This is a genomic window from Nocardioides gilvus, assembly GCF_003194605.1.
GTDB lineage: Bacteria > Actinomycetota > Actinomycetes > Propionibacteriales > Nocardioidaceae > Nocardioides > Nocardioides gilvus.
In genome coordinates, this window is sequence record NZ_QHKY01000002.1 from 346,030 (window position 1) to 458,234 (window position 112,205).

At 69.0% G+C, this 112,205-nt stretch carries 109 protein-coding genes and 1 riboswitch (1 of these 110 running past the window's edge); of the genes, 47 read left to right on the forward strand and 62 right to left on the reverse strand.

Going from position 1 to position 112,205, the window contains the following annotated elements; all coding sequences use genetic code 11:
• Nucleotides 1-1,769, forward strand: partial view of a HelD family protein gene (locus DNK52_RS06960; RefSeq protein ID WP_110240261.1) — the 3' portion only. The gene continues 403 nt to the left of window position 1, outside the view; 1,769 of the gene's 2,172 nt are visible here — the last part of the coding sequence; its start codon lies beyond the left edge, outside the window; the stop codon is at nucleotides 1,767-1,769.
• Here DNK52_RS06960 and DNK52_RS06965 read toward each other — a convergent pair.
• The 3 genes from DNK52_RS06965 to DNK52_RS06975 all read right to left on the reverse strand — a co-directional run bounded on the left by DNK52_RS06965 (nucleotide 1,729) and on the right by DNK52_RS06975 (nucleotide 4,526).
• Nucleotides 1,729-2,757: a hypothetical protein gene (locus DNK52_RS06965; RefSeq protein ID WP_110240262.1), complete on the reverse strand. Its 1,029-nt coding sequence runs from the start codon at nucleotides 2,755-2,757 to the stop codon at nucleotides 1,729-1,731. The two genes, DNK52_RS06960 and DNK52_RS06965, sit on opposite strands and share 41 nt — an antisense overlap.
• The gene (locus DNK52_RS06970) at nucleotides 2,754-3,134 is read right to left on the reverse strand and encodes a PadR family transcriptional regulator (protein ID WP_110240263.1); all 381 of its coding nucleotides are present in this window, start codon (nucleotides 3,132-3,134) and stop codon (nucleotides 2,754-2,756) included. Before DNK52_RS06970 ends, DNK52_RS06965 begins: the two co-directional genes overlap by 4 nt.
• Nucleotides 3,135-3,227: 93 nt before the next feature.
• Nucleotides 3,228-4,526 carry a phage tail protein gene (locus DNK52_RS06975; protein ID WP_110240264.1) on the reverse strand — a complete coding sequence of 433 codons (1,299 nt, stop codon included), beginning with the start codon at nucleotides 4,524-4,526 and terminating at the stop codon, nucleotides 3,228-3,230.
• Nucleotides 4,527-4,763: 237 nt separating this feature from the next.
• Here DNK52_RS06975 and DNK52_RS16275 point away from each other — a divergent pair, with 237 nt between their 5' ends.
• Nucleotides 4,764-5,819, forward strand: coding sequence for a hypothetical protein (locus DNK52_RS16275; RefSeq protein ID WP_110240265.1), 1,056 nt, complete (start codon nucleotides 4,764-4,766; stop codon nucleotides 5,817-5,819).
• A 436-nt stretch (nucleotides 5,820-6,255) separates the two neighbouring features.
• Here DNK52_RS16275 and DNK52_RS06985 read toward each other — a convergent pair whose 3' ends face one another.
• Nucleotides 6,256-6,666 (reverse strand): MerR family transcriptional regulator, encoded by a 411-nt coding sequence (locus DNK52_RS06985; protein WP_110240266.1) that lies wholly within the window; start codon nucleotides 6,664-6,666, stop codon nucleotides 6,256-6,258.
• A 194-nt stretch (nucleotides 6,667-6,860) separates the two neighbouring features.
• Here DNK52_RS06985 and DNK52_RS06990 point away from each other — a divergent pair, with 194 nt between their 5' ends.
• Nucleotides 6,861-8,366 (forward strand): SulP family inorganic anion transporter, encoded by a 1,506-nt coding sequence (locus DNK52_RS06990; protein ID WP_239455432.1) that lies wholly within the window; start codon nucleotides 6,861-6,863, stop codon nucleotides 8,364-8,366.
• A gap of 98 nt (nucleotides 8,367-8,464) precedes the next feature.
• On the opposite strand, the gene DNK52_RS06995 is transcribed toward DNK52_RS06990, so the two are convergent.
• Both DNK52_RS06995 and DNK52_RS07000 read right to left on the reverse strand, forming a co-directional pair.
• Nucleotides 8,465-9,034: a GNAT family N-acetyltransferase gene (locus DNK52_RS06995; protein WP_110240267.1), complete on the reverse strand. Its 570-nt coding sequence runs from the start codon at nucleotides 9,032-9,034 to the stop codon at nucleotides 8,465-8,467.
• A 488-nt stretch (nucleotides 9,035-9,522) separates the two neighbouring features.
• Nucleotides 9,523-10,059 carry a TetR/AcrR family transcriptional regulator gene (locus tag DNK52_RS07000; RefSeq protein ID WP_162598661.1) on the reverse strand — a complete coding sequence of 179 codons (537 nt, stop codon included), beginning with the start codon at nucleotides 10,057-10,059 and terminating at the stop codon, nucleotides 9,523-9,525.
• Nucleotides 10,060-10,112: 53 nt separating this feature from the next.
• On the opposite strand from DNK52_RS07000, the gene DNK52_RS07005 reads away from it, so the two are divergent.
• The gene (locus tag DNK52_RS07005) at nucleotides 10,113-11,132 is read left to right on the forward strand and encodes an FAD-dependent monooxygenase (RefSeq protein WP_110240269.1); all 1,020 of its coding nucleotides are present in this window, start codon (nucleotides 10,113-10,115) and stop codon (nucleotides 11,130-11,132) included.
• A gap of 92 nt (nucleotides 11,133-11,224) precedes the next feature.
• Here the strand turns inward: DNK52_RS07005 and DNK52_RS07010 are convergent, their stop codons facing one another.
• The gene (locus DNK52_RS07010; protein WP_204163430.1) at nucleotides 11,225-11,875 is read right to left on the reverse strand and encodes a class I SAM-dependent methyltransferase; all 651 of its coding nucleotides are present in this window, start codon (nucleotides 11,873-11,875) and stop codon (nucleotides 11,225-11,227) included.
• 113 nt (nucleotides 11,876-11,988) lie between these two features.
• Here DNK52_RS07010 and DNK52_RS07015 point away from each other — a divergent pair, with 113 nt between their 5' ends.
• The 12 genes from DNK52_RS07015 (at nucleotide 11,989) to DNK52_RS07070 (ending at nucleotide 22,888) form a co-directional block, all read left to right on the forward strand.
• Nucleotides 11,989-14,250, forward strand: a complete 2,262-nt coding sequence (locus tag DNK52_RS07015; RefSeq protein WP_110240270.1) for an esterase-like activity of phytase family protein — start codon at nucleotides 11,989-11,991, stop codon at nucleotides 14,248-14,250.
• Between the two features lie 142 nt (nucleotides 14,251-14,392).
• Nucleotides 14,393-15,028 carry a DUF305 domain-containing protein gene (locus tag DNK52_RS07020; RefSeq protein WP_110240271.1) on the forward strand — a complete coding sequence of 212 codons (636 nt, stop codon included), beginning with the start codon at nucleotides 14,393-14,395 and terminating at the stop codon, nucleotides 15,026-15,028.
• A gap of 140 nt (nucleotides 15,029-15,168) precedes the next feature.
• Entirely contained in the window at nucleotides 15,169-15,981 is an 813-nt protein-coding gene (locus DNK52_RS07025; protein WP_476703535.1) for an ABC transporter ATP-binding protein, read from the forward strand.
• Entirely contained in the window at nucleotides 15,978-16,658 is a 681-nt protein-coding gene (locus DNK52_RS07030) for an ABC transporter permease (protein WP_110240272.1), read from the forward strand. Before DNK52_RS07025 ends, DNK52_RS07030 begins: the two co-directional genes overlap by 4 nt.
• A complete protein-coding gene (locus DNK52_RS07035) occupies nucleotides 16,655-17,329 on the forward strand; it encodes an ABC transporter permease (RefSeq protein WP_110240273.1) in 675 nt (224 codons plus the stop codon). The genes DNK52_RS07030 and DNK52_RS07035 overlap by 4 nt, the downstream gene beginning before the upstream one ends.
• Nucleotides 17,326-18,228: an ABC transporter substrate-binding protein gene (locus tag DNK52_RS07040; RefSeq protein ID WP_110240274.1), complete on the forward strand. Its 903-nt coding sequence runs from the start codon at nucleotides 17,326-17,328 to the stop codon at nucleotides 18,226-18,228. The genes DNK52_RS07035 and DNK52_RS07040 overlap by 4 nt, the downstream gene beginning before the upstream one ends.
• Before the next feature lie 253 nt (nucleotides 18,229-18,481).
• Nucleotides 18,482-18,997, forward strand: a complete 516-nt coding sequence (locus DNK52_RS07045) for a phage tail protein (protein WP_110240275.1) — start codon at nucleotides 18,482-18,484, stop codon at nucleotides 18,995-18,997.
• A 10-nt stretch (nucleotides 18,998-19,007) separates the two neighbouring features.
• Nucleotides 19,008-19,517, forward strand: coding sequence for a phage tail protein (locus tag DNK52_RS07050; protein WP_110240276.1), 510 nt, complete (start codon nucleotides 19,008-19,010; stop codon nucleotides 19,515-19,517).
• 8 nt (nucleotides 19,518-19,525) lie between these two features.
• Nucleotides 19,526-20,053 carry a phage tail protein gene (locus DNK52_RS07055; RefSeq protein ID WP_110240277.1) on the forward strand — a complete coding sequence of 176 codons (528 nt, stop codon included), beginning with the start codon at nucleotides 19,526-19,528 and terminating at the stop codon, nucleotides 20,051-20,053.
• A 43-nt stretch (nucleotides 20,054-20,096) separates the two neighbouring features.
• Nucleotides 20,097-20,591 (forward strand): hypothetical protein, encoded by a 495-nt coding sequence (locus DNK52_RS07060; protein WP_110240278.1) that lies wholly within the window; start codon nucleotides 20,097-20,099, stop codon nucleotides 20,589-20,591.
• Nucleotides 20,592-20,655: 64 nt separating this feature from the next.
• Nucleotides 20,656-21,309, forward strand: coding sequence for a DUF998 domain-containing protein (locus tag DNK52_RS07065; protein ID WP_162598662.1), 654 nt, complete (start codon nucleotides 20,656-20,658; stop codon nucleotides 21,307-21,309).
• A gap of 130 nt (nucleotides 21,310-21,439) precedes the next feature.
• The gene (locus DNK52_RS07070) at nucleotides 21,440-22,888 is read left to right on the forward strand and encodes an MFS transporter (protein ID WP_110240280.1); all 1,449 of its coding nucleotides are present in this window, start codon (nucleotides 21,440-21,442) and stop codon (nucleotides 22,886-22,888) included.
• A 39-nt stretch (nucleotides 22,889-22,927) separates the two neighbouring features.
• Here the strand turns inward: DNK52_RS07070 and bluB are convergent, their stop codons facing one another.
• Together bluB and DNK52_RS07080 are read right to left on the reverse strand one after the other, a co-directional pair.
• Nucleotides 22,928-23,569 carry a 5,6-dimethylbenzimidazole synthase gene (bluB, locus tag DNK52_RS07075; RefSeq protein ID WP_110240281.1) on the reverse strand — a complete coding sequence of 214 codons (642 nt, stop codon included), beginning with the start codon at nucleotides 23,567-23,569 and terminating at the stop codon, nucleotides 22,928-22,930.
• A 48-nt stretch (nucleotides 23,570-23,617) separates the two neighbouring features.
• A riboswitch (cobalamin riboswitch) is annotated at nucleotides 23,618-23,811 on the reverse strand.
• 44 nt (nucleotides 23,812-23,855) lie between these two features.
• On the reverse strand, nucleotides 23,856-24,734 hold the full coding sequence (locus tag DNK52_RS07080) for a hypothetical protein (RefSeq protein WP_110240282.1): 879 nt from the start codon (nucleotides 24,732-24,734) through the stop codon (nucleotides 23,856-23,858).
• A 122-nt stretch (nucleotides 24,735-24,856) separates the two neighbouring features.
• On the opposite strand from DNK52_RS07080, the gene DNK52_RS07085 reads away from it, so the two are divergent.
• The 3 genes from DNK52_RS07085 to DNK52_RS07095 all read left to right on the forward strand — a co-directional run bounded on the left by DNK52_RS07085 (nucleotide 24,857) and on the right by DNK52_RS07095 (nucleotide 28,100).
• The gene (locus DNK52_RS07085) at nucleotides 24,857-25,564 is read left to right on the forward strand and encodes a DUF4232 domain-containing protein (RefSeq protein WP_110240283.1); all 708 of its coding nucleotides are present in this window, start codon (nucleotides 24,857-24,859) and stop codon (nucleotides 25,562-25,564) included.
• 88 nt (nucleotides 25,565-25,652) lie between these two features.
• Nucleotides 25,653-26,306 carry a TetR/AcrR family transcriptional regulator gene (locus DNK52_RS07090; protein WP_110240284.1) on the forward strand — a complete coding sequence of 218 codons (654 nt, stop codon included), beginning with the start codon at nucleotides 25,653-25,655 and terminating at the stop codon, nucleotides 26,304-26,306.
• 78 nt (nucleotides 26,307-26,384) lie between these two features.
• Nucleotides 26,385-28,100, forward strand: a complete 1,716-nt coding sequence (locus DNK52_RS07095; protein ID WP_110240285.1) for a phytoene desaturase family protein — start codon at nucleotides 26,385-26,387, stop codon at nucleotides 28,098-28,100.
• A 14-nt stretch (nucleotides 28,101-28,114) separates the two neighbouring features.
• On the opposite strand, the gene DNK52_RS07100 is transcribed toward DNK52_RS07095, so the two are convergent.
• The gene (locus tag DNK52_RS07100) at nucleotides 28,115-29,083 is read right to left on the reverse strand and encodes a helix-turn-helix transcriptional regulator (protein WP_110240286.1); all 969 of its coding nucleotides are present in this window, start codon (nucleotides 29,081-29,083) and stop codon (nucleotides 28,115-28,117) included.
• A gap of 122 nt (nucleotides 29,084-29,205) precedes the next feature.
• Between DNK52_RS07100 and DNK52_RS07105 the strand changes: the two genes are divergently transcribed.
• Complete coding sequence (locus tag DNK52_RS07105) at nucleotides 29,206-29,601, forward strand: RidA family protein (RefSeq protein WP_110240287.1); 396 nt, start codon at nucleotides 29,206-29,208, stop codon at nucleotides 29,599-29,601.
• On the opposite strand, the gene DNK52_RS07110 is transcribed toward DNK52_RS07105, so the two are convergent.
• The gene (locus DNK52_RS07110) at nucleotides 29,598-29,945 is read right to left on the reverse strand and encodes a TfoX/Sxy family protein (protein WP_110240288.1); all 348 of its coding nucleotides are present in this window, start codon (nucleotides 29,943-29,945) and stop codon (nucleotides 29,598-29,600) included. The genes DNK52_RS07105 and DNK52_RS07110 overlap by 4 nt on opposite strands.
• A 30-nt stretch (nucleotides 29,946-29,975) precedes the next feature.
• Nucleotides 29,976-30,527, reverse strand: a complete 552-nt coding sequence (locus DNK52_RS07115) for a hypothetical protein (protein WP_162598663.1) — start codon at nucleotides 30,525-30,527, stop codon at nucleotides 29,976-29,978.
• A 92-nt stretch (nucleotides 30,528-30,619) separates the two neighbouring features.
• Between DNK52_RS07115 and DNK52_RS07120 the strand changes: the two genes are divergently transcribed.
• From DNK52_RS07120 to DNK52_RS07130, 3 genes are all read left to right on the forward strand, one after another.
• A complete protein-coding gene (locus tag DNK52_RS07120) occupies nucleotides 30,620-30,811 on the forward strand; it encodes a helix-hairpin-helix domain-containing protein (protein ID WP_110240290.1) in 192 nt (63 codons plus the stop codon).
• A 75-nt stretch (nucleotides 30,812-30,886) separates the two neighbouring features.
• Complete coding sequence (locus DNK52_RS07125; RefSeq protein ID WP_110240291.1) at nucleotides 30,887-31,453, forward strand: dihydrofolate reductase family protein; 567 nt, start codon at nucleotides 30,887-30,889, stop codon at nucleotides 31,451-31,453.
• A 20-nt stretch (nucleotides 31,454-31,473) separates the two neighbouring features.
• Complete coding sequence (locus tag DNK52_RS07130) at nucleotides 31,474-31,707, forward strand: DUF3099 domain-containing protein (protein ID WP_110240292.1); 234 nt, start codon at nucleotides 31,474-31,476, stop codon at nucleotides 31,705-31,707.
• Nucleotides 31,708-31,732: 25 nt separating this feature from the next.
• Here DNK52_RS07130 and DNK52_RS07135 read toward each other — a convergent pair whose 3' ends face one another.
• The 5 genes from DNK52_RS07135 to DNK52_RS07155 all read right to left on the reverse strand — a co-directional run bounded on the left by DNK52_RS07135 (nucleotide 31,733) and on the right by DNK52_RS07155 (nucleotide 35,073).
• Nucleotides 31,733-32,749: a magnesium and cobalt transport protein CorA gene (locus DNK52_RS07135; protein WP_110240293.1), complete on the reverse strand. Its 1,017-nt coding sequence runs from the start codon at nucleotides 32,747-32,749 to the stop codon at nucleotides 31,733-31,735.
• Nucleotides 32,750-32,758: 9 nt separating this feature from the next.
• Nucleotides 32,759-33,205, reverse strand: coding sequence for a pyridoxamine 5'-phosphate oxidase family protein (locus DNK52_RS07140; protein ID WP_110240294.1), 447 nt, complete (start codon nucleotides 33,203-33,205; stop codon nucleotides 32,759-32,761).
• Nucleotides 33,206-33,250: 45 nt separating this feature from the next.
• Complete coding sequence (locus DNK52_RS07145; RefSeq protein ID WP_110240295.1) at nucleotides 33,251-33,808, reverse strand: hypothetical protein; 558 nt, start codon at nucleotides 33,806-33,808, stop codon at nucleotides 33,251-33,253.
• Nucleotides 33,809-33,905: 97 nt separating this feature from the next.
• Complete coding sequence (locus DNK52_RS07150) at nucleotides 33,906-34,481, reverse strand: hypothetical protein (protein ID WP_110240296.1); 576 nt, start codon at nucleotides 34,479-34,481, stop codon at nucleotides 33,906-33,908.
• A 73-nt stretch (nucleotides 34,482-34,554) separates the two neighbouring features.
• Nucleotides 34,555-35,073, reverse strand: coding sequence for a hypothetical protein (locus DNK52_RS07155; RefSeq protein ID WP_110240297.1), 519 nt, complete (start codon nucleotides 35,071-35,073; stop codon nucleotides 34,555-34,557).
• Between the two features lie 96 nt (nucleotides 35,074-35,169).
• Between DNK52_RS07155 and DNK52_RS07160 the strand changes: the two genes are divergently transcribed.
• The 5 genes from DNK52_RS07160 (at nucleotide 35,170) to DNK52_RS07180 (ending at nucleotide 39,303) form a co-directional block, all read left to right on the forward strand.
• On the forward strand, nucleotides 35,170-35,538 hold the full coding sequence (locus DNK52_RS07160; protein ID WP_110240298.1) for a DUF3054 domain-containing protein: 369 nt from the start codon (nucleotides 35,170-35,172) through the stop codon (nucleotides 35,536-35,538).
• 63 nt (nucleotides 35,539-35,601) lie between these two features.
• A complete protein-coding gene (locus tag DNK52_RS07165) occupies nucleotides 35,602-37,176 on the forward strand; it encodes a molybdopterin-dependent oxidoreductase (protein ID WP_239455433.1) in 1,575 nt (524 codons plus the stop codon).
• Between the two features lie 164 nt (nucleotides 37,177-37,340).
• The gene (locus tag DNK52_RS07170) at nucleotides 37,341-37,973 is read left to right on the forward strand and encodes a fasciclin domain-containing protein (protein WP_110240300.1); all 633 of its coding nucleotides are present in this window, start codon (nucleotides 37,341-37,343) and stop codon (nucleotides 37,971-37,973) included.
• A 26-nt stretch (nucleotides 37,974-37,999) separates the two neighbouring features.
• Nucleotides 38,000-38,620 carry an ECF RNA polymerase sigma factor SigK gene (gene sigK, locus DNK52_RS07175; protein WP_239455434.1) on the forward strand — a complete coding sequence of 207 codons (621 nt, stop codon included), beginning with the start codon at nucleotides 38,000-38,002 and terminating at the stop codon, nucleotides 38,618-38,620.
• A complete protein-coding gene (locus DNK52_RS07180) occupies nucleotides 38,617-39,303 on the forward strand; it encodes an anti-sigma factor (RefSeq protein WP_110240301.1) in 687 nt (228 codons plus the stop codon). Before sigK ends, DNK52_RS07180 begins: the two co-directional genes overlap by 4 nt.
• Before the next feature lie 92 nt (nucleotides 39,304-39,395).
• Here DNK52_RS07180 and DNK52_RS07185 read toward each other — a convergent pair whose 3' ends face one another.
• The 3 genes from DNK52_RS07185 to DNK52_RS07195 all read right to left on the reverse strand — a co-directional run bounded on the left by DNK52_RS07185 (nucleotide 39,396) and on the right by DNK52_RS07195 (nucleotide 43,279).
• Nucleotides 39,396-39,983, reverse strand: coding sequence for a hypothetical protein (locus DNK52_RS07185; protein ID WP_162598664.1), 588 nt, complete (start codon nucleotides 39,981-39,983; stop codon nucleotides 39,396-39,398).
• A 141-nt stretch (nucleotides 39,984-40,124) separates the two neighbouring features.
• Nucleotides 40,125-41,762 carry an ABC-F family ATP-binding cassette domain-containing protein gene (locus DNK52_RS07190; protein WP_110240303.1) on the reverse strand — a complete coding sequence of 546 codons (1,638 nt, stop codon included), beginning with the start codon at nucleotides 41,760-41,762 and terminating at the stop codon, nucleotides 40,125-40,127.
• Nucleotides 41,763-41,887: 125 nt separating this feature from the next.
• Nucleotides 41,888-43,279 carry an alpha/beta hydrolase domain-containing protein gene (locus DNK52_RS07195; protein ID WP_110240304.1) on the reverse strand — a complete coding sequence of 464 codons (1,392 nt, stop codon included), beginning with the start codon at nucleotides 43,277-43,279 and terminating at the stop codon, nucleotides 41,888-41,890.
• Nucleotides 43,280-43,479: 200 nt separating this feature from the next.
• Between DNK52_RS07195 and DNK52_RS07200 the strand changes: the two genes are divergently transcribed.
• On the forward strand, nucleotides 43,480-44,043 hold the full coding sequence (locus DNK52_RS07200) for a protein-L-isoaspartate O-methyltransferase family protein (protein WP_110240305.1): 564 nt from the start codon (nucleotides 43,480-43,482) through the stop codon (nucleotides 44,041-44,043).
• A gap of 171 nt (nucleotides 44,044-44,214) precedes the next feature.
• Here DNK52_RS07200 and DNK52_RS07205 read toward each other — a convergent pair whose 3' ends face one another.
• From DNK52_RS07205 to DNK52_RS07235, 7 genes are all read right to left on the reverse strand, one after another.
• Entirely contained in the window at nucleotides 44,215-45,384 is a 1,170-nt protein-coding gene (locus DNK52_RS07205) for an acyl-CoA dehydrogenase family protein (RefSeq protein ID WP_110240306.1), read from the reverse strand.
• A complete protein-coding gene (locus tag DNK52_RS07210; RefSeq protein WP_110240307.1) occupies nucleotides 45,381-47,399 on the reverse strand; it encodes an ATP-binding protein in 2,019 nt (672 codons plus the stop codon). Before DNK52_RS07210 ends, DNK52_RS07205 begins: the two co-directional genes overlap by 4 nt.
• An 80-nt stretch (nucleotides 47,400-47,479) precedes the next feature.
• Complete coding sequence (locus DNK52_RS07215) at nucleotides 47,480-49,111, reverse strand: acyl-CoA carboxylase subunit beta (protein ID WP_110240308.1); 1,632 nt, start codon at nucleotides 49,109-49,111, stop codon at nucleotides 47,480-47,482.
• The gene (locus DNK52_RS07220) at nucleotides 49,108-50,277 is read right to left on the reverse strand and encodes an acyl-CoA dehydrogenase family protein (RefSeq protein WP_239455435.1); all 1,170 of its coding nucleotides are present in this window, start codon (nucleotides 50,275-50,277) and stop codon (nucleotides 49,108-49,110) included. The genes DNK52_RS07215 and DNK52_RS07220 overlap by 4 nt, the downstream gene beginning before the upstream one ends.
• The gene (locus DNK52_RS07225) at nucleotides 50,274-52,061 is read right to left on the reverse strand and encodes an acyclic terpene utilization AtuA family protein (protein WP_204163431.1); all 1,788 of its coding nucleotides are present in this window, start codon (nucleotides 52,059-52,061) and stop codon (nucleotides 50,274-50,276) included. Before DNK52_RS07225 ends, DNK52_RS07220 begins: the two co-directional genes overlap by 4 nt.
• A complete protein-coding gene (locus DNK52_RS07230) occupies nucleotides 52,058-52,858 on the reverse strand; it encodes a TIGR03084 family metal-binding protein (RefSeq protein WP_110240309.1) in 801 nt (266 codons plus the stop codon). The genes DNK52_RS07225 and DNK52_RS07230 overlap by 4 nt, the downstream gene beginning before the upstream one ends.
• Before the next feature lie 3 nt (nucleotides 52,859-52,861).
• A complete protein-coding gene (locus DNK52_RS07235) occupies nucleotides 52,862-53,488 on the reverse strand; it encodes a TetR/AcrR family transcriptional regulator (RefSeq protein ID WP_110240310.1) in 627 nt (208 codons plus the stop codon).
• 142 nt (nucleotides 53,489-53,630) lie between these two features.
• On the opposite strand from DNK52_RS07235, the gene DNK52_RS07240 reads away from it, so the two are divergent.
• Both DNK52_RS07240 and DNK52_RS07245 read left to right on the forward strand, forming a co-directional pair.
• Nucleotides 53,631-54,539, forward strand: coding sequence for a hypothetical protein (locus DNK52_RS07240; RefSeq protein WP_162598665.1), 909 nt, complete (start codon nucleotides 53,631-53,633; stop codon nucleotides 54,537-54,539).
• Nucleotides 54,540-54,726: 187 nt separating this feature from the next.
• On the forward strand, nucleotides 54,727-55,506 hold the full coding sequence (locus tag DNK52_RS07245) for an SDR family oxidoreductase (RefSeq protein WP_110240312.1): 780 nt from the start codon (nucleotides 54,727-54,729) through the stop codon (nucleotides 55,504-55,506).
• A 4-nt stretch (nucleotides 55,507-55,510) separates the two neighbouring features.
• On the opposite strand, the gene DNK52_RS07250 is transcribed toward DNK52_RS07245, so the two are convergent.
• From DNK52_RS07250 to DNK52_RS07265, 4 genes are read right to left on the reverse strand one after another with little or no spacing between them, the layout of a single operon-like run.
• Nucleotides 55,511-56,134: a histidine phosphatase family protein gene (locus tag DNK52_RS07250; protein ID WP_110240313.1), complete on the reverse strand. Its 624-nt coding sequence runs from the start codon at nucleotides 56,132-56,134 to the stop codon at nucleotides 55,511-55,513.
• An 11-nt stretch (nucleotides 56,135-56,145) separates the two neighbouring features.
• Complete coding sequence (locus DNK52_RS07255) at nucleotides 56,146-57,018, reverse strand: ABC transporter substrate-binding protein (protein ID WP_162598666.1); 873 nt, start codon at nucleotides 57,016-57,018, stop codon at nucleotides 56,146-56,148.
• A gap of 18 nt (nucleotides 57,019-57,036) precedes the next feature.
• On the reverse strand, nucleotides 57,037-58,620 hold the full coding sequence (locus tag DNK52_RS07260; protein WP_110240315.1) for a hypothetical protein: 1,584 nt from the start codon (nucleotides 58,618-58,620) through the stop codon (nucleotides 57,037-57,039).
• Nucleotides 58,595-59,302 carry an ABC transporter ATP-binding protein gene (locus DNK52_RS07265; protein ID WP_239455436.1) on the reverse strand — a complete coding sequence of 236 codons (708 nt, stop codon included), beginning with the start codon at nucleotides 59,300-59,302 and terminating at the stop codon, nucleotides 58,595-58,597. The genes DNK52_RS07260 and DNK52_RS07265 overlap by 26 nt, the downstream gene beginning before the upstream one ends.
• Nucleotides 59,303-59,553: 251 nt before the next feature.
• Between DNK52_RS07265 and DNK52_RS07270 the strand changes: the two genes are divergently transcribed.
• The gene (locus DNK52_RS07270) at nucleotides 59,554-60,651 is read left to right on the forward strand and encodes an alpha/beta hydrolase family protein (RefSeq protein WP_239455437.1); all 1,098 of its coding nucleotides are present in this window, start codon (nucleotides 59,554-59,556) and stop codon (nucleotides 60,649-60,651) included.
• A gap of 96 nt (nucleotides 60,652-60,747) precedes the next feature.
• Here the strand turns inward: DNK52_RS07270 and DNK52_RS07275 are convergent, their stop codons facing one another.
• Nucleotides 60,748-62,970, reverse strand: a complete 2,223-nt coding sequence (locus DNK52_RS07275; protein ID WP_110240317.1) for a 3-hydroxyacyl-CoA dehydrogenase NAD-binding domain-containing protein — start codon at nucleotides 62,968-62,970, stop codon at nucleotides 60,748-60,750.
• 37 nt (nucleotides 62,971-63,007) lie between these two features.
• Complete coding sequence (locus tag DNK52_RS07280) at nucleotides 63,008-64,219, reverse strand: acetyl-CoA C-acetyltransferase (protein WP_110240318.1); 1,212 nt, start codon at nucleotides 64,217-64,219, stop codon at nucleotides 63,008-63,010.
• A gap of 165 nt (nucleotides 64,220-64,384) precedes the next feature.
• Here DNK52_RS07280 and DNK52_RS07285 point away from each other — a divergent pair, with 165 nt between their 5' ends.
• A complete protein-coding gene (locus tag DNK52_RS07285; protein WP_110240319.1) occupies nucleotides 64,385-65,131 on the forward strand; it encodes a MerR family transcriptional regulator in 747 nt (248 codons plus the stop codon).
• A gap of 15 nt (nucleotides 65,132-65,146) precedes the next feature.
• Here DNK52_RS07285 and DNK52_RS07290 read toward each other — a convergent pair whose 3' ends face one another.
• The 4 genes from DNK52_RS07290 to DNK52_RS07305 all read right to left on the reverse strand — a co-directional run bounded on the left by DNK52_RS07290 (nucleotide 65,147) and on the right by DNK52_RS07305 (nucleotide 69,756).
• The gene (locus DNK52_RS07290) at nucleotides 65,147-67,810 is read right to left on the reverse strand and encodes an ABC transporter permease (RefSeq protein WP_110240320.1); all 2,664 of its coding nucleotides are present in this window, start codon (nucleotides 67,808-67,810) and stop codon (nucleotides 65,147-65,149) included.
• Nucleotides 67,810-68,532 (reverse strand): ABC transporter ATP-binding protein, encoded by a 723-nt coding sequence (locus DNK52_RS07295; protein WP_110240321.1) that lies wholly within the window; start codon nucleotides 68,530-68,532, stop codon nucleotides 67,810-67,812. The genes DNK52_RS07290 and DNK52_RS07295 overlap by 1 nt, the downstream gene beginning before the upstream one ends.
• Nucleotides 68,529-69,179: a PadR family transcriptional regulator gene (locus tag DNK52_RS07300; RefSeq protein ID WP_110240322.1), complete on the reverse strand. Its 651-nt coding sequence runs from the start codon at nucleotides 69,177-69,179 to the stop codon at nucleotides 68,529-68,531. The genes DNK52_RS07295 and DNK52_RS07300 overlap by 4 nt, the downstream gene beginning before the upstream one ends.
• A gap of 154 nt (nucleotides 69,180-69,333) precedes the next feature.
• The gene (locus DNK52_RS07305) at nucleotides 69,334-69,756 is read right to left on the reverse strand and encodes a pyridoxamine 5'-phosphate oxidase family protein (protein ID WP_110240323.1); all 423 of its coding nucleotides are present in this window, start codon (nucleotides 69,754-69,756) and stop codon (nucleotides 69,334-69,336) included.
• 180 nt (nucleotides 69,757-69,936) lie between these two features.
• Here DNK52_RS07305 and DNK52_RS07310 point away from each other — a divergent pair, with 180 nt between their 5' ends.
• Nucleotides 69,937-70,839, forward strand: coding sequence for an NAD(P)H-binding protein (locus DNK52_RS07310; protein ID WP_110240324.1), 903 nt, complete (start codon nucleotides 69,937-69,939; stop codon nucleotides 70,837-70,839).
• A 10-nt stretch (nucleotides 70,840-70,849) separates the two neighbouring features.
• Here the strand turns inward: DNK52_RS07310 and DNK52_RS07315 are convergent, their stop codons facing one another.
• From DNK52_RS07315 to DNK52_RS07335, 5 genes are all read right to left on the reverse strand, one after another.
• Nucleotides 70,850-71,590 (reverse strand): hypothetical protein, encoded by a 741-nt coding sequence (locus DNK52_RS07315; RefSeq protein WP_162598667.1) that lies wholly within the window; start codon nucleotides 71,588-71,590, stop codon nucleotides 70,850-70,852.
• A 77-nt stretch (nucleotides 71,591-71,667) separates the two neighbouring features.
• Nucleotides 71,668-72,369: a CPBP family intramembrane glutamic endopeptidase gene (locus tag DNK52_RS07320; protein WP_239455438.1), complete on the reverse strand. Its 702-nt coding sequence runs from the start codon at nucleotides 72,367-72,369 to the stop codon at nucleotides 71,668-71,670.
• A gap of 237 nt (nucleotides 72,370-72,606) precedes the next feature.
• Entirely contained in the window at nucleotides 72,607-74,082 is a 1,476-nt protein-coding gene (locus DNK52_RS07325; RefSeq protein ID WP_110240326.1) for a DEAD/DEAH box helicase, read from the reverse strand.
• Between the two features lie 254 nt (nucleotides 74,083-74,336).
• Nucleotides 74,337-74,822, reverse strand: a complete 486-nt coding sequence (locus tag DNK52_RS07330; RefSeq protein WP_110240327.1) for a hypothetical protein — start codon at nucleotides 74,820-74,822, stop codon at nucleotides 74,337-74,339.
• Between the two features lie 244 nt (nucleotides 74,823-75,066).
• The gene (locus DNK52_RS07335) at nucleotides 75,067-76,251 is read right to left on the reverse strand and encodes a CaiB/BaiF CoA transferase family protein (protein ID WP_110240328.1); all 1,185 of its coding nucleotides are present in this window, start codon (nucleotides 76,249-76,251) and stop codon (nucleotides 75,067-75,069) included.
• 98 nt (nucleotides 76,252-76,349) lie between these two features.
• Between DNK52_RS07335 and DNK52_RS07340 the strand changes: the two genes are divergently transcribed.
• From DNK52_RS07340 to DNK52_RS07350, 3 genes are all read left to right on the forward strand, one after another.
• Nucleotides 76,350-76,973, forward strand: a complete 624-nt coding sequence (locus DNK52_RS07340) for a PadR family transcriptional regulator (RefSeq protein WP_110240329.1) — start codon at nucleotides 76,350-76,352, stop codon at nucleotides 76,971-76,973.
• On the forward strand, nucleotides 76,970-78,976 hold the full coding sequence (locus tag DNK52_RS07345; RefSeq protein ID WP_110240330.1) for an NADPH-dependent 2,4-dienoyl-CoA reductase: 2,007 nt from the start codon (nucleotides 76,970-76,972) through the stop codon (nucleotides 78,974-78,976). The genes DNK52_RS07340 and DNK52_RS07345 overlap by 4 nt, the downstream gene beginning before the upstream one ends.
• An 82-nt stretch (nucleotides 78,977-79,058) precedes the next feature.
• Nucleotides 79,059-80,231, forward strand: coding sequence for a nucleotide sugar dehydrogenase (locus DNK52_RS07350; protein ID WP_239455439.1), 1,173 nt, complete (start codon nucleotides 79,059-79,061; stop codon nucleotides 80,229-80,231).
• A gap of 37 nt (nucleotides 80,232-80,268) precedes the next feature.
• On the opposite strand, the gene DNK52_RS07355 is transcribed toward DNK52_RS07350, so the two are convergent.
• The 3 genes from DNK52_RS07355 to DNK52_RS07365 form a co-directional block, all read right to left on the reverse strand.
• Nucleotides 80,269-81,801, reverse strand: coding sequence for a glycosyltransferase family A protein (locus DNK52_RS07355; protein ID WP_110240332.1), 1,533 nt, complete (start codon nucleotides 81,799-81,801; stop codon nucleotides 80,269-80,271).
• Nucleotides 81,798-83,612, reverse strand: a complete 1,815-nt coding sequence (locus DNK52_RS07360) for a glycosyltransferase family A protein (protein WP_162598668.1) — start codon at nucleotides 83,610-83,612, stop codon at nucleotides 81,798-81,800. The genes DNK52_RS07355 and DNK52_RS07360 overlap by 4 nt, the downstream gene beginning before the upstream one ends.
• A gap of 166 nt (nucleotides 83,613-83,778) precedes the next feature.
• Nucleotides 83,779-85,146: a glycoside hydrolase family 1 protein gene (locus DNK52_RS07365; protein WP_239455440.1), complete on the reverse strand. Its 1,368-nt coding sequence runs from the start codon at nucleotides 85,144-85,146 to the stop codon at nucleotides 83,779-83,781.
• Between the two features lie 17 nt (nucleotides 85,147-85,163).
• Here DNK52_RS07365 and DNK52_RS07370 point away from each other — a divergent pair, with 17 nt between their 5' ends.
• The 3 genes from DNK52_RS07370 (at nucleotide 85,164) to DNK52_RS07375 (ending at nucleotide 87,230) form a co-directional block, all read left to right on the forward strand.
• Entirely contained in the window at nucleotides 85,164-85,880 is a 717-nt protein-coding gene (locus DNK52_RS07370) for a pirin family protein (protein ID WP_110240626.1), read from the forward strand.
• Between the two features lie 382 nt (nucleotides 85,881-86,262).
• Nucleotides 86,263-86,391, forward strand: coding sequence for a hypothetical protein (locus DNK52_RS16425; RefSeq protein WP_275426139.1), 129 nt, complete (start codon nucleotides 86,263-86,265; stop codon nucleotides 86,389-86,391).
• A 245-nt stretch (nucleotides 86,392-86,636) separates the two neighbouring features.
• Nucleotides 86,637-87,230 (forward strand): YceI family protein, encoded by a 594-nt coding sequence (locus DNK52_RS07375; RefSeq protein WP_110240335.1) that lies wholly within the window; start codon nucleotides 86,637-86,639, stop codon nucleotides 87,228-87,230.
• A 172-nt stretch (nucleotides 87,231-87,402) separates the two neighbouring features.
• On the opposite strand, the gene DNK52_RS07380 is transcribed toward DNK52_RS07375, so the two are convergent.
• Entirely contained in the window at nucleotides 87,403-89,214 is a 1,812-nt protein-coding gene (locus DNK52_RS07380) for a DEAD/DEAH box helicase (protein ID WP_110240336.1), read from the reverse strand.
• A 69-nt stretch (nucleotides 89,215-89,283) separates the two neighbouring features.
• Nucleotides 89,284-90,264: a hypothetical protein gene (locus DNK52_RS07385; protein ID WP_110240337.1), complete on the reverse strand. Its 981-nt coding sequence runs from the start codon at nucleotides 90,262-90,264 to the stop codon at nucleotides 89,284-89,286.
• A 211-nt stretch (nucleotides 90,265-90,475) separates the two neighbouring features.
• Here DNK52_RS07385 and DNK52_RS07390 point away from each other — a divergent pair, with 211 nt between their 5' ends.
• The 4 genes from DNK52_RS07390 to DNK52_RS07405 all read left to right on the forward strand — a co-directional run bounded on the left by DNK52_RS07390 (nucleotide 90,476) and on the right by DNK52_RS07405 (nucleotide 96,357).
• On the forward strand, nucleotides 90,476-91,630 hold the full coding sequence (locus DNK52_RS07390; protein ID WP_110240338.1) for an aminotransferase class V-fold PLP-dependent enzyme: 1,155 nt from the start codon (nucleotides 90,476-90,478) through the stop codon (nucleotides 91,628-91,630).
• A gap of 44 nt (nucleotides 91,631-91,674) precedes the next feature.
• Nucleotides 91,675-93,675 (forward strand): MFS transporter, encoded by a 2,001-nt coding sequence (locus DNK52_RS07395; protein WP_204163432.1) that lies wholly within the window; start codon nucleotides 91,675-91,677, stop codon nucleotides 93,673-93,675.
• A 116-nt stretch (nucleotides 93,676-93,791) separates the two neighbouring features.
• Nucleotides 93,792-95,339 (forward strand): SDR family NAD(P)-dependent oxidoreductase, encoded by a 1,548-nt coding sequence (locus DNK52_RS07400; protein ID WP_239455441.1) that lies wholly within the window; start codon nucleotides 93,792-93,794, stop codon nucleotides 95,337-95,339.
• Nucleotides 95,340-95,478: 139 nt separating this feature from the next.
• Nucleotides 95,479-96,357, forward strand: coding sequence for an alpha/beta hydrolase family protein (locus tag DNK52_RS07405; protein ID WP_110240340.1), 879 nt, complete (start codon nucleotides 95,479-95,481; stop codon nucleotides 96,355-96,357).
• Between the two features lie 70 nt (nucleotides 96,358-96,427).
• On the opposite strand, the gene DNK52_RS07410 is transcribed toward DNK52_RS07405, so the two are convergent.
• The 3 genes from DNK52_RS07410 to DNK52_RS07420 all read right to left on the reverse strand — a co-directional run bounded on the left by DNK52_RS07410 (nucleotide 96,428) and on the right by DNK52_RS07420 (nucleotide 97,817).
• A complete protein-coding gene (locus tag DNK52_RS07410; protein WP_110240341.1) occupies nucleotides 96,428-96,859 on the reverse strand; it encodes a VOC family protein in 432 nt (143 codons plus the stop codon).
• A gap of 20 nt (nucleotides 96,860-96,879) precedes the next feature.
• Complete coding sequence (locus DNK52_RS07415; RefSeq protein ID WP_110240342.1) at nucleotides 96,880-97,302, reverse strand: VOC family protein; 423 nt, start codon at nucleotides 97,300-97,302, stop codon at nucleotides 96,880-96,882.
• Nucleotides 97,303-97,424: 122 nt separating this feature from the next.
• On the reverse strand, nucleotides 97,425-97,817 hold the full coding sequence (locus DNK52_RS07420) for a hypothetical protein (RefSeq protein ID WP_110240343.1): 393 nt from the start codon (nucleotides 97,815-97,817) through the stop codon (nucleotides 97,425-97,427).
• A 121-nt stretch (nucleotides 97,818-97,938) separates the two neighbouring features.
• Between DNK52_RS07420 and DNK52_RS07425 the strand changes: the two genes are divergently transcribed.
• A complete protein-coding gene (locus DNK52_RS07425; protein ID WP_110240628.1) occupies nucleotides 97,939-98,550 on the forward strand; it encodes a TMEM165/GDT1 family protein in 612 nt (203 codons plus the stop codon).
• A 145-nt stretch (nucleotides 98,551-98,695) separates the two neighbouring features.
• Here DNK52_RS07425 and DNK52_RS07430 read toward each other — a convergent pair whose 3' ends face one another.
• The 6 genes from DNK52_RS07430 to DNK52_RS07455 all read right to left on the reverse strand — a co-directional run bounded on the left by DNK52_RS07430 (nucleotide 98,696) and on the right by DNK52_RS07455 (nucleotide 103,118).
• Nucleotides 98,696-99,655, reverse strand: coding sequence for a DUF5926 family protein (locus DNK52_RS07430; protein WP_110240344.1), 960 nt, complete (start codon nucleotides 99,653-99,655; stop codon nucleotides 98,696-98,698).
• Between the two features lie 10 nt (nucleotides 99,656-99,665).
• Nucleotides 99,666-100,445 carry a glycerophosphodiester phosphodiesterase gene (locus DNK52_RS07435; protein ID WP_110240345.1) on the reverse strand — a complete coding sequence of 260 codons (780 nt, stop codon included), beginning with the start codon at nucleotides 100,443-100,445 and terminating at the stop codon, nucleotides 99,666-99,668.
• Between the two features lie 32 nt (nucleotides 100,446-100,477).
• Nucleotides 100,478-100,903: a hypothetical protein gene (locus tag DNK52_RS07440; RefSeq protein ID WP_110240346.1), complete on the reverse strand. Its 426-nt coding sequence runs from the start codon at nucleotides 100,901-100,903 to the stop codon at nucleotides 100,478-100,480.
• Nucleotides 100,904-101,010: 107 nt separating this feature from the next.
• Entirely contained in the window at nucleotides 101,011-101,511 is a 501-nt protein-coding gene (locus tag DNK52_RS07445; RefSeq protein ID WP_110240347.1) for an SRPBCC domain-containing protein, read from the reverse strand.
• Entirely contained in the window at nucleotides 101,508-101,891 is a 384-nt protein-coding gene (locus tag DNK52_RS07450; RefSeq protein ID WP_110240348.1) for an ArsR/SmtB family transcription factor, read from the reverse strand. The genes DNK52_RS07445 and DNK52_RS07450 overlap by 4 nt, the downstream gene beginning before the upstream one ends.
• Before the next feature lie 12 nt (nucleotides 101,892-101,903).
• Entirely contained in the window at nucleotides 101,904-103,118 is a 1,215-nt protein-coding gene (locus tag DNK52_RS07455) for an ATP-binding protein (protein ID WP_110240349.1), read from the reverse strand.
• A gap of 81 nt (nucleotides 103,119-103,199) precedes the next feature.
• On the opposite strand from DNK52_RS07455, the gene DNK52_RS07460 reads away from it, so the two are divergent.
• Nucleotides 103,200-104,081, forward strand: a complete 882-nt coding sequence (locus DNK52_RS07460) for an Fpg/Nei family DNA glycosylase (protein WP_110240350.1) — start codon at nucleotides 103,200-103,202, stop codon at nucleotides 104,079-104,081.
• Between the two features lie 30 nt (nucleotides 104,082-104,111).
• Here DNK52_RS07460 and DNK52_RS07465 read toward each other — a convergent pair whose 3' ends face one another.
• The 4 genes from DNK52_RS07465 to aat all read right to left on the reverse strand — a co-directional run bounded on the left by DNK52_RS07465 (nucleotide 104,112) and on the right by aat (nucleotide 109,086).
• The gene (locus DNK52_RS07465) at nucleotides 104,112-106,469 is read right to left on the reverse strand and encodes an ABC transporter permease family protein (RefSeq protein WP_162598670.1); all 2,358 of its coding nucleotides are present in this window, start codon (nucleotides 106,467-106,469) and stop codon (nucleotides 104,112-104,114) included.
• Nucleotides 106,459-107,106 (reverse strand): ABC transporter ATP-binding protein, encoded by a 648-nt coding sequence (locus DNK52_RS07470; RefSeq protein WP_162598671.1) that lies wholly within the window; start codon nucleotides 107,104-107,106, stop codon nucleotides 106,459-106,461. Before DNK52_RS07470 ends, DNK52_RS07465 begins: the two co-directional genes overlap by 11 nt.
• A gap of 783 nt (nucleotides 107,107-107,889) precedes the next feature.
• Nucleotides 107,890-108,303: a hypothetical protein gene (locus tag DNK52_RS07480; RefSeq protein ID WP_110240354.1), complete on the reverse strand. Its 414-nt coding sequence runs from the start codon at nucleotides 108,301-108,303 to the stop codon at nucleotides 107,890-107,892.
• Nucleotides 108,304-108,369: 66 nt separating this feature from the next.
• Nucleotides 108,370-109,086, reverse strand: coding sequence for a leucyl/phenylalanyl-tRNA--protein transferase (gene aat, locus DNK52_RS07485; protein ID WP_110240355.1), 717 nt, complete (start codon nucleotides 109,084-109,086; stop codon nucleotides 108,370-108,372).
• A gap of 54 nt (nucleotides 109,087-109,140) precedes the next feature.
• Here aat and DNK52_RS07490 point away from each other — a divergent pair, with 54 nt between their 5' ends.
• Nucleotides 109,141-109,839 (forward strand): EcsC family protein, encoded by a 699-nt coding sequence (locus tag DNK52_RS07490; RefSeq protein ID WP_110240356.1) that lies wholly within the window; start codon nucleotides 109,141-109,143, stop codon nucleotides 109,837-109,839.
• On the opposite strand, the gene DNK52_RS07495 is transcribed toward DNK52_RS07490, so the two are convergent.
• Nucleotides 109,794-111,011: a hypothetical protein gene (locus DNK52_RS07495; RefSeq protein WP_162598672.1), complete on the reverse strand. Its 1,218-nt coding sequence runs from the start codon at nucleotides 111,009-111,011 to the stop codon at nucleotides 109,794-109,796. The genes DNK52_RS07490 and DNK52_RS07495 overlap by 46 nt on opposite strands.
• A 69-nt stretch (nucleotides 111,012-111,080) precedes the next feature.
• Complete coding sequence (locus DNK52_RS07500; RefSeq protein ID WP_110240358.1) at nucleotides 111,081-112,154, reverse strand: hypothetical protein; 1,074 nt, start codon at nucleotides 112,152-112,154, stop codon at nucleotides 111,081-111,083.
• Nucleotides 112,155-112,205 lie beyond the last annotated feature (51 nt).

Genomic DNA, 112,205 nt, shown 5'->3' on the forward strand with positions numbered 1-112,205 from the left:
GCGCCGAGCACCGTACGGTCGTGGGCGTCGAGGACGAGCTGCTCGACGACTCGGTCGAGACCGACCTCCCGATCGTCGGCGAGGGCGCGTTGATGGCGCAGCTCTCCCGGGCCCGCGACCGCTCCATGCACTCGATCGTCGCGACCATCCAGGCCGAGCAGGACAAGGCGATCCGCGCGCCGGGCAAGGGCGTCGTGTCGATCTCCGGCGGCCCGGGGACGGGCAAGACCGTCGTGGCCCTGCACCGCGCAGCCTTCCTGCTCTACAACGACCGTCGCCGTTACGAGTCGGGCGGCGTGCTGATCGTCGGCCCGTCCGGCGTCTTCATGCGCTACATCGAGCGCGTCCTGCCCTCGCTGGGTGAGACCGCGGTGGCGTTGCGCTCACTGGGCGAAGTGGTCAGCGGGATCCGCGCGACCCGCCACGACGTGCCCGCCGTGGCCGACATCAAGGGTGCGGCACGGATGGTCGAGCTGCTGCGGCGTACGTCGCGTCAGCAGGCCCCGGGCAGCCCGCGCGAGTTCGAGATCTTCTGGCGCGACTCCAAGCTCCGTCTCGACGGAGCCCAGCTCGCCAAGCTGCGCCGCAACCTGATGTCGCACGGCCCCCGCAACCAGCAGGTCTCGCGCGTCCCGTCTGCCCTGCTCGACGCGTTGTGGCGCCAGGTGCGCAGCGACCGCGGGCGCGAGCGTGGGCGGGATCTCTTCAACGACGACATGCTCGGCGAGCAGCGTTTCGTCGACTTCACGATGGCGTGGTGGCCGCCGCTGGACGCCGCCGAGGTGCTCGGTTGGTTGCGCGACCCCGACTTCCTGGCCCGGGTCGCCGACGGCGTGCTGAGCCAGGACGAGCAGAAGCTGTTGCTGCAGGCCTGGGAGCACGACCCGAGCCTCACCATCGAGGACGTCGCGCTGCTCGACGAGTTGCGCTACTCGATCGGCGACGTGCCGCTGCGCACCGACGACGACCACACCCTCGACGACCACGTCGGCGGCACCATGCAGGAGCTGACCACCAGCTCTGATCGTGAGTACGCCTCCAGTGGCCGCGCCTGGACCCCGCCCAGCCACCGGATCGACGACGACCCCTATGCGCACGTACTGATCGACGAGGTCCAGGACCTCACCCCGATGCAGTGGCGGATGGTCGGGCGGCGTGGGCGTACGGCGTCGTGGACCATCGTCGGCGACCCCGCGCAGTCCTCGTGGCCGGTGGCCGCCGAGGCCGATGCGGCGCGCGACGCGGCGCTGGCGGGCAAGCAGATCCACTCGTTCCACCTGTCGAAGAACTACCGCAACTCCTCCGAGATCTACGAGTACGCCGCTGCCTACGCCCAGCGCGTCGGCCTGGACGCCGACCTGCCCGAGGCGGTCCGGTCGACCGGCGAGCACCCGGTCGAGATCGCGGCCGGCGACGACCTGGCCCAGACCGTACGCAAGGCGGTCGGCGAGATCGCTGGACGCGTGGCCGGCACCGTCGGCATCGTGGTCCCGGTGGCGCGCCGCTCCGAGGTCAACGGCTGGTTGGCTTCGTGGGACGAGTTCGCCGAGTACGCCAAGGGCGCGAAGGCAGCGATCGACGACGCGGTCGCGCCCTCGGGTGAGGACCGGGTCGTGGTGCTGACCGGTGTCGACACCAAGGGCCTGGAGTTCGACGGCATCGTCGTCGTACGCCCCGACGAGATCGAGAGCGAGTCGAGCACCGGACGGGCGACGCTCTACGTCGTGCTCACCCGCGCGACGCAGCTGCTGACGGTGGTCGGGGGCTGACCGCGCTGGTCTGGCGACGCAACCGCCTCCACTCCCGGACGGCACGGGCACCCCACAGCAACATCAGGATCGCTCCCACCCATTTGCTCCCGATCAGCACGAGGATGACGGCGAGTCCGCTGATCGCCGTGTAGGCCCACGCCTTGCGACGGGTGCTGGCGATCTCGTCCGGGGGGAACTGCGCCGCATAGTCCTCCGGGCGGCCGAACTCCTCCTGCAGGGTCGAGCCAGCCTCGGCGCAGTGCGCCTGCGCCTCGGCAACGATGGTGCGGACTCGCTCTTCGGGCATGTCCGCCCGCAACCGCAGCACACCCGCCAACACCGCGAGCCACTCGTCGTCCGTGCGTGGCGTGATCCACGCGCGGGGCGCGTCCTCGGGCAGCAAACTGTCGAAGAGCCGTCCCAGCAGCGCGCAGGCCAGCACCAACAGGACGACGTACCAAGGACTGGCCGTGGCGATGAGGTGGTCGCGGCCCAGCCAGACCAACAGACCCAGGAGCGCTACGCCACCGGCCACGACGCCGGTTCCGGCCGCAACGGCGACCGCGAGGGACCGACGAGACAGGGTCTTCTCCCAGACGGTGAGCACGGTCATCGTGACCAACCCCATGACGACCGGGAAGCCGAGAAGTCCGAGGTCGTACTCGAGTTGCCACTCCCTGTTGAACAAGGAGTGCAGAAGGACGACCACGCCCGTGCCGGCGGCGGCGTACATCCCCAGCACAGGCACGTCGCGCCAGCTCGCCGCCGGGTCGGGCACCACGAGTGGGAGGCCGTCCCGACGGCGTTCGGCGATCTGCTCGTCCGCCCACTCCTCCGGTGGGCCGAAGAGCTCAGTGGGGGGCTCACCGGTCTCAGCGATCAGGACGCGGGCCTCAGCGAGGATGTCGTCCACGACCGGGCGCGCGACGTCTTTCAGAGCCAGTCGCCAACGGGCGTCGTCGAGCCAGTCCTCGGCGTCCTCGGCCAACTCGTCGGACTCGTTCATCCTGTCTCCCCCGTGCTGGTCGATCCCGTGTCGCTCTGGGCCATCTCGTTCTGGGCCATCTCGCTCAAGGTGTCCGTGAGTTGTCGCCACTGCGCCAATTCCTCGCGCAGCCGTTCTTGGCCGGTGGCGGTGAGGTGGTATTCCCGCTTCCCGGGTCCCCCGGTGCCCTCAACCCAGACCGCTTCCACGCTGCGCGCCTCTTCCAGCCGGTTGAGCACCGGATAGAGCGACCCGCCCTTCAGCAGCCCGAATCCCTGTACCGCCAACGCTTGAGCGATGCCGTACCCGTGCAGTGGCCCGGTGGTCAGGCTCCCGAGCACGGCCAGCTCCAAGCTGGCCCGGATCCAGGGCATTGGCCAGCGCGGGGTGTCGGTCATACCTAAGTATGAGTTGTATCTAGATATGTCGTCAAGGTCCACGCAGCCGCTGACCGAGTGACAGCGACTGCCCCGAGAGTTCTCGAAAGGTGCTCAGTCGCGGGGTGGGCTGTAGCCATACACGCACATGGTCGGCACCAGATTCCGCTCAGGCAGATCGAGTTTCGGCAGCGCAAACACGTTCCTGCCGTCGCCACCGAAGGCGGTTCCGAACAGGTCGAACAGTGGTTGGTGCTGCTTCACGGAGATGAGCACACCGGAGGCGGAGCCCGAGGTCTGCGTCCTCCACCAGTTCGAGGGAGGGTTGCTGCGAGGGGTGGCCCAGAAGCCAACTTGAGACATGTAACACGCACCGGTCGAGGAGTTGTCGCTCCACTTGTTGGTGGTCGAGGTGCAGACCTGTTGGCTCGTTCCGGCCAGGGACGCGATGTCGGGCAGTGCGAACGTGGTCTCCCCGTCACCGCCGAACACGTCACCCATGAGGCCGTAGAGCGCCGAACGCTTGGCAGGGTTCAGCAACTTGCCGTCGGCCAGCGCGTACCCGTAGGCCGGAGTCTCGAAGGCAAACAACTGGAGCTGCCCGATCAGGCAGCTGCGTGCGATCTGATCGTCATCCGGATCGGTCTCGCTAGGGTCGAGGCCAACGCCGCAGACCAGCGCGTGGAGCCCGGCGCCGGGTCCCTCGACCGTCGGCATCGCGAACCTGTTTGCGTCGCCTCCGAACCTGGTGCCCGTCAGCTCGTACAGGTCGGGCCACATCCTCGACGACACGGTCCGGCCGTCAGCCGGTACGTACCCGGCCGGTGTGATGTTCGTGGGGAAGAAGTCGATCTCGCCGATGTAGCCGCACCCGGCGTCGAGCGTTGCGTTGTCGATGAAGAGCGACGAGGCACCGAACGGGCCTGCAGCGACCTTCCGATCCTTGGGACCCACCACGGTCACTGCGACGCGCAGGGTCCGTTCGTCATGGTCGTAGGTCGGCTCTCCGAGCTCCACGATCAGCGGCTCGTCCTGTCCTGCGACCGTCAGCACGGCGTTCGGCGGCACGTCGGTGAAGCCGAGGTCCGCCCAGCCCAGCACGAAGGCCTGCGTCGAGATGGTGCCGCCGTCACGCGCGGGCCGGTCCGAGAACCAGGTCGTCTGCCTCGCGGCGTGATCCAGTGTCAGCGCGTACCCGTCGCCGTCCGCTTCCTGAAGGTCGCCCGACTCCGCTTGCAGAGCGAACAGGAGGCTCTCCTGTGCGGGCAGGTCCTTGATCTCCGCAACGGAGGTCGCGTCCGCGTCCTGGGTGGTGGTGGCGGGTTCGTTCTCAGCGGACGTGTCGTCGCCGAGCGTGCATGCGCTGAGGAAGAGGAGAGCGGTGAGGAGCGCGAACAGCGCTGAGCGCTTCATGAGGACCTTCTGGTCGGTGGTGGCAGGAGACGTAGAAGGACGACGCCCGCGGCAAGGCTATGGGGGGCACGTCGCTCGCGTCCGACGAATGGGACTACCCGGTGACCGACGGGCCAGGGAAGTGGGAGCATCCAAGTCTTGGCTTTGTTGTGCACCTGCTGGAGGGCTGTCATGCACTTTTCCTTGACCTCATTGCGAGCGCTTGCTGGTCTCGTGGCCGCGTTACTGGTGGCGAGCATGCTCAGCGTCCTGACCGCTGCGAGCGCCCGCGCTAACGACCTCGGCACTGCCACGATCAGCGGCGTCCTCCTGGGTGACGGGGCGCCCCTCGTCGGCGACGTCAACATCCACTCGGTCGACTCGAACGGTGCCCACGACTGGCAGACGTACGCCTTCACTGACGCCGCCGGCAGGTGGTCGCTGGAGGTCCCGGCCGGCGACTACGTGATCTACGCCCACGCCTACGACGTTCCCTACCTGTTCACGTACGTGGGGTCCCAGGCGTCGGACAACATGTTCGGGGCGGGCAGCTTCCGCGTGGAGGCCGGCCAGAGCCTCACCAAGGACATCGACATGATCCCGGCCTCCGTGGTCACGGGATCCGTCCTTGCCAACGGGTCACCCGCGGCGGGCGCGTACGTGATGGCCTTCGCGTGGGACGCGATCAAGCAGTCATGGGTCTTCGTCAGCGACGACCACGCCGCGCAGGACGGCAGCTACTGGCTGCCGGCCCGCGAGGGTCAACTGCTGACGATCCGGTTCTCCGAGTTCGGGTTCCTCACGCAGTACCTGGGCGGCAGCGCTGACTTCCCCCAGACGCCCACGGACGCCAACAGCGTGACGGCCACGGGTCGTACGACCACCGTGCCCGCCTTCTCCCTCACCCGTGAGGGTGAGGTGACCCCCGGGCCGACCCCCACGCCCACACCGACCCCCACGCCTACTCCGGAGCCCGTGAAGAAGGTCAAGGCCACGGTGAAGGTCAAGGGCGACAAGAAGGTCCGGGCGAACGAACGGGCCGTGCTCACCCTCCGTGTCCGAGCTGTGGGCAAGGAGCCTCGCCTGACCGCTTCTGGCCACGTGGTGGTGAAGATGACCGCCAAGGGCAAGAAGGTCCGCACCCTGCGGGTCAAGCTCAAGGACGGCCTGGCGACGTTCCGGCTTCCCAGGTTGGCCAAGGGCAAGTGGGGAGTTCGCGTCACCTACCAGGGCAACGCGCAGATTGAGAAGGCGTCGAAGAAGTACGTCCTCAAGGTCACCGCGGCGAAGAAGGCGAAGAAGCGGAGGCGCTGACCCTGGTGTCGTGCGGGGCGCGCAGGTCAGTCACGTGCCACGTCGCGGGGATGCGCCGCGACAGCGCGGCCGGGTGCTGTACACCACCCAGAAAGGGGCGCATTCATCATCAGCATGTCCGCCCCTACTTGCTTCGGGTCTCGTCGGGGTCGGCGGCAGCTTGGCGTCCGACCTGAGCCACGCGGCGCGCCTACCCGTAATCGGAAGGCACTTCCCCGACTTTCTCATTCGACAAAAGTCGCTAGGGGTCAACGACGCGATCGTGGCGACGCGCTAGTCGGCGCAGGAGAGGGCGATCTTCGCCGCGCGGGCCATGGGCTGGCGCATCGGTTGAAACCGCCTTTCCCCCCATGGCGCGGTCCGGGCACCCCGCACCATCCCGTACTGCCCCGACTCGCACGCGGAGAACTCCGACGCTCTTGTCGATCCGAGCTGGTCAGGGCACTTCTTGGGCGAGGAGAGCGATGAACTCGTCTGCCATTTCCAGATGCCGTGCCAGTTTCGCGCGCCGCTCGTCGACGTCGGCACGGATCGCGGTGACACGATCGACGGCCAACCGAGATGCCTCTGCGTCAGCAGTGGAGTCGCGGATCGTCTCGATGTCAGTCATGACTGCCTTCATCTGGTCAAGCGTGAATCCCAAGGGCTTCATCCGTCGGATGACGAGGATCTTCTCCACGTCCTCCGCGGTGTAGAGGCGAAATCCGCCTTCGCTGCGTCCTGAGGGCCTCAACAGACCGACTTCCTCCCAGTGTCGGAGGCTGCGCAGAGACAGCTCTGTCCTGGTGGCCACCTCACCGATCTGCATCACCGAACCTGGTGCGGAGGGACTGGACTCAGGGGGCATCGAAGGGTCCTCACGTCGTGACAATTGCAACCCTCACGTTACGTGAGAGTACGATCTGCTCAGACTTCGCCGGCAGGACGCCGGCACGCGCACCCATGGTGCGCACCAACCCCATCCAGATCCAAGTCGTCCGGGCATGTCACCTCGACGTGGCGCTCGCACGGACGGCTGCCTCCCAGAACGGAGCGCCGCCCTTGAGCGCCACCCCCCTGTCCCACGCACCCGAGCCGAGCGTCATGGCCGCGCTGCGCTCCCCCAAGCTGCTTCGCACCGAGGTGCTCGCCGGCCTCGTCGTCGCGCTGGCACTCATCCCTGAGGCAATCTCGTTCTCCATCATCGCCGGAGTGGACCCCCGTGTCGGCCTGTTCGCCTCGTTCACGATGGCGGTGTCGATCTCGTTCCTCGGTGGCCGTCCGGCCATGATCTCCGCCGCCACCGGCGCCATCGCCCTGGTCATCGCGCCGGTGATGCGCGAGCACGGCTACGACTACCTCATCGCCACGGTGCTCTTGGGTGGCCTCATCCAGATCGCGCTTGGCCTGGGTGGGTTCGGCAAACTGATGCGCTTCATTCCGCGCTCGGTCATGGTGGGGTTCGTCAACGCCCTCGCCATCCTCATCTTCATGGCCCAGATTCCGTACATGGTCGACGTGCCGTGGCTGGTCTACCCGATGATCGCCGTTGGCGTTGCCATCATGGTCGGTCTCCCGCGCGTCACAAAGGTCGTCCCTGCTCCCCTGGTCGCGATCGTCGCCCTCACCGCATTCACCGTGGTTGCCGCCCTCACCGTCCCCAACGTCGGCGACGAAGGCGAACTTCCCGACAGCCTCCCGGCCCTGTTCATCCCCGACGTGCCCTTCAACCTCGACACCCTGCAGATCATCGCCCCCTACGCCCTCGCGATGGCGCTGGTTGGTCTGCTCGAGTCGCTGCTGACCGCCAAGTTGGTCGACGACATCACCGACACGCACTCCAACAAGACCCGCGAATCCTGGGGTCAGGGCGCATCCAACGTGATCACCGCGTTCTTCGGCGGCATGGGCGGCTGCGCCATGATCGGCCAGACCCTCATCAACGTGAATGCCTCCGGTGCACGCACCCGCATCTCCACGTTCCTCGCCGGCGTCTTCCTCCTCATCCTCGTGGTCGGATTCGGCGATGTGGTCGCCATCATCCCGATGGCTGCGCTCGTCGCGGTCATGATCATCGTCGCGGTCGGCACCTTTGACTGGCACTCCATCCAGCCCGCCACCCTGCGTCGGATGCCGAAGTCGGAGACCATCGTCATGGTCAGCACCGTCGCGGTCACCGTCGCCACCCACAACCTGGCCATCGGCGTCGTGGTCGGCGTTCTGGTTGCCATGACCCTCTTCGCCCGCCGAGTCGCCCACCTCACCGAGACCCGCCGTGAAGTGGTCGAGGACCGCAACGGCGTCGCTACCGCCGTCTACCACGTGACCGGTCAACTCTTCTTCGCCTCCTCCAACGACCTCTACACCCAGTTCGAGTACGCCGACGACCCCGACCAAATAGTCATCGACCTCACCCAGTCCCACATCTGGGACGCCTCCACCGTCGCCTCCCTCGATGCCATCACCACCAAGTACGAGCGCAAGGGCAAGACCGTCGAACTCGTCGGCCTGAACGACGCCAGCGCAGAACGGCACGTCCGGCTCAGCGGTTCTCTTCCCTCACACTGATTGCCGTCCGGCGACGCACGAAGAGTGCGTCACTTCCCCGCAATAGTTCATGCACGCGCTGGGTTCACGCAACGAGGGGGGGGACGTGAGCTCGTCGCTCAGCGGTGAGCGCGGTCCCGCTCGCTCGCGAGCAGAGCGTGGCCGTCGAGAGTGGTCCACTCGCCCTTGAACCAGTCGGCGTCGACCTGCCTCGACTCCTGTCGGAATCCCGCCCTCGCGAGCAGCCGTGCGACCGGGTTGTTGCGCGAATCGCAGAAAGCTACTACGCGGTGAGCGTGCTCGTGGTCGAAGAGGAAATCCAACAAGGCGATCAGTGCCTCGGAGGCGACGCCTTGACCCTGCGAGGACCGCGCCAGAGTGATGCCGACCTCAAAGGTGTCGGGCTGATCGTCGAGGCGGTGCAGCGCCAGATCGCCAAGGAGCCCGCCCGACGAGGTCTCGCGCACAGCGAGCTGCAGCCAGTTCCCGGGCGACGGGACGTGCCTGTCGCGCTGATCGTCGACCAAGCGCTCGGCATCTGCACGGGAGTAGTCGATGCCCCACGACTGGTACCGGGCAACATCCGGATCCTGCCGATACCCGGTAAAGGCGTCGACGTCGTGATCCGAGAGCGGCGCTATGGTCAAGCGGGCGGTCGTCAGAAGCAGGTCCGCTTGAGACGAGAGCATAGGCAGAGGCTAGCAATGCCATCAGATGACGTGGAGCGATGTCGGCCCCGCGGGTGAATACACCCGACTCCACCCTGATCCCGTCGAACCTGCGTCTTATCCCCGCTCATGAACCCCTCCGGGGCTCCGCTCGAGGCGACGATCGCGCGTCGCCTGAACGGCGGCGAAGGCGGACGCCTGATCAATGCGGTTTCGGGGGCCGCGCCCGTAGCAAGAGCGTCAGAGAGCGAATGGCGAGTGAGGCGGCCAGAGTGGCCACCGCAGCACTGGCCAGGCGGAACCACGTCGGCGCATCGGTCGCCCAAGCGCCGCCGATGGCGAACCACAGCACAAACAAGTCGGCGAGCAACAGGCCGACGCTGGCCTCTGTCCTCAGCCGAACGGTTCGCACTCCGGGATTCTATGAGCTGATGATGGTGTGCGCGGAGCGAAGGGCCGCTCGGGACCGAAATCGGCACCTCTGCTCAGCGCCCTGACAAGCCCTGCGCTCAGCGGAGCAGACGCTCCACGGCGTCGGCCAGCTCCTCGACGTCGACGCCGCGCGAGTCCACCGACACCGCGTGCACGAGCGCACCCTCGAGCAGATCGGAGACCGCGCGTGCCGTCGTCGAGGGTGTGGGGTGTCCGCCCTCGGCGAGCATCGACTCCAGCAGCGCCAGGAACCGCAGGTGCCCGGCGGCCATCGCTGGCTTGGCCGTCTCGTCCAGGAGCAACGCGAGTCGAGCGCGCGTGGCCCGCACGTGCTCCGGCGAGGTCATCCGGGCGACGTTGCTTGCGAGCTGTGCCGCCAGGGCGGGCCCGGAGCGTACGTCCGACTGCGGCCCTGCGAGCATCGCGCGGTCCAACTCCTCCAGCCGAGTAACGATCGCTTCCAGCAGGGCCGCGCGGCTGCGAAAGCAGTTGGAGGTGCTCCCGTGTGGCAGGCCCCCCTCAGCGTCGACGGCTCGGTGGGTGAGTCCGCGGAGGCCGTCGCGGGCAAGGACGGTCACGGCGGCGTCTGCGACAAGTTCCGGACGGGAAGGCACATCAGAACACTACATCTGTTGTAAGACTACAAATGTAGTAGTAGCGTCGAGACATGCCTTCGATCACCATCCTCGGCGGCGGAGTCGCGGGACTCACCCTGGCGGCGACGCTCGATCCCACAGCCCACGACGTGACTGTCGTGGAGCGGAGGCCGGGCTACAGCAGGGTCCCCACAGCCTTCGGCATCTGGCCCTTCGCCCTGGCCGCGCTGGAGCGCATCAAGCTCGCCGACGGACTGCGCGAGCGCGGACTCCTGCTCACCTCGGGAGTGATCACCGCTGACAGCACGCGCCGTCCGGTGACGATGACCATGCAGGACGCCAACACCTGGCTGATCACCCGACCGGCGTTGCTCGAGCTCCTCGACGAGGCCGTGCCCAGCACCGTCGAACGGGTCGAGCGGCACGTCGACGACCCCACCACGCTGGAGGGCGACCTGGTCGTGGCCGCGGACGGCGCCCGCAGCGTCGTACGCTCGCACGTCTGGGGCGACGAGCCACGCAACACGGGCGTCGTCGCGATCCGCGGGATGCTGGAGACCCCGCCTGCCACTCCCGCCGACCGGATGCATGAATTCTGGGGCGACGGCATGCTCGCCGGGGTCGCGCCCAATCCGTTGCCGGACCACCTCGGCACCAACTGGTACGTCTCCGCCCGCCGCAGCGCCCAGTCGCCCGAGGAGGCCCTGGCCTGGGCGCGGGAGGCGTACGCCGGGTTCCCGGACCTAGTGCGCGACACTCTCGCCGCCGCGACGCCGGAGCGCACCGTCGTCAACATGATCCTCCAGTCCCCGCGCACACGACGGCTGGCGCGCGAACGCTACGTGCTCGTCGGCGACGCGGCACACGCGATGGCACCCAATCTGGGGCGGGGCGCGTGCGAGGCGATGGTCGACGCGATCGTCCTCGGCGAAGCGCTCAACGAGCACGGGCTCAGCGGCGTACGCCACTACGAACGGGCTCGACGGCGGGCGGGACAACGTACGAAGGTGGCCGCCTCCGCAGCCATGCGGTTGGCGTTGGCACCGCGGATGAGTCGCGGAGTCGTGCGGGTGACCGGCCGGCGGGGCTGAAGGCGTGGACTCACTCCCCCGCGAGATCGCGGGCAGCATCGAGGTCACGTACAGCGGCGACCGGCGGCCTCAGCCACTCGAAGAGCCGTGGCTCATGACGCTCTCGCGATCAGGACCGCCTGGCCGTCGCGTTCGTGCACTCCGGCTGCCTGACGTTCCAGACGCGCCACTTCCTCGAACCCGGCCCCGGCCACCACGCTCGAGAGATCGTCCGTCGTGCGGTTGTAGCGCTCCAGGGTGATGTCGTGGCCATGACTGCGGTAGGCGCCCGACACGTCACGGACCCCATGACCGGTCTGGAACGCGACGAGGAGCACCCCACCCGTTCGCAGTACTCGGCGGGCCTCGCCGAAGACGTGTGCCAACTGGTCGTCGGGGCTGTGGATCGTCGAGTACCAGGAGAAGTACCCGTCGAACGACTCGTCCGGATGGGGCAGGTCGGTGATCGAAGCGATGCTTGTGGCGAAGGTCGGATGGTCCCTCTGCGCACGGCGGACCATCCCACCCGACAGGTCCACGCCCTCCACCAGGCACTCCATCGCAGCCAGTACGGGAAGCAGACGCCCGGCCCCACAGCCCGCGTCCAGCACCCGCTTGTCTCCCGACAGCAACGACGCGAAGTGCTCGATCATCGCCAGCTCGATGCGCTGCTCGGGCTCGGTGGATCGGACGAGGTCGGCGTACGAGTCGGCGACTTCGTCGTAGGCACTCTGCACTGCCTGCTCGTCCTGTCGGGGCGTCACGTTCTCAGTCTGGTGGGTGGGACACGCCCACACCACCGCATGTTGGTCGATCGCTCACCCAACCGTCGACATCGCGACGACCCGAGTTGGCCCGACACCGAGAGCGTCGAGCCATGACCTCATTGAGATCTCGGGCGACCACCCTGGTCAGCCTCGCTCTGCTCGCCGCCACGACGACCGTGCTCAGTGCACCAGTCGCCACTGCCGGGGGTGCGCACACCCCCGGCCACGACCGCTCCGACCACCGCGCCCGCGTCGTCCAACCCACGCTCGAGGCCCGGGCCACGTTGTCTGCGGACTTCCTGGCTCCCGGCCCGCCGTCGGGCTCGAAGGCGTCGCCGGGGAACGGACGTACGGGCCCGTTCGACGGCCAGGTGATCCCGGGCTTCTCCGCGATGGTCGAGAACCGCGACGGCACCTTCTGGGCCCAGCCCGACAACGGCTTCGGCACGAAGGCGAACTCCGCCGACTTCCTGCTCCGCATCTACAAGGTGCGCCCCCAGTGGGAGACGGCGCGCGGCGGGCGCGGCAGCATCGAGGTGCAGCGCTTCATCCAGCTGCGCGACCCGAAGAAGCGCATCAAGTTCCCCATCGTCAACGAGGGCACCCGTGACCGGCTGCTCACCGGCGCCGACTTCGACATCGAGTCCCTGGTGCGCGCCAAGGACGGCACGTTCTGGATCGGTGAGGAGTTCGGGCCCTACCTCCTGCACGTGAGCGCCAACGGCACCGTCCTCGAGGCGCCGGTCCCCTTCCCCGGCGGCAAGTCGCCGCAGAACCCGACGTTGGGCGACGAGAAGCCCCGGGTGCCGTCAAGCAAGGGTTTCGAGGCGATGGGTGCCTCCCCCGACGGGCGTCTGCTCTACCCGATCGTCGAGGGCGCGCTCGTCGACGACGCCGACCAGCGCCGTCGCATGATCCACGAGTTCGACACCCGCAGGGGCGCCTACACCGGTCGCACGTGGCAGTACCAGGTCGACGAGACGCCCAACGTGATCGGTGACGCCTTCACCGTCCGCAACAACCGCCTCCTGGTCCTCGAGCGCGACAACCTCGACGGCGCGGCAGCGGTCACCAAGCGGATCTACGAGATCGACCTGCGACGCCGCGACGCCGACGGGTTCGTGAAGAAGGAACTGGTCGTCGACCTCCTCAAGATCGCCAACCCCGACGAGATCGGCACGCGCCGCTCGCCGGACGCGTACGGCGTCGGCAAGGAGTTCAGCTTCCCGATGGTCTCGGTCGAGGTGGTCGTGCAGTTGAACGACGGCCGCATCCTGGTCGCCAACGACAACAACTACCCCGGCGACGACTCCCGCGTGCCCGGCACCCCGGACGACACCGAGATGATCGTCCTGGACCTGCGCAGGACGCGGGCGCCGGCGGCCAACGACGGGCTGGTGATCGGACACCGCGGCTCCAGCGGCACCCGGCCCGAGCACACGCTGGCGGCGTACGAGCAGGCCATCCTCGCCTGCGCCGACTACATCGAGCCAGACCTGGTCGCCACCAAGGACGGCGTCCTCGTCGCGCGCCACGAGAACGAGATCGGCGGCACCACCGACGTCGCCGACAAGCCCGAATTCTCCGACCGACGCACGACGAAGACCATCGACGGAGCCCGGCTCACCGGCTGGTTCACCGAGGACTTCACCCTGGCCGAGCTCAAGACGCTGCGGGCCACCGAGCGCATCCCCGGCGTGCGGCCGCAGAACACGGCTTACGACGGTCTCTACGCGGTACCGACGCTCGACGAGGTCCTCGATCTGGCGCGGCACTCCCGCACCTGCGACGGCAAGCCCGTCGGGGTCTACCCGGAGACGAAGCACCCGACGTACTTCGACTCCATCGACCTCTCCCTGGAGGAGCCACTGCTGGCCGACCTCGCCGCCAACGGTTACGACGGCTCGGACCCGGTCTTCCTGCAGAGCTTCGAGACCGGCAACCTGCGCGAGCTGGACCGTGCCAGCGACTTCAAGATCACCCAACTCACCGGCTGCAGCGGGGCGCCGTACGACCTCGTCGCCGCCGGGGACCCGCGTACGTACGCCGACGTCGTCAGCGCCAAGGGTCTGCGCCAGGTGGCCCGCTACGCCGACGGGTTGGGGGCCTGCAAGGACCAGTTGATCCCCCGGGGAGCCGACGGGAACCTGCTGGAGCCCACGGCGGTGATCGGTGACGCGCACGCCGCCGGGCTGGTGGTGCACCCGTACACCTTCCGGGTGGAGAACCAGTTCCTCCCGGCACAGTTCCGCCGGGGCACCTCACCCACCGCTCCCGGTGACCTGGCCGGCGAGATCCGCGCCTTCCTCGATGCCGGCATCGACGGCTACTTCACCGACAACCCGGCGATCGGAGCGACAGTGACTCGCTGACCCGCTGACAGCACCCGCGAGGACCCGACAGGCCACCTGGCCAGTCGGGTCCTCGTCACGTGCGAAGCGCTACGTTCGGAGGTGACGACCACCCTCCGGAGCACCTCGCGACGGTCCATCCGACTTCGAACTGGAGAAGCTCATGCGCCACCCCCGACCCCTCACTCTGGTGCGCCGGTCCACGGCGCTGCTCGCCACCCTGGCTCTCGGCCTGGCACTCGCGCTCACGGCTTGCGGCAACGACGACAACTCCGCCGAGGTCTCCGAGACCGAGCACAACGACGCCGACGTCGCCTTCGCCAGCGACATGATCCAGCACCACGCCCAGGCCCTGTCGATGGTCGACCTGACCGCAGACCGGACCCTCGACCCGGAGGTGCAGCAGCTCGCCGAGGAGATCCGCGAGGCCCAGGGCCCCGAGATCGAGACGATGACCGACTGGCTCCAGGAGTGGGACGAGGAGGTCCCGGAGACGATGCGCGACCACTCCAACGCCGGCCATGGCTCCGACGGGATGGGTGACTCCATGGAGGGCATGGACTCCGACATGCCGGGCATGATGTCCGCCGACGACTTCGACCGACTCGAGAACGCTCCCGACGCCGACTTCCAGACGATGTGGCTCGAGATGATGATCGAGCACCACGAGGGCGCCGTCGAGATGGCGCAGGACGAGCAGGAGAACGGCCGGTTCAAGCCGGCTGTCGACCTGGCCGCGGACGTCGTCGAGACCCAGACCGCGGAGATCCAGAAGATGGAGTCGCTCCTCGACTCCTGAGGCTCCGATGCCAGCCTGTGTCACGGACGTGGCGAGCCTGAAGGCAACCACGACAGTGGCATGCTCACGACGATCAGTCCGGCCCTTCGAGCCAGCGCCTGACCCGCGCACGGCACCACGAACAGTTTGAGGAGACGCCCGTGGGAATCGAGTTCAGGAACGTCGGCAAGACCTACCGCGACGGCACCGTCGCGGTCGCCGACTTCTCCCACGTGGTGGCCTCGCACCGCATCGCCGCCCTGGTCGGCTCCTCGGGGTCGGGGAAGACCACGCTGCTGCGGATGGTGAACCGGATGATCGACCCGAGCAACGGCACGGTGCTGATCGACGACGAGGACATCCAGGGGCTCGACAAGGTCAGGCTGCGTCGTCGCATCGGCTACGTCCCGCAGGCCGGCGGGCTGCTCCCCCACCGCACGGTCGTCGACAACGTCGCCACGGTGCCCGTGCTCAACGGCACCTCCCGCGCCACAGCACGTGGCAACGCGCTCGACCTGCTCACGCTGGTCGGCCTGGATGCATCGCTCGCGTCGCGTTACCCCGCCCAGCTCTCCGGCGGCCAGCAGCAGCGCGTGGCGGTGGCCCGCGCCCTCGCCGCCGACCCGAACATCCTGCTCATGGACGAGCCGTTCGGCGCGGTCGACCCGATCGTGCGACGCGAGCTGCAGGACCAGTTGCTGCGCGTGCAGGCCGAGCTCGGCAAGACGATCGTCATCGTCACCCACGACGTCGACGAGGCCTTCCGCCTTGCCGACGACGTCGTGGTGCTGCGTACGGGCGGGGTGGTAGCCCAGTCCGGCACACCGCAGAGCATCCTCGCCTCGCCCGCCGACGCGTTCGTGCGCGACTTCGTGGGAGCTGATCGACCCGAGCGCACCCTCACCACCACCGAGGTCGACGGCCAGCGCCTCGTGGTCGACGCCGACGGGCGCCCCGTCGGGATCCTGCGATGACCTGGCTGGAGAACAACAGCGACTGGGTCGTGGAGCTGACGATCCAGCATCTCTTCCTCGCCTTGGCCGCGATCGTCGCCAGCGTGGTCCTGGCCGTGGCCGTCGGTCGGGTGGCGTACGTCCGTCCCCGGGTGCGGCAGCCGATCCTGGCGGCGGCGAGCGTCGTGTACGCAATCCCGGCCCTGCCGCTGCTGATCGTGATCCCGCTGGTGCTGGGAGTCCCGCTGCGTTCACCGACCACCCTGGTCGTCGCGCTCACGTTGTACGGCACGGCCCTGCTCGTCGGCACCGTGGTCGACGCGTTCTCCACGGTCGACGCCGGCGTCCGCGACTCGGCCGTCGCCATGGGGTACGGCCGTCAGGCACTCTTCTGGCGGGTCGAGCTGCCCCTGTCGGTCCCGGTGCTGCTGTCCGGCATCCGCGTCGTCACCGTCAGCACCGTGGGCCTGGTGACCATCGGGGCGCTGGTCGGCATCTCCAGCCTCGGCACCCTGCTGACCGACGGCTTCCAACGCGGCATCACCAGCGAGATCCTGATCGGCGTCCTGATGACGATGGCGCTGGCCCTGGCGCTCGACGGCGCACTCGTCGCGCTGGGTCGTCTCCTCACCCGGTGGCAGCCGCGGCGCCGCCGTCGTGCTCGTACCCCCCTGGGATCGACCGAGGTGATCGTGTGACCACCTTCCTCGACGCGCTGACGTGGATCGCCGACCCCGCCAACTGGGGCGGCGCCCAAGGCATCTCCGCGCGCCTCCTCCAGCACCTGGCGGTGACGCTCGTCGCTGTCCTGGCCGCCTCCGCGTTGGCCATCCCACTCGGCATCCTCATCGGCCACACCCGGCGGGGGCGGGGCGTGGTGGTCGCCCTCGCGGGCGCCGTGCGAGCCATCCCGACCCTGGGACTGCTCACCCTGCTCGCGTTGCTCCTGGGCGTCGGCGTCGAGGCGCCCCTGCTCGCGCTGGTGGCCCTGGCGGTCCCGTCGGTGCTCGCGGGGGCCTACGCCGGGATCGAGTCGGCCGAGCCCGCTGCGGTGGACGCCGCACGCGCGATGGGCATGAGCGAGCTGCAGATCGTCCGCAACGTCGAGCTGCCGCTCGGGGCCGGCGTCCTTGTCGGTGGTCTGCGCGCAGCAACGCTGCAGGTGGTCGCGACCGCCACCCTGGCCGCGTACACGTCAGACACCGGGCTCGGGCGCTACCTGTTCATCGGGCTCAAGGCGCGGGACTATCCCCAGATGCTCGCTGGCGCCATACTCGTGGCTGTCCTGGCCCTCCTGCTCGACCGTCTTCTCGCCACCGCGCAAGACCGCGCGTCCCGGCTCGCCCACAGCACCGAAGGAACACCATGACCCCGTCACGTACCGCTCTGCGCGTCGTCGTCGCCACGGCGGCCGCCCTCGTCCTGGCCTCCTGCGGCTCGGATCCGCTCTCCGGAGACGGGGACGACGGCGACGCCATCGTCATCGGCTCGCAGGACTACTACTCCAACGAAATCGTCGCCGAGATCTACGCCCAGGCCCTGGAGGCCGACGGCCACGAGGTCGACCGCCAGTTCCGCATCGGCCAGCGCGAGGCGTACGTCCCCGAGATCGAGTCGGGCGACATCGACCTGTTCCCGGAGTACAGCGGACCGTTGCTGCAGTTCTGGGAGCCGGACACCGAGGCCCGGCTGACCGACGACGTGTACGCCGCACTCGAGGAGGCCACGCCCGAGGGAGTACGAGTCCTCGACCAGGCCGAGGCGACCGACCAGGACTCGTACGTAGTCACCCGCGAATTCGCCGAGAAGTGGGACCTGACCACGATCGCTGACCTCGCGGAGGTCACCGACGACCTGACGCTGGGAGCCAACTCCGAGGCCGAGAGCCGCCCGAACGGGCCCCAGGGCCTGGAGTCCGCGTACGGGATCTCGGTCGACTTCGCGCCCATCGAGGACGGGGGCGGACCGCTGACGGTCAAGGCACTGAAGGACGGCGACATCCAGCTCGCCATCATCTACACGGCCGACCCGTCGATCCGCAAGAACGACCTCGTGAGCCTGGAGGACCCCGAAGGCCTCTTCCTGGCCTCGCACCTCGTGCCGGTGGCCAGCGAGAACATCGACGACGACGCCGCCGCGGTCATCGACGAGGTCACCGCCGCCATGACGGCCGAGAGCCTCCTGGAGCTCAACCAGCGCAGCGTCGACGAGGAGTTGCCCGCCAAGACCATCGCCGCCGACTGGCTCGCCAGCGTCGACCTGGACTGAGCCCACGCGACTCGGCCCACCTCCCGACGTACGAGGAGGTGGGCCGAGTGAGCGGTCTGTCGGAGATGCCGCCTGACCCGGAGTATCAAGGCTGCCAGCCCCACGACGGACCCAGCGGTTCCATAGGCGTGCCATCCATGCTCAAGTCAGCGAGATCTCGTGAATCGCAGGACGCGGAATCCTGCACTCTGTCAAACTTGTGAGTCGGCATCCGGAGACCAGTTGCTGGTCAGAGCAGTGGTTGAGGAAGCGCATGAGTGAGCCCTTCGTTGGCGAGATCCGTCTCTTCGCCGGCAACTTCGTACCTGTCTGGTGGATGCCTTGTGACGGGCGGACGTTGTACATCTCCGAGTATGAAATTCTGTTCACGCTCATCGGCACCACCTACGGGGGCGACGGAATTGCCACCTTCAAGTCGCCCGACCTGAGAGGCCGGGTGCCGATTCACCAAGGCAGGTCGTCCGAAGGCATCGCGCAAGCGATTGGTCAGACGGGAGGCCAGGAGTCAGTCACGCTGAACCGACAGCAGATCCCGGCGCACACGCACTCGGTGCCCGCCTCCCCGGTGGGCGCGACCTCGCGCACGGCTGTCGGCAACGCTCGGGCTCTGCTGCCTGACGGAGAGAAGGCGTACTCCGCGGGGCCTGCCAGCAGTGAGATGGCACAGACGTCTGTTGCTGGCGCGACAGAGCCGCACGAGAACCGACAGCCGTTCCTCGCGATCACTTACATCATCGCCGTCGAAGGCGTCTTCCCCTCCCCCTACTAAGGAGACCGCCATGTCAGGAGCAGATCCCTTCATCGGAGAAGTCGCGCTCTACCCCTACAGCTTCGTGCCCGCGGGCTGGGCGTCGTGCGACGGTCAGCTCTTGGCGATCAGATCCAATACAGCACTCTTCAGCATCCTCGGGACGACCTATGGGGGGAACGGAGTAACCACCTTCGCCCTCCCCAACCTGAACGGTCGCGCGGCGCTGGCCACGGGACAGGGAAACGGGTTGTCGCACTATGACCTGGGTGAGCAGGGTGGCGAGGAGACGGTGACCCTGCTGGCGTCCCAGATGCCGCTCCACGCTCACGCCACGCTCGCGGACCCTGGCGCGGCGACCAGCCGAGACCCCGTCGGCTCTGTGCCGGCTGCCGGAACCGTCGCGCTGCACACTGCTGCCGCCACAGTTGATGAACCCCTGGGCACCAGCGGTGGCAACCAGCCCCACAACAACATGCAGCCCTCTCTGCGGCTGCGTTACTGCATTGCCCTGACGGGTATCTTTCCCCAACGATCCTGAGGAACAGCATGAGCACCGAACCCTACGTGGGCGCGATCCAGTGGGTCTCGTTCAATTTTGCGCCGCGGCACTGGGCGCTGTGCAACGGCCAACTACTGTCGATCAACCAGTACCAGGTCTTGTTCGCACTCCTCGGCACCACGTACGGGGGCAATGGCGTGACAACCTTCGCGCTTCCGGATCTGCAGGGTCGAACGCCCATTGGCGTCCCCGGCGGCGCAGCGGCCGGCGAGTCGCTGGGCGAGAGTTCCCACACGTTGTTGGGCAGCCAACTCCCGCAGCACGCTCACACGATCGGCGTCTCGGATGCTCGGGCGACGAGTGTCGTTCCTGGGCCAGCGAGCGCCGTGTTGGCCGGTGGAAATCGAGCCTTCGTTGATCGAGCCGTGGGAGACGGGGCAGCCGAGACGGCCCCAACGATGTCTGCTGGGGCAGTCTCTGTGGTGGGTGGTACGCAACCTCACGACAACATGCAGCCGTTCCTCACCCTCAACGCGATCATCTGCCTCAACGGCATCTACCCGAACCGGTCCTGACCAACTCCTGCTTCAGTCCTCCGAATCAACACAGGAGATCCAGATGCTCCACACCACTCGCCGGACCGTGCTGAGCGGCGCCGCCTGGACGGTACCCGCGGTGACGCTTGCGAGCGCTGCCCCCGCGTTCGCCGACTCAGTCGTGCCTGACATCGCCTTCACCTCAGGGGCAACCAAGCTCGTCACCGACGGTGACTTCTTCGGTGTGCAGTTCGAGGACGCGTTCCTGACGGTGGCTCCGGATGTACTCGGCCTTGCGGCCGAACTGACCCTCACGGTGGTGTTCGTGCCCACCAGCGGTGACGACGAACTCTTCTCCGACCTCACGGCTCCCGCCGGTTGGATCCACCAGCCTCGCAGCGCAACCGTTCGCAACCTCCTGGTCTTCGCTCGTCCGACAATCCCGACGTCCGGTGCGCTCGTGCCGATCGAGGACGGTATCTACTTCGGCACCGACGACGTGTCCCAGCGGGGCACCTTCGCGCTGACCTTCCGGGTCGGCGACCTCAGTACGACGTGGATGGTCTCCACCCCCTGACAGGCCCCGAAGGTTGTGTGAGGTGGGCATTGCTACTGCGACTGCTGCACGGATAGGTGTCAGGTTGACGTCATCGGGCTCCGCACGCCAGGCCGCGCGCTGGGGAGCGCTGGCACTGCTCGTACGACCGCTCTACATCGCGACCGAGTTCGTCGTGGCCGCGGCAACGACGGGCGGCTACAACTTCCTCTCCGATTCGGTCAGCCGACTCGGCGAGATTGGTTGCTCGGCGGCGTACTGCTCGCCGTGGCACGAATTGATGAACGGCTCATTCATCGGCTTCGGTGCCTTGCTGGTCGGCGGTGCGGTGCTGCTCTCGAGGCCTCTGGGGCCTTGGGTCACAGGATTGTTGGTGGTCTCCGGGCTGAGCTCGGTCGCCACCGGGCTCGCTCCCCTCGACCAGGACGCCACCCTGCATGCAGTCGCCGCGGCACCCTTGTTCGTGGCACAACCGATCGCGTTGATCGTTCTCGGCGTTCGGTTGCGCAAGGAGCGGCCGCGGCTGGCCCAGGCACTCATGGCTGCGGGGGTCGTGACCGGCGCGGCGGCCGTGTCATTCGTGCTCTCCGGCGACGGCTCCGCATCGGGTGCCCTCGAACGTCTTGCCCTGTGGCCGGTGTTCATCGGGCTGGCCGGCTTCGCATGGACGCAACTGCGCGCCGAGGATCGCACCGTGCCACTGTCGCGCACCTCACGCCCCCACCACGGCGGCTCCTGACCCGTTGCTGGGGTAGTTTTTCTCCCCTGACCCGGCACGGACCGGGTGAAGGCACACGCGCCGACAGCGACGTGGGTCCGAGGCTGGAAACCTCCAGAGACAGTCACGAAAAACCTCTGGAGCTCTCCGCATGTCATCGACTCTGCCCGCCTCGTCGACCCGCTGGTGGGCGCTCGTCGTCCTCGGCCTCACCCAGCTGATGGTCGTCCTCGACGGCACCATCGTCGCCATCGCCCTGCCGGCCGCCCAGGCCGAGCTCGGCATCGACGACAGCCAGCGTCAGTGGGTCGTCACCGCCTACGCCGTCACCTTCTCCGCCCTGCTCCTGCTCGGCGGACGCATCGCCGACTACTGGGGCCGCAAACGCACCTTCATGGTCGGCATGGCCGGTTTCGGCGCCGCCTCCGTGTGGGGCGGGCTGGCCCAGTCGGGCGGCGAGCTCATCGCGGCACGCGGACTCCAAGGCGTCTTCGCTGCTCTCCTGGCCCCCGCCGCCCTGGCCATGGTCTCCGTGCTCTTCCCCACGGGACGTGACCGCAACGTGGCCTTCGCCGTCTTCGGCATCGTCGCGGGCACCGGCGCCGCCTTCGGCTTCCTGCTCGGCGGCGCGCTCACCCAGTACGCCGACTGGCGCTGGTGCCTGCTGGTCAACGTCTTCTTCGTGGTCGCCGGCCTGATCGGCGGCAAGGTCCTGCTCGTCGAGAGCAAGGCCGAGGGCGACACCCGCTACGACCTCATCGGCACCGTCGCGGTGGCCCTGTCACTCGGCTCCCTGATCTACGGCTTCGCGCGGGCCGAGCACGGCTGGGGTGAGGTCGACACCCTCGGCTTCCTCGCGGCCGGCGTCATCCTGATGGGCGTCTTCGTTTGGTGGCAGACCCGCACCTCCCACCCGCTGCTGCCCCTGCGCGTCGTTCGCGACCGCGTACGCGGCGGAGCCTTCCTGCTGCAGGCGTTCGTGGGCGTGGTCATGGTCGGCGCGATGCTCTACCTGACCTTCCACTTCCAGATCGTGCTCGGCATGAGCCCCCTCGCCGCCGGCTTCGGCAACGTCGCGATGACCGCCGTGATCATGGCCACCGCACCGGTCTCCACCAAGCTCTTCACCTCCTTCGGCCCTCGCGCCGTGCTCACGACCGGTCCGCTGCTCGTCGCCGCCGGCCTCTTCTTCCTCAGCGGCATCACCGCCCAGGGCAGCTACTGGTCGGAGGTCCTGCCCGGCCTCGTCGTGATGGGCCTCGGCTTCTCGCTGATCTTCGTGCCGCTGCAGAACCTCGCCCTCTCGGGTGTCGACCCGCACGACGCGGGCGTCGCCTCCGCCTTCGCCAACGCCTCCATGCACGTGGGCGGGTCGGTCGCGGTGGCCGTCTTCACCGCCCTCTACACCTCTTCCCTGGCCGACTCGCTCGCCCGGGGCCAGGGCCAGCTCCCCGCCATGGCCGAGTCGTACGGCGACGTCTTCATCGTCGCGGCCTGCGTCATGGTGCTCGGCGCTCTCACGTCCTTCGTCCTCTTCCGCGGACCGCGCGCGTCGGTCATGCCGCCCGCCGACGCGGACGCGGTGGTCGCCGCCCACTGACCGCGCCAGGTCACGGCGAGCAAGGGGTCGTACGCGAACTCACGCCTCGCGCGAGACCTCTCGGTAGCGGTCCAGGTGAATCGCGTCGACCAATGGCCGCTTCGATCGCCAGCCGTGGCGCTCCAGGTCGGGCACCTCCTGGAGTTGGGTGACAGGTCCGAGGCAGAGCCACGCCACGGGCCGAATGCGGCTCGGGATACCCAACAGCTCCTGGAGGTACTCCTCCCGATAGAAGGAGACCCACCCCAGGCCGAGGCCCTCGGCCGTCGCTGCCAGCCACAGGTTCTGGATGGCCAGGCAGCTCGAATAGAGCCCGGCGTCAGCGATCGCGTGGCGACCGAGGACCGCCGGACCACCGCGCTCGCTGTCGTAGGTGACCACGATGCCGAGCGTGGACTCCATGATCCCCTCGACCTTGATCCGGGAAAACGTCTCGGCGCGCTCACCCTCCAGGCTCGCGGCGAACGTCTCGCGCTCACTGCGTACGTGCTCCTGGAACTGGCCACGGGTCCCCTCGTCCCGGACGAGGACGAAGTCCCAGGGCTGGCTGTTGCCCACACTCGGTGCGGCGTGCGCCGCGATCAGAATCCGCTCCAGCGTCTCGTCCCCGATGGGGTCGCCGGTGAACTCGGCGCGCACGTCACGGCGGCGAAAGATGGCTTCGTACAGGTCAGATGACATTTGGGGCTCCCGCAGTTCGCGCCGCCTGACGCCCTCGCGGGCAGGACAGACGGCTGGTCAAGCGAGGCCGGTCTTCGGACTTCCCGTCGACGTCACCGGTCGCCTTCCCAGGATCTTCGATCCCAGTGGCTGCGCGTCAGCGCGTGACCGGCAACTCAAGGTCACCGCAGCGGGCCCTGTGCCGGAATCTCACCGGCTTCCCGATTCTCCCCTTGCGGGGCACCTCGCAGGTTGTTGCCACGGGTGAACCTACTCCACGACGACCGCTCGCGAGCCGCCGCAGCGATCACGGAGCGGACTCCGCCTCGCGTCTGGCAGCGAAGTAGAGCTCCAGCTCTCGGAACGTCTCGGGATCCAGCGCACCCTCAGGATCCGCCACGATGTCGCGCTCGATCCGCTCGCGGGCCGCTCCGTGGAGCGAGGCGCCCAGAGCGTACGGAAGGTTGTTGACGTACCAAGGTCGGAAGAGCCGCGCCCCCAACCGCTGCAGCACCAGCGAGATCAGGCCGGGTTGGCCTCGCCGGACCCAGAACCCGACCGCCCGCCCGAGGACGAGGGCGAGTCCGAACGCCATGGCCATGATGCTCACCGTCGACACGATCTCGTCGCTCGCGAAGTTGTCCATCGTCGAGGACAGGACTCCGTAGTAGACCGGGATCAACACCTCGACCTGGTCCACCAACGGGCTGACCTGTTCGGCGATGCCGACCAGCTCCCGGATCGAGTCGAGGTCCGGCTTCGCCCCCCACGCCTCACGCACGTGGCCGAAGGCATCCAGGAAACTCCCGTCGGAAGCGGCGTCCCGCGCCTGGCCAACCTCGCTGTATGTGGTCTCGATGCCACGCAGGGTCTCCGTCCCTCGCTCGGCCGACTCCTGGAGCTCCTGTTGGGCCGGTGCGTGCTGGTCCAGGTAGTCGATGGCGCCCTGGATCTCCTCGCGGTGCTCGACGACGTACTTCGCGTCGCGGTACTCGTCGACCAGGGTGGGCACCGCGGCGAGGGCGTCGTAGCTCTTGGCGCCCACCGTCTCCGCATCACTGATGGCAACGCTGACGGCCGCACCCGCACCGTAGGCCTTGATCCCCATCTCCAGGAACGAGCCCAGCACCAGGCGCCCGACCTCCAGCCTGCGCCACAGCGGCGGGTCATCGGGGCTGGTGGTCACGGAAGTCCTCCGGTGTTTCGCGGGCAGTGTGCAGGTCCCTGTGCCCCGGGGGCCGACGCCGCAACCATGTGTCCGTCGGAGTGCCTCATCACGGCTGGCTGCGTCATGCAAAGGTGTGCGCCATGCGCCTGCTCCCGTTCCACGCCCTGACCGCTGCGCTCACGGGCGCAGTGCTCGCCCTGAGCGCTTGCGGCGCTGACGAGTCCCCCGCAGCCGAAAGCACCCCCACGGTTTCTGAACCCCCTACGACCGCCGGTGCGCCGGACGAATCGGAACTCGCGCCCGGTTGGGACGAAGCACCTGACGGCCCTGCACCGACCGCGGACGCCGACCTGTCCGACGCCGCGCTGAAGAAGTTGCTGCGTACGCGCAGCTCGGCAGGCAACAGCGCAGACAGTTGTGGCCCCGACGACGTGACCGCCCAACTGTCGGGGATAGACGTCGCACTCGGCCACCGCTACACCTCACTGGTCGTGAAGAACACGTCGTCGCGGCCCTGCGTCGTCGACGCAGTGGCCGGCGTCGGCGCCCGCGGCGAGTGGGGCAACCGCTTCACTCTGACCGTCCAGCCAGGGTCGTCCATCTCCGGCGCCTCCGGCGCGTCCGTACGCCTCGCACCCGGCGGGGAGGCCGGGGCGCTGATGGAGTGGACCGGAGAGCTCGCCGGCCACGACGCGGAGAAGGCCTCGATGCTGGTGGTTCAACTCGCGCCCGGACAGGTCCCCGTGCGCGTGGCCGCCCGCCTCAACGACGTGCCCGACGAGGAGAGCGCCCTCGACATCGGCATGCTCACCACAATCAAGCTCGGGCCCTTCGAGCCCCGCTCCTGACCGCCAGCAGCGCCACCGGGAGGGCCACCTCACCCTGTGGCGGGCGCAGCAGCGGGGCTCTTCGCGCTGCCAGCCCTAGGGTGGCCCCGTGAACGAGTCCCCCGCGCCGATCCACGCCGCCGCAGCGCGCGGCTCCCGTCGCCGCGAACGTACGCGCGCCCAACTCCTCGACGCAGCCGAGCTCCTGCTCTCGCAGCACGCGCCCGAGGAGATCCGGATCGAGGACGTCGCTTCCGCAGCTGGCGTCTCGGCGGCCTCGGTCTACGTGCACTTCGGCACCAAGGACGGGCTCCTGGCGGCCGTCACCGAACGCGTCCTGGGCGTTGCCACCGAGGCCTTGCGGGCGGCGTACGCAGCCGAGGTCTCGCCGTTGGAACGGTTCGCCGGCGTCGGCGCGGCCTACCTGCGCCTGCTCCTCGACCATCCGGCGGTGACGAAGTACCTGAGCGTCACCGGCGAGCGCGGCCCGCGTACGCCGGTTGAGACCGAGGTCGTCGAGAGGTTCAGCGAGCTGCGGCGTGAGTTCGAGCAGAGCATCCGCGACGCCGTGGAGTCGGGCGCGATCCGCAGGATCGACCCGGAGCTCATGTCCTACTTCCTCTTCGGCGCCTGGAACGGGGTCGCCGCCCTGGCGCTGCGCCGCGACGCCCTGGTGATGTCACCGGAGCGGGTCGAGGCCGCGGTGATCGAGTCCGGACTGGTCCTGCTTGAGGGCCTGATGGTGAATTCTCCAAGCGCCTGAGGGCTGCGGGCTTGGCACGAGGGCCTCGACAGAGTTAACTGGAGTCAGACTCCAGATTACTTCTCAGAACGGATCGACATGACGCAGACCGCCGAGCCCACCACCCTGAGCGCTGGGGCCGAGGTCGACCCCCAGTCGAGCCCGGACACTTGGGACGCCGTCGTCATCGGGGCCGGTCCCGGCGGACTCACCACCGGCGCCTACCTCGCCGCCAACGGCAAGAAGGTGCTCGTGCTCGAGGCCAACCAGGTCGTCGGTGGCAGCACCCAGGTCTTCCGTCGCGCCGGCAACAAGTTCGAGTTCGACGTCGGCACCCACTACGTCGGCGAGTGCGGCCCCGGCGGTCGCATGCAGACCGCGTTGAGTGGCCTCGCGCTCACCGAGCGGATCAAGTGGCTGCGCCAGCGCCCCGAGGGCCACTGCCGGATCATGATCCCCGGCACGACGCTCGAGACGCCGACGGGCTGGGACACCTACCTCGAGCGACTGATCGCGGCCTTCCCTGCGGAGGAAGCGGGTCTGCGCCGCTGCGTACGCATCCTGCGGATCATCTCGGCCGGCGAGGAGCCGCGTCGCAAGCTGTGGACGCTCCTGCGCTGGGGACTGCGCCCCATCACCACGCTCATGGACGCGTGCGGTCTCAGCGCCGACGCGCAGGCAGTCATCCTCGCCGAGAACGGCGACTACACGTGGCCGCCCTACCGCACCCCCGCCGTCATGCACGGTGGCCTGCTCCACCACTACCTCCAGGCCGGCGCCTACTACCCGCGCGGCGGCGGTCAGGTCATCGGCGCCCACCTGACCGACGTGATCCAGTCTCACGGCGGGACTGTGCGTACCAAGTCGCGCGTCGAGCGCATCCTGATCGAGGACGGCCGCGCCGTCGGGGTGCGGCTGCGCAGCGGCGAGGAGTTCCGCTCTGACGTCGTCGTCGCCGCAGGTGACTACAAGAAGACGTGGACCGAACTGGTCGGCGACGAGCACCTGACACGCAAGCTGCGACGCAGGCTCGCCGACCTGGAGATGACGCAGCCGATGTTCGCCGTCTACGTCGCGCTCGACGTCGACCTGCGCGAGCGGGACACCCCTCCACTGGCCTGGGTGTGGCCCAACAACGACGTCGACGGGTACTACCGCGAGGTCGAGGCCGGTCGCTGCCCCGAGCAGATGCCGGTCGGCATCAGCTGTCCTACCGCGAAGGACCCCGAGGGCACGCACTCGGCGCCTCCCGGCTACTCGACGCTCGAGCTCGTGAGCTGGGCGCCGAAGGAGCACGCGTTCTGGAACGTCGACGGCGACCCGATGGAGGGGGCCGACTACGGGCGCGACGAGAAGTACCGCGCACTGAAGGCGGAGTTGACCGAGCGCGTGCTCGACACGGCCTCGCTGATGATCCCCGACCTGCGCGAGCGGATGGTCTTCTGCGAGGCGTCCACGCCGATGAGCCAAGAACGCTTCACCCTGACCTCCGACGGCTCCTGCTACGGCATCGCGCCGCTGATCAAGAACCTCGGCCCGTTCCGCCCCAAGGTCACCACCCACATCCCGGGCCTGTTCCTGGGTGGCGCGAGCACCGAGCACATGTTCGGCATCAACGCCACGATCTGGGGCGGCATGAAGACCGCGGGCACGATCCTGGGCCGAGACCTCGAGCAGGAGGTCAAGGACGGAGCGGTCTTCGTCAACGAGGCCGACCTGACCGAGATCACCGAGGACTGGGACCCGCTGCACGCGTCCAAGCCCGGCTCGAACATCCGCCGCCCCGTACGCCGTCGCCCGCAGACCACCGCCTGAAGGGATGCCGACCCTCACGGTTGGTAGCGAGTGACCAGCGTCTTCGCGCGCTCGCACAGAGCGCGGCGGACGCTGGCAGGCTCGAGCACCTCAGCATCGGCGCCCAGTTGCCACACGGCCCAGACCGCGTGCCGCAGGTCCTCGAAAGTGATGTCGAGTCGGACCCAGCCGCCGTCACCCGCCAATTCCTCGGCGCGAACGGCGCGTGCGTTGTTCAACAGTTCGTCGCGGCGGGACTGCCGCACGATGACACTCACGGGGAGGTGGCCTTCGGAGAGGAACTGTGCGCTGCGCTCGGCCCAGGTGCGGACCAAGTCGACTTGCGCCGGACGTTGCGCCGATTGTGGGAGCACTTCGGCCCGGAGCATGCGGGACAGCCGGTAGGTGCGCTCCTTGCCGGACCTGGTCGCCAGCAGGTAGGTGCGGCTGCGGACGGTGACCAGGCCGATCGGGTCGACGACGCGCGTGCTCGGCGTTTCCCCGGAGGCGGAGTAGTCGAAGCGGAGTCGACGCCCCGTGAGTACGGAACGGCGGACCTCGCTCATCACACCGGGGGCCAGGTCCTCGGCGGTCGGCCGTCGCGACAGCAGGTCAGTCTCCGGCTCGACCAGGAACCGTGTGGCCGCGTCGTTCAGGTTCGCTCGATGCCCCTCGGGCAAGGCGTCGACCACCTTGCGCATCGCGGAGGCCAACGGGGCGCTGAGCCCGAACACCTTCTCCCCCTGGCCCGATCCGGCAGTGAGCAGAGCGAGGGCTTCGTCGTGGGTCAACCCCGTCAACTCCGTGCGGAACCCGGGCAGCAGTGAGAAACCGCCATGACGACCGCGGTCAGCGTAGACCGGGACGCCCGCCGTCGACAGCGCATCGATGTCGCGCAGCACGGTCCGCGTCGACACCTCCAACTCGCGGGCCAGCTGGTCCGCCGTCAGCCGGCCCCGCTGACGCAGCAGCAAGACCACCGAGACCAACCGATCAGCGCGCACGAATCAATTCCTACCAAAAAACATGACACATGGTGTCGTGATTGCTCGCGAGGGTGGAGGTCGAGCGTCAAGGAGGGAGCCAACCGGCCCCCGGGCGCACCGCATCAGCGATCGGAGCAGCAATGGAACGAACAGCAGTGAACCCGGTGACGTGGTCGCACGAGATGGGGTTCAACCAGGGCGAACTCGTCTCGGGGCAGTCGCGGACGCTGTACATCTCAGGGCAGACGGCGATGAGCAGGAGCGGCCGACCTGAACACGACGGGGACGTCGCAGCGCAGCTCGCGTTGGCCGTGGACAACCTCGAAGCCGTGCTCAGCGAGGCCGGGATGTCGCTGACGAACCTGGTCCGCCTCAACGTCTACACGACTGACGTGGACCGGCTGCTCCCCCACTACGGCGTGCTCGCCGCCAGGCTTGGGGTCGCAGGAGTCGCCCCTACAACCACAATGCTCGGCGTCACCCGCCTCGCGATCGTTGGCCAGATGGTCGAGCTGGAGGGGACCGCCGTGGCCTAGGCTTTCGGCGGTTTCGGCTGTCGCGCCTGGGCTCGCTCCACCGCGGGGCGGACCCAGGCGTCGAGGCTGCCGGCGTCCGGGAGGTCCTCGGCTGCCACCAGGACCACGCCGCCCATGGCCCGCTCCCCCATGGTGGCTCGTTGCGCCCCTTGGGCGAGAGCCTCATCGACGCCGTCCTTGCCGACGTGGACCATCAGATCCTTCGTGCCGGTGCCGACGGCCATGTGGGTGTTGACGGTCCAGCAGAGCCCACCGAACATCTTGATCTCCCGGTAGCCGTCCGGGCCAGCGGCAGTTTGGACAGCGTCGCGGATCCGCCCCGCCAACTCTTCGTCGTACGCCATCGGCTCGTCCTCTCCGGTTCAGTCTTCGCGTCAGTCCTCGGCACGCAGGGCGGCCAGGTCGCGCGAGATCGCCTCGCTCGTGTACGAGGTCATCGCGAAGAGGTTGATGCCGTTGAGACGACCGGCTACCTCGACCTCGTCGATGCCGAGTAGTGGCGCGATGGCGGCCGAGGCGTCAAGCAGGTCCTGGGAACGCAGGAGAATCTCTGCCACCTCCACGAAGTGCGTACGCAGCTTCTGCAGGAAGAAGAGCCGCGCGATCTCCCGTTGCCGAATGACGGCAGGGTCGTTGTCGTCCGGCTCGTCACCGAAGGGATATTCGTCGCCACTGCGCTCCCACTCGCGGTCGATCCGCTCCGCCACGAGCTCGAGACACTCGACGAGTTCGGGGATCTGACTGGTCTTGAGCACGGGGCCGTGGCGTCCCCGCGCCCAGAGCCGTACGTGCGGTCCCGGTGTGCCGGTGTCGGCGTGGCTCGCGAACCAGCCATCGATGTTGAGGACCTGACCAGTGACGCCGGTCAACATGCTGGCCCCGGGCTCGTCGTGCTCCTTGGCCTCTTCGATCCCGTGCTTGCGCATCTTCGGAGCGTACCGACGCGCGGCGCCCGTTGTCTGCGCCCACACCACTTCCAGGCTCCGCCACGCGGACGCGACAGCCCTAGGGTGGTCCCATGACCCCCCTCGCAGAGCTCCCGCCCATCGGCGCCCCCGCCACCCGTGGCCTGGCCGCCGCGGGCTACACGTCCCTGCAGGAGCTGGCGGACGTACCGCGCGAAGAGCTCGCTGCGCTGCACGGCGTGGGGCCGAGGGCGCTCGGCATAGTGCAGACCGCTCTTGAGGAGCACGGCCTCAGCCTCGGTTGAGCGGCCCTTGACGGGAGTCAGCGCGAGCCCAAGACTGCAGACGAAGAGCGCCCCGTCACGTCGGAAGGACCTCGGATGCGCCAGGTCACCTACTCGATGAACACCTCACTCGACGGATACATCGAGGGGCCCGACGGCGGTATCGCTTGGTCGGTGCCGGACGACGAGGTGTTCGCCACCCACCTCGCCGAGATCCGCGGCGTCGGCGTGCACCTGCTCGGACGGCCGCTCTACGAGACGATGCTCTACTGGGAGGACGCGGACGAGGATCGCGACCTCAGCGAGGCCGAGCGGGAGTGGCGCACACTGTGGATGGCGCTGCCCAAGGTGGTCTTTTCCCGCACCCTGAGCGAGGTCCGGGGCGAGAACACCCGGTTGGCTTCCGGCACGCTGGACGAGGAGATCGCCCAGCTGCGCAGCGAGCCGGGCGATGGTGACATCGCGATCGGCGGCGCCACCCTGGCCGCGCAGGTCGCCGCACTGGACCTGATCGACGAATACCGGTTGATGATCCACCCCGTCCTGGTCGGCGGCGGCCGGCCGTACTTCGCCCAGGCTGGCCGCCAGGTCGGACTCGAGCTCGTCGGGACGCGGACGTTCGACTCCGGCGTCGTGCAGCTGCGCCACCGCGTACGCCACTGAGTTGTTGAGGGCTGAGACCTGTGGACCCCGACGAACGCCACTCCGTCACCGACGCACGCGAGGCGCAGAGCGCCCGGCTGCGGCGGCGTCAGCGCTGGTACTTCTCCCTGATGGGGATCTGCCTGACCCTGATCCTGCTGGCCTGGAACGTGGTCCGCTTCTGGTCCACGACCACGGCAGTCGTCATGTCCTTCGTGGCCGCGGTCATCCCGCCCATCGCCGTCGTCATCGCCAACTGGGGCGAGGACCGCTGACGTACGCCGGCACCTCGCCGCCGACCTACAACCAGCCGCGCCGCTTGAAGACCGTGTAGAGGCACAACGCCATCAGGAGCATCAACCCGATCGCCATCAAGTACCCGAAACGCCAGCCCAGCTCGGGCATCCGCTCAAAGTTCATCCCGTAGACGCTCCCCACCAGCGAGGGGGCGAAGATGATGGCGGCCCACGACGAGATCTTCTTGACCTCCTCGTTCTGCTGGACGCTGGTCTCGCTGAGGCGCTGGGTCTCCTCGTTCTGCCGCTCGGCGACCAGGGTCGCATTGACGGTCAGGATGTTCTGCAGCAGCACGCGGAAGGCGTCGACGCGCTCTACGACCCGGATGGTGTGGTCCTGCACGTCGCGCAGGTTGCGCCGCAGCTCCTCGTCGACCTCGTACTTCTCGAACCCCGCACTCAGCGCGGTGATCATGTCCAGCAGGGGTCCGGCCGCCCGCTGGAAACCGATGACCTCACGGATCAGCTCGTAGATGCGTCGCGACACCTTCGGGTCGCCCTCGAAGACCTGGTCCTCGATCTCGTCGATGTCGTTCTGCAGGCCCTCCACGACGGGGGCGTACTCGTCGACGACCTGGTCGAGGATGGCGTACAGGACGGCTTCTGGCCCCAGCGCCAGCAGGTGCGGCGCGGACTCCAGGCGCTGTCGTACGCGGCCCAGGTCCGGGGACTCGGCATGCCGCACGGTCACCACGAAGTCCTCGCCGGTGAAGACGTGGAGCTCGCCGAACTCGACCCGCTCGTCCTCCTCGACGTAGCGCGCCGGACGCAGCACCGTGAAGAGCACGTCGCCGTAGCGTTCGAGTTTGGGCCGCTGGTGCGCGGAGATGGTGTCCTCGATGGCCAGGCCGTGGATCTTGAACTCCTCGGCCACCGAGGTGATCTCCTCGGGGTCGGGTCGGTAGAGCCCGATCCACCCCAGCCCGCGCTGCTCGCGGAGGAACTCGTACGTCACCTCCAGCGAAGGCGGCTCGGCGTGCCGGTGCCCCTGGACGTAGACAGCGTTGTCGACGACGGCCATGACTGCCTCCTAGGCGGACGGGGTCTCGACCAGGGCGGGCCCGTGCACGATCCGGTCCACCTCGATCCGGATCGCGACGCGGGTGTGGTCGTTCTGCGCCGGCATCCGGTAGCGCGCCGTGTAGAGAGCGATCGCGCGCTCCACCGAGGGCTGGTCGGTGAGGACCCTGGCCCGGCCCTCGATCGTCGACCACTTCGGGCCGGCGAACTGGCACGCCGCGACCAGGGCACCGGGCTCTCCGGCGGCGACCGCGGCCTCGATGTTGCGCACCTTGCGCGAACCGGCCCTGGTGATGATCCAGGCGCAGCCCTGCTCCGGGTCGAGGGTGACACCCACCGGGACGACGTGGGGGCGACCGTCCGGACGCAACGTGGTCAGGGTGTTGATGAGGTACTCGCCGTAGAAGTCCCACAGCTTGGTCGGGATCGAGTCCCAGCCGGGACGGAAGAAGGTCATGGCGACATTCTCGCCGGTCGTACGCTTCCGCGGCTGCGGCGCGCCTTACTCGTCCAGACCAGCCATCGGATCGGTCATCGCGGTCACCGTGACGAGCGGTTGATCGCCCTTTGCATCCGTGAGCACGAGGAACAACATCTCCGTGTCGTTCCTGGCCCTGAGCGAGCCCTGCCGCATGCCGGGAGAGCTCTCCACGTCGCCGAGCGTCTTCTCGTCCTCGATGCTGAACCCATTCTCCTCAAGGCTCTGCCGGAAGTGGTCGAACTCCGCCTCGAGGTCACTGTCCTCGGCGTACGCCGCGAGGAGCGACCAGGACTCACCCTCGGTCTCTTCCACGGTCTCGTCGTCGACCGTGTCCTCGAGTTCCACCAGCACGTGAGGTTGCTTCGGCCTGGGCATCCAGTCCGGGAAGTCTTCGGGCAACGCCGCCTCGGCCAGCCCGACCGGGACCGGGACCTTCTCCCCCGAAGCCGCGTTCGTGGCCGCGTCCCCGCTCGACTCGCTCTGCTCCGAGTCATTGGCGCATGCCCCGAGCACTGCACAGGTGAGCGAGACTGCCAGCACGCCTGCGACGCGACGGTGGAGACGATGGGTGATGCGCATGAATGAATTCCTCCCGATGAACGACGGATTGTCCGCCGACACCAGCCAATCAACCGTCAGTGAAAGGGAAAAGTGCGTCCCTGTCCCTGAGATGGGATCAGGTCTGCGGCTTGACAGAGTAGTGGACCGCCGACTTGCCCAACGCGACCGAGAAACGCACTGCGACCTCGAAGCCGTGACCGATGCCGTTGACGACGCGTTGCGCGACACCGTCGACCGTCGCCGTCTCGGTCGCCTCGATCTCGTAGTCGGCCCGCTCGAGACCGGCCCGGATCCGCTCCTCGTGGGCGGCGAGATCAGTGTCGGTGACGAGCATCGTCACCTCGAAGACCCCCTGCTCAGCAGCCACTGCGTTGACGCTGTGTCCACCCTCGGGCAGCGGCAGGGTGGAGGGGAACTCCTCGGGCATCGCGAGGTCCTCGCCGATCAACAAGGTGCCGTCCTTGCCCTTGATCGTGATCGTGCCTGTCTCGGCGTCGACGTCCACGTCCTCGACGTCGTCGCCGTGCTCACCGTCGGCGATGGCCTTCTCCAGCGCGCCCTCACCAGCGGTCTCGGCCTTGTCGCGCACCTTCTCCTCCGCGCTGCAGCCGGTGACGGCGCCGAGCGCGACCACGGTGAGCGCAACCAGGGCCAGCGAGCCGGAGCGTACGAACCTCGAGTGCGGCGTCATGGTCCCTCCTCGGAGCCGGACGTGGTGGCGGGCAGATCGGCGGACGTGGTGGCGGGCGGGACGAGGGCGGTGATCAGCCCTCAGCCTTCGCCAACGTGTAGACGGCGGTGGCCTCTTCCTCAGGAGTGACCATGAGCACGATGGAGAGCTCGCGCACGGCGGACGTGGCGGTGAAGTGGACCTGCTTGCCCGACTCCTGGTCGATCCGCATGCCGTCCTCGATGGTGTAACCCGCCTCGGTGAGCCCTGACCTGAGGTGCTCTTCGAGACTCTCCATGTCGGGGGCCTCGAAGGCGAGCATCATGGTCGTCCGCTCGCCCTCCTCGTAGACCGAGTTGACCTTGTAGTCACCCTGCGGGAGCGGGACCTCCTCGGGGAAGTCATCGGGCAGCTCGACGCCTTCGCCATAGTTCATGACGTTGCCCTCGCCGTCCTCGACGGTGACCTTCTCGCCGTCGATGTCGACCTTGGAGCCCTCCTTGGAGAGCATCGCCTCGGCGGCCTCCTCGGCGGCCTTCTCCTCGGCTCCGCAGCCGGTGGCCAGGGCTGCGACGAGAAGAACGGCGCCCAGGGCGCGTACAGGACGAATCATTGCTTCCTCCAGGAAGTGTCGGACCGACCCCCCGCCGGCCCTGACAGTGGCTGCAGTCAATCACGTCACGAGCGCGGTCGATGAGAGGATCACACCATGAGCACCAGCACCTCTCCCTACGTCCTCCGGCTCGGTGCCCTGGCGCTCGACGCGGTCCTCGTGGTGGTCTTCGCTGTCCTCGGAGCACGTACGCACCACGACGGCGCGCTGGGCGTGGAGGACGTCGCCGACGTGGCCTGGCCCTTCCTGGTGGGGCTCGGCCTGGCGCACGCTCTCCTGCAGACTCCCTTCACGCTGCGCTCCGGGCTGCTCGTCTGGCTCAGCACCGTGGTGGTCGGCATGGTGCTGCGGCAGCTGACCGGCGACGGGACGGCTGTTGCCTTCGTCGTGGTCGCGACCCTCTTCAACTTCGCCACGCTGCTCGGCTGGCGGGCGATCGCCACGTGGCGCGCTCGACGCACCTGACGCGCTGTCGACGAGTCCGACGCCCCGACCCATCCGTCTGCGGCTCCGCACCGAACAGGGGTTGTGCCGACACCTCTGAGATCCACCGCGCTCCATGCCATCTACGGAATCGTCGCGACCTGCTTCGGGATGGCGCTGGCCCACCTGGTGGCGGCTCTGACGGTGCCGGACGCCTCGCCGGTCTTCGCGGTCGGATCGACCGTGATCGACCTGACCCCCACCCCGCTCAAGGAGTGGGCCATCGCGCAGTTCGGCACGGCCGACAAGGCGGTCCTGCTGGGCAGTGTCATCGTGGTCGTGCTGCTGCTCGCAGGGGTCGCCGGCATCCTGGCGCGACGCCGACCTGCCCTCGGCATCGGTTTCCTGATGGTCCTGGCCGGCCTCGGCACCGCAGCCGCCGTGCTGCGCCCCGGCGCCGGCCCGCTCGATCTCTTCCCCGGGCTGACAGCAGCCGCCGCCGGCGCGGCGTCGCTGGCGTGGATGCTTCGACTCGACGCCCAGGCAGGGACTGCGCACCAGCAGGACCCCTCTGCTGAGACGGCCGCAAACACCGGAGCCACCCCGCACTCCTCCACGACACCGAGTCGCCGCGGGGTCCTCATCGTCACCGCGGGACTGACCGCCGCCGCCGCGGGACTGGCCGCAGGCGGCCAGTGGATCAGCCGCCGCGCCCTCGCCATCGCCGACATCGCGTTCCCCACCCCCGCCGACCCGGCGGGCGCATTCCCGCGTGGCCTGGAGGAGATGGTGCCCGACATCACCCCGCTGCGTACGCCGGACGGCGACTTCTACCGGATCGACACCCGCCTCACCCTGCCGTCGGTCGACATCGACTCCTGGACGCTCACCATCGACGGCGACGTCGACCGCGAGGTCATCTTCACCTTCGACGACCTGCTGAAGATGCCGCTCACCGAACGCGACATCACCCTCACCTGTGTCTCCAACGAAGTGGGCGGCCCCTACGTCGGCAGCGCCCGATGGATCGGAGTGCCGCTGCGCGACCTGCTGGACCAAGCCGGGATCGACAGCACCGGCGCCGACCAGATCCTCAGCACCGACGTGGACGGCATGACGATCTCCACCCCACTCGACGTGGCGATCGACGGCCGTGACTCGATGATCGCGCTCGGGATGAACGGCGCCGCACTGCCTCGTCAGCACGGTTTTCCCGCGCGCATGGTCGTGCCCGGCCTGTACGGCTTCGTCTCGGCCTGCAAGTGGATCACCCGCATGACGCTGACGACGTACGACGACCAGGAGGCGTACTGGACCGAGCGGGAGTGGGCGACCGATGCCCCGATCCGGATCTCGAGCCGCATCGACACACCACGCCCCTTCGCTGACGGGAAGGCGGGCCAGATGATGATCGGCGGGATCGCCTGGGCCCAGCACGTCGGCATCGAACGAGTCGAGGTGCGCATCGACGGCGGGGCGTGGCAGAAGACCACCCTGGGGCCCGAGGTCACCGACGACCACTGGCGCCAGTGGTACCTGCCGTGGGACGCCGAGGCCGGTCGCCACCTGCTCGCCTGTCGGGCGGTCGGCAAGGACGGCACGGTCCAGGAAGCCGTGCGGCGTACGCCGTTCCCGAGCGGCTCGAGCGGCGTCCAGGAGGTCGTCGTCAACGTCTCGTGAGGCGCATCGCGACACCTGCTTGAAGATTCTTCGAGAAATGTTCCCGATCCACCCATCCGTCCTCCACCCCGCTCCGAAGACCACATGACGGCAGCAACCAGCGCAGTCGTCGGAGACCGGGGAAGACATCCCGACTCCCACCCAAAATCTCGAAAGGCGACATCATGAAGCTCTCGACTCGCACCGCCGGCCTGGCTGCACTCGCGCTCTCCATGTCCCTCGGGCTCGCCGCCTGTGGCGACAGCGACGACGACTCCACTGCCAACGACACCTCGAGCACCTCGTCGGCCACCCCGACCCCGAGCGAGGACGCCTCGATGGCTCCCGCCTCCGACGCCCCCTTCGGCCCGGCCTGCGACCAGCTCCCCACCGAGGGTGACGGCTCCGCTGCCACCATGGCCGAGCAGCCCGTCGGCACCGCCGCCGCCGGCAACCCGCTGCTGACCACCCTGGTCGCCGCGCTCACCGAGGCCGACCTGGTCGACACGCTGAACTCCGCCGAGGCGCTCACCGTCTTCGCCCCGACCGACGAGGCCTTCGCGAAGATCCCCGAGGCTGACCTCAACGCCCTGCTCGCCGACAAGGAGATGCTGACCAAGGTGCTCACCCACCACGTCGTCGGCGAGACCGTCTCCGTCGACGAGATCGGTGGCGAGCACGAGACCCTCAACGGCACCTCGGTGACCGTCGAAGGCGCGGGCGAGGAGTGGACCGTGGACGGCGCAGCCGTCGTCTGTGGCAACGTCTCCACCGCAAATGCCAAGGTGTACGTCATCGACACGGTGCTCATGCCCTGATCGAACGACAACCACCAAGGACTGACGTGGACCACTTGAGGCCCGTACCCCCGGAGGATCCCGCACACGCGGGGTCCTCCGGGGAGGGCGCCGCTTCTCCCGGCCCCGACCCGGCCGCCCTGCTGCACTCCGCAGCACGCGGCGACGAGGCGGCGTTCGCGCAGTTCTACGACCTCACCAGCTCGAAGGCGTACGGCCTGGCCCTGCGCGTGGTCCGCAACCCGGCCCACGCGCAGGAGGTCACCCAGGAGGCCTACCTCGACGTGTGGCGCCAGAGCGCCAGGTACGACTCGTCCAGAGGCTCGGCCATGGCCTGGCTGATGACCATCGTGCACCGCAAGGCAGTCGACCGGGTCCGCTCGGTCGAGAGCTCCTCCGTGCGTGAGGTCACCTGGGAGCGGGAGTCCCAACCGATCGACCACGACCAGACCGCCGAGACCGCGCACGCCTCCCTCGAGGGACGACGTGTGCGCAGCGCGGTCGCCGAGCTGACTCCGATCCAACGCGAGGCAGTCGAGCTCGCCTACTTCGGTGGCTACACGCACACTGAGGTGGCCAGCATGCTGGACGTGCCACTCGGCACGGCCAAGACAAGAATCCGAGACGGCCTGATCCGGCTGCGAGACGCCCTGGGGGTGGGATCATGAACGACATCCATCTGCTCTCGGGCGCCTACGCCCTGGACGCGCTGGACGACCTGGAGCGAGCCCGGTTCAAGGACCACCTCGCCCAGTGCCCGGACTGCACCGAAGAAGTCGCCTCCCTACGTGAAGCCGCAGCCTTCCTGGCCGAGGAGACCCTCATGACGCCGCCCCCGGGGCTGCGTACGGCCGTGCTCACCCGGGTCTCCCAGGTGCGCCCCCTGCCGCCACTCGCTGTGCGCCGCAGGCCGAAGCATCGATTTCCTCTTCTCCTGGCTGCTGCTGTAGCGATCATCGCCGGCGTCGGTGCCGTTGCCTGGAGTCCGTGGACCAACGACGCGGCGCCCAGTGACGCCGAGCGGGTCCTCCAGGCCTCCGACGCGCAGCGCGCCGTCGTCGACCTCGGGGAGTCCGGACGGGCCACCGTGGTCCGCTCAGTCGCCGAGGACAAGGCGGTGATCGTGACCGAGGAGATGGTCGCCCCGCCCGAAGGCATGGTCTTCCAGGTCTGGTTCCAGACGCCGGAGGACGACATGGTCCCGGCCGGAGTGATGGAGCCGGTGCCCGACCAGACGCTCGTGCTCGACGGGTCGGCAGCCGACGCGGTCGGCGCCGGGATCACCGTCGAACCCGAAGGTGGTTCCCCCGCCCCGACCTCGGAGCCGATCGCCCTCTTCGACCTCACCTGAGACAACAGGACGCTCCCAGCAGACACCCTCAGCGGCCGTCGGACCCCATGGTCCGGCGGCCGCTCTGCGTGGAACGGCAGGAGGGCAGCGCCTCAGCGGGCGCAGGTGTCCTCGGCCAACGCGTACTCACCGGTGACCACACCGTCACCACGGCTGGTCAGGGTGAGGGTGGCGTCGACGGGAGTCACGGCCGCGCCGTCGGCTGCGTTCTTGAGGCGGAGGACCTCGACGTGGGTGATGACCGGTGCGACCGGGGCCTCCTCCTCGAAGGCGCCGAACTCGTTGACCGGCTCGTTGACCGGCTCGGCCGAGGTGACGGAGGAGACGAGCTCCACCTGGAGACCGTTGGCGCGAGCACGGGAGCCCACCGCTCCGCCCTCGACCTGGGCGTCGGAGGTGGGGACGAGGAAGTTGACGGTGCACGTCAGCGTGCCCACGGCGGTGACTGAAGCTCCTTCGGGCATGGGGAGCGCGAGAGGGAACCATTCGGGGGCCACCAAGCCGGGGGTGACCGCGGCAGGCGCCATGGCGAGCTCGGCAGTGGCCGCCGGGGTCTCTGCAGCGGCGCGGGACACCCGGGCGTCGTCCTCGGACGCACAACCCGCCAGCAGCCCGGTCAGCAGCACGGCTGATCCGGCCGCACCCCACCCACGGATGAGAAGACCTCGCTGACCGCGCATGGCGACCTCCGGCAGAAACGGGCCGATGCGGCTGAACACCGACACTCGATTGATAGCGAGCATGGCACGACCGCCGGACCTCGACAGGCGGGGCGATCAAGATCCCCAAAACGGGGTAGCCCGGCCGGAATGGTCAGATGGTCAGAGGCGGGTGACCTGTCCGGCCTGGACGTGCCAGCGCTGGTCCACGCGTACGTTCTCCACCAACCGGCGGTCGTGGGAGACCAGGAGCAGCGTGCCCTCGTACGACTCCAGCGCCTGCTCCAGCTGCTCGATCGCGGGCAGGTCGAGGTGGTTGGTCGGCTCGTCCAGGACCAACAGGTTGACCCCGCGGGCCTGGAGCAACGCCATCGCGGCGCGGGTGCGTTCGCCGCCGGAGAGCCGACCGACGAGGCTGGTGACGTGGTCGGCGCGCAGACCGAACTTGGCGAGCAGCGTGCGGATCTCGGCCGGGTTCATCTCCGGCATGACCGCCTCGAACGCGTCGCCCAGCGGAAGGTCCTCCGCCAACCCCGTCCGCGCCTGGTCGATCCGACCGACCGCGACGGTGGCGCCCAGCGACGCGCGCCCGCCGTCCGGCTCGATCTCGCCGAGCAGCAGGTTGAGCAGGGTCGACTTGCCGGCCCCGTTGGGGCCGGTGATACCGATCCGGTCTCCCGCGCTGACCTGCAGGGAGACGGGCCCGAGCGTGAAGTCCCCCCGGGTCACCCATGCGCCGTCGAGCACCGCTGCCACTGACGAGCCGCGGGGCGCGGTCGCGATCTCGAACTGCAGCACCCACTCCTTGCGCGGTTCCTCGACCTCGTCGAGCCGGGCGATCCGGGACTCCATCTGGCGCACCTTCTGCGCCTGCTTCTCCGACGACTCCACCGACGCCTTGCGGCGGATCTTGTCGTTATCGGGCGCCTTCTTCATCGCGTTGCGCACGCCCTGGGAGCTCCACTCGCGCTGGGTTCGGGCGCGGCCGACGAGATCGGCCTTCTTGTCCGCGAACTCCTCGTACGCCTCGCGTGCGTGCCGCTTGGCGACCGCGCGCTCGTCGAGGAAGGAGTCGTAGCCGCCGTCGTGGACGGTGACCTCGTTCTGGGCCAGGTCGAGCTCGACGATCCGGGTGGCGCAACGGGCCAGGAACTCACGGTCGTGGGAGACCAGGACGACACCGGCACGCAGGCCACGGACGAACTTCTCCAGCACCGCCAACCCGTCGAGGTCGAGGTCGTTGGTGGGCTCGTCGAGCAGCACCACGTCGAAGCGGCTCAGCAGCAACGCCGCCAGTGCGACGCGCGCGGCCTGGCCCCCGGAGAGCGAGGTCATCAGGGCGTCGGGACCGAGAGTCAGACCGAGGTCAGCCAGCACCCCGGGCAGGCGGTCCTCGAGGTCGACGGCGCCCGATGCCATCCACTGGTCGAAGGCGAACGCGTACGCGTCGTCGGCCCCCGGGTCGTCGGAGCCCAGCGCCGCGGCGGTGCTCTCCATCGCCTCGGTGGCGGCCGTCGCGCCCGTACGCCGTCCGACGTAGCCCGCGACCGTCTCGCCGTCGAGCCGTTCGTGCTCCTGGGGCAGGTGGCCCACGAACCCGCTGGCCGGGGCGTACGAGACCGTCCCGTCGATGGGCTCGGCGAGGCCGGCGAAGATCCGCAGCAGCGTCGACTTGCCGGAGCCGTTGGCGCCCAGCACGCCGACGACGTCACCGGGGGCGACCGTCAGGTCCAGCCCCTCGAAGAGGGTGCGGTGACCGTGGCCCCCGGAGAGGTTCTTGGCGACGAGGGTTCCGGACACACTGCTGAGCCTAGACGTCGTCGAAGCGGCGACAATCGCGCCCATCCCGGTGGGGCGTCATCATCAGCGCGCGCCCGAGCAACCTCCCCTGATGACGTCCGCGGCGGCGCCCCAGGACCTCGCCCTCAGCTGGGAACCGCTGCCTTCCTCGCCTCCGCGATCGCCGACTTGGCGTCGGCCCACGTCATGTGGCCCTTGAAGGCCGCCAGGGATGCCCGGAGGCTGTAGTTGAAGACGTAGTCGCGGCGCGTCGGGTACAACTCGGCGAGACGCTCCGGGGTGAAGGCGGTGGTGGTCCCGAAGAGCCCGCAGAAGAAGTTGCCCGCGTCGGCGGACGAGTTGCCCAGCCCGCTGTGCGACGCGGTCGGGACGTCGATGTCGGGCAAGCGCACGCCACCCTTGGCGTTGCCGTCGGCATCGCGCTGGATGACGTTGTCAACGATCTCGATCGGCTTGGCCGACGGCGGTCGGCTGCCGAACCGGACCCACTTCTCGAGGGCGGCGTACGCGGCGTTGGCGGCGTAGCGGAACGGGAAGTCGTTGACCGGCTTCGCGCAACCCATCAACCAGGCCACCCCGGCACTGTTCGTCTCCTTGCCGAGCGTGGCCTCGATCGTGTAGACGTCCACGTGCGCTGCGCCCGCCACCTCCCAGGTGTGCACGTTGCCCTTGTTGGGCTGGCGCACCGACTCCCAGTTGCCGAGGTCACCCTCGGTCTGGAGCTGGAAGACGGGCACGTCGACGTCGGAGCGGATCTCGGGTGAGTACTGGCCGAAGAAGCCGGTGTCGGCGAGCGGCGCAGCGGGGGCGAAACGGGAGTGGATCATGAACCCGTCGAAGATCTGGTCCTCGAGGTGGAAGGCGTTGACGTACGTCGTCAGGCGGAAGGCCGACTGCGACTCGCCAGCGGCGATGACCCGGCGCGGGCGGAGGCCGCCGAGCAGTTCGTCGGCCTGCTCGCGCACCGCGGCGCCGGCCTGGGCGTAGATGTCGTAGCTGTGGGCGTCCTTGGCGATCTCGAGCGAGGCGTAGCGGGGGTCGCTCTTCTTCGCGGACTCGACCCCGGCGCGCTGGGCGGAGACGCCCACCCAAGCGGCGCCGCTGGCCAGGATTCGGTTCCGCGCCTGGACGAAGCTCGGCGCGACGTCGGCGCCCGAGCTGACGTTGAGCCACTCGACCCAGACGGTGCCGTTGAAGCGCTTGGGGTCCTTGGGCCGGTTGACGATCATCCGGGTCCGGAAGGGGGCACCCGACTCGTCGACCTCCTTCTCCCACTTGTTGTCCGCCGCCCAGTCGCCGACCTCGCGGTAGGAGTTGGCCTCACCCTCCAGGAAGAACTCGGACTCGACGTAGCCGGCTGACTCGGTCAGCTTGGCGACGGAGGCCTGGGGCGTGCCCTCAGGGGCAGGCGAGACATCAGGGGCCGGAGCGGCGACTGCTCCGGGCATCGGCGCCACGACCAAGGCGGCGGCGACGGTGAATGCGCCGGCGAGCAGGCGCGTACGAGTGAATGACATGCGGGTTCCTCCAGAATCCCCGCCGTGCCCTCCCGGCACGACCTCCCATGTGTACCGGTCAGGGTTGCGCAGCGCAACGACGCGTGCCCCGTTCTGGGCGCTGCGCACGACAGGCGCTGTGACCGCAGCACCAACAGCAGAGGCGGGGTCCCGACAAGCAGTCTCCTCATCCTCGCTCAGGAGCGTGGGAGGGTGGTTCCATGGACCGGGTCGAAGCCGCCTTCCGGGCCCATCCCCGGGCCCGGTTCCTGCCCGCGCAAGTCAAGTGGCGGGCAAGACACGACGGTCCACTCACCATCGGGGCCGGACAGACCAGCTCCCAACCGCGCACGGTCGACGCCATGCTTCGACTCCTGGAGGTGCCGGTCGGGGCGCGCGTGCTGGACGTAGGCGCAGGGTCCGGGTGGTCGACTGCGCTGCTGGCACACCTCGTCGGGCCGGCCGGTCAGGTCATCGGGGTCGAGCTGATTCCGGCGCTGACCCGCTTCGGCTCGAAGAATCTGGCCCGCACCGAGCAACCGTGGGCCCGCATCGAGCAGGTCGACGCGGAGACACTCGGTTGGCCGACCGAGGCGCCGTACGACCGGATCCTCGTCTCTGCCGAGGCTCGCCGGCTGCCGAAACCCCTCATAGAGCAGTTGGCAGACCACGGCCGACTGGTGGTGCCCGTGGCCGGCACCATGACTGTGGTCGTACGCGCCGCCGGCGACTTCACAGTGACCGAGCACGGCCCGTACCGCTTCGTTCCGCTGATCGGTTCGTGACCCGGCTCGGTCACCCCCCGCCGTACGGCAACTGGCGGGTTGATGTCGCCAGAGCACGCCGGACTGACATCAAGTCGCCAGTTGCTGGGGCTGCGAACCGGGAGGCTACGCAGAACGCCGCCCGCCCCCTGAGGGGGACGGGCGGCGTCACGAACTGCTCTGCCGGAAGAATCAGTACGACTTCGGCAGCCCCAGCGAGTGCATGGCGACGAAGTTGAGGATCATCTCGCGGCTGACCGGGGCGATCCGGCCCAGACGGGCGGCGACCAGCATGTTGGCCAGGCCCAGCTCGGTGGTCAGACCCGACCCCCCGTGGGTGTGGACCGCGACGTCGGTGGAGTTGCAGGCCACCTCGCCGGCGGCGTACTTCGCCATGTTGGCGAACTCACCGGCACCCATGTCGTCGCCGGCGTCGTAGAGCGCCGCCGCCTTCTGCTGCAGCAGCTTGGACTGCTCCAGCTCGATCTTGATCTTGGCCAACGGGTGCGCAATGCCCTGGTGGGAGCCGATCGGGCGGTCACGCCACACGGCACGGGTCTTGGCGTAGTCGACCGCGGCGTTGAGCGCGAAGCGCGACATGCCGTTGGAGTAGGCCGCACCCATGATCCGCTCGGGGTTGAGCCCGGCGAAGAGCTGGAGCAGACCGGCATCCTCGTCACCGACGAGAGCGTCGGCCGGGAGACGTACGTCGTCGAAGAAGAGGGTGAACTGCTTCTCCGGCGCGTTGAAGGTCATGTCGATGACCTGCTTCTCCAGACCGGCAACGTCGGTCGGGACCACGAAGAGGCACGGCTTGAGGTTGCCGGTCTTCTCGTCGGCCAAGCGACCCACGACCAGGATGCCCTGGGCCTCGTCGACACCGGAGATGTAGGTCTTCGAGCCCTTCAGCACCCACTCGTCACCGTCGCGCGTCGCGGTCGTGGTGATGTTGTGGGAGTTGGAGCCAGCGTCGGCCTCGGTGATAGCGAAGGCCATCGTGTACGAGCCGTCGGCGATGCCGGGCAGCCACTTCTTCTTCTGCTCGTCCGTGCCGAAGCGACCGATGACCGAGCCGCAGATGGCCTGGGAGACGACCATCATCAGCATCGGGGCGCCAGCTGCAGCCGCTTCCTCGAGGACCGCGGCGAGGTCTCCGATGCCGCCGCCACCGCCGCCGTACTCCTCGGAGATGTTGACGCCGAGGAAGCCGTGCTTGCCCATGTCCTGCCACAGCTCGGTGACCTTGCCACCGGTCTTCGCCTTCTCGGCGACGTAGGTGTGGCCGTACTTGCTGGCCAGCGAGAAGACCGCCTTGCGGAGTTCCTGGCGCTCCTCGGACTCGGTGAAACCATTGTCGCTCATGCGTCTTCTCCTTCAGCTGACTCTTCGCCCTCGACGACGGCGAGGACGTCGCCGGCACCCACCTGCGAACCGGGCTTGACGTTGATCTCCGAGACGACGCCGTCGGTCGGCGCGCTCACGGTGTGCTGCATCTTCATGGCCTCCATCACCAGGATGGTCTGGCCCGCGGTGACCTGCTGGCCGACCTCGACGGAGACGCTCAGCACGCTGCCGGGCATCGGCGCGAGCAGCGAACCGGTTGCGACCTGCTCGGAGGGGTCCACGAAGCGCGGCACCCGGTTGAGCTTCACGTAACCCAGGGTCGAGTCGACGTGCACGACCGGAGCTGCGAGCGAGGCGCTCGAGTCCACGACGACCGCGTACGTCGTTGCGACACCGTCGTGCTCCAGGGTCACGCTCGACGGCGAGGCAGCGAGCACGGTGACGTCAGCATCAGCATTGGCGCCGGTGTAGCCGTCGCGACCGCCGAACCACTCGACCTTGATGTTCTCCTCGGACCCGTCCAGGACGAATTCCGTGACCTGGGGCGCGGAGACCACGTTGCGCCAGGCGACCGGGATGCCCTGCTGGACCTTGCGTGCCTCACGGGCCACCTCGGCCAGCGCGACCGTGGCGGCGAACGCCGAGCGGCTCACGGCCGTCTCGTCGACCCCGGCGCTGCGGGTGGCGAGCTCCTGGGTGTCGAAGAAGTCGGTGGAGACGTCACCAGCGACGAAGGTCGGGTGGCGCAGCACCTCGACCAGCAGGTCGCGGTTGGTGGTGAGCCCGTGCACCTTCGACTTGGCCAGGGCGCCGGAGAGCTGGCGCAGGGCCTGCTCACGCGTGGGCGCCCAGACGATCACCTTGGCGAGCATGGCGTCGTAGTGGGTCCCGACCTCGGAGCCGGCGACGAAGCCGGTGTCGAGACGGATCCCGCCCTGACCGTCAGGCAGGTTCTCGAACTCGGTCTTCACACCCGGCACCTCGAAGGAGGTCAGCGTGCCGGACTGCGGCTGCCAGTCGTTGGCCGGGTCCTCGGCGTAGAGACGCACCTCGACCGAGTGGCCCTTCGGCTCACCGGGCAGGTACGGGGTGACCGGGCGGCCCTCGGCCACCGCGATCTGGGCCTCGACCAGGTCGACGCCGAAGATCGCCTCGGTGACCGGGTGCTCCACCTGGAGGCGGGTGTTCATCTCCAGGAACCAGAAGCGGCTCGGGTCGTTCGCGTCGACCAGGAACTCGACCGTGCCGGCGCCGACGTAGTTGATCGCCGCGGCGGCGTTGCGGGCAGCGTCGTGCAGGGCAGCGCGGGTCTCGTCGCTCAGGCCGGGGGCCGGGGCCTCCTCGACAACCTTCTGGTGGCGGCGCTGGATCGAGCAGTCGCGCTCGCCGTAGACGGCCACGGTGCCGTGGGAGTCACCGACGACCTGGACCTCGACGTGGCGGCCGTGCTCGACGTACGGCTCGACGAAGACGGTGCCGTCGCCGAAGGCGGACGCTGCTTCGGCCGACGCCTTCTCGACCTCGGACGGCAGGTCGGCCAGGGTGCGCACGATCCGCATGCCGCGGCCACCGCCACCGGCGCTGGCCTTGACCAGCAGCGGCAGGTCAGCCTCGGTCGCGGTCTCACCGAGGTCGGCCAGCACGGGCACACCGGCGGCCTCCATCAGCTTCTTGGACTCGATCTTGGAGCCCATCGAGATGATCGAGTCGGGGTCCGGGCCGATCCAGGCCAGGCCAGCGTTGGTGACGGCACGGGCGAAGTCGGCGTTCTCCGACAGGAAGCCGTAGCCGGGGTGGACCGCGTCGGCACCCGACTTGCGGGCGGCCTCGATGACGAGGTCAGCGCGCAGGTAGGTCTCGGCCGGGGTGTTGCCGGGCAGGCGTACGGCGCTGTCGGCCTCCGCCACGAAGGGCAGCAGGGCGTCGGCGTCGGAGTGGACGGCCACGGTCTCGATGCCGAGACGGCGGGCGGTGGCAAAGACGCGACGGGCGATTTCGCCTCGGTTCGCGACGAGGATGCGGGAAATGGTCATGCGCGGAGTCCTTTCGGGGTCCCCGTGGCGTTGTTCGCGGGGGAGCGCAGCGGCGGAGTGAAGAAGGTCATGGGGCGGTCTCACATCCTGAAGACGCCGAAGCGGTCGGTGCCCTCGGTGGGCACCGTGTCGATGGCTGAGAAGGCGATCCCGAGGATCGTCCGGGTGTCGCGCGGGTCGATGACACCGTCGTCGTAGAGCATTCCGCTCAGGACGTAGGGCAGCGACTGCTCCTCGACCATGTTCTCGACGAAGGCGCGCATTCCGGCGTCGCCCTCCTCGTCGTACTCCTTGCCCTTGGCCTCGGCGGCGGCGCGCGAGACGATCGAGAGGACACCGGCGAGCTGCGCCGGGCCCATCACGGCCGACTTGGCGTTGGGCCAGGTGAAGAGGAAGCGCGGGTCGTACGCCCGCCCGTTCATGCCGTAGTTGCCGGCGCCGTACGACGACCCGATGAGCACGGAGATGTGCGGGACGGTCGAGTTGGAGACCGCGTTGATCATCGCCGCACCGTGCTTGATGATGCCGCCCTGCTCGTACTCCTTGCCGACCATGTAGCCGGTGGTGTTGTGCAGGAAGAGCAGCGGGGTGTTCTTGGCGTTGGCCAACTGGATGAACTGCGTCGCCTTCTGGGCCTCCTCGCTGAAGAGCACGCCCTGGGCGTTGGCGAGGATGCCGATCGGGCGACCGTGGAGCTTGGCCCAGCCGGTGGTCAGCGACGAGCCGTAGAGCGGCTTGAACTCGTCGAAGGGCACCTCGTTGTCGGCCGAGACACCGTCGACGATGCGGACGATGACGTCGCGCGGGTCGAAGGGCTCCTTGAGGTCGGTCGGGATCAGGTCGAGCAGCGAGTCGGCGCTGAAGGCCGGCTCGGCGTAGACGCGGGACTCAGGGCTCGCCTTCTTCCAGTTGAGGCGGGCCACGATGCGACGTCCGATGCGGATCGCGTCGCGCTCGTCCTCGGCGAGGTAGTCGGCGAGACCGGAGATGCGGGCGTGCATCTCGGCGCCACCCAGCTCTTCGTCGTCGGTCTCCTCACCGGTGGCCATCTTGACCAGGGGCGGGCCGGCCAGGAAGACCTTCGCCTGCTCCTTGACCATGACGGTGTAGTCGGAGAGGCCGGGGACGTACGCGCCACCGGCGGTCGAGTTGCCGAAGACCAGCGCGATGGTCGGCTGGCGGCGGCCCGAGGCACGAGCCAGGTCACGGAAGATCTTGCCTCCCGGGATGAAGATCTCCTTCTGGGTCGGCAGGTCGGCACCGGCCGACTCGACCAGCGAGATCTGCGGGAGGTTGTTCTCCTGCGCGATCTGCGCCGCCCGGAACGTCTTCTTCAACGTCCACGGGTTCGACGCGCCACCCTTCACCGTGGGGTCGTTGGCGCTGATCATGCACTCGACGCCCTCGATGACGCCGATGCCGCAGACGGTGGAGGCGCCGACGGTGAAGTCGGAGCCCCAGCCGGCCAGCGGGCTCAGCTCGAGGAAGGCCGAACCTTCGTCGATCAGCAGCTCGATGCGCTCACGGGGCAGCAGCTTGCCGCGCTTGTGGTGGCGCTCGATGTACTTGTCACCGCCACCGGCGACGGCCTTGGCGTGCTCGGCGTCGAGGTCGGCGAGCTTGGCCAGCAGGCTGGCGCGCCTCTGCTCTTCGACGGTGAGGTCGGCAGCTTCCGGCTGCGCCTCGGCGCTTTCAGTGGTCGTGTCAGTCATTTCGTGTATCCCAACAACTTGGCGGCAAGGTCAGTGAGTACTTCGGTGGCTCCGCCACCGATGGGCAGGAGTCGGGCGTCGCGGTAGTGCCGCTCGACCTCGGTGCCGTGCATGTAGCCGGTCCCGCCGTGCAACTGGACGGCCTGGTCGCAGACGTACGTCGCGGCGTTGCAGGCGGTCTCCTTCGCCAGGCAGGCCTGGGCGATGACGGCCTCGTTGACGCCACCGGCATCGACGTACTGCTGCGCCACGGCGTAGGTGAACGCCTTGGCGGCCTCCACCTGGCGACGCATCTCGACGAGCTTGTGGCGCACGACCTGGCGCTTGATCAGCGGCTCACCGAAGGTGGTGCGCTGGCGGCAGTAGTCGGCCGTGAGCTCGAGCGAACGCTCCGCGATCGCGTAGCCGTGGATGGCCAGGGCCATCCGCTCGACGACGAACTGCTCGGCGATGTACCAGAAGCCGGCGTTCTCGTCGCCGACCAGGTTGGTCACCGGCACGCGCACGTCGACGTAGGAGAGCTCCGCAGTGTCCGAGCTGTGCCACCCCATCTTGGCCAGCTTGCGGTCGACCTTGAAGCCCGGCGTGGTCGTCGGTACGACGATCAGTGAGACTCCGCCGGCGCCGGGGCCACCCGTGCGGCAGGCGGTGGTCACGAAGTCGGCGCGGGTGCCGGAGGTGATGAAGGTCTTGGAGCCGTTGATGACCCACTCGTCGCCGTCGCGGACCGCTGTCGTACGGATGTTGCCGACGTCGGAACCGCCACCGGGCTCGGTGATGCCGAGCGAACCGATCATCTCGCCGGCCACCGTCGGGCGGACGTACGTGTCGATCAGCTCCTGCGAACCGTGCGCGACGATGTGCGGCACCGCGATGCCGTGGGTGAAGAGCGCCGACATCAGACCGCTGGTCGCGCCCTCGGCGAACATCCCCTCCTGCATCGCGATGGTGTCGAGCAGACCACCACCGGAGCCACCGGCGGACTCGGGGACGCTGATCCCCATGAGGCCGGCTGCGGCGGCCTTCCGGTGCAGCTCGCGGGGGAGCTCGCCGGCGTCCTCCCACTCCTGCATGTGCGGGGCGATCTCGCGGCGGGTGAACTCGGCGGCAGCCGCCTTGAGGGCTGCCCGGTCCTCCGCGGTGGAGACCTCTTCTACTGCGATCACAAGAGTTCTCCTTCAACAGTGACGTGACGTGAACGGACCCACTCGCCCAGGGCCTTGGCCTGCGGGTCGACGCGGGTGGATGCTGCGACGCCTGCTCCGAGCAGGCGCTTGATGACGACGTTGACGGCGCCCAGGTGGGGCAGCGCGTAGACGTCGACGTCGAGGTCGGCAGCCTCCGGCACGAGCTCGCGTACGCGCTCGGGCGTCACGAAGTCGAGCAGCCAGGCGACGCGCGCCTCGTACTTCTCGAGGTCTGCGGGGCTGACGGCATGGCCGCTCTGCCCATCCGCGACTCCGTCGCGGGGGATCCACAGGCCCAGGTTGGCGTTGCCGCCCTTGTCACCCGAGCGGGCGTGGACGAGGCGGCCGAGCGGGATGGTCTCGCCCTCGGTGGTCGAGACTCCCGTGGCCGTCGAGCGACCGGCGTCGACCACGTCGGCACTGCCGTACGTCGTCGGGTCGGCGATCTCCTCGCGACGGCCGTCAGCGTGCACGACGGTGTGCGCGGCGACCTCGCGGGAGACGTACTCGGGGCGGTAGATGCCGTAGGGCGACGCGGGGGCCGGCGGGCCGACCAGCGTGCAACCCGGGTAGGAGGCCAGCGCGATCTCGACGGCAGGCGCGGTGAAGCCCTTGCCGGCGACCTTCGCGTCGGTGTCCAGACACATGACGCGCAGGATCGTGGCGGCCTCGGCCATCGTGGTCGGGTCGTCGACCGGCGGGGGGCCCTCGCTCCAGGCGACGCATGCCGGCGCCTTGTCGCCCCACGCCTCGGTGACCTGACGCTTGATCCACGCGATCTTCTCGTCGGTGTCGAGGCCGGTGATCAGGAACTCCATGACGTTGCGGAATCCACCGAGCTCGTTGACGCAGACCTTGAGGGTCTCCGGGGGTGCCAGGCCGGTGACCTTGGCGATGGCGACGCGGTCGGGCGCCTCCTGGGTGACCTCGATCGAGGCGAGGTCGGCGGTGGCGTCCGGGCCGAGGTAGAGGCCTGACTGGATCTCGTAGACCAGCTGCGCGGTGACGGTGTCGACGGTGACCGCGCCGCCGGTGCCGGCGTGCTTGGTGATCACCGACGAGCCGTCGGCGGCGATCTCGGCGATCGGGAAGCCCATCTTCTGCTCACGCGCGGAGGCGGGCAGGGTCAGGAAGCCGGAGAAGTTGCCGCCGGTCGCGTGCGTGCCGCACTCGATGACGTGGCCGGCGACCATCGCGCCGGCGATCGCGTCGAGGTCGTCGTAGCCCCAGCCGTGGTGGGACGCGGCGGGGCCGACGATGACGGAGGCGTCGGTGACCCGGCCGGTGACGACCACGTCGGCGCCGGCGTTGAGCGCGGCGGCGATGCCGAAACCACCGAGGTAGGCGTTGGCGGTCAGCGCGTTGGTGAAGCCGAGGTCGGCCGACTTCGAGCGCAGGTCGTCACCCTCGACGTGGGCGATGTTGACGTCGAGGCCGAGACCCTTCGCGACCTCACGCAGCTTCTCGGCGAGACCGGCGGGGTTGAGGCCACCGGCGTTGGAGACGATCTTGACGCCCTTCTCGAGCGCGAGGCCGAGCGCGTCCTCGCACTGGCGCACGAACGTACGCGCATAGCCGAGGTTGGGGTCCTTGAAGGTGTCGCGGCCCAGGATCAGCATCGTGAGCTCGGCGAGGTAGTCACCGGTCAGGTAGTCGAGCTGGCCGCCCTCGAGCATCTCGCGGAACGCCGAGAGCCGGTCGCCGTAGAAGCCGGAGCAGTTGCCGATGATGACCGGGGACGAGCCGACGCTGCGGGCACTCACGCGGAGGCTCCCTTGGCTGCGCGTCCGCCACCGGCCGGGCCGGCGAAGGCCTGGGCGATCGACAGCCACTTGTCCGCGTCGGCGCCGACGGCCACCAAGTCGGTGTCGTCGCGGTGCACGCGCTGGGTGACGAGACGGCAGAAGTCGTACGCCGACCCGGTCACCGTCTGACCGGCGACGTCTGGCCCCCATGTCCAGACGTCGCCGGACGGCGCAGTCAGCTCGACGCGGAACTCGTCGGCCGGGGCCTCGAGCTCGTTGTTCTTGAAGGAGTAGTTGCGGGTGCGGACGCCGATGTGGGCGACCTGGCGGATCCGGTCGGTCGGCGCGAGGTCGACACCCAGCGCGTCGGCGACGTCAAGGCCGTGGGCCCACGTCTCCATGAAGCGCGCCGAGGCCATCGAGGTCGGAGACATCGGCGGGCCGAACCACATCATCTTCTCGCCGGCGGGGAACTCCTCCAGTGTCTTCACGAGCGCCGGGCGGGCGGCGCGCCAACGAGCCAGCAGATCCGCCGGAGCGGCTTCGGCTCCCTTGACGGCCATCTCGTCGACGTAGCCGGTGGGGTTCATGATCGCGCCCATCACCTCGGCGTCCCACGCCTCCTTGTCGGTCGCGGCCTTGACGGCGACCTCGTCGGTCCACGCGAGGTGGGCGATCGTGGTGGCGATGTCCCAGCCCTCGGCGGGGGTGGCGGTGCGCCACTGGTCGTCGGTGAGGGGGGTCACGAGCTCATCGAGCTGGTCACCTTCGGCGGCCAGGTCGGCGAGCACGCCAGCGAGCACGGTGTCGGACAAGGTTCAGACTCCTTGGGTGGGGGTCGTACGGGGAAGTTGCGCGTCGAGCGTGGCGGCCCACGCGTCGAGGATCCGGGCGCGACGCTTCGCGTCGTCGGAGATGGTGTTGGCCAGTCCGAGGCCTCGCACCAGGTCGAGAGTGGCCTGGACGAGCTCGCGGGTGCCGGGGGCGGCACCGTCGACCCCGAGGGCGTCGGCGGTGAGCTGGTGGGACTGGCGACCGACCCGCTGCTCGAGCCGTTGGACGGCTTCGCTCAGCTGGGGGTCGGTGCGGGCCGCGACCCAGAGCTCGAGCGCGGCGGTGAAGATCGGGGCGGTGAAGTGGGCGGCCAGGATCTCCAGGACCGCGCGCGTACGCCCCTCGCCGGTCGGCGCCTCGGCCAACGTGCTGGCGAGCTCGTCACCCCGGGAGGTGGAGATGTGCTCGACGGCCGCGACGACGAGGTCGTTCTTGGTCGGGAAGTGGTGCACCTGCGCCCCGCGGGAGACACCCGCGCGCTTGGAGACCAACGTGGTGGACGTGCCGGAGAAGCCGACCTCGACCAGGCACTCCACGGTCGCCTCCAGGAGGCGGGCCCGCATGGCGCGGGTGCGTTCCTCCTGGGGGACGCGCAGGGGTTGGGTGGTCATGGAAGAACCATGCCTCGGAATTAACAAACAGTCAAGCCTGTCGGTTTGTTGTATCGGCGAGTGTCGTACCGGCCGGTCACCCCGTTCGCCTGTCTAGGGTGACCCGTGAGTCGGGCCAGCGATGGCCCAGGAGGAGATGCACGTGTCGACATACGGAAACGAACCCCACGACCCCAACGGACCCCCGCCCCAGAACCCCGGACCGCCGCCCGGTGGCGAGATCCCCTCGCCGCCTCCGGCGTACGGTCAGCCCAGCTACGGGATGCCGAGCGAGGGCCAGCCGGCGTACGGCCAGCCCGACTACGGCCAGGCGCCCCCTCCCCCGCCGCCCGGTGGGTACGGCGGCCAGGGTGGCGGTGGCGGTGGCGGTGGTGACCACTCCGGTCCCTACAGCGCGCCGACGGCCATCGGTTACGGATGGAAGAAGTTCACCGAGAACATCGGCATCTTCCTGCTCCTGACCTTCGTGATGTTCGCGGTCTCGATCGCCATCAGCGTGGTCGTCGGTCTCCTGACCGGCGGACTCTCCGCGGCCACCACTGACGACTCCGGGCTCGCCGCCTTCACCGGAGGATTCAGTCCCTCGAGCCTCGTCACCAATGCCCTCACCAGCCTCGTCACGGTGATCTTCTGGGCTGCCCTGGTCAAGGCCGCCCTGGACGTCGTGAGCGGCGTGAAGCCCACGCTGGGCAGCGCGTTCTCCGACATCGACTGGGTCCAGGTCCTGATCGCCTCGCTGATCATCAGCGTGCTCACCACCATCGGCACCGCGCTCTGTGTCCTGCCGGGCATCATCGTGGGCTTCCTGACGATGTTCACGCTCTTCTTCATCATCGACAAGAAGAGGCAGTCGATCGACGGGCTGAAGGACAGCTTCACCCTGGTCACCCAGAACATCGGCTCAGTCATCCTGTTCATCCTGCTCGCCATCGCCGTCTCGGTCCTCGGCCTGCTGGCCTGCTGCGTCGGTCTGCTGGTGGCCCTCCCGGTCATCACCATCGCCGAGGCCTACACCTACCGCCGTCTCCAGGGCGAGCCTGTCGCCGCCTGACCTGCCGCTCCCAGCACCACCAGGGCCCGTCCACCTCACGGTGGGCGGGTTCTGCCGTTCCATACGCAGGCACTCTTCGTATTTGGACGTAGGAAAGTACTTGAAGGGCCCGGGATCTGCCTCTGCGAGGGACTTTCCTACGTCCAAATACGGTGGAAGTCACCTCGGGTTTGCCACACTCACCCTCATGACCGAGACAAGCCCGACCAAGACCATCCTGATCACCGGCGCCAGCAGTGGCCTGGGCGCCGAGATGGCCCGTCAGTTCGCCGCACTCGGCCATGACCTCGCGCTCTGCGCCCGCCGCATCGAACGCCTGGAGGAGCTGCGCGCCGAGATCACTGCTGCGCACCCGTCCACGCAGGTCGCCATCCGCGCCCTCGACGTCAACGACCACGACGCCGTCTTCGAGGTCTTCCGCAGCTTCCGTGACGAGGTGGCGGCTGAGGGCCGCACCATCGACCGCGTCGTGATCAACGCCGGCATCGGCAAGGGGGCCCCGCTCGGCACCGGCCGCTTCGACGCCAACGTCGAGACCGCGCAGACCAACTTCATCGCCGCCCTAGCCCAGACCGAGGCCGCGATGGAGATCTTCCGGGCCCAGGAGCGCGGCCACCTGGTGATGATCTCGAGCGTCTCCGCGATGCGCGGAATGCCGAAGGCGATGAGCACGTACGCGGCCACGAAGGCCGGCGTGGCCCACCTCGCCGAGGGGTTGCGTACGGAGCTGCACGGCAAGCCCGGCTACCAGATCTCGGTCATCTACCCCGGCTTCATCATCTCCGAGATGAGCGACCCGTCGAAGAAGCCCGGCCCGCTGATGGCCTCGACCGAGAAGGGCGTACGCGCGATCGTCGCGGCGATCGAGAAGGAGAAGAAGTCGGCCGCCGTGCCACCGTGGCCGTGGGGCCCGCTGTCGAAGGTCCTCAAGGTCGCGCCGCTCGGCGTGGTCCGCAAGATGGTCTGAGGCCTCAGCGGTAGGTGACGAGGTCGCGTGAGAGGTGTTCGTGGCCGTTGAACGAGATCAGTGACGTGCCCCGGCGGCCCATGACCACCCTGGTCACCGAGGTGTTGACCATCACCGGCATCAGTCGCCGGTAGGAGGCCGCGCCGCCGTCGAGCAGCGCGGCAGCCAGCGCGGCGATCGGTCCGCCGGAGGTGAAGACCACCGCGGTGCCGACGGTAGAGAGGTCGACCAGGGCAGCTGAGGTACGGGCGCAGAAGTCGACCCAGGGTTCGTCACCGGGCTCGTGCTCCCCGGCCAACCAGCGATCCGTCGCGCCCTCGTACCAGCGTTGGAAGGCTTTGCGGCTGCCCTCCTCCCGACTCGCCATTCGAGCCGCCGAGCCCGCCAGCTCGAACTCGTCCCAGCGCGGGTCGACGCGCACCGGAGCCGTCCACCCGGCGGCCCCCGCCGCGATCACTGCGGTCTCGCGCTGGCGTCGCAGCTCACCGTGCACGACGACGTCTGGGCTCAGCCCGGCGAGCTCCCGCCCGAGCAGGCCGGCCTGTTCCTCACCGAGGGCCGAGAGGACGTCGTAGTCGTCGGTGCCGAACGAGGCCTGGCCGTGGCGCACCAGCAGGATCTGACCCATGGATGTGCCGCTCAGTCCCGCAGGACCGGGACGCCTGCGCCCTCGACGAGCCATTCCTGCTCGAGCGCGGCGAGCGTGCCGTCCTTGCGCAGCGCGGCGAGTGCGCGGTTGACGCAGTCAGTCATCGCGCTGCCCTTCTCCAGCAGCAGGGCAAACTGCGGTCCTCCGTCGGCCGTGAACTGACCGACCACCTTCGCGCCGGGGATTCCGTCCGCCATCCGCACCGCGGCCGCGAAGTCGGCGACCAGCGCGTCGACGTCTCCGTCGAGGAGCGACTGCTCGGCTGCCTCGGAGCTGCGGAGGGCCACCGGCTTCACGTCGGGCTCGACGTCACGACGGACCGAAGCGAGCGAGGCCGAGCCGCGCTCGGCACCGAGGGTGAGCCCCTCGAGGTCGTCGATCTCGCGGACGCCGGCCGCAGCTGACTCCTCAAGCGCCACGACAGCCTGCGGGAGCGTGTAGTAGGGCTCGGAGACGTCGACGTCCTTGGCGCGGTCGTCGGCGTCGGCGAACTGGGCGAGATGGAAGTCGAACTCCTTCGCGCCGGGCTCGTGGGCCTTCTCCGGCGGCACGGTCAGCCACGTGACAGCGACGGCGGCATACCCCAACTGGTCAGCGACCGCGTGCGCGACGCCCGACTCGAAGCCTCGCCCGTTGGCCGGGTCGTCCCCGACGAACCACGGAGGCTGCGCCGACCCGTCGGTGGCGATGCGCAGGACGCCTTCCTCGCGGGCACGGCCGTCCGCGCAACTCACCAGGTCCCCGGTGCCGGAGTCGGCCATGGGGGTCTGCTCGGCGGAAGTCTCCTCCACGGCCGACCCGCATCCGCCAGCGGCGAAGACCAACGAGAGGGAGAGAGCGACGAGCGTTCCGCGCAGGAGCATGCAGAGCACTCTAGGTCGTCAGGAAGCGACGGTCGTCACCACACCGGCCCGGGCAACCGGATCACTCCACACCTTCGCTGCCCGCCGCCAACGCAGTGCCGACCACGCCAGGAACGGGCTGGCGAGCAGCACGATGAGCCACCACGGAGCCGCCACCGTCGCCGCCGTCGAGAAGACCATCGCGGTCAGCGTCGTGCTCAGGGCCAGTTTGGCCGAGTATCCGATCATCACCGTGGGCGGGGCCGGGGTCGCGCGGGCCGAGCGCAGATTGACCGCGAACGGCCGTCGGATCGACCAACTCATCGAGACCGCGACCACCTGTGCCGTGACGACCAGCACCGTGCAGACGATCGCTGCCATCTCACCGGCGGTCGGGACACCCGCGCGCAGGGACGCCAGGCCCACGGTGATCAGGGAAGCCAGCAGCAACCACTCGGCCAGCACCCAGCTGCGGGCCCGGAAGACCGTGATCGCGTCGACCGGGAGACTCTCGCGCCACAGGCCTCCGCGGCCGTCGAGCGACCAGATGTTGACGCCGAAGAGCAGGACTCCACCACTCACCACCAGGCCGGGCAGGATCACTACGTTGGACCACTCCAGGGCGCCGGCGAAGGCGACCAGCCCGGGGCCGATCGCCAGGACCAGCATGCCGCGCCGCATCGGCACCGCGCGCCAGACCGACGCCCGGTCGATGCGCACGAGCATGGCCAGGACTCCGCGTGGGTTGGGCCGCGCCTCGTGCGCCGTGGACTCGGCCTTCAGCTCGTCACGCGGCATCCGCCGGGCCGCCACGTGCGCAGCCCACCCGCCCAGGAGGAGCGAGACCGCGGTGATCGCCAGGAGCGCCAGGGCCGCGAGGCACCAGCGTACGGAGAAGCCGGAGAGGCCGGCCATCAGCAGCTGCAGCGTCGGCACCGCGTCGAGCACGTCGAAGAGACGGTCGGAGAGTTGGAGCCAGGCCATGAGGCCGGCGAGCGCCACCCCGGTGAGGCGTACGGTGGCGACCCCGTGCGGACGACGACGGACGGCTTCGGCGCACCACCCGATCACCTGCGCCAGGGTGGTGGCCGCGACGATCCACAGCACGACAATGGCCAACAACCACCCCAGGTCGGTGGTGCCGCGGCCGTAGGAGGCAGCGCCCAGCAGGAACCACGCCTGGAGCATCCACGCAATGTTGAGCGGCGCCATCAGCAGCGCGCCCAGGTGGTCGGTGGTCGGGCTGACCGGGTAGGCCACGGCGCTCTCACCGGAGAGCAACTCGCGACCACCACCCGATGCGATCGCCGAGGCGACCGCCAACCCCAGGAAGCCCACCATCATCGTGGGCATCAGCAGCAGGACGTTGAAGGCCATGCCGTCGGCGTCACCCGCGCCGGACGCGAGCAGCGGGCCGACCACCGCGGCCAGGGTGATGGCCACCAGGACGGCGACGGCGGTGCGGACGACCTTGGGCTTGCGGACCGTCCCGCCCCTGAAGCGCAACAGGTGGCGGGTGTCGGCGACCGCACGACGGATCTCCGCCGGGCGCCAGGGTGAGACCGAGTCGGCGTACGTCCGCAACTCGGTCCTGTGCTCAATCCAGGAGGGCGCGGTAAGCATGGGCCCCTTCCTCTCCCTGCAGATCGATGGAATCCATGTCAGCGACGCGGGCGCCACCCCGCAGGACCAGCGCGGTCGAACAGGTCTCGATGGCCAGCTCGCGCAGGTGGGTGGAGAGCAGGACTGCGGCCCCGCGGGCGCGGGCGTCGGCGACGATCTCGAAGGTTGCCTCGACCCCGATCGGGTCGACCCCGTCGAAGGGCTCGTCGAGGAGCAGTACGTCAGGCTCGTGGAAGGCAGCCAGGATCACCGAGAGTCGTCGACCCATGCCGTGGGAGAAGCCGCTGGTCACCCGGTGGGTGACGTCACCCAGCTCGAACTTCTCCAGCAGGTCACGGCCTCGGGCTTCCCATCCGGTCATCCGACGCAGATTGGCGGCCAGCTGGAGGTGCTCCCACGGGGTCGCGCGCGGGACCAGCCCGCCGACGTCCGGGCAGTAACCGACCGCACGCTTCACGCCCAGGGTGTCGTGGGCGACGTCGATCCCGGCGACCACGACCCGACCGCTCGTGGGCGGGACGACACCGGCCAGCACCCGCATCGTGGTCGACTTGCCGGCGCCGTTGCGTCCCAGCAGCGCGGTGGCGCGGCCGGGCAGGGCCGCGAAACTGACGCCGACGACGGCCTCGACCTCACCGAAGCGGACGTGGAGGTCGTCGACGAGGACGGCGGGAGTTGGCATGGACATCACCCAGTCGATTGTTCACGAGCACGTCGGTTCTGGGGCGGGTTTCGCGAGAATGACAGTGGCCACGCGCGGCACCCTGGCCCATCAGCCGGGTGGAGCCACCCCTGCCGGGCCGATGCAGATTCGGTCGCCACCACGTCGGACGTTCGGCGCTGCTGAGTGCCGGCCCACGCTCACGACGGGCCCGTGAGGCGCGAGTCTCCGACAGGGTGGTCGCCCTGGGCATGTGCGGTCACACTGGACCCATGGACCTTCGACCCAGCCGCGTCATCGTCGCTGCCTGCGCGGGACTGATGCTGATGAGTGCCTGCTCGGCCGACGACCCCGCCGACGACCCCGCGGCACCCTCGCCGGGTCAGAGCGCGACCAGCACTCCGGGTCCCACGGCCGGCGGGTCCGCGTCCCCCGACGCCGATGGTCCCGCTGAAGAGACTGCTGACCCGGTCTCGGTCCCGGGCGTGGCCGCGCAGACCCACACCGGTACCCCACTCCGCCTGGGCGCGGTGCGCGAGCAGACCGCCGCCTACACCTCGTACGACGTCACCTGGCGGGCCCGCAGCAGCGGGCCGGGTGCGTACGAGGAGCCGCTGCGGCTGAGCGGCGTGCTCAACGTGCCGCGCGGGGATGGCCCCTTCCCCGCGGTCGTGCTGGCCCACGGCTACATCGATCCGGCCGTGTACCAGAGCGGCCAGGGGATGACCCGCGAGCGCGGATTCCTGGCTGATCGCGGCTACGTCGCGCTGCACGTCGACTACCGCGGGCACGCCCGCTCGGACCCCGACCCGAGCGGTGGGGCCGACGTACGCCTGGGCTACGCCATCGACGTGATCAGCGCCGTCGACGCGCTGCGTGGGATCGCTGAGCGAGACGGTACCGACGTGCCCGTGGACCCGGATCGGATTGCGCTCTTCGGCCGGTCGATGGGCGGTGGGGTGGTGCAGAAGGTGGCAGCGATCTCACCGGGGTTGGTCGACGCAGTGGTGGCCTGGGCGTCGGTCTCGTCGCTGGAGGCGGAGAACTTCGACCAGTTCATCCGCGACGACAACGACGAACGCCTCGACACGCTCGTCCGCGCCCACGGCCTCCCCGAGGACTCCCCCGACTTTTGGGAGGGCGTCTCCTCGCGTCCCTACTTCGACCGGGTCACCGAACCGTTCCTCGCCGTGCACGGCCGCGCCGACGACACCTGTCCGCCGCGGTGGGCTCGCGCCACCCAGCGCGCGATGCGCCGCGCCGGGGTCGACTCCGAGCTGGCCTGGTACGACGACGGGCATGCCTTCGGTCCGGCGTTCGTCGCCGCGATGGAGCGGACCTTCTCGTTCCTCGACGAGCACCTGGCCTGACGCGCTGCCCGCCCAACGCGAACTGCCTGCGTGGTGACCGTCGAAACGGCCGCCACGCAGGCAGTGTGAAGCGTCAGTCAGTGATCGACCGACTGATCAGGCGGGGAAGGACTCGCCCTTCGCTGCCATCGCCTCCAGGTAGGCGCCCGGGAGGAAGCGGTCACCGTAGGCAGCAGCCAGCTCCTTCGCGCGCTTGATGAAGGCGTCGATGCCGATCTCGCCGTCAGCGGCCTCGTAGCCGGTGATGAACTGCGCAGCACCACCGAGGCGGGCCGGGAAGCCGATGCCCATGATCGAGCCGATGTTGGCCGCAGCGGCCGAGGTCAGCACGTTCTCCTCGAAGCACTTCGCGGTCTCGAGCGCCTCGATGAAGAGCATCCGCTCCTGGATGTCGACGAACGGGATCTGCTGCTCTGCCGGCGGGAACTCCTCCGTCAGGCCCGACCAGATGCCGGCGCGCTTGCCGTCCTCGTAGTCGTAGAAGCCCTTGCCGACCAGGCGCGAGGAGCGACCGATCTCGATCATGCGGTCGACGACCTGCTTGGAGCCGTCCTTCGGCAACTGCAGACCGGCCTTCTCCACTGCGGCCTCGGTGGCCTTGCGGATCTTGACCATCAGCTCGAGGTTGAGCTCGTCGGAGATCTGCAGCGGCCCGACCGGGAAACCGGCCTGGGTCGCGGCACGCTCCAGGGAGACCGGGTGGACGCCCTCGCCGAGCATCGCCAGACCCTCGTTGATCTGCACGCCGATGACGCGCGAGGTGTAGAAGCCACGGCTGTCGTTGACGACGATCGGGGTCTTCTTGATCATCTGGACCACGTCGTAGGCCTGGGCGAGCGCCTTGTCGGAGGTGCCCTCGCCGCGGATGATCTCCACCAGCGGCATCTTGTCGACCGGTGAGAAGAAGTGCAGACCGATGAAGTCGGCCGGGCGGTCGACGTTCTTGGCCAGACCGGTGATCGGCAGGGTCGAGGTGTTCGAGCAGAGCAGTGCGTCGGAGTTGACGAACGGCAGGATCTCGGCGAAGACCTTGGCCTTCAGGTCCGGGTCCTCGAAGACGGCCTCGATGACCAGGTCGCACCCGGTCAGGTCGGACGGCTCCGCGGTCGGGGTGATCCGGCCGAGGATCTCGTCGCTCTTCTCCTGCGTGATCTTGCCGCGGGAGACGGCCTTCTCGTTGATCTTGGCCGAGTACGCCTTGCCCTTCTCGGCGTTCTCGAGAGAGACGTCCTTGAGGACGACCTCCATGCCGGCGCGCGCACAGACGTACGCGATGCCCGCGCCCATCATGCCGGCGCCCAGGACGCCGACCTTCTTGGCGACGAACTTCTCGACGCCGCCGGGACGCAGCGACCCGGAGTTGATCGCGGAGAGGTCGAGGAAGAACGCCTGGATCATGTTCTTGGCGTTCTGGCCGGTGACCAGCGAGGTGAAGTAGCGCGACTCGACCCGCGAGGCGGTGTCGAAGTCGGTGGAGGCACCCTCGACGGCAGCGGAGAGGATCGCCCGCTGCGCCGGGTAGTCGGCACCCTTGAGCTGCTTGCGCAGCAGGGCCGGGAAGGCCGGCAGGAAGGCAGCCAGCGCAGGTGAGGACGGCTTGCCACCGGGCATCTTGTAACCGGGACGGTCCCACGGCTGCTTGGCGGCGTTCTCGTCGTCGGCGTTGGCCAGGATCCACGCCTTGGCCGCGGGGAGCAGCTCCTCGCGGGTGGCGACCAGCTCGTCGACCAGACCCTTCTCCTTGGCGGCTGAGGCCTTGAAGCGCGGGCCCTGGAGCAGGACCTCCATCAGCGCGGTCTGCAGACCGAGCATCCGGACGGTACGCGTGACGCCACCGCCGCCGGGAAGCAGGCCGAGGCTGGCCTCGGGCAGGCCGATCTGGGTGCCGGGAGCGTCGAGCGCGATGCGGTGGTTGGCGGCCAGCGCGATCTCCAGGCCACCACCGAGAGCGGCGCCGTTGATCGCGGCGACCACCGGGACGGGCAGCGTCTCGAGCTTGCGCAGGGTGGCCTTCATGCCTTCGACCTCCGCGAACATGCGCGGGCCGTCGGCCTTGGTCACCTTCATCATGCCCTTGAGGTCACCACCGGCGAAGAAGGTCTTCTTGGCGCTGGCGATGATGACGCCCTTGACGTCGCTGCCCTCGGCAGCGACCTCGTCGGCGAGGCGGTCGACGACGGCGGCCATCGAGCGGGCGTACAGCTCGTTCATGGTGTTGGCGCTGGCGGTGGGGTCGTCCAGGGTCAGGGTGACGACACCGTCGGCGTCCTTGTCGTAGCGGACTGCGGTCTGGTTCGCTTCGTTCAGATCAGTGCTCATGTGTTTCTCAAAACCTTTCTGCGGACCGGAGTCCGACTCAGACCAGCTCGACGATGGTGGCGATGCCCATGCCGCCGCCGACGCAGAGCGTGGCGAGGCCGCGACGCTGACCGCGTCGCTCGAGCTCGTCGATCAGGGTGCCGAGGATCATGGCGCCGGTCGCACCGAGCGGGTGGCCCATGGCGATGGCGCCACCGTTGACGTTGGTGATCGAGTCGTCGATGCCCATGTCGCGCATGAAGCGCATGGCGACGGCGGCGAACGCCTCGTTGATCTCGAAGAGGTCGATGTCGGCCACCGTCAGGTTGGCCTTGGCGAGCGCCTTCTTCGCGGCGGGGCCGGGGCCCGTCAGCATGATGATCGGGTCGGCTCCGGAGACCGCGGTGGCGATGATCCGGGCGCGCGGGGTCAGACCGAGGTCCTTGCCGACCTGCTCGGAGCCGATCGCCATCAGCGCGGCGCCGTCGACGATGCCCGACGAGTTGCCGGCGTGGTGCACGTGGTTGATCTTCTCGAGCCAGTGGTACTTCTCCAGCGCCACGTCGTCGAAGCCGGCGTCGCGGCCGATCCCCGCGAAGGAGGGCTTGAGCTTCGCAAGGCCCTCGGCGGTCGTGCCGGTGCGGATGGTCTCGTCGTGGTCGAGGACGATCTGGCCGTTGATGTCGGTCACCGGAACGATCGCGTTCTTGAAGTAGCCGGCCTCCCACGCGGCGGCGGCGCGCGCGTGCGACTGGGCGGCGTACGTGTCGACGTCGGTGCGGCTGAAGCCCTCGACGGTCGCGATCAGGTCGGCGCCGATGCCCTGGGGCACGAAGGCGGACTTGAAGGCGGTCGCGGGGTCCTGGGCCCAGGGGCCACCGTCGGAGCCCATCGGGACGCGGCTCATCGACTCGACGCCACCGGCGAGGATCAGGTCCTCGAAGCCGGAGCGGACCCGCTGGGCAGCCTGGTTGACGGCCTCGAGGCCGGAGGCGCAGAAGCGGTTGAGCTGCACGCCCGCGACCTCGTCGGGGTAGCCGGCTGCGAGCGCTGCGGTCTTGGCGATGTCGGCGCCCTGCTCACCCACCGGCGAGACGACTCCGAGGACGACGTCGTCGACCCGGCCGGGGTCGAAGCCCGGGTTGCGGTCCTTGACCGCTTCGAGGAGACCGACGGCGAGGTCGATCGGCTTGACCTCGTGGAGGGTGCCGTTGGCCTTGCCCCTTCCGCGCGGGGTCCGGATGTGGTCGTACACGAATGCTTCTGCCATGACCGTCCTTGCTGGATCTGCTTGGATCGTGAATGTGAACCGATTGTGACACTATGACTGTCACAGTCGTCAAGAGTACGTGCAGAACGCGGTCCACACCATGGGTGATCCGCCTCACACGTGCTGGGCGGTGCGACCGAGACGAGACCCAGTCCTGGAGGTGTGATGGCAGAGCAGGTGGAGAGCCCGGCGGAAGCCCTGGAGGCGGCCCGCGAACTGCTCACCCTCGACGAACTCACCGCGCGGGTCCAGATGAGCGTGCGCAACGTCCGCTTCTACACGACCAAGGGGCTGGTCCCGCCGCCCATCCGGCGCGGCCGCTCGGGCTACTACACCCCCGACCACGTGGCCCGGCTCGCGCTGGTCCAGGAGCTGCAGGCCCACGGGTTCACCCTGGCCGCGATCGAGAAGTACGTCGCCGACATCCCCGACGACGCCTCGGCCGAGGACGTCGCCCTGCACCGCACCATGGTGGCGCCCTGGATGTCGGACCACCCGGTCGAGCTGTCCCGCGCAGACATCTGCGGGCGCGCCGGACGCGAGCTCGCCGACGAGGACTTCGACACCCTCGAGGCGATGGAGATCCTCCATCCCCTGCCTGACGACCGCTACCAGGTCGCGGTCACCCAGCTCGCCGTCGGGCTCGGGCTGCTGGAGATCGGCTACCCGGTCGAGGCCGCCAAGGCCGCCCGCGAGCTCTACAACCGCCACGGCCAGGAGATGGCACGCGAACTGCTCGAGCTCTTCCGCACCCAGGTCTGGCCGGCCTACCGCGAGTCAGGCATGACTCCCGAACGACTCCAGCAGGTCGTCGAGCGGATCAAGCCGCTCTCGGTCGCCTCGCTCGTGACCGCGTACGAAGCGGCGATGGACGCTGCGACGCGCGAGGACATCGCGCGCCGCAACCGCTGACGTACGCCCCCCGCCTCACTCGATGCGCGTCACCAGCGGCAGCCTCGAGCGCGCGCTCACCCAGACGATCGCGGCGGTGAGGAGCGGTAGCAGCACCACGATCGAGACGATCAGCAGCCACGGGATGTCGATGTAGGGGCCGGAGTTGCCGGAGTACAGGTCGCCCCGGGTGAGCGCACTGGCCATGCCGAGCCCGGGCACGAAGCCGACCGCAGCACCCAGCACGGCCCCGGTGGCGCCGACCAGCAGGGCGTACGACCCGGCCACCGCGCGCCGCGTCCGTGGCGCGCCCCCGACGGCCGACAGGGTCGCCAGGTCCGGACGCGCGTCCGAGAGCGCCAGGAAGGTCGCGGTCAGGGTGCCGGCCAGCATCAGCACGGCTCCGGCCACGGCCACCACGAGCAGGACCGTCTGCCACTCCTGCGACCTCGGTCCCCGCTCGATCCACGCCTCAGCGGTGGGGTCGATCTGCTGCAGTGCCTTGGTGATCAGCTGCTGCGTCTCCTCGTCGGCGACTCCACTCAGATGGACGCCCGTGACGATCGGTTCCAGGCCCCGGTCCCGAGCCAGCTCCTCGGGCAGCATGGCGATGACCGACGCCACGCCTTCAGTCCTGACCAGCAGCGCAGGCAGCGCGACCTCGAGGTCCGGGGTGCGCGCCACCTCGTCCTCGTAGTCCCGCTCGACGACTCGCGACAGGACGACGTCACGCTCCCCCTCGACCTGGTCGGTGAAGACCACGGCCCTCCCTGCCGCCAGGGCTTCGTCAGCTCGTTCGCGGACGTCTTCGCTCAGGTACACGTGACTGGTGTCGGGGGCGATCCCGATGGACGAGGCACCTCCTCCGCCGTGTGACATCGGCCCGAGGTCGTTGCCCTCGACGTCGTGGTCGACCTCCCAGTAGACGTAGTCGCCCTCCCGCTCCGCCTCGCCCAGGTCAGGACTCAACATCGGTGTCACCTCGACCTCGGGCGCGGCCTTCCCCGCCACCTCGGCGAGTGCGATGAGGCCTGCCTCGGCGTCCCGGCCCTCCTCCTCGGGGCTCCAGATGATCTGACCGTCGCCGACGGCGTGCGCGTAGATGTAGGTCTCGACGTACTCCTTGTCATCGCTGGCCACCGCGATCCCGATCGCCACGACCCCAGCCACCGTCGCAGCGACCGCGGCGACGGCTGGGACCGTACGTCCACGGTGGCGCGACGCGTCGCGAGCGGCGTACCTGACCGGGAGCGGCAGCGGGCGTGCGAGTCGGGCCACCGTAGTGACGAGCACCGGCGCGACCAGGATCATCCCGACCATCGCGGCCACGGCGGAGGCGGCTACCGGGACGGCACTGGTGTAGTCACCCTGGGTGCCGAACCACGCACCCGCGACGCCGATGAGCAACAGCACCAGACCCAGCACGGGCGTACGCGGGTCGGGTGCAGCGTCCGCGCGCCGCCCGGCCATCACGGCGACCGGGTCCTGGCGCGACGCCAACCAGGCCGGGACCACGGCGGCGGCCAGCGCGGAGAGCAGGCCAAAGACCGCCACCGGAACCAACCAACCCCACGGCACCTCGAACGGGCCGAACCATTCCCCGTTGAACCGTTGCACCAACGGCTGGAACACTCTCGCGGTGGCCACGCCGAGCACCAGACCGAGCGCGGTCGCGAGCGTCCCGAGCACCAGGCCGGCGGCGAGGATCACCCGGCGTGCCTGCCTCGGAGTGCCGCCCGCCATGGCGACCAGGGCCAAGGTACGGGCCTGGCTCCGCGCGTTGACCGCAAAGGCCGGCCCGGCCAGCAACGCCACCTCGAGCAACGCCATCACGATCACCAGCAGGACCACGGTCAGGGTCTCCGCCTGGTCCCCTCCCCCACCGGTGGCGTCCTGCACCCAGGAGGCGGCCGAGGCGAAGGGCGGGTCCTCGATCACCGCGCGTGACCCGACGAAGAACCCTCGCTCGTTCAGTTCCTGGACGTCGGACCACGTAACCTCGACGCCCTCGACCAACCAGACCTGCGGCGCCTCGTCGGAGGCCCCGGTGTTGCGAGGACCCGTGTCGGCGATGAGCGAACCGATCGGCCCGAAGACCTTGAGCCCGTCGTACGTCGTGGCGTCGTTGCCGACCCCCACGACGACGGCGGGCTCCTCGACACCCGGGATCTCGATCCGAGCGCCGATCGCGAAGCCAGCCTCCACGCTCGGCTCGCTGACGACGACCTCATGGGCACCGGCAGGCAGTCGTCCCTGGGTGAGCTCGAAGAGACCTCGCGTGATCGGATGGGTCAGGTCGACCTCGTCGGCCGTGAAACTGATCAGCCGCTTGTCGGAGTCGCGCACCTCCACCCGTTCGGTGCGCCTCTCCACGAAGTGGGCGTCGGGTCCGAGCACGGCCGCCACGTCCGTGAGGTCGGGGGCCTCGGCGAGACGATCACCGACCGGCCAACGCTCCCAGTCGAAGGGATCGGGCGCTTGGTCGACTGGTTTGCGGTACTCCGACCAGACGAGGGCCTCGGCGGCCCCCATCTTGCGCTCGATGCGCTCCTGGCCCGACACCTGACTCGTGACGACGAGCGTGATCGCCGCGCTGACCACGAGGACGGGCAGCGCGATCATTGTCAGCACCAGGAGGCTGCGGAGCTTGTGCCTGAGTGCGTCGCGCGCGGCTATGCGCAGCGCGAATCCCCACCTCATCAGAGGGCACCTTGTTCGAGTGGATCGCCGTACGCACCGGAGGCCGCTGCCTCGTCGACGACGAGACCGTCACGCAGGAAGACCACCCGGTCGGCCCAGCCGGCGTGGCGCGCCTCGTGGGTGACGAGCACGCCTGCGGCTCCGGCGTCGCAGAAGTCGCGCAGCACGCGCAGCACCTCTTCACCGGTCTCGGTGTCCAGGGCTCCGGTCGGCTCGTCGGCCAGGATCAGGCGGCGCTCGCCGACCACCGAGCGGGCGATGGCGACGCGCTGCTGCTGACCACCCGACATCTCGTCGGGGAATCGGTCGGCGACCTCGGCGATCCCGACCCGCTCGAGGGCGATCATCGCCTTCTCGCGAGCCTCCTTGCGGGAGTCGCCGTCGAGCTCGCGCGGCAGTGCGACGTTTTCGGCGGCGGTGAGCGCCGGGATCAGGTTGTAGTCCTGGAAGACGTAACCCACCGACGTACGCCGCACGCGAGCGCGCCCGGCCACGTCGAGGCCGGAAAGGTCGACACCCTCGATCAGGACCGAGCCCGACGTCGGGGTGTCGAGCCCACCGGCCAGGTTGAGCAGGGTCGACTTCCCGGAGCCAGAGGGTCCCATCACGGCGACGAGCTCGCCCGGGCGGGCGGTGAACGAGACGCCACGCAGGGCGGCGACCCGGGTGGCCCCCTCACCGTGGACACGGGTCACGTTGTCGAGGTGCAGTACGGCGGTCATCGGGATTCCTCCGGCTGGATGGACGAGGCGGTCTTGGTCTGGTGGGATGCGCGACGCAGCCGCGCCTCGCAGTGGTCGAGCCAGCGGATCTCCGACTCGGCGTCGAAGACGAGCGAGTCAAGGACCAGGCTCCAGGCCAGGTCTTCGGTGGCGCTCTGGATCTCGCCGACCAGGGCCCCGGGGCGCCCGGCCCTCTTCGTACGCGTGTGGGCCTGCAGCGCGCTCATGGTGGCGGTGCGCTGCTGCTGGATGAGTCGACCGATGTCGACCCCGGGCAGGGTCACCGCGATCGCCAGCTTGATCGCCAACTCGTCGCGCGCCGGTTGGGTGCGCGGCACCGGGGTGCTGAACCACTCGGCAACCTCCGCGCGGCCGGCCTCGGTGATCTGGTAGCTCACCTGTCCGCGTTCCCCACCAGACTCGGACTGGGTCCCTGCTTCCCCGTCCGCCTCGGTCCGGTCGTCGACACCCCCGTGATCGACGACCGCAACCATTCCGTCGCGTTCGAGCCGGGACAGGGTCGTGTAGACCTGCCCCACGTTGAGTGGCCAGGTCGCCCCGGTCCGCTGCTCGAACTCGGCGCGGAGTTGGTAGCCGTACATGGGGCCCTGCTCGAGCAGCGCCAACAGTGACTGTCTGACCGACATCCGCGTCCTCCTTCCCTCTCGCCACGCGACGTCGCACGTGGATACTCGGTATGTATATCAGGTATGCATACTCGGTATCCGTCATCAGAAGAGATGAAGGCACAAAAAAGGGACCGACCGGATGGATCCGGTCGGTCCTTACGGGATCAGACAGTCAGCCCTTGGAGATCCGCAACCAAGGACGGGTGAGGTCGAACTGGCGACCGCTCACCTTGGTCGGCACGATCTCGACGACGTTGTACTTGTGTTCCTGGTCGACCCATGGCCGCAGCGGCACGTTCTCCGCGCGGTGCGCCTCGTCCTCGGGCAGCAGACGGGCACGGCCCTTGACGATGACGCTGCGCGCGCTCCGGTCGTCGTACTCGTCGATCTCGAAGGCCACGTCGTCGTTCATCACGACGGCGAGGAGCTTGCTGCCCTCGGCCGTGCGGAAGAGGAGGGTCTCGTGGTCGACCGCGTAGTTGATGGGAGTGAGGTGCACTTCTTCAGCCAGGTGGAACGCGAGCCGACCGAACTCCTTGGAGCGCAGCAACTCCCAGCACTCGGCGGGTGTGAGGCTGCGGGTCGACTCGTCCATGACTCCACGGTAGTCCTCCCGGAGCGTTGGGGACAGAGCAGGCGACGAGCGTCACGCGACCCGGCCGCCTGCGGACCGCTCTGCTGCTTTGCCCTCTTCACCCACCGTCGCATGGGATGCCCCGCGTCCTGCCCGGCCGACCCCCTCCCCCCACGAGGCAGACCCGCCTACGCTCGGGGCATGACCCCTGGAGAGCAGACCCGTGTCCTGGTCGCCGGCGCCACCGGTTTCGTCGGCCGCCGGCTCCTCCCCGCCCTGGTGGAGGCCGGGTACGACGTACGCGCGATGACGCGGCGACCCGAGTCGTACGACGGCCCCGGCACCGCGGTGGGCGCCGATGTCGCCGACCCCGAGAGCCTGGTCGACGCCCTGACCGACGTCGACGTGGCGGTCTACCTGGTCCACTCGCTCGACCACGAGGACTTCGAGGCCCGCGACCGGGCTGCCGCCCGCGCCTTCGGTGCTGCCGCCGCGGGAGCAGGCGTACGGCAGATCGTCTACCTCGGTGGTCTGGGTGACGACGACGACAATCTCTCCGCCCACCTGCGCAGCCGGCGCGAGGTCGAAGGTCTGCTCGGCCTCGGTGGGGTTCCGGTGACAGTGCTGCGCGCCGCCATCGTCGTCGGACGCGGCGGGATCTCGTGGGAGCTCACGCGCCAGCTCGTGAAGAACCTTCCGGCCATGGTGGTGCCCCACTGGACCTCCACCAGGACCCAACCGATCGCCCTCGACGACGTGGTCGCCTACCTGGTGGGCGTCATCGACGAGGAGAAGGCACTCGGGCGGATCTTCGAGATCGGCGGTCCGGAGGTGATGACCTACCGCGACATGCTGCAGATCGCCAGCGAGGAGATGCAGGGCCAGCGGCTGCGCATCGTGCCGGTCCCGGTGATGACGCCGCGGCTCTCGTCGTACTGGCTCGCCCTGGTCACCGACGTCGACGTCACCACGGGCCGCAACCTGATCGACTCGATGGACACCGAGGTGGTGGTCACCGACCAATCGATCCGCGACGTGGTGCCGTTCGAGCCGACGGGTTATCGCGAGGCGGTCAGGCTCGCACTGGGGAAACCCGCGATCTGAGTCCGCACCGTCAGAACCGGGGCCGGCGCCAGCCCTTGCCGCCGTCGAAGTGGCTCTCCAACTGCCGCTGGGTCATGTCGCGGTCGGGGCCCGCGGCGTTGTTCCAGTGGGTGAGTTGCCACGCGCCTTCGCGATGCCGGCTCTCGGTGGTGAAGATGACCCACGTGCCGTCGCTCCCCTCGAAGGCTCCCGGGTAGATCAGGTACAACGCCAACGACGTACGGACCAGCCCCGGCTCCACCAACTCGCTCATCAGGTACGGCTGCTCGTCCGGGTCGATCCGGGCCGGCTCCAGGCCCAACTGCTCCGCGATCCCCATCTGGCTGTGGACGTACTGGGCGACGTCCTCCCGGTCCGCCGCCACCAGCGTCGCGACCTCCTTGGGGCCGACACTGCCGCTCTGGTCACCCAGGTAGAGGATCGCCGCGAGAGCGAACTCCTCCCCCTCCTCGGGCGAGTCGCCCGCGGTCGCCTTCTTCAACACCTGGCGGAGGGTGACCCGGGTCGAGAGCACCAGGTCGTTGCGCCCCGGCAGATCGTCACGCTCGACAGCGATGGGCTCAGGGCCGTCGGCCGGCTGGCGCTCCGGGTCGATCACCGGGGCCAGACTCCCCTCGGGGTCCTGCGGACCTCCGCGCGCACCCGGCTCCCCGGAGCACCCGGCCACCAGCGCCGCCACCAACAGCGTCACGATCGGTCCGATCCCGGCACCGCGGTCACGAACTCGTGCCCGATCTCCCACTCTGTGCATCCCCGCACAGTACGAGGGAAGCCGGCGGTCGCGGATGAGTCCCGCCACTCGGTTGCCGGCGCGACAGCTCCCACCCGTCAGCCGATCACCAAGGGCAAGACCAGCAACATCGACAGCGACCAACTCACATGGGTCAGCACCGGCGCCAGGATCCCGCCGGAGGCGCGACGCTGGAGGCCGCAGAGCACCCCGAGCAACGCCGCGGCGAAGGTGAGCATGACGTTGCCGGTCGCGGCCGTGGCCGCCACGTACGCCAGCGAGCTCCAGAGCACCGGGTTGCGTGGCACGGCGGCATAGAGCGCACCGCGGAAGAAGAGCTCTTCTGCGATCCCGGTGCTCGCGGTGATGACCACCAGCAGCGGCACTGACCCTTGGTCGGCGAAGTCGAGGACCGCACTGACCTGGCTCTCCAAAGGCGCGAACAGCGGGATCTCGCGCACCAGCACCGCCCCGACGACGAAGAGAGCCGCGAGGGAGAAGCCCACGGCCAGCGGCGTCAGGACGGGGCGTACGAGTGTGTCGCGGAAGGCGATCCGCCCCAGGTGCAACGGACCGGCCAGCAGCGCACCCGCCGCCCAGACCACGGCCAGCGTCACCGTACCGACGTAGAAGAGGCTGTTCCCGGGCTCGATGCGCACCGACCAGCCGAGCACCACGGCGCCCACGAGCACCACGAACGCGGTCGCCCACTGGCGACGGCGCAACGACGCCGAGGTCTCCCGCTGGTCGCGGGGCACGACGTCCCACAGGGCGCGTCGTATCCAGGCGGGCGTCTGCACGTACGTCAGCCTACGGAGCAGCACCACTCGGGCCCTGATCCACGGGACGTCATCATCCGAGGTTGCCCCAGCAACCGATCGTGATGACGTCCGGAGCGGGGGGTCGCGGGACGTCATCATCCGAGGTCGCTCCGGCGAACGCTGGTGATGACGTCCGGCGGGTCGGGCGGCGCGAAATGACGACGGGGCGCAACGACACGTGGTCGTTGCGCCCCGTCGTACGAGGTCGATCAGATGTCAGCGGCGTCCGCTGAACGAGGCTGCGCTGTGGCTCGAGGCGCCGCCGCCGGTGCGAGCACCGCCGGAGCGACCGCCCTGACCACCGCTGCGCTGGCCGCCACCCTGGCCACCCGACTTCGAGGCGCCGGAGCGCTGGGCGCCGCCACCCTGGCCGCCGCGTCCACCGGACGAGGAGCCGCCCGACTTCGGCTGACCCGAACGGGTGTTGGTGCTGGTGCCGGCAGCACGACGCTGGCGGTTGCGGCCACCGGCCTTCGGGGCACCCGAACGCTGGGTCTGGACCGGCTCCGGCGTCGCGAACCCACCCGGCAGGCTGCGCTCACCGGGAGCGAGCTTGACCAGGATCGGGTCGGAGGCGTTGGCGATCTTCGTGGTGGTCGGCTTGATGCCGGCCAGACGCGTCAGGTCACGCACGTCGCGCACCTGCTCGTCGGTCATCAGGGTGATGACGGTGCCCTCGGCGCCGGCGCGAGCCGTACGGCCCGAGCGGTGCAGGTAGGCCTTGTGCTCGGACGGCGGGTCGGCGTGGATGACGAGGTTGACGTCGTCGACGTGGATGCCGCGGGCAGCGACGTCGGTCGCGACCAGGGTCATCGCCTTGCCGGAGTGGAACGCCTCCATGTTGCGGGTGCGGGCGTTCTGCGACAGGTTGCCGTGCAGGTCGACCGCGGGGACGCCGCTCTTGTTGAGCTGGCGGGCCAGGGCCTTCGCGCCGTACTTGGTGCGGGTGAAGACGACCGTACGGCCGGGGGCGCTGGTCAGGTCGACCAGGACCGGCACGCGGGACTCGCGACCGATGTGCAGCACGTGGTGGCTCATCTTGGAGACCGGCGACTGGGCCGAGTCGGCCTCGTGGGTGACCGGGTTGCTCAGGTAACGCTTGACCAGCACGTTGATCGCGCCGTCGAGCGTCGCCGAGAAGAGCAGGCGCTGGCCGTCCTTCGGGGTCTTGTCCATGATCCGCTTGACGCCGGGCAGGAAGCCCAGGTCGGCCATGTGGTCAGCCTCGTCGAGGATCGTGATCTCGACGGCGGAGAGGTTGATGTGGCCCTGGCCCATCAGGTCCTCGAGGCGACCGGGCGCGGCGACGACGATGTCGACGCCCTTCTTCATCGCGGTGACCTGGGGGCCCTGGCCGACGCCGCCGAAGACGGTCTGCACGCGCAGGCCGGCCGAGTTGGCGAGCGGGAGGAGGGCGTCCTTGAGCTGGGTGACCAGCTCGCGGGTCGGAGCGAGGATCAGCGCGCGGGGCCTGCCCGGCATCGCCGGCATCTTCGAGGCGTCGAGGCGAGCCACCAGGGGCAGCAGGAAGGCGTAGGACTTGCCCGAGCCGGTGCGGCCCCGGCCGAGGACGTCGCGTCCGGCCAGGGAGTCGGGCAGCGTGGCCGCCTGGATCGGGGTGGGGACAGTGATGCCCTGCTCGGCCAGGAGTGCAGACAGGCCGGCGGGCACGCCGAGTTCGGCGAAGTTCATGTGTGTTCGTTTCTGGTTGGTGTCTCACCAACGCGCCTCCGCCGGTGGCGGAGTTGGCAGCGAACTGCCGCGTACCTCGCGAGGCGAGGCCGAGCCTCTCGATGAGGGGCTGCGGGACGGTCGAGGCAAGACTTCACGACCCGTCTGGACGCAACCTTACGGGTTCACACCCCTACGACACGCATCGTTGCGCGGACGAATGCGTCACACCGGGCAACGGAACGACGACGAGGCGGCCGTCCAGCGACCTCGCGTCAACGGTCACCGAGCTCGGCAGGAGTCAGCTCGAGACCCTCGAGGGTGTGCACGGTGAACTCGCCGTTGCCCTCTCCACGGCTCAACCGCACGGACGTCCGCGTGCCGGCACCGGCAGCACCGACCTTGCGGATCTCGAGCCCCACCTGACCGTCAGAGCTGGCGTGCGGGCTGAGCTCCGCGGCGAGCGCCTCGAGGTCGAAGGTGCCGTCGTCCGCCGTGGTCTGCTCGTCGATCCGGATCAACTCGGGCGCCTCGCCGACGGGTGCCGTGGCACCGGCCTGCGGCGAGGGCCAGACGAGCAACTCCACCTCGACACCCGGCACCGGCGCGCCGCCAGCCCCGTCAAGGACCACTCCGGTGACCACGCCCTGGGGCTCCTGCTCCGACTCGTCCTCGTCGCTCCCGCACCCGGCGAGCGCCGCGGTCGCCACCAGCGTGATCGCCGCCGTCCTGACGACAGCGCGCAACGTCGTACGACTCATCCCTCAGACCCCCTCCAGCCGTCTCCCACGGCTTGATTACCCGAAAGTAACCCTGCGGGGCCCCGCTGTCACGCGTGCCCAACGGCCGGACCAGACCAGTGGCCGCTCGCTCACGTCAGGATCCGATCGCGAAGGGGCACAGGAGCATTCGAGGATGAGATTGACCACCATGTCGGAAACTCGGCACTCAGAGCGTCACTGGCCACCAGAAGGGGCCGAGCATCCGACATGGTGGCTACCGATGTCAGCGCTGGACGGCGGCCCCGGACGCAATCAGCTCCTCGACACCGGCGATCCCCCAGGCCTGGAGCGCCGCCCGGGTGTCGGCACCCAACTCCGCCGGCGGGGTGGTGAGCGTCGCCGCGGTCCGCGAGAAGCGCGGGGCGGGAGTGGGCTCCAGGGCGCCGTTGCGTTCGACGTACGTCCCCCGGGCGGCGAGGTGTGGGTGGGCGGCCGCTTCGGGCAGGGTCAGGACCGGGGCCACGCAGGCGTCCGTGCCGTCGAAGAGCTCCGCCCACTCGTCACGGGTCCGCTCGGCGAAGCGCGCGGTGATCGCCTCGCGGATCACCGACGCGTTGGCCGGGTCGTTGCGGTCGGGCAGGTCGAGCTCGAGGATCCGGACGAGCTCGTCGTAGAACTGCGGCTCCAGAGAGCCCACGCTCATGTGCTGACCGTCGGAGGTCTCGTAGACCGCGTAGTAGGGCACACCACCGTCGAGGAGTCCGCTGCCCCGACCACCGGAGACCCCCATGCCCAACATCGAGGCGCCCATCGCGTTGAGGTGGGCGGTGCCGTCGACGATCGCGGCATCGACGACCTGGCCCTGGCCCGAGAGCCTCGACTCGAGGAGCGCAGCGAGGATGCCGATCACCAGGTAGGTGGAGCCCCCGCCGAAGTCGCCGAGGAGGTTGCCGGGGAAGTGCGGACGCGTCGGGTCCTGACCGAGACCGTGGAGCACCCCGCTGAGCGCGACGTAGTTCATGTCGTGGCCCGCGGTCAGCGCCCACGGACCGTCCTGCCCCCACCCGGTCATCCGGCCGTAGACCAGGCGCGGATTGCGGGCCAGGCAGTCGTCGGGTCCGAGACCGAGTCGCTCGGTGACGCCGGGACGCATCCCCTCGACGAGCACATCGGCGCCGGCGACCAGGTCGAGCACGGTCTGGACGGACTCGGGTCGCTTGAGGTCGAGGGCGACGCTGGGCCGTCCACGGTTGAGCAGGTCCTTGGCGCCGAAGCTGAACATCCCGCCGCCGGCCCGCTCGATGCGGATCACGTCGGCACCGAGGTCGGCCAGGATCATGCAGGCGTGCGGACCCGGTCCGATGCCGGCGAGCTCGACGACCTTGATCCCTCGCAGCGGTCCGGTGCCCTGCCCCAGGGCGTACGGATCACGGGTGTCGTCCTGTCCAGCGGCGTGCGACTCAGTCATGGCGGCATCCTGTCACCGCACAGGACGGCAATCACGTGAACGACACCCGGATCGAGAATCCCTTGCAACTCGTTGCATAGGTGTGCCATTCTCCCTCCGTGGCCCTTGAACACGCTCTCCTCGTGGCACTGCGCGAGAAGCCCGGCTCCGGACTGGAGCTCACCCGACGCTTCGAGAAGTCGTTCGGCTTCTTCTGGCACGCCACCCACCAGCAGATCTACCGCATCCTGGCCCGCATGGTCGACGCCGGCGACCTGACCGTCGAAGTGGTCGGGCAGGCCGGTCGCCCCGACAAGAAGGTCTACCGCGTCACCCCCGCCGGTGAGCGCACGCTCGCCGACTGGCTCGCCACCCCGGCCCCGATGGAGCAGTTCCGCAGCGACCTCGCCGTGAAGATGCGCGGGGCCTCGTACGGCGACCGCGCCGCGGTCCTGGACGTCCTGCGCGCCCACCTGGTCGACCACCACGTGCGACTCGGGCACTACCTCCAGCTCGAGAAGGAGTACGGCACCGATCCCGGTTCGCTGGACGACCAGACCCGCGACCAGTACCTCGTGCTCCGCGGCGGCATCCGGCTCGAGGAGTTCTGGATCGGCTGGGTCAGCGACTACCTGCGCGCCCACGGAGACGACCCGGCCACCACCGCACCCGCACCCGCGCCCACCCCCGCCTCCAGCCCGACATCTGGGCCCGACGACATGACCCAGGGAGAGATCCGATGACCTACGACCACCTGCTCAGCCCGATCCAGCTCGGCCCGCTGACGTTGCGCAACCGGATCGTCATGGGGTCGATGCACACCGGTCTCGAGGACTCCGAGCGTCACCGCGACCGCTTCACCGCCTACCTCGCCGAGCGGGCCCGTGGCGGCACCGGCCTGATCATCACCGGCGGTTACGCCCCCAACAAGCGGGGGTGGCTCAAGCCATTCGGCTCCGAGATGAGCAGCAACCGGCACGCCTCCCGCCACCGCCAGGTCACCGACGCGGTGCACGACGAGGGCGGCGCGATCGCGCTGCAGGTGCTGCACGCCGGGCGCTACGCCTACCACCCCTTCAGCGTCAGCGCCTCGAAGGCGAAGTCGCCGATCACCCCCTTCAAGCCCTCCGCCCTCTCCACGAAGGCCGTCGACCGGACCGCGACCGACTTCGCGAAGTCCGTCGCCCTGGCCAAGAAGGCCGGCTACGACGCCGTCGAGATCATGGGCTCGGAGGGCTACCTGATCAACCAGTTCCTCGCTGCGCGCACCAACGACCGCACCGACCGGTGGGGCGGCAGCGCCAGCAACCGGATGCGCTTCCCCGTCGAGATCGTGCGCCGCACCCGCGAGCTGGTCGGCGACTTCCCGATCCTCTACCGGATCTCCCTGCTCGACCTCGTCGAGGGTGGCCAGACCTGGGACGAGACCCTCGAGCTCGCCTCCAGGTTGGAGGAGGCCGGGGTGAATGTCTTCAACACCGGCATCGGCTGGCACGAGGCCCGCATCCCCACCATCATCACCCAGGTGCCGCGCGGCGCCTGGCGCGAGCAGACCGCCCGCCTCAAGGCCGCCGTACGGGTGCCCGTCTGCGCCTCCAACCGAATCAACACCCCCGAGCTGGCCGAGGAGATCCTGGCCGCCGGTGAGGCCGACCTGGTCTCGATGGCCCGTCCGTTGCTCGCCGACCCGGAGTTCGCGAACAAGGCCGCCGCCGGTCGCGCCGACGAGATCAACACCTGCATCGCCTGCAACCAGGCCTGCCTCGACCACATCTTCGTCAACAGGACCGCCTCCTGCCTGGTCAACCCGCGCGCCTGCCACGAGACCGAGCTCGTGCTGGGCCCCGTGCGTACGCAGACCACGCTGGCCGTGGTCGGTGCCGGACCCGCCGGCCTCGCTGCTGCTGTCTCCGCGGCCGAGCGCGGCGTCGCGGTCACGCTCTTCGAGGCCCGCAGCGAGATCGGCGGCCAGTTCCGGCTGGCGATGGCGGTGCCCGGCAAGGAGGACTTCGCCGACACGCTGCGCTACTACGGACGCCGGCTCGAGGTGCTGGGGGTCGACGTACGCCTCAACACCCGCGCCGAGGCCGACGCGCTGGCCGACTTCGACGACGTCATCATCGCCACCGGCGTCGAGCCGCGGATGCCCGCCATCGAGGGGATCGAGCATCCCAAGGCGGTCTCCTACGCCGACCTGCTCAACGGCACCGTCACGGCCGGTGCGAAGGTCGCGGTGATCGGCGCCGGCGGCATCGGTGTCGACGTCTCCCACTTCCTCGCCCACGTCGAGACGGACCTCGACGGCTGGAAGGCCCAGTGGGGCGTCGGGGACCCGAGCCTGCACCGCGGCGGCCTGACCGAGAAGAAGGCGCGCGAGGTCGCCCGCGAGGTCATCCTCGTGCAGCGCAAGGAGACCCCGATCGGCATCGGCCTGGGCAAGACGTCGGGCTGGGCCCACCGCGCCGTGCTGAAGCAGTCGGGCGTGCGGCAGATCTCCGGGGCGACCTACGACCGCATCGACGACGCCGGTCTGCACATCACCGTCGCCGGGGTCAGCGAAGTGCTGGAGGTCGACCACGTGATCGTGTGCGCCGGCCAGGAGTCGGTGCGTGAACTCCATGACGAGTTGTTGCTCACCCGGTCCGGCTCCGACTCGCTCCACCTCATCGGTGGCGCCGACCTGGCCGCCGAGCTGGACGCCAAGCGAGCGATCCGCCAGGGAACCGAGGTCGCTGCCGCCCTGTGAGCCCTGTGAGCCCTGTGAGTCCTGTGCCTCCAAGTCATGAGCCCGACCCTGTGAGTCCAGGGTCTACGGCACAATGACCCACGTGAAGACGAAGATCTCGGTCGCAGGTCTCGGCTACGTCGGGCTCTCGGTGGCCATCCTGCTGTCCCGACACCACCGCGTCACCGGGCTCGACCTCGACGCCGAGCGCGTGGCCCTGCTGGAGGCGGGCACCAGCCCCATCCACGACGACGAGATCTCCCGCTTCCTGGCCGAGGAGGAGCTCGACCTCACCTTCACCACCGACGCCGACGCTGCCCACGTCGACTCCGAGTTCGTGGTGATCGCGACACCGACCAACTACGACTCCGAGACCAACTCCTTCGACACCTCCTCGGTCGAAGCAGTCATCCGCACCGTGCAACGCGTCGCGCCCGACGCCACCATGGTCATCAAGTCCACCATCCCGGTCGGCTACGTCGAAGACGTACGCAAGCGCCTCGGCACCGACAACATCATCTTCTCCCCCGAGTTCCTCCGCGAGGGCCAAGCACTCGCCGACAACCTCAACCCCTCCCGCATCGTCGTCGGCGAACGCTCCGAACGGGCCGAGAAGTTCGCCGCGCTGCTGCTCTCCGGCGCCGACGCCGACGACGTACCCGTGCTCTTCACCGAGCCCACCGAGGCCGAGTCGATCAAGCTCTTCTCCAACACCTACCTCGCCATGCGCGTCGCCTACTTCAACGAGCTCGACTCCTTCGCCCTCTCCCGCGGCCTCGACACCCGCCAGATCATCGAGGGCGTCGGCCTCGATCCGCGCATCGGCACGCACTACAACAACCCCTCCTTCGGCTACGGCGGATACTGCCTGCCCAAGGACACCAAGCAACTCCTCGCCAACTACGCCGACGTCCCCCAGACCCTCATCCGCGCGATCGTCGAGGCCAACCAGACCCGCAAGGACTTCGTCGCCGACGACATCCTCACCACCAACCCCCGCGTCGTCGGCATCCACCGCCTCATCATGAAGGCCGGCTCCGACAACTTCCGCGAGTCATCGGTCCAGGGCATCATGAAACGGATCAAGGCCCGCGGCGTCGAAGTCATCGTGCACGAACCCGAGTTCGTCGAAGGCGACTACTACAACTCCGAGGTCGTCAACGACCTCGCCCAGTTCAAGGCCCGCGCCGACATCATCGTCGCCAACCGCCGCACCCCCGAGCTCGCCGACGTCGCCGCCAAGGTCTACACCCGCGACCTCTACGGCAGCGACTGAGATCGACCCAGATCGGTCTGGCCCAGATCGTCCTGGGTCAGCCCTTGCGGGCCCGCTGGGCGCGGGCAGCGCGACGCTCCAGCGCCGGGACCATCGTCTCCTCGACCCTGGCCCACGACTCCTCGGACGAGACCGCCCCGAACTTCGGTCGCCGGTAGCGACGGATCGTGCGCTCCTCCCACGGCACCCACCCCAACTCGGCGGCACCCGCGTCGCGGCGCCCGAAGACGTCAGCGATGAAGTCGTCGACCTCCCCGGGGTCGGTGACCTCGTGCCAACCGGCCCGTGACCTGGCCGCCGTACGGACCACCCGTACGACTTCCCCCGCGGGCCCGTGGAGCACGGCGAGACCGAAGTGGGTGCGCTCCATGTCAGCGAGCAGGACACCGATGCTCATCTCGAGCGGAGCCAGGGCCGTGCTGGCCAGGGTCATCCGGAACGGCGATCGACAGCGCTGTGTCAGCACCTCGGCATCAGGTTGGACCAGCTCGACACGGGGCTCGTGACGGTAGGCGCGCGACAGGATGCCGAGGTCACGCAGGGGGTCACGCAGCGGCGAGACCCGCGCCGTGTCCAGGACCGCCCAGTCGGCCACCAGCACGACCCGCAGGTCGTCCATGTCCGACTCGAGGAGCGCGTCGACGCAGCGCTGCACCCGGTCGGCTCCGGCGTCGACGGGCACGACCACCTCGACGTACGGCACCTGGTAGATCCGGCCGTGCTGCCGGCGGCCGCGGGAGGCCGGGACGAAGTCGGCGAACGCAGGTGCGTTGTACGCCTTGACCAGGTCGCCCTGCTGCATCACGTGGGTGAGACCGAGATGCCAGGCACGCGCCCCCCGGTCGGGCAGCAGCACGGCCCCGGCCTCGTTGAGCAGGTGCCCGAAGACGGTGTCCTCCCCGAGCCGGAGCGTCGGGTCCAGGCCTCCGGTGGCGTCGTGCATGGCCCGGGTCATCGAGACCGTCGCGCCGACCAGGCAGTGGAAGGCGTTGTGGCCGGCCCGTGCCAGGTCGTCGGTCTTGGCGAAGATCTCCTCGATCCAGGTGTGCTGATCAGCTGTGTTCCAGTCGTGCAGATCGACGATCGACCCGTCCGCGACCCGGTCACGCACCTGGGCAGGAGTCAGGTCGATCCGGGGGGTGACGAAGCGCTTGTCGCCGAGCACCACCGCGTGGTCGATGACGTGGTGCCAACGGGCGTGGGCCTCGAGGTGTTCGGCGAAGGCCAGCATGTCGGCGTCCAACCACATCACGATGTCGCCGTCACTCTGAGCGGTCCCGACCTCGGAGGCGTTGGCCCGCCCCCACCCCTCGGTGACGCGCACGAGGCGGGTGTGTGCCGGTCGCAGGTCCGGGAGCTCGACGGGCGGTGAGTTGCCGTCGTCGACGACCACGACCTCGAAGAGGTGCTCGGGGTACGTCTGCGCAGTCAGGGCCGCGAGGACCGCGTCGAGCGGGGTCGACCCCCAGGCCGGCATGACGACGCTCATCGACCGCGTGGGGGTCCAGGCACCCAGCTCGGGGACCTCGAGGGTCGTCCAGTCGTTGCGGCGCACCACGGGGCCGATCACAACCCCTCCTTCGGAGGCCGGAAGCCCTCCCACTGCTGGAGCACGGTGCCGGCCTCCAGGAAGGTCTCGGCCTCGGTCTCCCAGGTGTGGCCGGTGGCGTTGCGGCGCAGCACGTAGTTGAGACCGTGGGTGCGGTAGACGCTGCCACCCGAGGCGAGCACCATCTGGAGAAGTTGGGCGTCGACCCAGCGCCGCACGGGACGGAACCACCCCAACTCCCGCAGCAGGTCGCGCGACACGGTCATCGTGCCGCCAGCGACCCAGTCGCTGAAGACCTCCGAAGGATCCGTGCGTCGCACCGTGGTGTCCAGCTCGGCCAGGTGCACGAACTCTGCCGCGGCACCGACGAGGTCCGCCCCCGAGATCCTGCGAGCCATCAGCAGGTCGTGCACCGTGTGGGGGGAGTACCAGTCGTCGTCGTCCATCTTCATCAGCACGCTGCCCGACGCCGCCTGGGCAGCCGCGGTGAGCACGTCACCGAAGAAGGTGGAATCCTCGAAGTCGAGCAGGACGGGCGGGCGACCCAGGATCTCGGTCAGCGGGGCGGGATCGGTGCGGAAGCCGTGGGTCGCGATGACCAGCTCGACGTCGGCGCCCACCTGTGCGGCCACCCGGGCCACGGCCCCGGCGAGCTCGTGCTCGCGCTTGGAGGCGAGCAGGACGCTCGTCGGAGGCAGCGACGCGCTGGCCGCAGCCAGCCGTGCCACGCCCGTACGCCCGGCGAGACCTGAGCGCCAGGCCGCGGTCGAGTGGTGGTCGAAGGTGGCTCGCCGCAACCGCACCGACCAGCCGTCGCGCGCCAGGGTGTCGTCCAGGTCGGGCACGTCTGCGAGGACCTTCGCCAGCTCCGGGGCGAGCCGCGGCTCGTCGCCGCTGGTGAGCACGGGGATGCCGGACATCGTGAGCTTGAGCAGGTCGGACGGGTCAGCCGTCGTGAGGTCGAGACGTACGGCCCGGTGCCGGCGCGCCCGACGGACCACCAACTCGGTGACCGGGCCCCCTCGCACCAGCTCGGTGAGGTCAACGATCGCCTCGGGCGGGTTGCCGCGCCAGCCGCGGGCGTTGAAGACCATCTCGTCGACCGGCTCGAGACCGGCGTCGGTGACCACGACAGGCACCCGGTCGATGACATGGTGCGGCGCCAGGTCGGACGCGACACCTGCTTGGTCCTCGGGGGCGGACAGGACCACGTCGGGAGGCACCACCCGGTCGTCGGTGACCGCGTGCGCGAGCTCGTGCAGGACGTCGGCGCGCAGGTCCAGACCCGGCGCGACCGGTCGTCCGTGGTAGGCGAGCACCAGCCCGGAACGCGCAGCGTGGTCCCGGGGGACGGCCTGGTGCGCGAAGGTCTGGAGCACCGAACGCACCCGCACCGGACGTACGAAGGTGAGCACGGTGACCGCTCCACTGCCCGGCTTCGGAAGGCGGCGCGCAGCCACCGCGGCGAGCGGCGGCCAGTTCTGCGGGGGCGCCGGCACCACCGGCGAGCGGGTGGCGGTCAGCCACACGCCGAGGTCCCGGCAGTGGCCGAGGTCGGGCAGGGCGGAGGCCACGCTGCGCAGGGTCGAGCGGTCCGTCGAGACCAGCAGCACCGAACCCCATTCACGACCGTGCACCTCAGCCAGCTCGCCCTCCCAGAGGCGTACGACCTTCACCCCCAACGCCTCGGGGCGAGGCGGCAGGAACGACAGGACCGCCGACTCCGCGGCGAGCACCAACGTCGGCCCCGGGAGGTCGGCGAAGAGGTCGCGCACCGAGGCCAGTGGCGGTACGCCTGCGCTCACCGTCGCGTGGGACGTGGCTGGAGACACCGAGGAGCCTGAGCCCTTCAGGGACCCACGCGCCTTCCGGGTCACGCGTGCAGCAGCCCCTCGCAGTACGTCGGAGCCCGAGCGTCGTCGCCATGCCATGCCCGAACGATAGCCGCGTCCCGCGCGGGGGCGGTGGCAAGGCGGCGCCCCGGGGCGGGCGGAGGGATCAGTTGTCGGTCGGCTGCGCCGCGATGAGGCGCGAGTACCACTCCATCGAGCACTTCGGGGTCCTGCGCCGGGTGGTGTGGTCGACGTGGACCAGGCCGCTGCGCTGGGTGTAACCGTCGGTCCACTCGTGACCGTCGAGGAGTGACGAGTAGTAGTAGCCGCGTACGTCCACCCCGCGGTTGACCGCCTCCGCGATGGCGTGCAGGTAGGCGTTGACGTACTGGATGCGCGGCTGGTCGTCGACCACCCCGTACTCGTCGGGGTCCGCCCAGTAGTCGGCACCCGACTCGGTGATCATGATGGGCGGCAGCGCGGCGCGGTAGCGGGCCCGGAACATGATCAACCACTCGCGCAACGAGTCGGGCACCACGGGACGCCCACGGTCGGTGTGCGGGTAGCCGACGACCTCGCGGTAGGCGAAGGGCATCTCGTGTCCCTCGGGCGCGGCGCCCACCCGGATCGGGTTGAAGAAGTTGACGCCGTAGAAGTCGAGGGGCTGACGGATCGTGGCCATGTCGCCGGGCCGCACCACGTGCTCCACCGGCGCGGTCAACGGCAGCGGGTAGCGCCCCAGCAGCATCGACTCCATGAAGAAGCCGTTCCAGAGCATGTCGAAGAGCTTGCAGGTCCCGGTGTCCTCGGGCTCGTCGGTGGCGGGCCACGCGGGGGTGTGGTTGTTGGCGCAGCCCACGCTCGTCGCGCCGGCGGCCCGCAGCGCCTGGGCGCCCAGCCCGTGCGCCAGGAGCATGTGGTGCGCCGCCGGGAGGCAGTCGAAGACCAGACTCTTGCCGGGGGCGTGCACGCCGAGGCCGTAGCCCAGGACGCTGGCGCTGTTGGGCGAGTGCAGCGGGATCCAGTGCGCCACTCGGTCGGCCAACCGGTCGGCGACGATCGCTGCGTAGTCACCGAAGGCCTCAGAGGTGGCGCGGTTCAACCATCCGCCGTCGTCCTCGAGAGCCTGGGGCAGGTCCCAGTGGTGCAGGCTGACCATCGGCTCGACTCCCGCAGCCAACAACTCGTCGACGTGCCGGTCGTAGTGGTCGAGACCCGCAGTGTTGACCGGCCCACGACCTTCGGGCTGGATCCGGGACCACGCCACCGAGAAGCGGTGGGCACGGACGCCGAAGCGTCCCATCAGAGCGACGTCGTCGCTGCGCTGACGGTAGTGGTCGGCGCCGTTCACCTCGGGCGCACCGGGAGACGTACGTCCCTCGACGTCCTCGAATCCGTCCCAGATGCTCGGACCCCGTCCGTCGGCGCGTGCCGATCCCTCCGTCTCCTGGGCGGAGACGGCCGTGCCCAGACGGAAACCCGCCGGGAACAGCGGGAAGGTGTCGCCACCCCGAATTGATCCAGCATCGTTCACCGGGTGACCATATCCGCATGCAGATCCGCTTGCACCAAGGTTCGACAAGGTATTCGACCCGGTCGGCCTCCCAGGTGGCTCACCACTCATTCTCCTTCGGGGACCACTACGACCCGGAGAACCTGGCATTCGGGCCGATGCGGGCGCACAACGAACACCGTCTCTCCTGGGGCGCCGGCTTCCCCGAGCACCGCCACAGCGACGTCGAGCTGGTGACCTGGGTGATGCACGGCCAGGTGGTCCACACCGACTCCTTGGGCAACCGCTCCCTGCTCCCGGCCGGGACGGTCCAGGTGCAGTCGGCCGGATCCGGGATCTCCCACTCGGAATTTGCCGACACCTCCGCCGCGCCGACGCGGTTCGTCCAGACCTGGCTCGTGCCGGACGAGTTGGGCGGGCCGCCTGCCCGCTTCCTCGCCTCGGGGATGCAGTCGGAGCGCATGATTCCGGTGGCCGGCGACGGCGCACAGGTGCCGGTCGGTTGCAGCGGCGCGACCCTCTTCGTGGGCTCGCTCGCGAGCGGCACCGTGCACGATCTGCCGGTCTGCTCCTCTCACCACCTCTTCGTCGCCTCGGGTGAGGTGGTGTGGTCCTCGCCCGGTCACGACGACCTCACCCTGACCGAGGGCGACGCCCTGCGGATCACCGCCGCCGACGACGCCGAGATGCAGTTGCGGGTGGTTGCGGCCGCCGAAGTCATGCAGTGGGTCTTCCGTACTCCAACTCCGGGGTAAAGGTTCTCGCGGATCGGCTTCGGGACGCGCGACCTACATCTAGGATTCTCGTCAACAGGCCCTTGTTGACCCCATGCAACAAGGGCCTGTTTCTTCTCTCCGCACCCTGACGCTGCCCCGCCCCTCGCCGGACGTCATCACCAGAGGTCGCCAGGACAGCCAAGTCGTATGACGTTGCGAGGGCTCGACCCCGGACGTCATCACCAGAGGTCGCCAGGACAGCCAAGTCGTATGACGTTGCGAGCGCCTGTGGTGCGCCCGTGGGGAACCGGCGGCGCTGAGCCGACCGATATGGGGGGAAGTAGGCAATTGTTCGACCTTCTGGGCATCGGGGTGGGGAAGTGCTACTCTTGGTGAACAGAAGATGAACAGGAGGTGTCCCATGATCGACACCAAGAAAAACGAGACGCGCCCCGCAGTCTCCTGGGTCCCCGTCCGCGACAGCGACGGTCGCACCCACATGGAGGCGCGCTGGACCCTCAGCGAGCCGCACCACGCTCAAGCTGCCTGACAGCGCCCCCTCCTTCCGAAGAGGCCCACGACCGTTTGGTCGAGGGCCTCTTCGCATTTTCGCGGACCCGGCGGCCAGCACAGAAGGAGGTGGACTGTTTCGCGGATCGGTCACGCGGGCAGGCGACACCAGAAGGATTCACTCCCCTTTGTGACGGGGATCACACAATGCATCGGAATGAAGGCTCATCGCCCTTCGTTACTTAGTTGAACGTTGAACAAACCCACGACTTTACGGAGCATCCCATGTCCTTCTTCAAGCGCAACAAGTCTGACGAGACCTTCGAGGCCCCGACCAAGTCGGTCTCCGACCTGACCGGTGACTACACGATCGACCCGAGCCACAGCCGCCTCGGCTTCCAGGCCCGTCACGCAATGGTCACCAACGTCCGTGGCGCGTTCACCGGTTTCGAGGGCACCGCCCACATCGACGCTGCCAACCCGGCCAACTCCTCGGTGAAGGTCTCCGTCCAGACCGCGACGGTGGACACCACTTCCCCCGACCGCGACGGCCACCTCAAGTCGGCCGACTTCTTCGACGTCGAGACCTACCCGACCATCTCCTTCACCTCCACCGGCGTCGAGCGCGACGGCGACGAGTGGGCCGTCACCGGCGACCTCACCATCAAGGACGTCACCAAGCCGATCACGATCGTGTTCGAGGAGACCGGCTCGGCCCAGGACCCCTTCGGCAACACCCGCGTCGGCTTCGAGGGATCCACCGCCGTCAACCGCAAGGACTGGGGCCTGGTGTGGAACGCCGCGCTCGAGACCGGCGGCGTCCTCGTCTCCGAGAAGATCAAGCTCGACTTCGACATCTCCGCGATCAAGAACGTCTGATCGCTCGCTGATCACTCGCTGATCGCCTCGAGGCCCCGTCCGCATCCTGCGGGCGGGGCCTCTGCGCGCCCTGCTCCGGAGCACGCGGACACAGGCACGGCAAGGCAGAAACGCGGAGGAGGGCCCGACAACCAGTGGCTGTCGAACCCTCCTCAGCAGTTGCGAAGGACGATCAGTCCTTGTGGCGCGGCTTCTTGTACGGCTTCTTCTCGTAACCACCGTCGCCACCGGACGAACGGCTCGGGCCGCTGTCCCGGGTCAGCTCGATGAGCTTGCCGGAGATACGGGTGCCCTTGAGCGCCTCGACAGCACCCGCCGGCAGCGTGGCCGGGAGGTCGACCAACGAGTGGTCCATCCGGATGTCGATCTTGCCGAAGTCGTTGCGACCCAGCCCGCCTTCGTTGGCGAGCGCGCCGACGATCTGGCGGGGCTCGACCTTGTGGCGCTTGCCCACGGAGATCCGGTAGGTCGCCAGGTTGGCGTCGTTGCCGGCGCGGCGCGGCGCGCGGCGCTCACCACGATCGCCGCGGTCACCCCCACGGTCGGGACGGCCACGGCCGCCACGGTCGTCGCGACCACCACGGTCGTCACGGTCGTTGCGCGGCGTGTGCAGGAGCTCCTGGGCCGGCTCGAGGACCAGCGGGGTCTCACCGTGCTGGACTGCGGCCAGCGCAGCGGCCACGTCGACCTCGGGAACGTCGTACTCGTCCACGTAGTGCTTGACCACGTCGCGGAAGAAGTCGATCTTGTCGTTCTCGGCCAGCGCAGCGGTGATCGCGTCGTCGAAGCGCGAGAGACGGGTCTTGTTGACCTCGTCGACGCTCGGCAGCTGCATCTGGGTCAGCGGCTGGCGGGTCGCCTTCTCGATCGCGCGGAGCAGGTGGCGCTCACGCGGCGTGACGAAGGCGATCGAGTCGCCCTTGCGACCGGCGCGGCCCGTACGACCGATGCGGTGCACGTAGGACTCGGTGTCGGTGGGGATGTCGAAGTTGACGACGTGGCTGATCCGCTCCACGTCGAGCCCGCGGGCCGCGACGTCGGTGGCGACCAAGATGTCGAGCTTGCCGTCGCGCAGCTGGTTGATGGTGCGCTCGCGCTGCACCTGGGCGACGTCACCGTTGATCGCCTGGGCCGAGTAGCCACGGGCGCGCAGCTTCTCGGCCAGCACCTCGGTGATCTGCTTCGTACGGACGAAGACGATCATGCCTTCGAAGTTCTCGACCTCGAGGATCCGGGTCAGCGCGTCGACCTTCTGCGGGTAGCTCACCATGAGGTAGCGCTGGGTGATGTTGATCGAGGTCGTGGTCTTGGTCTTGACCGTGACCTCGACCGGGTCGTTGAGGTGCTTCTTGGAGATGCGACGGATCTGGCTCGGCATGGTGGCCGAGAAGAGGGCCACCTGCTTGGTCGCCGGGGTGTCGGCGAGGATCGTCTCGACGTCCTCCGCGAAGCCCATCTTCAGCATCTCGTCGGCCTCGTCGAGGACCAGGAAGCGGAGCTCGCTCAGGTCGAGCGTGCCCTTCTCGAGGTGGTCCATGATGCGGCCGGGAGTGCCGACGACGACGTGCACGCCGCGACGGAGCGCGGAGAGCTGCACGCCGTAACCCTGGCCGCCGTAGACGGGGAGGACGCGGATGCCGGTCTGGGCGGAGGCGTACCGCTCGAAGGCCTCGGAGACCTGGAGCGCGAGCTCGCGGGTCGGGGCCAGCACCAGGGCCTGCGGGGTCTTCTGGGACGGGTCGAGGTTGCTCAGGATCGGCAGCGCGAAGGCAGCGGTCTTGCCGGTGCCGGTCTGCGCCAGGCCGACGACGTCGCGACCCTCGAGCAGCGGCGGGATGGTCGCCGCCTGGATCGGGGAAGGCGTCTCGTAGCCGACCGACTTCAGCATCTTCAGGACCTTGGGGTCCAGTCCCAGATCCGCAAAAGTGGGGGTCTGGGGGGCTGCCTCGTCAACGAGGGCGGTATCTGGGGCAGAGTCACTCATGCTCCAACGTTATCCGCCGAGCGCTCAGGCGCAAGATTCCTGGTCGACGCGACATCCGTCACCACCCGCTCACCAGGACCAGCGCAGGCCCACCCCTCCGGGCCCGAAGCGGTGCCGGACGACCCGCACGAGCCGGTCGTCCTGCGTGATGTCGCACGCCTGCTCGACCTCGTCGACGCGCACGAGACCGCGCAGATCGCGCGGCGTGGAGCCAGCGGCGAAGACCACCTCGACCGACACCTCCTCCACCTCGTGGTGCACCCAGTGCTCGTAGAAGTCGTCGGGCGCGACGTCACTGGGCAGGTGGGTGCGGTGCACGGTGCTGGCCGTCCCTCCCTCGCGCAATGGCGCCGGGAGCACCAGTGAGGTGGCGAAGACCCCCTCCGCGAGGTCGACGTAGGACGGCCCGAGGCGACACCCCTCCACCGGCTCCACGCGCCCACGGCCGGTGACCGGCGTCGCGGTCACCAGGACGACCGGGAACGCGTCGACGCCACCAGCGGGCGAGACCCACTGCGTACGTTGGGTGATCCGGCGGGCAGCGCCCTGCTCATCCAACTCGAGGACCACCTCGACCCGGGTCTCGGTCATCAACTGTCCGGCGCGGTCGAAGCCCAGGGCGGTCCGGGCGCGACGAACCGAGTCGGAGACACGTCGGGTGTCGGGCTCCGCGGCATGGGCCGGCGCTCCGGTCGCCGGCGTCGGGAGGACGCCGTCGAAGGTGCCGGGGCGGCGACTGCGGTGGCTCCCGGTGGCGTCCGGATCCAACTCATCACCCAGGTCACCCGGCGCCAGGTCGAGGAGCTGCTCCAACACCGTGACGCAGGCCAGGTCCTCGGCCCCACCCGGGACGACGGCGCCCGACCGCCAGGCGGCCAGCAGTGGCGTACTCACCGGGTGCCCGCGCTCGGTCAGGGCGACGGAGAGCCCGCGCAGGGTGGCATGGCGGGCCACGAGGGCAGTGCGGAGCTGCTGGGCGAAGTCGCGCTCCGTGACGGCGTGGCTGTCGCGGCGGTCAGGGCCCGAGGCAGGCGTCGTCTCGCGGTCCATCGCCCCCCCCTCGCCCGCTGCGGCCACCCCCCGTGACCGCGTCTCACCATAGAGGCGACGGGCGACGACGTCGAGGGGCACAGCGCCCAGACTGTGTGTCTGGTGTCACAGCCCGCAACAGGCGGCCTCACCGATTGGGGTGATGATCGGCCGAGTCGTGCTCACGTAACCTCCGGGCACGCGCACCACTTCCACATGACTAGGACCCCACGTGTCGATCGTGCCGGAGACCGCCCGCAGTCTTGTGGGGGCCACCAACCTGCCGCGGCAGCTCAACGTCGCGGGCGCGGGCCCGTTGAGCAACGCAGCGCACGCGACCCTCACCTACATGGTCGATGCCCACCACCGCAGTGGCTACTCCGGTCGCGACCCCCTGATCGAGCTGTACATCGAGGCACGCGCCCAGGTCGCGGCGCTGATGGGCACGCTCCCCTCCCTCCTCTCCTTCCAACCGAGTGTCTCGTCCGTGGTCACGATGCTCTCGCGCTCCGTGCCGCTGGGACCGGGCGACCAGGTGCTCACCTGGGACGTCGAGTACGCCTCCAACATCCACGCCTGGCACGTGCGCGCCCAGGAGTGCGGCGCGGAGCTGGTCCGGGTGCAGCCATCGTTCACCAGCCCGTGGGAGACCGAGCTCCTCGTCGAGCAGATCAACGAACGCACGAAGGTCGTCACGGTCTCGTCGATCCAGAGCTTCGACGGTTCGGCCACCGACCTGTACGCGCTGCGTGCGGCCTGCGACGAGGTCGGTGCGCTGCTCCTCGTCGACCTCAGCCAGCAGCTCGGCGTCGGTGACGTGACCCAGGCGGTCGCGCTGGCCGACGCCTCCTACGCGGTCGCCCACAAGTGGCTCCTCGGCCCGGTCGGCCTGGCGGTCGCCAGCTTCACCCCGGACCTGCTCGTGAAGCTCGTGCCCCCGGCCTATGGCGCCTCCAGCGTGGAGATCGTCGCGGCCAGCGAGGCGGCCGTCTGGTTCGACCCGTCGCGGCCGGTCCGCCGCGACATCTCCCTGCTCGAGGCCGGAACGCCGCCCCTGCTCGCAGCCATCACCGCAGGTGCCTCCGCCCAGGCGCTGGCCAGTGTCGGCGTCGAGGCGGTGCTTCGGGGGGCCCTCACCGCGCGGCGGGCGATCGTGACGGCCTTCGGCTCCCACCAGATGCACCCGATCCCGACAGTGACGGAGCCGGTCAGCCCGATCGTGGCCTTCCGCCCCGGCCCCGAACGTCTGGCCAGGGTCGTCGCCGGACTCAGGGAAGAACACTTCAACTTCGTCGTGCGCGGCGACATCCTGCGGCTCTCGCCGTGGGCGATGGACACCGATGAGATCGCCGTCCTGTGCGACGGCCTGGAACGAGCCCTGGGCTGAGCCGGGGCCCCGGTGACCCGTGGGGCGTCTGGTAGAACGCTGGGGTGAGAGACCTGCCCGTACGCCCCCCGGCCGACACCGTGCCCGATGGCGCGGCCACACGCGACTCGGCTCCGAGCGGGCTGATCATCGCGGTCCTGGCCGCCGCCGGCATGGCGGTCTCGCTGCAGCAGACGCTGGTCATCCCCCTGGTCCCGAACCTGCCGGCCATCTTCGGGACGAGCGTCGACACCGCCTCGTGGTTGGTCACCATCACCCTGCTCACCGGCGCCGTGGCGACCCCGATCGTCACCAAGCTCGCCGACATGCACGGCAAGCGGAAGATGATCATCCTGGCCCTGTCCGTGATGGTGATCGGCTCGCTGATCCTGGCGGTCAGCACCAGCCTCGTCCTGGGCCTGATCGGGCGCGCGCTCCAGGGTTTGGCGGCCTCGGTGATCCCGATCGGCATCAGCATCCTGCGCGACGAGCTGCCCAAGGAACGCATCGGCTTCGGCATTGCACTGATGAGTGCCACGCTCGGCATCGGCGGGGGCCTGGGACTGCCACTGTCGGGTCTGCTCTACGAGTCGATGGGCTGGTCGTCGCTCTTCTGGGTCACGGCGGCGGTGACCGCCGTCATCCTCGCCGCGACCCTCTTCATCGTCCCGGAGTCGCCCGTACGCAGTCCCGGCTCCTTCGACATCACCGGCGCCGTGGTGCTCTCGATCGGGCTGACCACCCTGCTGCTGGTGATCTCGAAGGGATCGAGCTGGGGGTGGACCTCGGCCCCCGTCGCCGGTCTGGCGGTCGCGTGCGTGTTGACCTTCCTGGTGTGGGTCCCGCTGCAGTTGCGGATCGGGGAGCCGATGGTCGACCTGCGCACCGCCGCCACGCGGCCGGTCCTGCTGACCAACATCGCCTCTGTCCTGGTGACCATGGGCATGATGGCCAACGGATTGTTGACCGTGCCGCTCGTCGAGGCGCCCGAGTCCAGCGGTTACGGCTTCGGGCTCTCGGTGATGGATGCCGGTCTGGTGATGGCACCGTCCGGTCTGGCCATGGTCTTCTTCGCACCCATCTCGGGCTGGATGCTCGGCCGGATCGGCGGGCGCTGGATGCTGATCATGGGCGCGGCGACCATCTCCGTCTCCTACCTGCTGCGGCCGGCACTGTCCGGCTCGATCCCCGAGATCATGGTGGCTTCGACCCTGGCCGGGTTGGGTGCTGCGATCGCCTTCGCGGCCATGCCGGCGCTGATTATGTCGGCGGTCCCGATCACCGAGACCGCCTCGGCCAACGGCATCAACTCGCTCATGCGCTCGGTCGGCATGGCGACCGCCAGCGCCGGCACGGCAGCGATCTTCGCGACCTGGACGATGACCCTCGAGGTGGGCGGTGAGGCCGGGGTGCGGCCGAGCGAGGCGGCGTACGAGATCGGCTTCATCCTCTTCGGGGTGCTCGCCCTGATCGCGGCCGTGGTGGCAGCCTTCATCCCGGCCCGCAGGGGCGTCGGCGCCGTTCCCCAACCGGGACGTGGGGCCGAGAGGGTCGTACGCGGTCGCATCGTGCTCGGCACCTCGCGCGCCGAGCAGGTGATCGGCACCGTCGTGCTGACCTGTCCCGACGGCGAACAGGTCGACTGGGCGCGCCCCGACTTCGACGGCCACTTCTCGCTGGCCTACCCGCGCGACGGGCGCTACCTGATGGTCGCGACCGCCCGTGGTTGGGCACCCAAGGTGCTGGTGACCGACGTGACCGGAGAGTGCGGACCGATCCAGGTGCTGCTCGACGACCGGCTCACGGTGCACGGGACCGTCACCCGGGACGGCGAGCCCGTCGGCGGCGCCACCGTCACGATGTTCCTGGGCAGCGGCGAGCACACCGGCCACACCACCACCGATCTCCGCGGGCGTTACGAGTTCCCGTTGCCACCCTCTGGTCTGTACCTGGTGGCGGCGGCGTTGCCGGAGAGCGGTGACGCCCACGCCGAGAAGGTCCAGGTGATGGCCGAGTCCGTCACCGCCGACCTCGACCTGGGGCGCGCGGAGGTCCCCGCTCCGTAGGACGTCATCAGGAGCGGTCGCCCCAGCGACCGGGGGTGATGACGTCCCGGAGTCGGGGGACCCGACTGTCCGCGAGGAATCGGGAGCACCCCCGTGCTGGTGCGACAATCCTTGATGTGAATTCGCAGGTGCAGGCGCAGTCCCCCGAGCCCGACGAGCAGGACGCCTCGACGGCCGTCGACGGCATCGACCCCGACGAGATGGCGATCGCGATCAAGGTCCTGCGCCAACTGCCGCCGCTCGGCCCGGACCACCCGGACGTACGCCTGATGAAGCGCGAGGCGTCCTACATGTACAAGCTGGTCAAGAAGTCGCGCCGTGCCGAGATCCGCCAGGAGCGCTTCCAGCACGACCAACGGATCATCGAGAAGACGGCCACCGGATCCGCGATGCGGATCGACGACGAGACCGCCGGCATCCCGCTGGTCTCGAACACGAAGGGTGCCTTCGCGGGTGAGCTGATCACGGCGCGTGGTTGCTACATCTGCAAGGAGGACTTCACCCTCGTCGATGCCTTCTACCACTGGCTCTGCCCCCGCTGCGCCGCCTTCAGCCACACCAAGCGCGACCAGCGCACCGACCTCACCGGCAAGCGCGCGCTGCTCACCGGCGGCCGCTCCAAGATCGGCATGTACATCGCCCTGCGCCTGCTGCGCGACGGCGCCCACACCACGATCACCACCCGCTTCCCGAAGGACGCGGTGCGCCGTTTCACCGCCCTCGAGGACTCCGGCGACTGGATCCACCGCTTCAAGGTGGTCGGCATCGACCTGCGTGACCCCACCCAGGTGATCAGCCTCGCCGACGACGTCTCGGCCGCCGGGCCGCTGGACATCCTGATCAACAACGCCTGCCAGACCGTACGCCGCACCCCGGGCTCGTACGCCCCCCTCACCGAGGGCGAGCTGGCGCCGCTGCCCGAAGGCATCGCGCTCCCCGAGATGGTCGCCTTCGACCGGATCTCCGAGGCGCACCCGGCCGCGATCGCCGGTGCGCTGGCCGACGTCGCGGTGGCCCATCATGAGGGTGAGTCGACCGAGTCGGCGCTGGCCGCGCACAACGCAGCATCGCTGACCGCGCTGGCCCTGAAGGCCGGCTCGGCCTCGCTCGACGCCCACCTGGCCGGCACAGCAGTTGACGCCGGCGGGTTGCTGCCGGACGTGCAGGTCAACAACTCGTGGACCCAGACCGTCGGGGAGGTCGACCCGTTGGAGCTGCTCGAGGTGCAGCTGTGCAACTCGATCGCACCGTTCCTACTGGTCTCCCGCCTGCGTCCGGCGCTGGCTGCGGCCGCGGCGGCGGCGCCGTCAAAGCGGTCGTACGTCGTCAACGTCTCGGCCATGGAGGGCCAGTTCTCCCGCCGCTACAAGGGCCCTGGCCACCCGCACACCAACATGGCGAAGGCCGCGCTCAACATGATGACGCGCACCTCGTCGGGCGAGATGTTCGAGACCGACAACATCTTGATGACCGCCGTCGACACCGGATGGATCACCGACGAACGGCCGCACGCCGAGAAGCTGCGGATCGCCGCCGAGGGCTGGCACGCCCCGCTAGACCTCGTCGATGGTGCGGCGCGCGTCTACGACCCGATCGTGATGGGTGAGCAGGGCGAGGACATCTTCGGCTGCTTCGTGAAGGACTACAAGCCGTCACCTTGGTGACGGCCTCACAGGGACTATGGGCTCTGCGCCCATGGTGCGACACCTGACAGCGCTCTTAGCGTGAGGGAGATCACATCCCTCGGGTGGCGGGTTTCGACCTCGTCGTGGCCTCCGCCCACGTCATGTCTCGGAGAACCCCATGCGCAGACCGTCGCACCTCCTCAGCTCCCTGGCCGCCAGCCTGGGCCTCGTCCTCTCGCTCCTCCTCGCGGCACCAGCCACCGCCGACAGCCCCTACGAGCGAGGACCAGATCCGTCCTGGTCGAGCATCGAGGCCCGACGCGGTCCCTTCGCCGTCACGTCGACCTCGGTCTCCGACTTCGCCACCCCCGGCTTCGGTTCGGCCACCGTCACCTACCCCACGTCGACCAGCGAGGGCACCTACGGAGCGGTCGCGATCTCGCCCGGCTACACCGCCTCTGAGTCGACGATCGCGTGGCTCGGCCCGCGCCTGGCTTCCCAGGGCTTCGTGGTCATCACCTTCAACACGCAGTCGCGCTTCGACCAGCCCTCTGCCCGCGGCGACCAGCTGCTGGCGGCCCTGGACTACCTGACCCAACGGTCGGCCACGGCCATCCGCTCTCGCATCGATCCCACCAGGCTTGCCGTGATCGGTCACTCGATGGGTGGCGGCGGCACGCTCGAGGCGGCCAAGGACCGGCCGTCCCTCCAGGCCACCGTAGGCCTGACCCCGTGGAACCTGGACAAGACGTGGCCCGAGATCAGGACCCCCAGCCTGGTCATCGGGGCCGAGAACGACTCCGTCGCGTCAGTGAACTCCCACGCGATCCCGTTCTACCAGTCGATCCCGGCCTCGACGAGCAAGGCGTACCTGGAGCTCAACAACGCGAGTCACTTCGCGCCCAACAGCGAGAACACCACGATCGCCTGGTCGACGATCAGCTGGCTCAAGCTCCATGTCGACGACGACACTCGCTACCGACAGTTCCTCTGCCCCGGCCCCCAGCCCTCCTCCTTCGGTCAGGTGTCGGACTACCGCAACACCTGCACGGGCTGACACCGGCGCACCGGCGCACCACCGAAGGTCGCCGGACGCAGACGCCTCGGCGGCTGCGTCCGGCGATCAGTCAGTCAGACGGCTCCGAGTCCGGCAGCTCGCCGAGGTCGAACATCCACGGGACGCCGAAGCGATCGACGAACTCTCCGTAGTGGTCGCCCCACGGCTGGAGCTCGAGGGGCATCGTGACCTCGCCTCCAGCACTCAGGGCGCCGAACCAGGCACGTGCCTCGGGCGAGTCCTGCCCCATCACCGAGACCATCACCTGCTCGCCGAGTCGCACCTCGGGCGAGATCGGCGGGGCGTCGGAACCGTAGAGGACCAATCCGTGCTCGGTGACGAGCTTGCCGTGCATCACCAACTCAGCCGCGGCGCCCTCGACCCCGAGCTCCCGGAACTCCATCAGCGACAGCTCGCCGCCCAGGGTCGAGCGGTAGAACTCCATCGCCGCACGTGCCTGACCGTCGGCGAACTTCAGGTACGGCGCGAGTCGTACGTTCATCAACCCTCCCCGTCCTCGGCTCAGCTCTCGGGGCCGGCGATGTTGACCATCCAGTTGATGCCGAACTTGTCGGTCAGCATCCCGAACTCGTCACCCCACGGAGCGCTTGCGAGCGGCTCGTTGACCCGACCCCCGACGGAGAGGCCCTCGAAGTAGCCGCGCAGCGCCTCAGCATCTTCCGCGTCGCCGGAGATCGAGACCGAGATGTTGTCGCCAGCAGTGACCGCCATCATCTCCGACGGGGCGTCGGCCACCATGAGGACGTAACCGGCGGTGGTCTCCAGGTGGCCGTGCATGACCTGGTCGGCCGGAACGCCTTCCATGCCCGCCTCACCGAAGGTGCTGATGAGGGTCTCCCCACCCAGCACCGAGTGGTAGAAGTCGATCGCCTCCCGGGCCCGCCCGTCGAGGATGCTGATGTAGGGGTTGAGCCTGCTTGCCATGTCTTCTCCCGCGCGTCGGTGTGGGTCAGCGGCAACGTCGAGCCGCGACCCTTGGCACGCTACGCCCGAGCACCGACAGTGCCCAGACCTCTTTCAGGGGATCAGGTCTGCGGGAGCGGGGCTCAGGGGACAGGGCCGCTGGCGCCGGCGGGCGGCTCGGTGTCCTCGGGGGCAGCTGCGTCGACGGGCGGAAGTTCGATCGGGTCACCCACCGCAACGTCGCCCTCCCCCGCACCGGTAGCGCCACGGTGCTCGGCCACCTTCTCGACGCCGGAGAGCAGCGTCGTCCGCAGCTTGGTGAGCTGGTCGGCGTACTTGCCCTCGGTCTTGGTGTTGATCGCCTCGGTGGCCTTGCCGAGCCAGCCGTCGATGTCGTCGCGCTTGTCATGGGCCAGGGCGCCGGCCTTGGTGACGCCTTCCTTCACGAGCTGCTCGCCCTCGTCGACCAGGCTGGTCAACTGCGCCTCGAGGTCGACGTCCTTGATCTTTGCCTTGATGTTGTCCGCGAACGACATGGCGTGCTCCTGTGTGTGGTCGTCGATTGGCTTGCTGCCAGAGTAGGCCGGTCGTCACAACGGTGCACCCGGCCCCATCTCGCCACCGGTGGCGTCGTGGCGCCGTGAGACCCTGTACCTCGTGGATCTTGTCGTCATCGCGCTCGCCTTCGCTGCCATCTTCGTCGTGGAGCTGCCCGACAAGACCTTCATCGCCACCCTGGTGCTGAGCACCAAGTTCCGCCCGCTCTACGTGTGGCTCGGCGTCGGCCTCGCCTTCGCCGTGCAGACCGGGATCGCAGTGGCCCTGGGCACGGCCGCCTCCTTCCTGCCCGAGGATCTGGTGCGCGGGGCGGCGGCGCTGCTGTTCCTCGTCGGCGCGATCCTGCTCCTGCGGGAGGCCCGCTCCGCCGACGCCGGCGAGTCGGAGACCGAGGACGAGTTCGCGGCCAAGGCCGCGGCACGTGGGGAGATCCACGGCGTCAAGGTGGTCGCCACGTCGTTCATCGTGCTCTTCGCCGCCGAGTGGGGCGACCTGTCCCAACTGCTGACGCTCTCGCTGGTGGCGAAGTACGACGACCCGGTCTCCGTCTTCATCGGCGCTTGGTTCGCCCTGCTGGCGGTCTCCGGCCTGGCAGTGCTGGTGGGCCGGGTCCTGCTCACGAAGGTGAAGCTGTCGGTCCTGCACTACGTCGGTGCGACCGTATGCCTGGCGCTGGCGCTCTTCACCGCGTACGAACTGCTCCTGGCCTGAGCCGCCTGCGAACCGAAATGTGAAAGCCCAGCCGTTGTCGACGGGGGATACGACAACGGCTGGGCGAGAGAAACCTACGTCACGGCCAAGGCAGAAACAACATCGCCCCACCGACGTCGAGGATGCCTCAGACGTATGGGGTCGATCAGCGAATGGTGACCTGGCGATTGGCTAGGCCGGCCCGCGCCGAACGCTCCTCCTGGGTGAGGTCGCTGGTGTCGGCCAGCGCCGCGGCGAGGTCCCTGGCGAAGCGCTCGGCGCCCTCTTCCAACGCCTCAGCGCCGGTGCCCACCGGGAGGTCCCAGACCGGCGCCAACAGCCCGTGCGCGCGGAACATCCCGACGAGGCGCGACTCGGCCGCGACCGAGTCCTTGCCCGCCGCGTGCAGCCGCGACAGCGCCGTGAGCAGTGCGTCCTCGTCGTGCCCCATCACCCAACGCAGGTGCTCCTTGGTGCCGACGTCTGTCCAGTAGGCACCCTCGACTCCCTTGAGGCGTACGGTCGGCTGCGCGGTGGCGTTGACCTGCTCGAGCGCCACCGCCATGGCCGGGTCCCGGTCCTCGACGTCGGCGATCCAGTAGTCGAACCCTTCGTGCACGGTGACGTCGAGCGAGGTGTTGGTGACGAGCTCCTGCAGGCGCGGGCCCTCGCCCGGGTCGGTGGTCAGCCCGACGGTGCCGACGTGCCCCTCCTCGGCCTGCTCGAGCGCTGCCACGAGCACGGCCGCGAGGTCGCGGCTCGGGTCGCCGTAGTTGTGCTGGACCTGGAGCCCGAGCCACACCTCACCGGACTCGCGGACCATGGCCGGGGCACCTGCGGGGAGCAGGGTGCAGAGCTTGACCGTACGACTCCCAGCGCCCGGTACGCCGTCGGCCAGGGTCAGCGGGGCCGTGCCGGCGGGGACCAACTCGCGTAGCGCGATCACGTCGCACTCGCCGGCCAGCCCTTCGAAGGGGCGCCCCACGAAGGGGGTGGTCACACCGTACGACGCGCCGTGGCACGCCTTGTAGCGCTTGCCCGACCCACAGGGACAGGGCTGGCGGGGACCGACCTCACCGGGGGCGGTAGGGGCAACGTCACGGGTCTTGCGGGACTTCTTGGCCATGACGGAGAAACTACCCGTCCAGCAGCTCCAGCATGTATCCCGGCCGATCGCTGATGACGGCCGTGACGCCGAGTGAGCGACACAGCTCGAGGTCAGCGCGCGTGTTGACCGTCCACACGTGGATCTCGCGGCCGCTCTCGACGAGCCGGCGGCCCAGACCGGGATGCTCCCGCAACTCCTTGATCCCGGGGCCCACGAGCCAGTCCCTGCCGATCACCGCGCGCAACATCGGCCACATGTGCGCGCGCTCGATCAACTGGACCAGGCGTACGTCCGGGGCCATCCGCTCGACGCGTTGCAACGCGGCCCACGAGAACGACATCACCCGGACCGGGGAGTCCTTGCCAGCCCACCCGAACTCACGCAGCAGTTCCACGAGGCGTCGCTCGACCAGACCGCCGTACCTCACCGGATGCTTGGTCTCCACCGCGATCTCGACCGGCCGCTCGTAGTCGCGCACCATCTCGAAGAGACGGCGCAGCGTGAGGACCGTCCGGTGGTCCGCATCGAGCTCCTCGGCCTCGTCGTCGAGCTCGCCCCACGGGTTCTTCCACGCGCTGAAGTCGAGTTGGCTGAGCTCGTCGAGGTTCATCGTGGAGACCGTGCCGCGGGTCTCCGCCGTACGCCGCAGGTCGCGGTCGTGCACGCAGACGAGGTGCCCGTCAGCAGTCAGCCGTACGTCGCACTCCAGCGCCTCGGCTCCGGCGTCGAGGGCTGCCACGTAGGCGCCCAAGGTGTGCTCGGCCTTCTCGTGGCTGGCGCCCCGATGGGCGACCACCTGCGGTCTCATGAGACTGAGTGTGGCCCATCAGGGCCGATTGGTCAGGTGCCGAACCGCAGGATGCGCTGACGCTGCCATGCTCCTTCGAGCGAGTCGTACATCTGGTGGCACAGGAGACGGTCGATGTCGGTGCGGTGCTGGGGAAAGAAGTAGGTGTCGACCGGGAGGCCCTTGTCCGCGATGACCACGCGGAACGCCTGGAAGGCGGCCAGGCGTTTGGGCTCGTCCACCCCCAGGACCTCCGACAGCGTGATCTCCACGCCGGAACCCTCCGGCTTGCGCGGGTCGATGGTGCGCCAGATCAGCTGCTCGCTGGTCAGGAAGAGCACGCCCGAGACCTCCTCGGTGCCCTGGGCGCGACGCAACTGCGCGAAGTGCACAGGCTCCTCACCCTCGGCCAGGACCGTGCGCACCAGGGACCAGAAGGGGCCGCCGGTGAGTCGACCGATCAGATGGGACTTGCTCATGGGGAGCAGGATATGGCGATTTTCCGTGACAGGTGGGGAAACCCGATGACTGGACGCTCGGGTTTCCCCCACCCCACTTGTGATCCGCATGCGCGTGAGCGTCCAGTTCAGGGGCGCCATTCCGAGCCCGAGCCGACCATTCGCTCACCGGTCTCCAGGTAGGTCTTGAGGCCCGCCAGGCTCCACGGCCAGCCGCCTCCACCCTGGTTCGGGTCGTTGCCACCGGCGACCTCGTCGGCGTACTCCGGCGCAGCCGTGACGTCGTGGGTCAGTACGACCTTGGTCAGCGGGCCGTCGAACTCCGTCAGCTCCCAGGTGAGGCGGGTCGGCGTCGACTCCGGGTGCCAGGCGGGTTGCCAGCTCAGCACCAGCAGCTTGCCGGGCTCGGCTGTCTCGATGGTGCCGGTGACGGCGACGTCGCCCATCCCGATCGCGCGCATCGCGTCGGTGGTGAGGTTGCGATAGACGCCGCCGGCACGCAGTTCGGCCACCACCTCGCCGCCGTAACCCCACTTGGTGGACCCTTCAGGGGTGGTGATGGCGTCCCAGACCTTCGCCGCCGAGGCGTTGATGTAGATCGTGTAGACCTGAACCAGGTTGGTGCTCATGACTCTTCCTCCGTGCTCGATGGACCGCTCTCGGACTCGAGGCGGCTCTTGAGGTCGAGCAGGACCGAGGCGATCCCGGCCCGCTCCGTGTACTTGCCGATCCACCGCTCGTGGATCTGTTGGATGGGCACGGCGTTGAGGAAGTGCCTCTTCTCGCGCCCCTGCTTCACGGCGGTGACCAGCGTCGCCTGCTCCAGCAGACGCAGGTGTTTGGCCACCCCGAACCGGGTCATCTCGACGTGGGCGTTGACCACGGCCTCGAGCTCGCCGAGCGTGCGCCCGTCCTGCTCGAAGAGGGCATCCAGGAGAAGACGGCGGACCGGGTCCGCCATCGCCTTGAACACCAGGTCGTCCGCCACCCGGCCAGCATAGGTGACCATTTGGTCACATGTCTAGGCCTGTTCGCGCAGGTACTTCCCGAAGTGCGGCACGGTGAAGGCGATCCGGCCGCGCTCCCCGGAGTAGATGAGGCCCTTCTTCAGCAGCGCGTCGCGCGCCGGGGAGAGCGACTGCGGCTTCTTGCCCAGCACCGCAGCCACGTCGGCGGTCGGCACCGAGCCGATGTCATCGACCTCCTCCTCGCCCGCCGCGGCGATCGCCACAGCCGCGTCCGCCATCGCACGCAGGTACTCCCGCTCCCCCGGTGTGGCGCGCTCGAACCGTGATCCGAAGAAGCCCACCGCGAGCTCTGCCTCCGCCTCCGGGGACGCGACCGCGACGTCCTCGGCGGTGATCGGGGAGACGGGGGCCCGGTCCCAGACGGCCTTGCCGTAGGCCTGGATGAAGTACGGGTAGCCGCCGGTGGCGGCGTACAACCTGGCCAACGCATCCACCGTGTAGAACGCGTCCTCGTCCTCGGCCGGCGCAGCCAGGGCGAGGTCGGCCGCCTCGCGCGCGAGCCGATCGATGCGCTGGTAGGAGAAGAGCCGCTCGGAGTACGACTTCGAGGCCGACAGCACTGCGGGCAGGTGGGGCAGGCCGGCGCCGACGACGATCACCGGCAGCCGCGACTGGCTCATCTCATGGCATGCCGCGCAGAGGGCGGAGATGTCCTCGGGCCCGAGGTCCTGCATCTCGTCGATGAAGATCGCCACTCCTTTGCCGACGTCCTGGGCGAGTCCCCCGACGTCGGTGAAGAGCTCGACCAGGTCGATCTCGATGTCGCCGGAGTCGGCGCGCCCGCGCACCGGCGGCGCGTCGATGCCCGGGTTCCACTGCTCGCGCAGCTTTGCGTTCGGGCCGGCGTCGCGTTGGGCGAAGGAACGGATCACGCCGAGCACGTGATCGGTCTCGTCGGGCTGTGGGTGACCAAGCTCGCGTACGGCCTGGTGCAGCGCCGTCGACAACGGTCGACGCAACCCCTGGTCGGGGCGGGCCTCCAGCTTGCCTGTCCCCCACCGCTTGCGCACCGCCGCCGAACGCAGGGCGTTGAGCAGCACCGTCTTGCCGACACCGCGCAGGCCGGTCAGCACGATGGAGCGCTCGGGTCGCCCCTTCGAGACGCGCTCGAGGACCACGCCGAAGGCAGTCAGTTGGTCGTCGCGACCGGCGAGCTCGGGGGGACGCTGGCCGGCGCCGGGGGCGTACGGGTTTCTGATCGGATCCACGATGTGAAGGTATCGGGCTGTCTAGCGATTGGCTTAGACATCTGCAGAGTGTCGGATAGGCGTCTCCACTACGCTCGACCCATGCCTGAACTGCCCGAGGTGCACGCGCTGGCCCACGACCTCGACCAGCGCCTGCGGGATCGTCCGATCACCCGCATCGACCTGGCCGCGTTCAGCGCCCTGAAGACCTTCGATCCGCCGCTGCACGCGTTGCACGGCACCTTGGTCGAGTCGGTCACCCGGCACGGCAAGTTCCTCGACATCAACGCCTCCGGCGTCCACCTCGTCATCCACCTGGCCCGCGCCGGCTGGATCCGCTGGCGTGAAGAAGTCCCGGCGCTCCCGCCGAAGCCGGGCGGCAAGAGCCCGTTGGCAGCGCGCGTGGTCCTCGACGAGGACGAGGCCGGTCACACCAACGGTCTCGACGTCACCGAGGCCGGCACCAAGAAGTCACTCGCCATCTACGTCACCCACGACCCGCTCACCCTGGAGAACATTGCCCGGCTCGGGCCCGACCCGCTGGGCGTGGACTTCACCCTCGAACTCTTCGCGGAGATCCTCGCCGGGGCCGGGCGCTCGCAGATCAAGGGCGTGCTGCGCCACCAAGGCACCATCGCCGGGATCGGCAACGCCTACTCCGACGAGATCCTGCACGCGGCGAAGATGTCCCCCTTCAAGCCGGCCAGCAGCCTGGAGGACGCCGACATCGCGCACCTCTACTCCGCCGTGCGCGACACCTTGACCGAGGCCGTCGAGCGCAGCACCGGCCTGGCCGCAAGTGAGCTCAAGGGTGAGAAGAAGTCGCACATGGCCGTCCACGGCCGGACCGGTGAGAAGTGCCCGGTCTGCGGCGACGTCGTCCGCGAGGTCTCCTTCGCCGACTCGTCACTGCAGTACTGCCCCACCTGCCAGACCGGCGGGAAACCGCTGGCGGACCGGCGTACGAGCAAGTTCCTGAAGTAGCCCGGGCGCACGTGCCGGCGGCGCGGCGTATCAGTCGACCCTTCTCGGCACGCGGAGGAACAACCCCGCCAGGATCAGGCACGCGACGAGACCTCCCAGACCGGGCGCGAGCCACACTCGCCCAAAGCTTGCGTTCCCCGCGAGGGACGACAGGTAGGCACTCAGGAAGCCCAGGGCGACGCTGAGGGTGACACACAACAGAGCCGCGCCCACGTTGGACATGACCAGTCGGGCCCGACGCGCCTGAGAGGGGCTCAGCTCGGCCAGGACGCGAAGCGTCTCGCGCTCGCCCGCGATGGTCCCCAACCCGCCCAGGAGGAGGACGAGCCCACAGAGTCCCGTCCCCAGCAGCGCGACCAACACGCCTATCGCGCGTTGCCGGGCATACCCCTCATCTCCCGTCGCCTCCGAGACCTGGGCTGCCGGCGCGAGCTGCGCGACCCTCGCCCGCATGTGAGCACGGTCTGCCTCGGAGAGTTGGCGGAACTTCGTCAGGGCGACCAACTGATTCCCGGACGCGACGAGGCCGTACTCCTTGGCCAACTCGCTGTCCTCGGGAATGACGAGTCCCGGCATGTTGCCGCCCAGAGAGGCGTCCGCCGAAGCCCGGACGCGACCGGTCCGCGAAACGTCGTCCGTCTGGGCCTTGAACACGAGCAGCCCAACCGTCGACCCTTCGACAAGTCCACCGTCCGCCGAGGGCGCAGCGGCATGGTCATCGAGGGCAACGATGTTGATGGGACTTCTTGACCCCTGGGGGTAGCAGGTCTCGGGCAACTCGTTGGGGTTCGCGCCAGCGCCTGCTTGGTCCAGGCAGTCGACGAGACCTGAGCTGCTCACCCGGACGCCGTGTCGCGTCTCATCAGCGAGCTTGAGTTGTCGTGCGCCTGCGCCGCCCAGCGACGCGTACTCCCGGACCAGGGCATCTGCGGTCGCAGTGGGCACGTCCAGGATGAGCATCGAGCCGGAGGGTTGCAGGGCCCCGCTCTCCCCCTGGAACACCAGGGTGTCGTGGTTTGCCCTGGCTACGTGCGAGGCAGAGAGCACCGCGACGACGCCGGCGACTGCACAGGACCACTGAAGGCCACGGCCCAGGTGCGCCCCCAACCGGCGGAAGTCGAGGGGGAGAGTGCGGCGCACCAGCGCGAAGATGAGCGACGGCAGGGACGCAGCGAGGAGGACCGCCCCCAACGGGGCCAGACGGCTGCCTTCGTCGATGTCGGGGCCCAGACGGCTCACCCCGGCGAGGACCAGAAGGAGGAGTCCCGGAACAACGCCGAGCCCCCAGACGCGACCCGTGCTCCAAGCACGGGTGGGACGCTTGGACCGTAGCCAGCGACCCCCTGATCGGAGCGCCTGCCAGGACGCGCCGGTCGCCGCAGTCAGACCCACGACCACGACGATGTGCGCCCACGGCACCTCGACGCCCATCCAGTACTGCCCGAAGAGGCCGGACAGGGGTTCACGGACGAGGCGCATGACCGCGAGTGCCATGCCGGCACCGATCAGTTCTGCGACGACGAGGGTGACGGTGGCGATCCGCACGGCGTAGCCCCAGGCCCGACGCTGGCTCACACCCGCGCCCACCAAGGCTGCCACGTCGAATCGAACGGTCCCCCACATGGTCGCGGCCAGTCCCGTGAGCATGAGGGTCAGAAGGAACCCGAGCCCGAGCGGAAGATGGCGAAGTCGCCCCAGTCCCGCTGGAAGTTGCGTGCGAGCGTCATCGGCGAGGTTCGCCACGGTGCGGAAGGTCGCGGTGTAGGCGTCCAGCGACTGACGTAGATCTGCCACCTCGTAGGGATCACGGTCACTGAGCCAGACGCTCGCTTCCGCGGGCCGCAGCGCCGGGTCAGAGAGGACGACTGAGAGCTCTCCGACATTGCCGGAGTTGACAGTGATGCCGGTGATGACGACCTCATCTCGCGTGAGGTCTGGCTCCCGCAACGCGACTCGGTCTCCGATGTCCACATCGAGTGCTTCGGCGGCGGCGCGCGAAACCGTCACGCTGAGGGGGGCGGTCGCGCGCTCTCCACGCAGGAGGTTGCCGAGGGGCAGACCGGGCTCCCGCGTCGCGCGGATCGTCACCGGCACTTCGCGGTCCGGTGCGAGCAGGGACCCGCTCGAGTCCTTGACCGGGGAGAAACCGGTCAGGTCACCCAGCGTGGACGCGGTCGCTGGATCTCCCGTCTGGATCGCGAATCGACGACCGGCCTGATCACCCTCCACGGAAGTGAAGATGGCGTGCTCGGCAGTCAGGGTGAGTGCGGCGGACGCGGCGACCGCCCCACCCAGGAGGACGCCGAGAAGCGCCCAGATCAGGATGTGGGACCTGCGGTGGATCACCCACCGCCGGACCACCGGCACGGATGTCGGTTCAGACGTCATGCAAACACACCTGGCCGTTGGTGAGTCGGTAGACCACCGGCAGCGTCTGTGCCACCAGAGGGTCGTGGGTCGCGACGACGACCTGCACGTCGCCGCCGACGCTGAGATCCTTGAGGCAGTCGGCGACCAGCCTTGAGGACTGCTCGTCCAAGGCACCGGTGGGCTCGTCCGCCAAAAGCACACGGACCTCGCAGACAAGCGCCCGGGCAATCGCCACGCGCTGCTGCTCACCACCGGAGAGGGTGCCCGGCCGGCGATTCAGGCCAATGCCTGTCAGGCCTACCCGTGCCAGCGCGCCACGCACCCCCTCGGCCGATGCCGAGATCCCCCGCAACTCAGCCGCCAACCGAATGTTCTCACCGACCGAGAGGAACGGAATGAGTCGGTAGTCCTGATGGATCATGGCGACGCGCGTGTCGCCCGTGGTGCTCCACGTGGGGCGTTTCACGGGGGAGCCATCGATCGTGATGGTGCCGCCGTCTGGAGACTGAAGACCCGCAATGAGGCGAAGAAGGGTGCTCTTGCCAGATCCGCTGGGACCCATGATCGCGCTTGCGGAGGATGCGAACGAGACAGAAGCGCCATGCAGCGGCTTGGTGTCCGGGTAGGCGATCGAAACATTGTCGAGCGATATCAATTCCACTCCATCGTGAGGGCGGTCACCTCGACTCAGCCAAGGTGACCGCCATCGGGCTTCAATCAGACGTTTCAGCGCTGCTTGATTTCCTCGCGCGTATTCGTGCAGGAGAAGGTACACCTGTAGAAGTCGCTGGTGTAGGAGACATTCACCCGGGTAAACCACTGCGTGTTCATGTCGGGTTCGCTGGCAATGTCCAGGATGCCCTTCGCTCGGGAGTCCGACTGCAGTGACGAGCACCAGGCGCGGACAGGGTAGGAGTTGGGGCCCCAAATTTCACGCTCGACACGTTTCGAGTCACAACTACCACCCACTGCCGTGGCGTACTGAGCATTCACGACACTGAAGGGGGCCAAGGACGTGAGGAAAGCCAACAACAGAGCTGCGGCTTTGGTACGGATAACCTGCGTCAAGTTCCCTTTCGACAAACTCCGCGGATTTCGCGGCGGGCAGAACGTAGCAGGTGCACAGCTGGCGTATTAGTCCCATCCAAACGAGGATAAACTTTCATCAAATTTGGTGAAACATGCGCCGTTATCTATTGCTGCATCGTGCAATTCTCAACAAATTCCTGTTGCTCAGTCAGGTCGTGGCAGAAGAGCGTCTGCGTGGTCGGGTTGCAGCCCTTTGAGGTCACGGGAATGCCAGTGATTCCACGAGGTCGTCTGCCGTTCCCGGCCTTGGAAGCGGTGTTCCCTGGAATGACTCAGGCACATACGGTGACAGATCGGCTCGCCGGCACCTTGGCACCGCGGCTCGAACCGGTCCGTGAAATCGGACGCGTCAGCCCGACGCACCGTTGCTGAGGCAGACCACGTTGCCGAAGTCGTTGTAGGAGCGCAGCCTGGAGGACTCCTTCTTGGAGAGCTCGGTGTTCAGCGAGACGACGTCGTCCTGCGACGCGTCGTCCGGCAGGTCCCCGATCATCTCGATCCAGATCGCCATGCCCTTCTTCGCCTCGCCCGACATCTCTTCCGGAGGCTCGAGGTCGTCCAGCGTGGCGGCGAACTCCTTCATCCGTGAGACCACCTCGGTGTCGGAGGCACCCGGATCTCTGGAGGACTGCTCGTAGAAGTCGCGGTAGGCAGCGCAGAACTTGTCCTGCGCAGAGGGCTCGGGCTCCTCCTCATCGGCTCCGCACCCGACGAGGGCGACGCCAACGATCAGCAGCGTCGCCGCGAGTCGGACAATCTTCATGGGCTCAGGGTGCCGCATCACACGCCGAGGCTGCTAAACGGGGTGTGTGATTGTGGACACATTTCCTCATCCCGTGCGTCGCTCGCCAGCCACGGTGTCGTCGAACGCCGCCGGCAGGGGCAGCTCCGCGGCGTCGGCGAGCATCTCCGCGTAGTCGCCGCGGGAGACCTCCACGACCCCCAGGCTGGCGAGGTGGTCGGTGCTCCACTGGACGTCGAGCACCCGGCGATCGGCGTACTCATCCCTCATCATCTCGACCAACCCCCACAGCGCGACCTTGGAGGCGTCGGTGGCTCGATGGAACATCGACTCACCGGCGAAGAGGCCACCGACCGCGATGCCGTAGAGGCCTCCGACGAGCTCGCCGTCACGCCACGCCTCCACCGAGTGCGCCCACCCCATCCGGTGCAGGGCTGTGTAGGCGGTGACGATGTCGGAGTCGATCCACGCATGCGGTCGTGAGGGGTCCCCGCAGGCCGCGATCACCTCGTCGAACGCCGTGTCGACCCGGATCTCCATGGTCCGCGCCGAGCGACGCAACGAGCGCGACACCTTCAACTCGTCGAGCGGCAGCACGCCGCGGCGTACGGGAAGGAACCACATCGGTTGGTCCCCTTCCTCGCCACTGGGCATCGGGAAGAGCCCGCAGCGGTAGGCAGCGAGCAAGGTCCCCGGCTCGAGGTCGGCGCCAATGGCCACCAGGTCGTCGGTGGGGTCGAGACGCGAGAGGTCACGAGCCACCTCGGCGAGCCCCCACAGGGACGGCGGCGGTTCGATGGGCACGGTCCCGAGACTAGCGCCGCGGACGACTTCGCCTCGCCCCCTACTCTTTGGGACATGGGCATATCGAAGAAGATCAGCGGTCAGGTGGCCGGACGGCTCGCGCCGAAGGTCGCGTACGCCGCACCCGGCGTCACCTCCCGCGCCGTGCTCGAGGCCCTCGACCGGGCCATCGACGGCACCGGCCCGCTGAAGCCCGCGGCCACTGCCGCCGACAAGGAGCTCGAGCAGCACGGCGGCGACGTCGAACAGGCCATCAAGGGGATCATCGAGAACAACGTGCGGCTCTCGGGCCTCCAGGGCTTCGTGACCAACATCGGCGGCCTGACCACCCTCGCGGTCGCGATGCCCGCCAACATCATCGGCCTGGCGATGCTGCAGTGCCGGATGATCGCCGGCATCGCCCACCTGCGCGGTCACTCCCTGGTTGACCCGCGGGTGCGCGATGCGATCCTCGCCGCCATGCTCGGCAACGAGGGCGTCAGCCACCTCGTCGCCCAGAGGAAACTGCCAGGCGCTCCGTACGAGCTGGCCACCGCCGACAGGCACGACCCGGCCCTGCGGCAACTGTTGGCCACCGAGGTCGGTTCGTTCCTGATCGCCAAGGTCGCCGGCAAGCGACTGGTCACCGCGGCCGGTCGCCGGATCCCCGTGGTGGGTGGCGTGGTCGGCGCAGGCGCCGACGGCTTCTCGTCGTGGCAGGCGGGTCGTTACGCGGGCAAGGAGTTCTCACCCTCGGCACGCCGACGCCGGTAGCGGCGCAGGGCCGCTGCTCCCGCCCTCGAACCGAGGAGACGTCTGCCCACCGGCGTACGCAACAGGTCATCGACCTTCGGGCGTCCACCGCGTGACGCCTCGAGCTGCGCCTTGAGGTCCTGCTCCACGTCGCGCAGCCGCGCCGTTTCGTTGAGCAGCGCCTCGATCACGTCGAGGGCGACGCGGTTGAGGGCCTTCGCGCCGGGGCGGTCGGGGTCGACCCAGTCGCCACCTCCCGGGTGTCCCCGCAGGTCGTCCAGATCACCCACGAGGTCGTAGCCGCGGCTGCCGAGCTCCTCCACCCATCCCGCGGAGATCTTCATGGCTCGCTGCTCCCACTCCGGCGGCAGGCTGATCCGCGGCGAGTCGCTGCGATGGGAGAGCGTCTTGTGCACGAGCAGTTCACGCACCAGGGCGCCGTAGTGCCCCGGCAGCTGGCCGCGTACCTTCCGGTTGATCTTCCGCACCAGGGTGGTCTCTGCCACCCCCATCGAGGGGTTGGCGCGGGCGGCGGCGAGGTCCAGTCCCCAGAGTCCGTCGAGGCCGAACACCCGACTGAACCGACTCCAGAGCTCGTCCCGGGGGGCACCCCGGGGTGGCACGGTGATCAGGTGGATCTGCTCCGGCGGCAGGCCGGCACCCCAGCGTTCGATGATGTCGGGGAGATCCTGGACCCGCCAGAACCAGGAGGCGACCCGCGAACCGCGCTCGGGGTCCTGGATCCGTTCGAGGAAGTTGGCGAAGCTCACGGACGAGTTGTGCTTGACGTTCTCCTGCCACTCGGCCGGGATCTGCCGCACCAGGTCGCGGGCCGAGATGATCAGGTGCACCTCCATGTCCCCGAGGGACTCGAGGGCGCGTCGCACCTGGGCGGGTTTGGCCGCAGCCAGGACCTCGTGACTGATGATCGAGGTGCCGCGCGCGTTGCGGACCTCGGCGGCGAGCTCGTCCCAGGCGCCCGCTGACTCCTCGCCCAGACCGGCCCAGTGCAGTCCCATCAGGTCGATCGCGGCCCGGAAGTGGGAGTCGAACCGCTCGCCCGGGTAGTGCAACCCCTGGGTGGCGAGGACCGCGCGGTTGCGGAAGAGCACGTCCTGGAGATGGCTGGTGCCGGTCTTGGGGGTACCGACGTGCAACAGCAACTTGCGACGGCGTGTTGGGGTGGGACCCACGACACCCTCCTCCATGCTCGATCACTCACCAGGCTGGAACTCAGGGTACGTGCCCTGCCCAGCCTCGCCTCAGCGGCCGCGCAGTCTGCGGGCCCGGGTCAACAGGACCTGGCCGAGGGTGTCGGAGCGGTGGGCGGCCTCCCGTGTCATCGCCGCCAGCGCATCGGTAGCCGCGTCGAGCTGCTGGCGCGTACGGGTGCGGTCGGGGTCCTGCCACTCGACGTCTTCGGCAGGACGGCGGGGGCGCAGGTCGTCGACGTCGCCGACCACGTCGACACCACTGCCCTCGAGCCAGTCGATCCACAACTGGGCGGTGTCCTGGACGCTCTCGTAGCGATCGGGCGGCAGGGTCACCGGCAGGGTCTCGCGGTTGACCAGCTCACCCTCCGCCAGCATGGTGCGGATCAGGTTGTCGTAGGTCGCGCCGCGGTGCATCCCCAGCCCCAGACGGCGGTTGAGCTGACGCAACAGCTGGGTCTCCGCGATGCCCAGTGAACGGTGGGTCAGCTCACTGTCCAGGGGCGCCCAGGTGGGCTCGACGTTGATGGCGCGGGCGAACCGTTGCCACAACTCCGTACGGCTGCGTTCGTGCGGGACCGTGACGACGTGCACCCGCTCGGGCGGCAGGTTCGAGCTCCAGGTGTTCAGCACACTCGGCAGGTCGAGCGCCCGGTGGAACCACGTCTCACCCTCGTCGAGCCGGGCCAGGAACGAGGCGAAGGTCCAGCGGCGACCCTGCTTGACGCTCTCCTGCCACACGGCCGGCAGCTGACGCCCCAGGTCACGGGCGGTGTACACGATGTGGATCTCGCAGTCGGCGAGGTCCTTCATCACCTGGGCGACCTGGTCGGGACGCGCCGGGCCGAGGACCTCGTGGCTGATCACCACGCTGGACGACGCCCGCACCGCTTTAGCGACCATGGCCGGCCAACAACCCTCCGCGTGCCCGGCCGGGCCGCCCCAGTCCTGGTCCAGCAGGTCGAGCGCCGCGCGGAAGTGGAAGGTTCCGATCTCGGTGCCACGCTTCGTCGGGACGGTGACACCGTGGCGGGCGAGGTTGGCGGCGTTGAGCGCGAGCCGGTCCCGGATGTAGGCGGACCCGGTCTTCGGGGCACCCACGTGAAGGTAGACGACCGGGCTCATGCGGCAGATTGTGCCATCACGCCCCGCCCGCCGGAGCGCGACGAGACCGGA

Coding starts and splice junctions, on each gene's coding strand:
- DNK52_RS06965 (WP_110240262.1), bottom strand. CDS start 2,757: ATGAACGAGTCCGACGAGTTGGCCGAGGACGCCGAGGACTGGCTCGAC.
- DNK52_RS06970 (WP_110240263.1), bottom strand. CDS start 3,134: ATGACCGACACCCCGCGCTGGCCAATGCCCTGGATCCGGGCCAGCTTG.
- DNK52_RS06975 (WP_110240264.1), bottom strand. CDS start 4,526: ATGAAGCGCTCAGCGCTGTTCGCGCTCCTCACCGCTCTCCTCTTCCTC.
- DNK52_RS16275 (WP_110240265.1), top strand. CDS start 4,764: ATGCTCAGCGTCCTGACCGCTGCGAGCGCCCGCGCTAACGACCTCGGC.
- DNK52_RS06985 (WP_110240266.1), bottom strand. CDS start 6,666: ATGCCCCCTGAGTCCAGTCCCTCCGCACCAGGTTCGGTGATGCAGATC.
- DNK52_RS06995 (WP_110240267.1), bottom strand. CDS start 9,034: ATGCTCTCGTCTCAAGCGGACCTGCTTCTGACGACCGCCCGCTTGACC.
- DNK52_RS07005 (WP_110240269.1), top strand. CDS start 10,113: ATGCCTTCGATCACCATCCTCGGCGGCGGAGTCGCGGGACTCACCCTG.
- DNK52_RS07015 (WP_110240270.1), top strand. CDS start 11,989: ATGACCTCATTGAGATCTCGGGCGACCACCCTGGTCAGCCTCGCTCTG.
- DNK52_RS07020 (WP_110240271.1), top strand. CDS start 14,393: ATGCGCCACCCCCGACCCCTCACTCTGGTGCGCCGGTCCACGGCGCTG.
- DNK52_RS07030 (WP_110240272.1), top strand. CDS start 15,978: ATGACCTGGCTGGAGAACAACAGCGACTGGGTCGTGGAGCTGACGATC.
- DNK52_RS07040 (WP_110240274.1), top strand. CDS start 17,326: ATGACCCCGTCACGTACCGCTCTGCGCGTCGTCGTCGCCACGGCGGCC.
- DNK52_RS07045 (WP_110240275.1), top strand. CDS start 18,482: ATGAGTGAGCCCTTCGTTGGCGAGATCCGTCTCTTCGCCGGCAACTTC.
- DNK52_RS07050 (WP_110240276.1), top strand. CDS start 19,008: ATGTCAGGAGCAGATCCCTTCATCGGAGAAGTCGCGCTCTACCCCTAC.
- DNK52_RS07055 (WP_110240277.1), top strand. CDS start 19,526: ATGAGCACCGAACCCTACGTGGGCGCGATCCAGTGGGTCTCGTTCAAT.
- DNK52_RS07060 (WP_110240278.1), top strand. CDS start 20,097: ATGCTCCACACCACTCGCCGGACCGTGCTGAGCGGCGCCGCCTGGACG.
- DNK52_RS07070 (WP_110240280.1), top strand. CDS start 21,440: ATGTCATCGACTCTGCCCGCCTCGTCGACCCGCTGGTGGGCGCTCGTC.
- bluB (WP_110240281.1), bottom strand. CDS start 23,569: ATGTCATCTGACCTGTACGAAGCCATCTTTCGCCGCCGTGACGTGCGC.
- DNK52_RS07085 (WP_110240283.1), top strand. CDS start 24,857: ATGCGCCTGCTCCCGTTCCACGCCCTGACCGCTGCGCTCACGGGCGCA.
- DNK52_RS07095 (WP_110240285.1), top strand. CDS start 26,385: ATGACGCAGACCGCCGAGCCCACCACCCTGAGCGCTGGGGCCGAGGTC.
- DNK52_RS07105 (WP_110240287.1), top strand. CDS start 29,206: ATGGAACGAACAGCAGTGAACCCGGTGACGTGGTCGCACGAGATGGGG.
- DNK52_RS07110 (WP_110240288.1), bottom strand. CDS start 29,945: ATGGCGTACGACGAAGAGTTGGCGGGGCGGATCCGCGACGCTGTCCAA.
- DNK52_RS07115 (WP_162598663.1), bottom strand. CDS start 30,527: ATGCGCAAGCACGGGATCGAAGAGGCCAAGGAGCACGACGAGCCCGGG.
- DNK52_RS07120 (WP_110240290.1), top strand. CDS start 30,620: ATGACCCCCCTCGCAGAGCTCCCGCCCATCGGCGCCCCCGCCACCCGT.
- DNK52_RS07125 (WP_110240291.1), top strand. CDS start 30,887: ATGCGCCAGGTCACCTACTCGATGAACACCTCACTCGACGGATACATC.
- DNK52_RS07135 (WP_110240293.1), bottom strand. CDS start 32,749: ATGGCCGTCGTCGACAACGCTGTCTACGTCCAGGGGCACCGGCACGCC.
- DNK52_RS07140 (WP_110240294.1), bottom strand. CDS start 33,205: ATGACCTTCTTCCGTCCCGGCTGGGACTCGATCCCGACCAAGCTGTGG.
- DNK52_RS07145 (WP_110240295.1), bottom strand. CDS start 33,808: ATGCGCATCACCCATCGTCTCCACCGTCGCGTCGCAGGCGTGCTGGCA.
- DNK52_RS07150 (WP_110240296.1), bottom strand. CDS start 34,481: ATGACGCCGCACTCGAGGTTCGTACGCTCCGGCTCGCTGGCCCTGGTT.
- DNK52_RS07155 (WP_110240297.1), bottom strand. CDS start 35,073: ATGATTCGTCCTGTACGCGCCCTGGGCGCCGTTCTTCTCGTCGCAGCC.
- DNK52_RS07160 (WP_110240298.1), top strand. CDS start 35,170: ATGAGCACCAGCACCTCTCCCTACGTCCTCCGGCTCGGTGCCCTGGCG.
- DNK52_RS07170 (WP_110240300.1), top strand. CDS start 37,341: ATGAAGCTCTCGACTCGCACCGCCGGCCTGGCTGCACTCGCGCTCTCC.
- DNK52_RS07180 (WP_110240301.1), top strand. CDS start 38,617: ATGAACGACATCCATCTGCTCTCGGGCGCCTACGCCCTGGACGCGCTG.
- DNK52_RS07185 (WP_162598664.1), bottom strand. CDS start 39,983: ATGCGCGGTCAGCGAGGTCTTCTCATCCGTGGGTGGGGTGCGGCCGGA.
- DNK52_RS07195 (WP_110240304.1), bottom strand. CDS start 43,279: ATGTCATTCACTCGTACGCGCCTGCTCGCCGGCGCATTCACCGTCGCC.
- DNK52_RS07200 (WP_110240305.1), top strand. CDS start 43,480: ATGGACCGGGTCGAAGCCGCCTTCCGGGCCCATCCCCGGGCCCGGTTC.
- DNK52_RS07205 (WP_110240306.1), bottom strand. CDS start 45,384: ATGAGCGACAATGGTTTCACCGAGTCCGAGGAGCGCCAGGAACTCCGC.
- DNK52_RS07210 (WP_110240307.1), bottom strand. CDS start 47,399: ATGACCATTTCCCGCATCCTCGTCGCGAACCGAGGCGAAATCGCCCGT.
- DNK52_RS07215 (WP_110240308.1), bottom strand. CDS start 49,111: ATGACTGACACGACCACTGAAAGCGCCGAGGCGCAGCCGGAAGCTGCC.
- DNK52_RS07235 (WP_110240310.1), bottom strand. CDS start 53,488: ATGACCACCCAACCCCTGCGCGTCCCCCAGGAGGAACGCACCCGCGCC.
- DNK52_RS07245 (WP_110240312.1), top strand. CDS start 54,727: ATGACCGAGACAAGCCCGACCAAGACCATCCTGATCACCGGCGCCAGC.
- DNK52_RS07250 (WP_110240313.1), bottom strand. CDS start 56,134: ATGGGTCAGATCCTGCTGGTGCGCCACGGCCAGGCCTCGTTCGGCACC.
- DNK52_RS07255 (WP_162598666.1), bottom strand. CDS start 57,018: ATGCTCCTGCGCGGAACGCTCGTCGCTCTCTCCCTCTCGTTGGTCTTC.
- DNK52_RS07260 (WP_110240315.1), bottom strand. CDS start 58,620: ATGCTTACCGCGCCCTCCTGGATTGAGCACAGGACCGAGTTGCGGACG.
- DNK52_RS07265 (WP_239455436.1), bottom strand. CDS start 59,302: ATGCCAACTCCCGCCGTCCTCGTCGACGACCTCCACGTCCGCTTCGGT.
- DNK52_RS07270 (WP_239455437.1), top strand. CDS start 59,554: ATGGACCTTCGACCCAGCCGCGTCATCGTCGCTGCCTGCGCGGGACTG.
- DNK52_RS07275 (WP_110240317.1), bottom strand. CDS start 62,970: ATGAGCACTGATCTGAACGAAGCGAACCAGACCGCAGTCCGCTACGAC.
- DNK52_RS07280 (WP_110240318.1), bottom strand. CDS start 64,219: ATGGCAGAAGCATTCGTGTACGACCACATCCGGACCCCGCGCGGAAGG.
- DNK52_RS07285 (WP_110240319.1), top strand. CDS start 64,385: ATGGCAGAGCAGGTGGAGAGCCCGGCGGAAGCCCTGGAGGCGGCCCGC.
- DNK52_RS07290 (WP_110240320.1), bottom strand. CDS start 67,810: ATGAGGTGGGGATTCGCGCTGCGCATAGCCGCGCGCGACGCACTCAGG.
- DNK52_RS07295 (WP_110240321.1), bottom strand. CDS start 68,532: ATGACCGCCGTACTGCACCTCGACAACGTGACCCGTGTCCACGGTGAG.
- DNK52_RS07300 (WP_110240322.1), bottom strand. CDS start 69,179: ATGTCGGTCAGACAGTCACTGTTGGCGCTGCTCGAGCAGGGCCCCATG.
- DNK52_RS07305 (WP_110240323.1), bottom strand. CDS start 69,756: ATGGACGAGTCGACCCGCAGCCTCACACCCGCCGAGTGCTGGGAGTTG.
- DNK52_RS07310 (WP_110240324.1), top strand. CDS start 69,937: ATGACCCCTGGAGAGCAGACCCGTGTCCTGGTCGCCGGCGCCACCGGT.
- DNK52_RS07315 (WP_162598667.1), bottom strand. CDS start 71,590: ATGCACAGAGTGGGAGATCGGGCACGAGTTCGTGACCGCGGTGCCGGG.
- DNK52_RS07325 (WP_110240326.1), bottom strand. CDS start 74,082: ATGAACTTCGCCGAACTCGGCGTGCCCGCCGGCCTGTCTGCACTCCTG.
- DNK52_RS07330 (WP_110240327.1), bottom strand. CDS start 74,822: ATGAGTCGTACGACGTTGCGCGCTGTCGTCAGGACGGCGGCGATCACG.
- DNK52_RS07335 (WP_110240328.1), bottom strand. CDS start 76,251: ATGACTGAGTCGCACGCCGCTGGACAGGACGACACCCGTGATCCGTAC.
- DNK52_RS07345 (WP_110240330.1), top strand. CDS start 76,970: ATGACCTACGACCACCTGCTCAGCCCGATCCAGCTCGGCCCGCTGACG.
- DNK52_RS07370 (WP_110240626.1), top strand. CDS start 85,164: ATGCAGATCCGCTTGCACCAAGGTTCGACAAGGTATTCGACCCGGTCG.
- DNK52_RS16425 (WP_275426139.1), top strand. CDS start 86,263: ATGATCGACACCAAGAAAAACGAGACGCGCCCCGCAGTCTCCTGGGTC.
- DNK52_RS07375 (WP_110240335.1), top strand. CDS start 86,637: ATGTCCTTCTTCAAGCGCAACAAGTCTGACGAGACCTTCGAGGCCCCG.
- DNK52_RS07380 (WP_110240336.1), bottom strand. CDS start 89,214: ATGAGTGACTCTGCCCCAGATACCGCCCTCGTTGACGAGGCAGCCCCC.
- DNK52_RS07385 (WP_110240337.1), bottom strand. CDS start 90,264: ATGGACCGCGAGACGACGCCTGCCTCGGGCCCTGACCGCCGCGACAGC.
- DNK52_RS07405 (WP_110240340.1), top strand. CDS start 95,479: ATGCGCAGACCGTCGCACCTCCTCAGCTCCCTGGCCGCCAGCCTGGGC.
- DNK52_RS07410 (WP_110240341.1), bottom strand. CDS start 96,859: ATGAACGTACGACTCGCGCCGTACCTGAAGTTCGCCGACGGTCAGGCA.
- DNK52_RS07415 (WP_110240342.1), bottom strand. CDS start 97,302: ATGGCAAGCAGGCTCAACCCCTACATCAGCATCCTCGACGGGCGGGCC.
- DNK52_RS07420 (WP_110240343.1), bottom strand. CDS start 97,817: ATGTCGTTCGCGGACAACATCAAGGCAAAGATCAAGGACGTCGACCTC.
- DNK52_RS07430 (WP_110240344.1), bottom strand. CDS start 99,655: ATGGCCAAGAAGTCCCGCAAGACCCGTGACGTTGCCCCTACCGCCCCC.
- DNK52_RS07435 (WP_110240345.1), bottom strand. CDS start 100,445: ATGAGACCGCAGGTGGTCGCCCATCGGGGCGCCAGCCACGAGAAGGCC.
- DNK52_RS07440 (WP_110240346.1), bottom strand. CDS start 100,903: ATGAGCAAGTCCCATCTGATCGGTCGACTCACCGGCGGCCCCTTCTGG.
- DNK52_RS07445 (WP_110240347.1), bottom strand. CDS start 101,511: ATGAGCACCAACCTGGTTCAGGTCTACACGATCTACATCAACGCCTCG.
- DNK52_RS07450 (WP_110240348.1), bottom strand. CDS start 101,891: ATGGTCACCTATGCTGGCCGGGTGGCGGACGACCTGGTGTTCAAGGCG.
- DNK52_RS07460 (WP_110240350.1), top strand. CDS start 103,200: ATGCCTGAACTGCCCGAGGTGCACGCGCTGGCCCACGACCTCGACCAG.
- DNK52_RS07465 (WP_162598670.1), bottom strand. CDS start 106,469: ATGACGTCTGAACCGACATCCGTGCCGGTGGTCCGGCGGTGGGTGATC.
- DNK52_RS07480 (WP_110240354.1), bottom strand. CDS start 108,303: ATGAAGATTGTCCGACTCGCGGCGACGCTGCTGATCGTTGGCGTCGCC.
- DNK52_RS07490 (WP_110240356.1), top strand. CDS start 109,141: ATGGGCATATCGAAGAAGATCAGCGGTCAGGTGGCCGGACGGCTCGCG.
- DNK52_RS07500 (WP_110240358.1), bottom strand. CDS start 112,154: ATGAGCCCGGTCGTCTACCTTCACGTGGGTGCCCCGAAGACCGGGTCC.